General features: G+C 46.3%; 113 protein-coding genes, 2 tRNA genes and 1 pseudogene (2 of these 116 cut by a window edge). 59 read left to right on the forward strand and 57 right to left on the reverse strand.

Features of this window, described 5'->3' with window-relative positions; genetic code table 11:
• Nucleotides 1-163 carry the beginning of a glucan biosynthesis protein G gene (locus ACKPVM_RS04105; RefSeq protein WP_409307387.1) on the reverse strand. The gene continues 1346 nt to the left of window position 1, outside the view, so the window shows 163 of its 1509 coding nt (coding positions 1-163); it begins with the start codon at nt 161-163; its stop codon lies off the left edge, out of view.
• Between the two features lie 332 nt (nt 164-495).
• Here ACKPVM_RS04105 and ACKPVM_RS04110 point away from each other — a divergent pair, with 332 nt between their 5' ends.
• Together ACKPVM_RS04110 and ACKPVM_RS04115 are read left to right on the forward strand one after the other, a co-directional pair.
• Nucleotides 496-921, forward strand: a complete 426-nt coding sequence (locus tag ACKPVM_RS04110) for a DUF2946 domain-containing protein (protein ID WP_409307140.1) — start codon at nt 496-498, stop codon at nt 919-921.
• 108 nt (nt 922-1029) lie between these two features.
• Nucleotides 1030-2505: a PepSY-associated TM helix domain-containing protein gene (locus ACKPVM_RS04115; protein WP_409307142.1), complete on the forward strand. Its 1476-nt coding sequence runs from the start codon at nt 1030-1032 to the stop codon at nt 2503-2505.
• A gap of 168 nt (nt 2506-2673) precedes the next feature.
• Here ACKPVM_RS04115 and ACKPVM_RS04120 read toward each other — a convergent pair whose 3' ends face one another.
• From ACKPVM_RS04120 to ACKPVM_RS04135, 4 genes are all read right to left on the reverse strand, one after another.
• Nucleotides 2674-4347 (reverse strand): methyl-accepting chemotaxis protein, encoded by a 1674-nt coding sequence (locus ACKPVM_RS04120; RefSeq protein WP_409307144.1) that lies wholly within the window; start codon nt 4345-4347, stop codon nt 2674-2676.
• Nucleotides 4348-4936: 589 nt separating this feature from the next.
• Nucleotides 4937-5206: a hypothetical protein gene (locus ACKPVM_RS04125; protein ID WP_409307145.1), complete on the reverse strand. Its 270-nt coding sequence runs from the start codon at nt 5204-5206 to the stop codon at nt 4937-4939.
• A 150-nt stretch (nt 5207-5356) separates the two neighbouring features.
• Nucleotides 5357-5635 carry a hypothetical protein gene (locus ACKPVM_RS04130; RefSeq protein WP_409307147.1) on the reverse strand — a complete coding sequence of 93 codons (279 nt, stop codon included), beginning with the start codon at nt 5633-5635 and terminating at the stop codon, nt 5357-5359.
• Between the two features lie 178 nt (nt 5636-5813).
• Nucleotides 5814-5993 (reverse strand): hypothetical protein, encoded by a 180-nt coding sequence (locus tag ACKPVM_RS04135; RefSeq protein ID WP_409307149.1) that lies wholly within the window; start codon nt 5991-5993, stop codon nt 5814-5816.
• A gap of 105 nt (nt 5994-6098) precedes the next feature.
• On the opposite strand from ACKPVM_RS04135, the gene ACKPVM_RS04140 reads away from it, so the two are divergent.
• Entirely contained in the window at nt 6099-6284 is a 186-nt protein-coding gene (locus ACKPVM_RS04140) for a GhoT/OrtT family toxin (protein ID WP_409307151.1), read from the forward strand.
• Between the two features lie 94 nt (nt 6285-6378).
• Nucleotides 6379-6645: a DksA/TraR family C4-type zinc finger protein gene (locus ACKPVM_RS04145; RefSeq protein WP_409307153.1), complete on the forward strand. Its 267-nt coding sequence runs from the start codon at nt 6379-6381 to the stop codon at nt 6643-6645.
• A gap of 48 nt (nt 6646-6693) precedes the next feature.
• On the opposite strand, the gene ACKPVM_RS04150 is transcribed toward ACKPVM_RS04145, so the two are convergent.
• Entirely contained in the window at nt 6694-7122 is a 429-nt protein-coding gene (locus tag ACKPVM_RS04150) for a universal stress protein (protein WP_409307154.1), read from the reverse strand.
• 328 nt (nt 7123-7450) lie between these two features.
• On the opposite strand from ACKPVM_RS04150, the gene ACKPVM_RS04155 reads away from it, so the two are divergent.
• The gene (locus ACKPVM_RS04155; RefSeq protein ID WP_409307155.1) at nt 7451-7990 is read left to right on the forward strand and encodes a hypothetical protein; all 540 of its coding nucleotides are present in this window, start codon (nt 7451-7453) and stop codon (nt 7988-7990) included.
• A gap of 198 nt (nt 7991-8188) precedes the next feature.
• Here the strand turns inward: ACKPVM_RS04155 and ACKPVM_RS04160 are convergent, their stop codons facing one another.
• The gene (locus ACKPVM_RS04160) at nt 8189-8611 is read right to left on the reverse strand and encodes an NUDIX hydrolase (protein WP_409307156.1); all 423 of its coding nucleotides are present in this window, start codon (nt 8609-8611) and stop codon (nt 8189-8191) included.
• 720 nt (nt 8612-9331) lie between these two features.
• Here ACKPVM_RS04160 and ACKPVM_RS04165 point away from each other — a divergent pair.
• Complete coding sequence (locus ACKPVM_RS04165; RefSeq protein WP_409307157.1) at nt 9332-9583, forward strand: biofilm development regulator YmgB/AriR family protein; 252 nt, start codon at nt 9332-9334, stop codon at nt 9581-9583.
• Nucleotides 9584-9807: 224 nt separating this feature from the next.
• Here ACKPVM_RS04165 and ACKPVM_RS04170 read toward each other — a convergent pair whose 3' ends face one another.
• Nucleotides 9808-10701, reverse strand: coding sequence for a LysR family transcriptional regulator (locus ACKPVM_RS04170; protein ID WP_409307159.1), 894 nt, complete (start codon nt 10699-10701; stop codon nt 9808-9810).
• 164 nt (nt 10702-10865) lie between these two features.
• Here ACKPVM_RS04170 and iadA point away from each other — a divergent pair, with 164 nt between their 5' ends.
• Together iadA and dcuC are read left to right on the forward strand one after the other, a co-directional pair.
• Nucleotides 10866-11999: a beta-aspartyl-peptidase gene (gene iadA, locus ACKPVM_RS04175; RefSeq protein ID WP_409307161.1), complete on the forward strand. Its 1134-nt coding sequence runs from the start codon at nt 10866-10868 to the stop codon at nt 11997-11999.
• Between the two features lie 397 nt (nt 12000-12396).
• Nucleotides 12397-13773, forward strand: coding sequence for a C4-dicarboxylate transporter DcuC (gene dcuC, locus ACKPVM_RS04180; protein WP_409307163.1), 1377 nt, complete (start codon nt 12397-12399; stop codon nt 13771-13773).
• Nucleotides 13774-14076: 303 nt separating this feature from the next.
• On the opposite strand, the gene ACKPVM_RS04185 is transcribed toward dcuC, so the two are convergent.
• The 3 genes from ACKPVM_RS04185 to ACKPVM_RS04195 form a co-directional block, all read right to left on the reverse strand.
• A tRNA-Ser gene (locus ACKPVM_RS04185) sits at nt 14077-14164 on the reverse strand.
• Between the two features lie 258 nt (nt 14165-14422).
• Nucleotides 14423-16369, reverse strand: coding sequence for a TonB-dependent receptor domain-containing protein (locus ACKPVM_RS04190; RefSeq protein WP_409307165.1), 1947 nt, complete (start codon nt 16367-16369; stop codon nt 14423-14425).
• 100 nt (nt 16370-16469) lie between these two features.
• Nucleotides 16470-16787 (reverse strand): hypothetical protein, encoded by a 318-nt coding sequence (locus ACKPVM_RS04195; protein WP_409307167.1) that lies wholly within the window; start codon nt 16785-16787, stop codon nt 16470-16472.
• A gap of 448 nt (nt 16788-17235) precedes the next feature.
• Between ACKPVM_RS04195 and yccA the strand changes: the two genes are divergently transcribed.
• The gene (gene yccA / locus ACKPVM_RS04200; protein WP_409307169.1) at nt 17236-17895 is read left to right on the forward strand and encodes an FtsH protease modulator YccA; all 660 of its coding nucleotides are present in this window, start codon (nt 17236-17238) and stop codon (nt 17893-17895) included.
• A gap of 121 nt (nt 17896-18016) precedes the next feature.
• Complete coding sequence (gene tusE, locus ACKPVM_RS04205) at nt 18017-18346, forward strand: sulfurtransferase TusE (protein ID WP_409307389.1); 330 nt, start codon at nt 18017-18019, stop codon at nt 18344-18346.
• A 4-nt stretch (nt 18347-18350) separates the two neighbouring features.
• Here tusE and yccX read toward each other — a convergent pair whose 3' ends face one another.
• Nucleotides 18351-18629, reverse strand: a complete 279-nt coding sequence (yccX, locus tag ACKPVM_RS04210) for an acylphosphatase (protein ID WP_409307171.1) — start codon at nt 18627-18629, stop codon at nt 18351-18353.
• 211 nt (nt 18630-18840) lie between these two features.
• Between yccX and hspQ the strand changes: the two genes are divergently transcribed.
• Nucleotides 18841-19149 carry a heat shock protein HspQ gene (gene hspQ, locus ACKPVM_RS04215; protein ID WP_409307173.1) on the forward strand — a complete coding sequence of 103 codons (309 nt, stop codon included), beginning with the start codon at nt 18841-18843 and terminating at the stop codon, nt 19147-19149.
• A 66-nt stretch (nt 19150-19215) separates the two neighbouring features.
• On the opposite strand, the gene ACKPVM_RS04220 is transcribed toward hspQ, so the two are convergent.
• Nucleotides 19216-19629 carry a CoA-binding protein gene (locus ACKPVM_RS04220; protein ID WP_409307391.1) on the reverse strand — a complete coding sequence of 138 codons (414 nt, stop codon included), beginning with the start codon at nt 19627-19629 and terminating at the stop codon, nt 19216-19218.
• Between the two features lie 192 nt (nt 19630-19821).
• Here ACKPVM_RS04220 and ACKPVM_RS04225 point away from each other — a divergent pair, with 192 nt between their 5' ends.
• The gene (locus ACKPVM_RS04225; protein ID WP_409307174.1) at nt 19822-20487 is read left to right on the forward strand and encodes a DUF2057 family protein; all 666 of its coding nucleotides are present in this window, start codon (nt 19822-19824) and stop codon (nt 20485-20487) included.
• 153 nt (nt 20488-20640) lie between these two features.
• Nucleotides 20641-21099 (forward strand): methylglyoxal synthase, encoded by a 459-nt coding sequence (locus tag ACKPVM_RS04230; protein WP_409307175.1) that lies wholly within the window; start codon nt 20641-20643, stop codon nt 21097-21099.
• A gap of 55 nt (nt 21100-21154) precedes the next feature.
• Here ACKPVM_RS04230 and helD read toward each other — a convergent pair whose 3' ends face one another.
• Nucleotides 21155-23212 (reverse strand): DNA helicase IV, encoded by a 2058-nt coding sequence (helD, locus tag ACKPVM_RS04235; RefSeq protein WP_409307176.1) that lies wholly within the window; start codon nt 23210-23212, stop codon nt 21155-21157.
• 165 nt (nt 23213-23377) lie between these two features.
• On the opposite strand from helD, the gene ACKPVM_RS04240 reads away from it, so the two are divergent.
• Nucleotides 23378-23824 (forward strand): YccF domain-containing protein, encoded by a 447-nt coding sequence (locus ACKPVM_RS04240; RefSeq protein WP_409307177.1) that lies wholly within the window; start codon nt 23378-23380, stop codon nt 23822-23824.
• A 20-nt stretch (nt 23825-23844) separates the two neighbouring features.
• On the forward strand, nt 23845-25995 hold the full coding sequence (gene yccS, locus ACKPVM_RS04245) for a YccS family putative transporter (protein ID WP_409307178.1): 2151 nt from the start codon (nt 23845-23847) through the stop codon (nt 25993-25995).
• A gap of 10 nt (nt 25996-26005) precedes the next feature.
• Here yccS and ACKPVM_RS04250 read toward each other — a convergent pair whose 3' ends face one another.
• Nucleotides 26006-26632, reverse strand: coding sequence for a TfoX/Sxy family DNA transformation protein (locus ACKPVM_RS04250; RefSeq protein WP_409307180.1), 627 nt, complete (start codon nt 26630-26632; stop codon nt 26006-26008).
• A 223-nt stretch (nt 26633-26855) separates the two neighbouring features.
• Between ACKPVM_RS04250 and sulA the strand changes: the two genes are divergently transcribed.
• Nucleotides 26856-27362 carry an SOS-induced cell division inhibitor SulA gene (gene sulA / locus ACKPVM_RS04255; protein ID WP_409307181.1) on the forward strand — a complete coding sequence of 169 codons (507 nt, stop codon included), beginning with the start codon at nt 26856-26858 and terminating at the stop codon, nt 27360-27362.
• 363 nt (nt 27363-27725) lie between these two features.
• Nucleotides 27726-28808: a porin OmpA gene (gene ompA / locus ACKPVM_RS04260; protein WP_409307182.1), complete on the forward strand. Its 1083-nt coding sequence runs from the start codon at nt 27726-27728 to the stop codon at nt 28806-28808.
• A gap of 63 nt (nt 28809-28871) precedes the next feature.
• Here ompA and matP read toward each other — a convergent pair whose 3' ends face one another.
• Nucleotides 28872-29327, reverse strand: a complete 456-nt coding sequence (matP, locus tag ACKPVM_RS04265) for a macrodomain Ter protein MatP (protein ID WP_409307183.1) — start codon at nt 29325-29327, stop codon at nt 28872-28874.
• 210 nt (nt 29328-29537) lie between these two features.
• Here matP and ACKPVM_RS04270 point away from each other — a divergent pair, with 210 nt between their 5' ends.
• Together ACKPVM_RS04270 and fabA are read left to right on the forward strand one after the other, a co-directional pair.
• On the forward strand, nt 29538-31265 hold the full coding sequence (locus ACKPVM_RS04270; RefSeq protein ID WP_409307184.1) for an AAA family ATPase: 1728 nt from the start codon (nt 29538-29540) through the stop codon (nt 31263-31265).
• A gap of 91 nt (nt 31266-31356) precedes the next feature.
• Nucleotides 31357-31875, forward strand: a complete 519-nt coding sequence (gene fabA / locus ACKPVM_RS04275) for a bifunctional 3-hydroxydecanoyl-ACP dehydratase/trans-2-decenoyl-ACP isomerase (RefSeq protein ID WP_409307185.1) — start codon at nt 31357-31359, stop codon at nt 31873-31875.
• 69 nt (nt 31876-31944) lie between these two features.
• On the opposite strand, the gene ACKPVM_RS04280 is transcribed toward fabA, so the two are convergent.
• Nucleotides 31945-32601: a tellurite resistance TerB family protein gene (locus tag ACKPVM_RS04280; protein ID WP_409307186.1), complete on the reverse strand. Its 657-nt coding sequence runs from the start codon at nt 32599-32601 to the stop codon at nt 31945-31947.
• A 378-nt stretch (nt 32602-32979) separates the two neighbouring features.
• Here ACKPVM_RS04280 and ACKPVM_RS04285 point away from each other — a divergent pair, with 378 nt between their 5' ends.
• The 3 genes from ACKPVM_RS04285 to ACKPVM_RS04295 all read left to right on the forward strand — a co-directional run bounded on the left by ACKPVM_RS04285 (nt 32980) and on the right by ACKPVM_RS04295 (nt 36738).
• The gene (locus tag ACKPVM_RS04285) at nt 32980-33618 is read left to right on the forward strand and encodes an RpiB/LacA/LacB family sugar-phosphate isomerase (RefSeq protein ID WP_409307188.1); all 639 of its coding nucleotides are present in this window, start codon (nt 32980-32982) and stop codon (nt 33616-33618) included.
• A gap of 227 nt (nt 33619-33845) precedes the next feature.
• Nucleotides 33846-33935, forward strand: a tRNA-Ser gene (locus ACKPVM_RS04290).
• Between the two features lie 397 nt (nt 33936-34332).
• On the forward strand, nt 34333-36738 hold the full coding sequence (locus ACKPVM_RS04295) for a putative bifunctional diguanylate cyclase/phosphodiesterase (RefSeq protein ID WP_409307190.1): 2406 nt from the start codon (nt 34333-34335) through the stop codon (nt 36736-36738).
• 317 nt (nt 36739-37055) lie between these two features.
• On the opposite strand, the gene phoH is transcribed toward ACKPVM_RS04295, so the two are convergent.
• The 5 genes and pseudogenes from phoH to ACKPVM_RS04320 all read right to left on the reverse strand — a co-directional run bounded on the left by phoH (nt 37056) and on the right by ACKPVM_RS04320 (nt 42229).
• A complete protein-coding gene (gene phoH / locus ACKPVM_RS04300) occupies nt 37056-37844 on the reverse strand; it encodes a phosphate starvation-inducible protein PhoH (protein ID WP_409307191.1) in 789 nt (262 codons plus the stop codon).
• Nucleotides 37845-38422: 578 nt separating this feature from the next.
• Nucleotides 38423-38932, reverse strand: coding sequence for a flagella biosynthesis regulatory protein FliZ (fliZ, locus tag ACKPVM_RS04305; RefSeq protein ID WP_409307193.1), 510 nt, complete (start codon nt 38930-38932; stop codon nt 38423-38425).
• A 216-nt stretch (nt 38933-39148) separates the two neighbouring features.
• Nucleotides 39149-39871 (reverse strand): RNA polymerase sigma factor FliA, encoded by a 723-nt coding sequence (locus tag ACKPVM_RS04310; RefSeq protein WP_409307194.1) that lies wholly within the window; start codon nt 39869-39871, stop codon nt 39149-39151.
• A gap of 207 nt (nt 39872-40078) precedes the next feature.
• A pseudogene (locus ACKPVM_RS04315) lies at nt 40079-40995 on the reverse strand (Rpn family recombination-promoting nuclease/putative transposase).
• Nucleotides 40996-41061: 66 nt separating this feature from the next.
• Nucleotides 41062-42229 (reverse strand): IS3 family transposase gene (locus tag ACKPVM_RS04320; protein ID WP_409307196.1). Its coding sequence is split into 2 segments (ribosomal slippage): nt 41062-41971 and nt 41970-42229, totalling 1170 coding nucleotides; the frame shifts between segments, so codons are not numbered across the junction.
• 232 nt (nt 42230-42461) lie between these two features.
• Here ACKPVM_RS04320 and ACKPVM_RS04325 point away from each other — a divergent pair.
• Entirely contained in the window at nt 42462-43004 is a 543-nt protein-coding gene (locus ACKPVM_RS04325; RefSeq protein WP_409307198.1) for a hypothetical protein, read from the forward strand.
• Nucleotides 43005-43047: 43 nt separating this feature from the next.
• On the opposite strand, the gene fliB is transcribed toward ACKPVM_RS04325, so the two are convergent.
• Together fliB and ACKPVM_RS04335 are read right to left on the reverse strand one after the other, a co-directional pair.
• Nucleotides 43048-44262, reverse strand: coding sequence for a flagellin lysine-N-methylase (gene fliB / locus ACKPVM_RS04330; RefSeq protein WP_409307200.1), 1215 nt, complete (start codon nt 44260-44262; stop codon nt 43048-43050).
• Nucleotides 44263-44348: 86 nt separating this feature from the next.
• A complete protein-coding gene (locus tag ACKPVM_RS04335) occupies nt 44349-45839 on the reverse strand; it encodes a flagellin N-terminal helical domain-containing protein (RefSeq protein WP_409307392.1) in 1491 nt (496 codons plus the stop codon).
• 274 nt (nt 45840-46113) lie between these two features.
• Between ACKPVM_RS04335 and fliD the strand changes: the two genes are divergently transcribed.
• From fliD to fliT, 3 genes are read left to right on the forward strand one after another with little or no spacing between them, the layout of a single operon-like run.
• On the forward strand, nt 46114-47538 hold the full coding sequence (fliD, locus tag ACKPVM_RS04340; RefSeq protein ID WP_409307202.1) for a flagellar filament capping protein FliD: 1425 nt from the start codon (nt 46114-46116) through the stop codon (nt 47536-47538).
• 15 nt (nt 47539-47553) lie between these two features.
• The gene (fliS, locus tag ACKPVM_RS04345) at nt 47554-47961 is read left to right on the forward strand and encodes a flagellar export chaperone FliS (protein WP_409307203.1); all 408 of its coding nucleotides are present in this window, start codon (nt 47554-47556) and stop codon (nt 47959-47961) included.
• A 2-nt stretch (nt 47962-47963) separates the two neighbouring features.
• A complete protein-coding gene (gene fliT, locus ACKPVM_RS04350) occupies nt 47964-48332 on the forward strand; it encodes a flagella biosynthesis regulatory protein FliT (RefSeq protein ID WP_409307205.1) in 369 nt (122 codons plus the stop codon).
• A gap of 193 nt (nt 48333-48525) precedes the next feature.
• On the opposite strand, the gene fliE is transcribed toward fliT, so the two are convergent.
• The gene (gene fliE / locus ACKPVM_RS04355) at nt 48526-48843 is read right to left on the reverse strand and encodes a flagellar hook-basal body complex protein FliE (protein ID WP_409307207.1); all 318 of its coding nucleotides are present in this window, start codon (nt 48841-48843) and stop codon (nt 48526-48528) included.
• 339 nt (nt 48844-49182) lie between these two features.
• On the opposite strand from fliE, the gene fliF reads away from it, so the two are divergent.
• The 13 genes from fliF to fliR all read left to right on the forward strand — a co-directional run bounded on the left by fliF (nt 49183) and on the right by fliR (nt 60045).
• Nucleotides 49183-50901, forward strand: a complete 1719-nt coding sequence (gene fliF, locus ACKPVM_RS04360) for a flagellar basal-body MS-ring/collar protein FliF (RefSeq protein ID WP_409307208.1) — start codon at nt 49183-49185, stop codon at nt 50899-50901.
• Nucleotides 50898-51890 (forward strand): flagellar motor switch protein FliG, encoded by a 993-nt coding sequence (gene fliG, locus ACKPVM_RS04365; protein WP_409307210.1) that lies wholly within the window; start codon nt 50898-50900, stop codon nt 51888-51890. Before fliF ends, fliG begins: the two co-directional genes overlap by 4 nt.
• Nucleotides 51883-52590: a flagellar assembly protein FliH gene (gene fliH, locus ACKPVM_RS04370; protein ID WP_409307212.1), complete on the forward strand. Its 708-nt coding sequence runs from the start codon at nt 51883-51885 to the stop codon at nt 52588-52590. Before fliG ends, fliH begins: the two co-directional genes overlap by 8 nt.
• Nucleotides 52590-53954, forward strand: a complete 1365-nt coding sequence (gene fliI, locus ACKPVM_RS04375) for a flagellar protein export ATPase FliI (protein ID WP_409307394.1) — start codon at nt 52590-52592, stop codon at nt 53952-53954. The genes fliH and fliI overlap by 1 nt, the downstream gene beginning before the upstream one ends.
• Nucleotides 53955-53969: 15 nt before the next feature.
• The gene (fliJ, locus tag ACKPVM_RS04380) at nt 53970-54413 is read left to right on the forward strand and encodes a flagellar export protein FliJ (protein ID WP_409307213.1); all 444 of its coding nucleotides are present in this window, start codon (nt 53970-53972) and stop codon (nt 54411-54413) included.
• Nucleotides 54413-55708, forward strand: a complete 1296-nt coding sequence (locus tag ACKPVM_RS04385) for a flagellar hook-length control protein FliK (protein ID WP_409307215.1) — start codon at nt 54413-54415, stop codon at nt 55706-55708. Before fliJ ends, ACKPVM_RS04385 begins: the two co-directional genes overlap by 1 nt.
• Nucleotides 55709-55863: 155 nt before the next feature.
• On the forward strand, nt 55864-56343 hold the full coding sequence (gene fliL, locus ACKPVM_RS04390; protein ID WP_409307217.1) for a flagellar basal body-associated protein FliL: 480 nt from the start codon (nt 55864-55866) through the stop codon (nt 56341-56343).
• Between the two features lie 5 nt (nt 56344-56348).
• The gene (gene fliM / locus ACKPVM_RS04395) at nt 56349-57362 is read left to right on the forward strand and encodes a flagellar motor switch protein FliM (protein ID WP_409307219.1); all 1014 of its coding nucleotides are present in this window, start codon (nt 56349-56351) and stop codon (nt 57360-57362) included.
• Nucleotides 57355-57768 (forward strand): flagellar motor switch protein FliN, encoded by a 414-nt coding sequence (fliN, locus tag ACKPVM_RS04400; RefSeq protein ID WP_409307220.1) that lies wholly within the window; start codon nt 57355-57357, stop codon nt 57766-57768. Before fliM ends, fliN begins: the two co-directional genes overlap by 8 nt.
• A complete protein-coding gene (gene fliO, locus ACKPVM_RS04405; protein ID WP_409307222.1) occupies nt 57768-58184 on the forward strand; it encodes a flagellar biosynthetic protein FliO in 417 nt (138 codons plus the stop codon). The genes fliN and fliO overlap by 1 nt, the downstream gene beginning before the upstream one ends.
• The gene (fliP, locus tag ACKPVM_RS04410) at nt 58181-58957 is read left to right on the forward strand and encodes a flagellar type III secretion system pore protein FliP (RefSeq protein ID WP_409307224.1); all 777 of its coding nucleotides are present in this window, start codon (nt 58181-58183) and stop codon (nt 58955-58957) included. The genes fliO and fliP overlap by 4 nt, the downstream gene beginning before the upstream one ends.
• A gap of 27 nt (nt 58958-58984) precedes the next feature.
• Entirely contained in the window at nt 58985-59254 is a 270-nt protein-coding gene (fliQ, locus tag ACKPVM_RS04415) for a flagellar biosynthesis protein FliQ (protein ID WP_409307225.1), read from the forward strand.
• 2 nt (nt 59255-59256) lie between these two features.
• The gene (gene fliR / locus ACKPVM_RS04420; protein ID WP_409307227.1) at nt 59257-60045 is read left to right on the forward strand and encodes a flagellar biosynthetic protein FliR; all 789 of its coding nucleotides are present in this window, start codon (nt 59257-59259) and stop codon (nt 60043-60045) included.
• Nucleotides 60046-60533: 488 nt separating this feature from the next.
• Here the strand turns inward: fliR and flgL are convergent, their stop codons facing one another.
• From flgL to flgB, 11 genes are all read right to left on the reverse strand, one after another.
• Nucleotides 60534-61499 carry a flagellar hook-associated protein FlgL gene (gene flgL, locus ACKPVM_RS04425; RefSeq protein ID WP_409307229.1) on the reverse strand — a complete coding sequence of 322 codons (966 nt, stop codon included), beginning with the start codon at nt 61497-61499 and terminating at the stop codon, nt 60534-60536.
• Nucleotides 61500-61529: 30 nt separating this feature from the next.
• Nucleotides 61530-63263 carry a flagellar hook-associated protein FlgK gene (gene flgK, locus ACKPVM_RS04430; RefSeq protein ID WP_409307231.1) on the reverse strand — a complete coding sequence of 578 codons (1734 nt, stop codon included), beginning with the start codon at nt 63261-63263 and terminating at the stop codon, nt 61530-61532.
• A 125-nt stretch (nt 63264-63388) separates the two neighbouring features.
• Nucleotides 63389-64351 (reverse strand): flagellar assembly peptidoglycan hydrolase FlgJ, encoded by a 963-nt coding sequence (flgJ, locus tag ACKPVM_RS04435; RefSeq protein WP_409307233.1) that lies wholly within the window; start codon nt 64349-64351, stop codon nt 63389-63391.
• On the reverse strand, nt 64351-65460 hold the full coding sequence (locus ACKPVM_RS04440) for a flagellar basal body P-ring protein FlgI (protein WP_409307234.1): 1110 nt from the start codon (nt 65458-65460) through the stop codon (nt 64351-64353). The genes flgJ and ACKPVM_RS04440 overlap by 1 nt, the downstream gene beginning before the upstream one ends.
• Nucleotides 65461-65476: 16 nt before the next feature.
• Complete coding sequence (gene flgH / locus ACKPVM_RS04445; protein WP_409307396.1) at nt 65477-66190, reverse strand: flagellar basal body L-ring protein FlgH; 714 nt, start codon at nt 66188-66190, stop codon at nt 65477-65479.
• Nucleotides 66191-66318: 128 nt separating this feature from the next.
• Nucleotides 66319-67101 (reverse strand): flagellar basal-body rod protein FlgG, encoded by a 783-nt coding sequence (gene flgG, locus ACKPVM_RS04450; RefSeq protein WP_409307236.1) that lies wholly within the window; start codon nt 67099-67101, stop codon nt 66319-66321.
• A gap of 13 nt (nt 67102-67114) precedes the next feature.
• Complete coding sequence (locus ACKPVM_RS04455; protein ID WP_409307238.1) at nt 67115-67870, reverse strand: flagellar basal body rod protein FlgF; 756 nt, start codon at nt 67868-67870, stop codon at nt 67115-67117.
• Between the two features lie 21 nt (nt 67871-67891).
• Nucleotides 67892-69142 (reverse strand): flagellar hook protein FlgE, encoded by a 1251-nt coding sequence (gene flgE / locus ACKPVM_RS04460; RefSeq protein ID WP_409307240.1) that lies wholly within the window; start codon nt 69140-69142, stop codon nt 67892-67894.
• Nucleotides 69143-69231: 89 nt separating this feature from the next.
• Entirely contained in the window at nt 69232-69915 is a 684-nt protein-coding gene (flgD, locus tag ACKPVM_RS04465; RefSeq protein ID WP_409307242.1) for a flagellar hook assembly protein FlgD, read from the reverse strand.
• Nucleotides 69916-69930: 15 nt separating this feature from the next.
• Nucleotides 69931-70335 (reverse strand): flagellar basal body rod protein FlgC, encoded by a 405-nt coding sequence (gene flgC, locus ACKPVM_RS04470; RefSeq protein WP_409307243.1) that lies wholly within the window; start codon nt 70333-70335, stop codon nt 69931-69933.
• A gap of 34 nt (nt 70336-70369) precedes the next feature.
• The gene (flgB, locus tag ACKPVM_RS04475; RefSeq protein WP_409307245.1) at nt 70370-70786 is read right to left on the reverse strand and encodes a flagellar basal body rod protein FlgB; all 417 of its coding nucleotides are present in this window, start codon (nt 70784-70786) and stop codon (nt 70370-70372) included.
• A 161-nt stretch (nt 70787-70947) separates the two neighbouring features.
• Here flgB and flgA point away from each other — a divergent pair, with 161 nt between their 5' ends.
• The 3 genes from flgA (at nt 70948) to ACKPVM_RS04490 (ending at nt 72501) form a co-directional block, all read left to right on the forward strand.
• Nucleotides 70948-71616 carry a flagellar basal body P-ring formation chaperone FlgA gene (gene flgA, locus ACKPVM_RS04480; RefSeq protein ID WP_409307246.1) on the forward strand — a complete coding sequence of 223 codons (669 nt, stop codon included), beginning with the start codon at nt 70948-70950 and terminating at the stop codon, nt 71614-71616.
• A 144-nt stretch (nt 71617-71760) separates the two neighbouring features.
• Entirely contained in the window at nt 71761-72060 is a 300-nt protein-coding gene (flgM, locus tag ACKPVM_RS04485) for a flagellar biosynthesis anti-sigma factor FlgM (protein WP_409307248.1), read from the forward strand.
• A gap of 3 nt (nt 72061-72063) precedes the next feature.
• Nucleotides 72064-72501 carry a flagella synthesis protein FlgN gene (locus ACKPVM_RS04490; RefSeq protein ID WP_409307250.1) on the forward strand — a complete coding sequence of 146 codons (438 nt, stop codon included), beginning with the start codon at nt 72064-72066 and terminating at the stop codon, nt 72499-72501.
• A 142-nt stretch (nt 72502-72643) separates the two neighbouring features.
• Here the strand turns inward: ACKPVM_RS04490 and ACKPVM_RS04495 are convergent, their stop codons facing one another.
• The 14 genes from ACKPVM_RS04495 to flhD all read right to left on the reverse strand — a co-directional run bounded on the left by ACKPVM_RS04495 (nt 72644) and on the right by flhD (nt 87243).
• Nucleotides 72644-73081 (reverse strand): flagellar protein FlhE, encoded by a 438-nt coding sequence (locus tag ACKPVM_RS04495; protein ID WP_409307252.1) that lies wholly within the window; start codon nt 73079-73081, stop codon nt 72644-72646.
• Nucleotides 73078-75162: a flagellar biosynthesis protein FlhA gene (gene flhA / locus ACKPVM_RS04500; RefSeq protein ID WP_409307254.1), complete on the reverse strand. Its 2085-nt coding sequence runs from the start codon at nt 75160-75162 to the stop codon at nt 73078-73080. Before flhA ends, ACKPVM_RS04495 begins: the two co-directional genes overlap by 4 nt.
• On the reverse strand, nt 75155-76306 hold the full coding sequence (gene flhB, locus ACKPVM_RS04505) for a flagellar biosynthesis protein FlhB (protein WP_409307256.1): 1152 nt from the start codon (nt 76304-76306) through the stop codon (nt 75155-75157). The genes flhA and flhB overlap by 8 nt, the downstream gene beginning before the upstream one ends.
• Nucleotides 76307-76546: 240 nt before the next feature.
• Nucleotides 76547-77200 carry a protein phosphatase CheZ gene (cheZ, locus tag ACKPVM_RS04510; RefSeq protein WP_409307258.1) on the reverse strand — a complete coding sequence of 218 codons (654 nt, stop codon included), beginning with the start codon at nt 77198-77200 and terminating at the stop codon, nt 76547-76549.
• 9 nt (nt 77201-77209) lie between these two features.
• On the reverse strand, nt 77210-77599 hold the full coding sequence (gene cheY / locus ACKPVM_RS04515) for a chemotaxis response regulator CheY (RefSeq protein ID WP_409307259.1): 390 nt from the start codon (nt 77597-77599) through the stop codon (nt 77210-77212).
• A 38-nt stretch (nt 77600-77637) separates the two neighbouring features.
• Nucleotides 77638-78690: a protein-glutamate methylesterase/protein-glutamine glutaminase gene (locus tag ACKPVM_RS04520; protein WP_409307261.1), complete on the reverse strand. Its 1053-nt coding sequence runs from the start codon at nt 78688-78690 to the stop codon at nt 77638-77640.
• Nucleotides 78690-79562 (reverse strand): protein-glutamate O-methyltransferase CheR, encoded by an 873-nt coding sequence (gene cheR / locus ACKPVM_RS04525; RefSeq protein WP_409307262.1) that lies wholly within the window; start codon nt 79560-79562, stop codon nt 78690-78692. Before cheR ends, ACKPVM_RS04520 begins: the two co-directional genes overlap by 1 nt.
• A gap of 262 nt (nt 79563-79824) precedes the next feature.
• Nucleotides 79825-81510: a methyl-accepting chemotaxis protein gene (locus ACKPVM_RS04530; RefSeq protein ID WP_409307264.1), complete on the reverse strand. Its 1686-nt coding sequence runs from the start codon at nt 81508-81510 to the stop codon at nt 79825-79827.
• Nucleotides 81511-81652: 142 nt separating this feature from the next.
• The gene (gene cheW / locus ACKPVM_RS04535) at nt 81653-82150 is read right to left on the reverse strand and encodes a chemotaxis protein CheW (RefSeq protein WP_409307266.1); all 498 of its coding nucleotides are present in this window, start codon (nt 82148-82150) and stop codon (nt 81653-81655) included.
• 39 nt (nt 82151-82189) lie between these two features.
• On the reverse strand, nt 82190-84202 hold the full coding sequence (cheA, locus tag ACKPVM_RS04540; RefSeq protein ID WP_409307397.1) for a chemotaxis protein CheA: 2013 nt from the start codon (nt 84200-84202) through the stop codon (nt 82190-82192).
• Between the two features lie 39 nt (nt 84203-84241).
• Complete coding sequence (motB, locus tag ACKPVM_RS04545; protein ID WP_409307268.1) at nt 84242-85291, reverse strand: flagellar motor protein MotB; 1050 nt, start codon at nt 85289-85291, stop codon at nt 84242-84244.
• Complete coding sequence (gene motA / locus ACKPVM_RS04550) at nt 85288-86175, reverse strand: flagellar motor stator protein MotA (RefSeq protein WP_409307270.1); 888 nt, start codon at nt 86173-86175, stop codon at nt 85288-85290. Before motA ends, motB begins: the two co-directional genes overlap by 4 nt.
• Nucleotides 86176-86311: 136 nt before the next feature.
• Complete coding sequence (gene flhC / locus ACKPVM_RS04555) at nt 86312-86890, reverse strand: flagellar transcriptional regulator FlhC (protein ID WP_409307272.1); 579 nt, start codon at nt 86888-86890, stop codon at nt 86312-86314.
• A gap of 2 nt (nt 86891-86892) precedes the next feature.
• Entirely contained in the window at nt 86893-87243 is a 351-nt protein-coding gene (gene flhD, locus ACKPVM_RS04560) for a flagellar transcriptional regulator FlhD (protein WP_409307273.1), read from the reverse strand.
• 642 nt (nt 87244-87885) lie between these two features.
• Here flhD and ACKPVM_RS04565 point away from each other — a divergent pair.
• Nucleotides 87886-89037: an iron-containing alcohol dehydrogenase gene (locus tag ACKPVM_RS04565; RefSeq protein WP_409307275.1), complete on the forward strand. Its 1152-nt coding sequence runs from the start codon at nt 87886-87888 to the stop codon at nt 89035-89037.
• A 165-nt stretch (nt 89038-89202) separates the two neighbouring features.
• Here the strand turns inward: ACKPVM_RS04565 and ACKPVM_RS04570 are convergent, their stop codons facing one another.
• Nucleotides 89203-90135 carry a DMT family transporter gene (locus ACKPVM_RS04570; protein WP_409307277.1) on the reverse strand — a complete coding sequence of 311 codons (933 nt, stop codon included), beginning with the start codon at nt 90133-90135 and terminating at the stop codon, nt 89203-89205.
• A gap of 420 nt (nt 90136-90555) precedes the next feature.
• Here ACKPVM_RS04570 and ACKPVM_RS04575 point away from each other — a divergent pair, with 420 nt between their 5' ends.
• Nucleotides 90556-92271 (forward strand): methyl-accepting chemotaxis protein, encoded by a 1716-nt coding sequence (locus tag ACKPVM_RS04575; RefSeq protein ID WP_409307279.1) that lies wholly within the window; start codon nt 90556-90558, stop codon nt 92269-92271.
• A 78-nt stretch (nt 92272-92349) separates the two neighbouring features.
• Here ACKPVM_RS04575 and dsrB read toward each other — a convergent pair whose 3' ends face one another.
• Nucleotides 92350-92544: a protein DsrB gene (dsrB, locus tag ACKPVM_RS04580; protein WP_409307281.1), complete on the reverse strand. Its 195-nt coding sequence runs from the start codon at nt 92542-92544 to the stop codon at nt 92350-92352.
• A 214-nt stretch (nt 92545-92758) separates the two neighbouring features.
• Between dsrB and ACKPVM_RS04585 the strand changes: the two genes are divergently transcribed.
• From ACKPVM_RS04585 to ACKPVM_RS04635, 11 genes are all read left to right on the forward strand, one after another.
• On the forward strand, nt 92759-94186 hold the full coding sequence (locus ACKPVM_RS04585; RefSeq protein ID WP_409307282.1) for a diguanylate cyclase: 1428 nt from the start codon (nt 92759-92761) through the stop codon (nt 94184-94186).
• A 215-nt stretch (nt 94187-94401) separates the two neighbouring features.
• Nucleotides 94402-94620: a KTSC domain-containing protein gene (locus ACKPVM_RS04590; protein ID WP_409307284.1), complete on the forward strand. Its 219-nt coding sequence runs from the start codon at nt 94402-94404 to the stop codon at nt 94618-94620.
• Nucleotides 94621-94829: 209 nt separating this feature from the next.
• Complete coding sequence (gene acuR, locus ACKPVM_RS04595; RefSeq protein ID WP_409307286.1) at nt 94830-95498, forward strand: acrylate utilization transcriptional regulator AcuR; 669 nt, start codon at nt 94830-94832, stop codon at nt 95496-95498.
• 72 nt (nt 95499-95570) lie between these two features.
• Nucleotides 95571-96548 carry an acrylyl-CoA reductase (NADPH) gene (gene acuI, locus ACKPVM_RS04600; RefSeq protein ID WP_409307288.1) on the forward strand — a complete coding sequence of 326 codons (978 nt, stop codon included), beginning with the start codon at nt 95571-95573 and terminating at the stop codon, nt 96546-96548.
• Nucleotides 96549-96870: 322 nt separating this feature from the next.
• Entirely contained in the window at nt 96871-99069 is a 2199-nt protein-coding gene (katG, locus tag ACKPVM_RS04605; RefSeq protein WP_409307290.1) for a catalase/peroxidase HPI, read from the forward strand.
• 219 nt (nt 99070-99288) lie between these two features.
• Nucleotides 99289-100104 carry an ATP-binding cassette domain-containing protein gene (locus ACKPVM_RS04610; protein WP_409307292.1) on the forward strand — a complete coding sequence of 272 codons (816 nt, stop codon included), beginning with the start codon at nt 99289-99291 and terminating at the stop codon, nt 100102-100104.
• Nucleotides 100101-100922 carry an ABC transporter ATP-binding protein gene (locus ACKPVM_RS04615; RefSeq protein ID WP_409307294.1) on the forward strand — a complete coding sequence of 274 codons (822 nt, stop codon included), beginning with the start codon at nt 100101-100103 and terminating at the stop codon, nt 100920-100922. The genes ACKPVM_RS04610 and ACKPVM_RS04615 overlap by 4 nt, the downstream gene beginning before the upstream one ends.
• A gap of 6 nt (nt 100923-100928) precedes the next feature.
• Nucleotides 100929-102173: an MDR family MFS transporter gene (locus tag ACKPVM_RS04620; RefSeq protein WP_409307296.1), complete on the forward strand. Its 1245-nt coding sequence runs from the start codon at nt 100929-100931 to the stop codon at nt 102171-102173.
• Between the two features lie 10 nt (nt 102174-102183).
• On the forward strand, nt 102184-103701 hold the full coding sequence (locus ACKPVM_RS04625; protein ID WP_409307297.1) for an ABC transporter substrate-binding protein: 1518 nt from the start codon (nt 102184-102186) through the stop codon (nt 103699-103701).
• Nucleotides 103701-105479, forward strand: coding sequence for an ABC transporter permease subunit (locus ACKPVM_RS04630; RefSeq protein ID WP_409307299.1), 1779 nt, complete (start codon nt 103701-103703; stop codon nt 105477-105479). Before ACKPVM_RS04625 ends, ACKPVM_RS04630 begins: the two co-directional genes overlap by 1 nt.
• A gap of 110 nt (nt 105480-105589) precedes the next feature.
• Entirely contained in the window at nt 105590-107050 is a 1461-nt protein-coding gene (locus tag ACKPVM_RS04635) for an AMP nucleosidase (RefSeq protein ID WP_409307300.1), read from the forward strand.
• A gap of 83 nt (nt 107051-107133) precedes the next feature.
• Here the strand turns inward: ACKPVM_RS04635 and dksA are convergent, their stop codons facing one another.
• Complete coding sequence (gene dksA / locus ACKPVM_RS04640) at nt 107134-107550, reverse strand: RNA polymerase-binding protein DksA (protein ID WP_409307302.1); 417 nt, start codon at nt 107548-107550, stop codon at nt 107134-107136.
• Nucleotides 107551-107623: 73 nt separating this feature from the next.
• On the opposite strand from dksA, the gene ACKPVM_RS04645 reads away from it, so the two are divergent.
• Nucleotides 107624-107863: a hypothetical protein gene (locus tag ACKPVM_RS04645; protein ID WP_409307304.1), complete on the forward strand. Its 240-nt coding sequence runs from the start codon at nt 107624-107626 to the stop codon at nt 107861-107863.
• Here the strand turns inward: ACKPVM_RS04645 and ACKPVM_RS04650 are convergent.
• Nucleotides 107860-108813 carry a helix-turn-helix transcriptional regulator gene (locus ACKPVM_RS04650; protein ID WP_409307305.1) on the reverse strand — a complete coding sequence of 318 codons (954 nt, stop codon included), beginning with the start codon at nt 108811-108813 and terminating at the stop codon, nt 107860-107862. The genes ACKPVM_RS04645 and ACKPVM_RS04650 overlap by 4 nt on opposite strands.
• 156 nt (nt 108814-108969) lie before the next feature.
• Here ACKPVM_RS04650 and ACKPVM_RS04655 point away from each other — a divergent pair, with 156 nt between their 5' ends.
• Nucleotides 108970-109965: a class I SAM-dependent methyltransferase gene (locus ACKPVM_RS04655; RefSeq protein ID WP_409307307.1), complete on the forward strand. Its 996-nt coding sequence runs from the start codon at nt 108970-108972 to the stop codon at nt 109963-109965.
• 174 nt (nt 109966-110139) lie between these two features.
• On the opposite strand, the gene ygjG is transcribed toward ACKPVM_RS04655, so the two are convergent.
• From ygjG to ACKPVM_RS04670, 3 genes are all read right to left on the reverse strand, one after another.
• Entirely contained in the window at nt 110140-111546 is a 1407-nt protein-coding gene (gene ygjG, locus ACKPVM_RS04660; protein ID WP_409307309.1) for a putrescine aminotransferase, read from the reverse strand.
• Nucleotides 111547-111866: 320 nt separating this feature from the next.
• Entirely contained in the window at nt 111867-113291 is a 1425-nt protein-coding gene (patD, locus tag ACKPVM_RS04665; RefSeq protein ID WP_409307311.1) for an aminobutyraldehyde dehydrogenase, read from the reverse strand.
• Nucleotides 113292-113406: 115 nt separating this feature from the next.
• Nucleotides 113407-113565, reverse strand: coding sequence for a hypothetical protein (locus tag ACKPVM_RS04670; protein WP_409307313.1), 159 nt, complete (start codon nt 113563-113565; stop codon nt 113407-113409).
• 272 nt (nt 113566-113837) lie between these two features.
• On the opposite strand from ACKPVM_RS04670, the gene ACKPVM_RS04675 reads away from it, so the two are divergent.
• Nucleotides 113838-114347 carry an RNA polymerase sigma factor gene (locus ACKPVM_RS04675; RefSeq protein ID WP_409307314.1) on the forward strand — a complete coding sequence of 170 codons (510 nt, stop codon included), beginning with the start codon at nt 113838-113840 and terminating at the stop codon, nt 114345-114347.
• Between the two features lie 82 nt (nt 114348-114429).
• On the forward strand, nt 114430-115343 hold the 5' portion of the coding sequence (locus tag ACKPVM_RS04680) for a FecR family protein (protein ID WP_409307316.1). The gene runs 22 nt beyond the window's last position; 914 of the gene's 936 nt are visible here — the first part of the coding sequence; the start codon lies at nt 114430-114432; its stop codon lies beyond the right edge, outside the window.

Consider the following 115343-nt stretch of genomic DNA (forward strand, 5'->3'; position numbering starts at 1 on the left):
AATGAATCTGCTGATAATCGGCAAATTTCATATCACGGAATTGCGCTGGAAGATTACTTTTCGGCGCTTCAAAACCTTTAGCGGCCAGTTTCTCTGCTTCTTTAGCGACATCATCAATAGAAAACGCCCACGCTGGCGCTGCGCTTAATGACAACATTACCATCGCTGAAAGCCAGCGAAGGCTGGCGACTCGCTGTTTAGTACCAAATTTATTAACCAGCACAACTCCCCCTGTACGTGTGCTTCAATCAACTAAAATCCATATTAATGGATAAGTTAGCTTTCCGACAACTTGATAAAGAGATGGTTCATCATAATAGGTCAGCGTTTAAGCAACACGCCCCTGAAAAGTAGATAAACCGAGTAAGAAAAATCTCAATTCGGCCCCTATGCGACATTCACACAAGTAACGTTGGATAAACATTTATGTAACCGAATCAGTAACAAATGAGGTACAGTATCACGACGACATCCAGTACAACGGATAATTCCTTAATGATGCATCTGTTTGCATTGCGACAACAACGTTTTCCAGCCTGGCTGGGCATTTTCGCGATCTTAACCATCGCCATTGCCCCGATAATTTCACAAGCGCTGGTACAACTCGATCGTGATACAAACACACAGTACATCGGCGAACAAATCAATACAGCAGGACACCATCACCCTACGACATCGTCTCCCGCTGATAAGACTAAGTCAGACAGACAGTCTCATGATTCTCATACAACAGTCATGATGGATCACGCAGCTTGTGGGTACTGTGTGCTTTTCTCCTACTCACCTGCATTATCCGCGATCAATAGTCTGGTTGTTGTCGCCACAAACTCGTTAAATCACAAGCTCATCCCTCTCCCTATTTCGTCCATTATTCCTATTGAACGGTTTGTCCCTCCACTTCCCCGCGCCCCACCTCTCTGAATACAGTCAGCTAAACCGCCGGTTATATATAACAAACTCAGCGACATATCACTTCAGATATGCCGTTCGTTTGCGTTACATCACTGTCAACTGCTTTCAGAAGGTTTTATGCCACGTTCTTATTCCCACACGTCAGCGGCCAAGCGTTCGGAAACGCCCCTCGTAGATACCGTATCACCACGTGCTGCAATTATCGCGCTGCTCATTCGACTTCATTTTTATATCGGCCTGTTTGTTGGACCGTTCATCTTCGTCGCTGCCCTCACAGGGACGTTATACGTGCTCACTCCGCAAATTGAAGAGCGACTATACGCCCACCAACTCTTTAGCCAAAGTAGCGGAACACCACACTCGCTGGCAGAACAGATCGTGGCTGCCCAGGCCGTATTGGGTCATCATGCTGATATGCCCAGCGCGATTCGTCCGGCAGCCACAATCGGCGAAACAACCCGTATCATGTTTTCCTCCCCGGCACTCGGCCCTTCGGAAAGTCGAGCAATCTTCATCGACCCGATTTCTTTGGAGATCCGTGGCGATGAAACAGTTTATGGCACCAGCGGGGGTCTGCCATTCCGTACCTGGCTTGATTATCTGCACAGAGGGTTATTACTGGGTGATGTCGGGCGAAATTACAGTGAGCTGGCAGCATCATGGTTATGGGTTGCGGCGCTTGGAGGCTTAACCCTCTGGTGGACGACCCGGCATTCAACATCCCCGGTCAAACGGCGTCACACCGTTACTCGCCAGACACCCGCGATGAAAAAACGCCGCTTACGCCATTGGCATACCACCATGGGACTGAGTCTCATGATCGGTTTACTCTTCTTTTCTGCAACCGGATTAACCTGGTCGCAGTGGGCAGGCAACAATATCGCGATAGCCCGTAGTGCGCTGGGATGGCAAACGCCCTCAGTCAAAACGCAACTGACAGAAAGCATGGACCACCACGATCACTCCCATTCATCTGATGCTCATGCAGAACATCAGATGTCAATGCCGATGCACAGCACCATGGAAGCGATCTCGCCAGAAATGTTTGATCAGGTGTTAGCCGTAGCTCAGAAAGCCGGTATTGATGCCAGTAAGATAGAAATAAAACCCGCCAGAAAAGAGAATCAGGCCTGGACGGTTAGCGAAATTGATCGTTCATGGCCCACACAGGTTGATGCAGTCTCCATCGATCCCCACTCATTGAACGTGATCGATAGAACAGATTTTACCACTTTCCCATTGGCTGCAAAATTGACACGCTGGGGAGTAGACGCTCATATGGGGGTACTGTTTGGTTTACCAAACCAGCTCATATTAGCCGCATTTGGATTAGGTCTGTGCACCATGGTTGTATGGGGATATCGGATGTGGTGGTTGCGTCGCCCGCTCTATCAAGGGAAAAACAGCCCGGTAAAAACCCTGACAGACGCGTTGATGAGCCTCCGCCCTTTCACCAGATCGATAGTCATCGCCATTGCGATATTCTTAGCCCTGTGCCTGCCAGTGATGGGGATCAGTTTACTGATATTTGTACTCATCGATGGGGTCCGCTGGCAGCGAAGCAACAACCGCAGGGAATTGATTAAGACATAATCGATATCAATACCGGGTTATGTTTTACCCGGTATAGCTGAAGGCCGCAAAAAAGATCGGCCTTCAGCTCATGATGCTGTCTCCATTGTCCGTATAAACTTCACTGACGAGGAGACTAGCCTGTGCAAAAACGACATGACGTTGAGAGAAAAAGTTACACTCTCAAACTCAGAACGATGTCCAATCTGAAGCGTTGGCTGGCGTTTTATCTCGTGCGAGCGTCGTACTTTTGACCGCAGGCAAAGCCGGGGTAGCCAATATTTCTGATTTTCTCACATGAGCTTGACCCACATCATTCACCCCAAGCTTGAACAGGCTGACCGTTTGCGTCAGGCTATGTGCCTGATCCTGCAAAGCGAGAGCCGCGGCTGCCGATTCTTCAACCAATGCCGCATTCTGCTGAGTCGTCGTATCAATTTGTCCAACGGCCAGATTCATCTGGTTGATTCCATCGCTTTGTTCTCGGCTTGCCTGAGAAATTTCACTGATTATACCGTTCACTCCTTGCACATTTTCAACCAGAGAGCTCATCGTAATGCCGGTCTCCTCCACTAGCTTCATACCGGCCTGAACCTTTTGAAAAGAGTCATCAATAAGCTCTTTAATCTCTTTTGCCGCGGTTGCACTACGTTGCGCCAGCGCTCGAACCTCACTGGCAACAACAGCGAACCCTCTCCCCTGTTCCCCTGCCCGCGCAGCTTCCACCGCGGCATTCAGAGCCAGTATATTCGTTTGGAAGGCAATACCATCAATTACGCCGATAATCTCCGACATACGCTGTGAGGAATCCCGAATCCCACGCATTTCTTGCGTCACGATATTCATCATATCGCCACCTTTTCGAACGGTCTCCGACGTACTAACAGCCAATTCAGTTGCCTGAATTGTGTTATCGGCCGTATTTTTAATGGTCGATGTTAATTGTTCCATCGACGAGGCGGTTTCTTCCAATGAACTCGCCTGTTCTTCCGTTCTGGCCGACAGATCCTGATTACCTGCTGCTATTTGAGATGCTGCACTCGAAATTGATTCCGCGCCTTCCCTCACCTGACTGACAATCTGCCGCAGACTGGTGTTCATATCATGTAACGCCGTCAACAACATGCCGGTTTCATCTTTACGGTTGGTTTGTATTTCTGACGTTAAATCCCCTTGCGCAACATGTTCTGCGACGACTAACGCTTCTTTTATCGGATGCGTGACACTTCGGGTAATCAAAGCGGCGATAACCAAACCGAAAATAATGCTGGCAATGATAATAATGGCAAGCAAAATCAAGGTGTCTCGATAACTGACAGCAGCTTCGTGAGCCGATGCCGTCATCTTGTCATCCTGAACATCAATAAACTCGGTCACGCTATCAATATACTTTTGCTGAGCAACCCGAGTAACATTGAAATATTCATCAGATGCGCCATCAGGATCACCCGCTACGATTAAGGCGGTAAGCTTATTTGTTGATCCCAAGAAATCACGCCGTATCTCAGCAATATTTTGTAAAATCAAACGTGATTTCTCATCACTAACGGACTTCTGTAGTTCATCCATTAAACCGGAAACTCGGGATGAACGTTCTTTGGCTAGCGTTAATTGTTTGTTAATTTCCGTTTGGGATTTAAGTAATAACAGTAATTGCTGATTGTTAAGAAATCTATTTAACTCATCAATTAATTGGTTACTTTTCAGTGTCAACGGATAATTTTGAGAGACAATATCTTCCATTTTCTGATGAAAGTCTGTCAACCTGGAGAGAGTAATACTGCCTACTATCAACAACATCAGTAACAAAAAAGAAAAACCAGCGCCGAGCCGATATCCTATACGCCAATTAGATAAATTCATTTCACTCTCCTTTATTCATCCTTTCTATCTGTACGCTCTAACGCATGTCATCATGCCCAAAAAATACAATGCGATAATTGATAGTACCTATAGCTCCAATGTGTACTCATATAAAAATGGGGTATGGCATGTATTAAGCCTGGTGATAGACCGAAACAAGCACTAAAGTGCAATATCGCACACAACAACACCATCTACAGTGGAAATGAAAGACATTTCCAAAATCTAACTCACTGATAAATCAATAACCTTTACGATCAATTAATCATGTCATTTAGAAAATGGAAGCATGACTGACTCTCTTTCACCCAAGGTGGGTATCGGCGTGACCTCTGTGATCTTTATATTTTATTTATTTAAAAAACAGCGACCATATCTATTTAATCGATCATTTATTAATAATTTACCTATTTGTGAGATAAATAATCTCATGATTTATTAGTAATAAATAAGATTAATATTGATAAATAGTTAAACCGAATAGATGTTTATTTCTATCATGTTGATAATGGCTTTCTAATTATTAATAGAAAGCATCATCATTATAAAGGCGTAAATAAGAGAAAATACTGTTTTAAAATTTCTTTTTCTACAAAACAGTCAGAGTGCGATAATTCTCTTTCCAATGGATATCACACTCCATTCTGGCATTAGGAATATAATGTGATTTAAGTTGATAACATGGATTTTCGACTATCCAGGAAATAAAACGAGAATCATGAGAGGTAATGTATTTTTGCGCATAAATGATGGCAAAAAATCCACCTTTGCTATCATTTTTATAGATCTCATACCGATGGGAAGCGACATCATTGTCCTGTATAAAAACCAATGTTTCTTTCAGTGTTCCCATTAACATAATTGCCTCCACTCATCATATGAGTAGCGTTTATCGGCAAAAAATGGGGAAACCTTACTGATCTCTATCGCAAAATATGATTTTTCCTGGAATAAATAGCACGCTATGACGTGACGCCAAGTGCAGAATCAGAGCGTGCCTGATAGCGGGTTATTTTTTCTTCGATGTATTCTTTGACTTTCCTTTCAGTAACTCTCTGATTTTTTTTATTTCTTTTTGTGTCAGTGGTGATTCTGCAACTTCTTCAGTGCTCTGATTATCAACCAACTCAGCAGGCGCCACTGATGAAGCATCGTGACTATCAAAACTTGCAAGTAGCCGAGCAGTGACTTCAGCACTAATGGAAACGTTATTATCAAGGGCAGCGACTTTAATCTTTTCTTTCAAATCCATAGGGATTTTCAACGACAAGCTAGATATCTCGCTCATTTTATTGCCTTTCTCATGGAATAAAATACAAACCTATGACAGTATTTAAATAAAGTCCATACTGAAACAAAAATTTAATATTTTTGTCATAAACGATATGTGATGAATCTCTCATCAAATAGACGTTATTCATTTTATCTGAAATCATTCTTAATCATTTGCTTGCTTATTATCTACATCATAATGGCGTCTTTTTCCGTTTCCTCCATTCTTCAACCATTTTTTCTGTCACCTCATACTTATAGCAAATGGGACTATACCCGCCTTGCCGACTCCAGGCACTGCGTTTACCACATTGACGACCATTACGGGCAGAATGATAAGGGCACGGACAGTTTCCCGGATATCGACGTAACACTAATGTGCGGTGTTATCATACAAATAACGTGGCTGAGTTAAAGAATTGATCATAGATTATTAACAGCATAGAATGCCGGTGCGTTAAAAACAAAAGGAAACAAACGTGCCACATCACTCTGTGTGGGAACTCATCAAACTTATTTACTTCATCGGTTTTGTCATTTCGATGCTGGTTACCTTACTCCTCAGTAAAGATAAGTCATGGTTTATCCGGATACTTGCCTCACTACTGATTGGGCTAACATGGCCGCTTAGCTTCCCGGTGGTATTGCTCTTCTCTATGTTTTAATCTCTCAGGACGATCGAGGGTATTGCCTGAATCCACTTGGCTACTTCAATACTGAAAAGATAGCGGTTTTTACTTCTTCTGTCGGAGGCCCATTATGGCAAATGGTTGGTCGAATGATAGTTCTGTTCAGGATCAAATTGACGCCACGGTTGACGATGCTATTGCGCGAGCCCGTAGTCAGTTGAACCACGGTGACAGCGCTCTGCGCTGCGAAGAGTGCGATATGCCAATTCCAGAGGCCCGGCGCACTGCATTGCCGGGCGTTCGCTATTGTATTCAATGTCAGGAACAAGCCGATAAAAAACAAACACAAAATAGCGGTTATAACCGACGAGGCAGCAAAGACAGCCAACTGAGATAAAAAGACGTGCAGGCTTGCTTCGTTGGTCCAAGCAAGCCCAACGACACTTTAGCGGACGACTAACACAGATGTTTTAGCATGCCGAACAACCGCTGCTGCGTTTGACCCAAGAAGATATGTTTTCACATCAGGTCGGCGCGATCCAACCACAATCAGATCGGCATTTATCTCTTCGGCCAATAACAACACCTCGTCTCGAGGCGTACCAAAGCTCACGCTGAATGACAGTCGAGACGGCGGAAGGTCGATCTGTGCAACCAGCGCTTTCAGCTTGTCATTAGCCTTCACGACCGCTTCATTTTCAAATTCTTTTATCCCAAAAGAATAGGCCGACAAAAATGCAGATGCATCAGGAAGTGCATGAAAAAGATGTATGGTAGCACCTGACATTTTTGCCAACCTTATGGCATGGACAAGCGCATTTTGGGTTAACAATTCTTCATCAAGATCGACGGGTACTAAAATAGTTGTATACATACCAGCACCTCTTTCTATGGCCTTTGTCTATAAACAGAGTAGCCTGCTTTGTGCCAGAAATGTATGATCTTGTTCACCTTTATGAACAGAATGCTTTTTAAGCACCATGTCTCAGATAACATCCAAAACCGATACCGGCCATCCTGTTACCTAAAACTTAATTGGTTCTTGCTATAAACGATGCGATCAAAAATTAACGCCCCAGTTTTCTGGTTATGCTATGACAAGTAGTTGACTTCATTTATATCCGCGATAACCTCTGTTGCTGTGCGTTGCACGGCCGCTTTCAGGTATTCCAACCTGCACCTTGATGATTTATTGGGTATATATGTATCAGTGTATAAAAATATTATGCGTAACGTTGCTTTTTCCTTATGCCTCTCATGCGACTGGGATATCCACGCCTTTATCGGTCGGCGTTGTATCTTTTGATAAATCGGCAATACAGATATCGACGACAAAAAACAACGTGCTCGGAGATAATATTTTAATTTGCTCCTCGATAAAAAAATCATGTGACCATTATCAAGGAAGCGATTTTTCAAGTGTAACCCCTAATGATGCGGTAGAAGATGTCGCGACAGGAAAAAACATATACACATATTCTTACAGCAATACTCATCGTCAAGAGTTGCAAACAGGGATCAGTCTTGCCCTTATCTTTGATAAACGAGAAATCCAGGCTAAAGACGTTGAATTTGATGGCATAAATATTCTAAAAATCCAAAATAAACAAATCAGCGATGTTATCTCATATTGCACAAGCTCTGAAGGAATTCATGTTCTGTCACAACCCCGCGATATCCATCTTTACTATGCTTTAGGGTATGAGGTCGAGGCTAATTGTCCTGATGAGGTATATCAATAAGAGTTAAAATTAAGGGGGCTTCCGATATTCCTTCTATCTGTGCAACCTGTCTGTGCAACCATGGTGACGATCACGTTGTATACCCGTCATACTTCAAGTTGCCTGTCCGTTGGCTACGCCCGTTACTCGGCTCATTGAACCTCGCCCCGCTGCAAGCATCGTTCAAACCTGCACCTTGAAGTTTATTGGGTATACCTATTACAACATCTTTTTTATACCATCCGGATAAACATTCCTCTGACCGGATTGCAAATATGTCAGATCAAACCAACGAAGCGTAATCTCGTCACCATTACTTTCTATACCGTGGATAACATCACGCTGATAAAGTGAATCATCATCAAAATGGCCTTCATAAACAAAGACTATTTCATGTCCCTGCTTGCCATTAAAAGAAAAGATATTTTCCGACACACCAAGCAGGTTCAGTTCAACAGCAACAGCATTAATCTCTTCCTTCACTTCCCGTTTCGCTGCGGCCTCCGATGTCTCACCAAAATCGACGCCGCCCCCAATCGGCATCAGAAAATGTTCATCTTTTACCGGGTCATATCCTTCAGCTAAAAGAACTTTTCCGTTATACCGAAAGAGACATACTGCTTTTGCCCTTATTTTTTTCATATTTTACTCAGCCATCTTTTTGATAGAGAAACACTTAAAAAATATATCAATTTTTCAATGAATTAAAAGTGACACTCATCATCTTTTATACTCCAACCGATTAGAATTAAAGGATAAAATACAAAGTATAATTGAACAGCCTTTGTGTTGTTTCTGAAAGAGCGAAGCTCATGGCTGGGCCGAACAACGAACGTCACGCACAAGCAACCTAAAGTAGGTGGGATATCAATAATTGTATACGTCTTTTACAGTCACATTTAATAGAGAGATAACCGTCTCTAAAAATACGAGAGATTACCTGATAGCGTTGATCGTTGTGGGTCATGTTACCATTCAGCAATATTATTTAAGCTTTTCGCTAAGTCTCCACCATCAGATAACTATCTTATGCTATCTATTCAACAGTATTAAAATCATTGGCCTTTCATAACCATCCTAAATCTAATTAGAAAGATTGTATAATCAATAGCGAAACCGTATTATTAAATACGACAAATGATTATTCCCCAGTCTGATATTTCATCCTCTATTTTTTCATCAATCATTCACATGCTCTTTGGGATTAAACTTTACTTTAAAATATGTGGTGGTTATCGCTACTATGCGCTAGAGTTAATTAACTATCTTAGTTGGCCGTTTACTTTATGGTTGTCCTTTACTGACATTTTCCCTATGGCATTAAAGTTTAATTAGAAAAAGAGTCATTCTGGAGGATGGTCGATGCACGAAAACACACGGCAAACAGATAAAGAAACAGCAGACTATTTTGAAACAGCAAAAAATATGAATGACATTACTATTCTTGGTCATATTGTCGATGAAATAATCCAATGTGGCGATGCTGTCACCAATAAAGCGATTATTTCAAAATTACTGCATCGAATTGATATCGAAACAGACGCCTTTACATTGGACAGATACCGCTCTTTATTGGAGCAGATCGTCCATAAGACACAAGATGATGTTATTTAGTCGCTTCTATACCCGTCATACGTCAAGTTGACAGATGTTAGCCTCGTTCGTTACTTGGCTCATCCATAAACATCGCCACGTTGGGCCGCTGCAAGCCGTATTCAAATCACTTATCAGCTTTCATGCAAGGCGAGCCAAAAACATTCGAGCCTTCTCTAAAAAAGCGGGGCGTTAACTGCCACCATGACTGGCACTCAAACCCACGCTCCAAGATATCACCACCGTTACACTCGCGCCAATTTCTGCCAACAACGCTGCACTGTCGGTCGATTATCTTCACGATGACACCATACTGTGATTGGAATTTCACAAGTTAACGACCTGTCATCAGGGCAATATTGTACCAGTTCACCATCGGCGAGTGGTTCCGCCACCATGGACTCAGGCAACCATGCTAACCCCAAATGTCGTAGCACCATTTCCTGTATGCTTTCGCTAAGCCCACTTTCAAACACTTTCGCCAACCGAGGCTTAAGTTTCTCTTCTGCCGGAGCAACGATACGGTGCACAAAAGTATAATCACTATAACTCAGCCAAGGGATGACAGCATTGTCTTGCATAACCTGATCAATCAAACGAGAGGAAATAACGGGAATAAAACGCTCATAACGCCAGATCGTACGCTGTAATTGCGCGGCCACATCCGAAGCTGGCCGGGCCAGCATTGAATCATAGGTAATTAAAAAATCAATCTGGCGATTAAGCAACGCATCAAAATGATTATCGACACCCTGTACCGACGAATTAACCGTAAAACACAGTTGTGGTTCATCTAACCGGAGATAACCGATCATATCCGGCAAAACATTGATGGAGAGCGAATGTAAACTTACCATCACAATCGTGTTATCAGAGGCTGGAGACAACTCCATTAATTCCCGCTGAGCTTCCGCAAGCGTTGCTAATATACGTCTGGCGTAAGGTTCAAATAATTGTCCGTGACGAGTCAACGTCACTGGCGTCGTTGTACGATCAAAAAGGGGAACGCCTAGCGTCTCCTCCAACGTTTTAATCCGTCGACTGAGCGCAGGCTGAGTAATATGTCTCTCATGCGCGGCAAGGGAAAACGTTCCAGAATGACTTAAACACAAAAAATCCCCCAGCCATTTACTATCCATTCATTCATCCTAACTATGTCATATCGGTATAGCCCTATAAGGAATTGGCAATAGCGCTATTTCACCCACCGCTTTATGTTAACCGACATAAAACATAAAAAGTGTTTCACCTGCACCAACATTCCATCGACCTCTCTCTATTTTGTGATTAAGGCAGGGTTTTTATGTTTACATTACTCACCAACGCTAGGGTTTTTGCGCCTCACGATCTCGGTATTCAGTCTGTATTGATTGGTAACGGCACGATTATTGCCATTGATAAAGAGGTTCCCGCACTTCCTTTCCCAACCCAACACTACGACTGCCAGGGAAAATGGCTTATACCTGGCCTCATCGATCAACACATTCACCTTATCGGTGGCGGCGGTGAAGCAGGGTTCGCCAGTAGAACGCCGGCCACCAGCCTCAGCCAGTTAATTCGTGCGGGCATCACAACGGCGGTGGGCGTACTGGGCACCGATGGGATCTCCCGTTCACCGAAAGATTTGTACGCCAAAGTGCAATCGCTAAATGTGGAAGGCATTCGAGCCTATATGCACACGGGCTCCTATGAAGTACCAACCCGAACCATTACGAGTAACATCCGTGATGATGTTGCCTTTATTCCTTCTGTACTGGGTGTAAAGATCGCCTTATCAGACCATCGGGGATCATTTCCAACACACCAGGAATTATTGCGTCTGGTAAGCGATATTCGCGTCGCCGCGCTGTTGGCCGGTAAAAAAGGACTGCTACACATTCATCTGGGCGGATTGCCAGAAGGACTTGATGCGCTCAACGCTCTATGCGATGCGGGGTTCCCAATACATCACCTCTCCCCCACCCACGTTGCCCGCACCGCACCTTTATTCGAACAAGCCATCGCCTTTGCCAAGCGCGGCGGCATGATTGATATCACCTCTGGCGGCAGCCGCTATGCCCCTCAGGAAGAAGCCGTGGTTCATGCACTGGAATCTGGTGTCTCAGCGGAACGTATTACCATCAGCTCAGATGGAAACGGCAGCGTGCCTCGCTTTAACGCTAGCGGAAAAGTCGAAGGGCTATCCGCCGCGCCGGTCGATGGTAATATTCGTCTGTTACCTCGCCTGATTTCAGCAGGCGTCCCCGCCACGCAAGCCATCTCCATGCTGACTGCAAACGTTGCCGATTCTCTGGGGATCGCGGGCGGACGACTGCAACCTGGTGAACGCGCAGACATCTGTGTACTGAATGAAGACTGTTCTCTGCATCAAACCTTCGCGGCCGGACGATTAATGTTCAGCGATGGCGAATGTCTGGTGCACGGCAATTTTGAGTAACAGTACTCGCTCGGCATAGAGTTATTGAGCTTTGACATAGTGATATGGCTTTGCACTTGGCGGGTTTGGCGAGAAATAAACCATGATCAGGCCAGAAATCCCGGTGATAAATAACGGAATTGGCTGTAATGGTAATAAAAACCATTAGTGTCGCCGTTTATTTATCAAAGATAACGATTATTCAACATTGAATAATTTTAGATTTATCGTGCCTGTCAGCATCAATAATGCCTTGACGTTTTTGTCCTGTCATTCGAGTGAGTTAGGCCTATCTCCCGAATGAATCGAGTAATAGGACAGGTATATCAACGAATAAAACAGTGGCCGGATAAACCGGCCCATAAAACTTTTTGTCAATGACCGTTTATTTGGCAAAACCATTCTTCAAGGGGCAATAATGTTAGAAATCATCCTTACGCTTACTGTCATTGTGATAGTAGCTTACTGTGTTCTTAAAAATTACTATCCACCCATTGTTCTTTTACTTGCAGGTTTCATCATGCTCGGTTTAGCGTCCATGATGGGTACCCTGCCTGTTGCCGCAGATAAAAGTACACATTTTCTAGGTTTCGATTTTGCAGAAGCGTTCACGGCACTGATGCGTAGCCGACTACCGGAACTCGGTCTCAATATCATGCTGATCGCAGGTTTTTCGTTTTACATGGACCGTATTGGCGCTTCAAAAGCGCTGGTAAAACTGTGCGTACGTCCGCTTTCAGCTATTCGTTCCCAATATGCGCTTCTCGCCGTTACTTATATTGTCGGTCAGTTTATGGCTCTCTTTATTAGCAGCGCCGTCGGTTTGGGGCTGCTTTTAATGGCAAGTATTTACCCACTGCTTGTCGCGCTCGGCGTGTCTCGCGCCTCAGCCGCTGCCGTCATTGGTTCAACCTGCGCCCTGGATCTTGGTCCTTCATCATCCAACTCTATGCGCGCCGCTGATCTGATGGGCATTGACGTCGTAACCTACTTTATCCATAGCCAGATGCCCGTTGCGCTTTGTGTCATGGCGACCATTGCCGTTGGTCACTTCTTTGTGCAACGCTGGTTTGATCGGCGAGAAGCCAGCAGTCTGGCAGAACAGGCAACGGATGTGGAAAAACAGGATGTATCAAAGGTATTTGCCGAGGCTGGTCCCGTCCACTATGCCCTGCTTCCGATGCTTCCACTTGTGCTGCTGATCGTCTTCTCGCCCATGGTCTATGCCGAGGTACGTCTTTCACTTCAGAGCTGTATCATCGTCTCGCTGCTGATCGCTTTTGTCGTCGATTTACTGACTCGTCATCATTTCAAAGATTGCTGTCAGGCTACATCGACCATTTTCGAAGGCATGGGCAAAGTCTTTGCATCAACGGTCAGCCTCATTTGCTGTGCCGAACTCTTTGCATTAGGTATGAATAAACTCGGTGGCGTCACAACGCTAATTTCTGCGGCATCATCGATGGAATCGGCTGGTATCTGGGTCATGCTATTTGTCATGCTCGCGATCATGGTTATCGCTACCGTAGTTACGGGTTCCGGCAATGCTGCGTTTTTCGCCTTCTCCCCGCTACTTCCTGAAGCCGCCTCCAGCGTTGGTATCAGTACGGCCATGCTTGTGGTGCCGGTTCAGCTTTCAGCCAGTATTGCCCGCACAATGTGCCCGATAGCTGGCGTCATCATCGCCGTAGCCGGTATCGCGGGGTTGACACCTTTTGAGATTGTTCGCCGCACTATGCCTGTCATGATTCTGGCCATGATTGCCAACGTACTTGCTTCCTCTGTATTCCTTTAATTTCTAGCAATGTTACTTCGATAAAAGTCATTCTACCTTCCTGGAAACAGGAGGGTGGATTGCCACATTATTTTAGCTGAGTTTCCCGAATCATTTAGGCATAAAACCATACGTAAAAGTACAGTATTGAAGAAATGAATACTCGAGAAAGAGGAAAGGTATAAACGAACGGTAATCAAGAAAGAGGTGTAATAACAATCTGCAAAGTTGGAAATAAAAATCTTTCTATCTGGACAGTTATACAGAACGTATATTCGAAAAAAACGACGAGGTATTGCAAAAAATGAATTTCACTGATTGAAGTGGCGGAGGAGTAGAGATTCGAACTCTAGAACGCTTTCGCGTCGCCGGTTTTCAAGACCGGTGCCTTCAACCACTCGGCCACTCCTCCGCAATGACGCGCACTATAAACAGAGAGTTGCACCTTGTAAAGCGCCATCACGCTCAATCGACTGAAAAATAATCGCCTCGAATTTAAATGTACGGAAAATCACCATATCAAGGAAATCATATCCAGGATATGAGACCTCCTGCACCGATACTTTCAAGATGTTGCACCATTGAGAAATATGACATCACCACATTTCGCCATGACCAAAAAGCCCGCGTCTTGCGCGGGCTCAGCGTCATTAATCAGCACTCATCGGTATCAGAACTTATAACTCACACCGCCATAAACAGTACGTCCAGACAGGAAGTAGTCGTTATCGGTAGCAACATAATCCCGCTTTTCGTTGGTCAGGTTAGTCACGCCTAGTTTCAGATCCACATTTTTAATCGGTGTGTAAGTAGCACCGATATCCACGGTGTTAAAGCCCCTGGTTCTAAATGTTTCTTTATCACGCAGATATTGATTACCCGTGTACTGGTAGGACACATAAGTAGAGAGATTATCCAGCGCCTGCCAGTTCAACTGCGTATTAACCGTGTTCTTCGGCGTTTGCTTTAAACGTTTTTTCGTCGTGCGATCTTCTGCATCCACAATAGTCCAGTTAGTGGTCCAGTTCAGATTCTCCGTCACATCAATCCAGAATGAGGTTTCAATCCCCTGGACTCGAGCTTTATTCACGTTTTCGTAGGTTCTTGTTAGCGCATTGGTTTGGATCATATCCTTGATATCATTATCAAATAATGTGACTCCCGCACCAAATCGCTCCGCCTCATAGGCGGTACCTAACTCGTAACTGATGGCTGTCTCTGGTTTCAGGTCGGGGTTCCCAAGAATAAAGCATGCTCCCTGACAGGAGGCTAAAGCATAACCTTTAACCGACTGAGAAAGTGTTGGGGCTTTATAGGCTTTGCTGACGCCGCCTTTTATCACCCAGTTATCGGTCAAGCTATATGTCGCATAGGCTCTGGGGCTAAATTCTGTACCGTAAACTTCATGCTGGTCAACGCGACCAGCGAAGGTTAATGCCAGAGCGCCAAGTTTAAATTCGTCCTGTAAGAAAAGTGCGCCCTGACTAACATCAATTCCACCATTTTGCAGGTACATACTGTGTTTTAACTCTGTCAGAAGGTACTCACCGCCGCCCGTCAGTAGGTGATCGCCCAGATAGCCGGAAATCTGTCCGTCGATGGTGTGGTTATCCTGGCTGATATCAGCCCTACCACCTTTCAGCTCAGAGTTATCCATCAGATTAACGTTTTCATAGTAGTAACGCAGTCGCGTATCGACATTTTCCCAACTGCCGTTGTGCGTCAAGCCAAGCCCTAAACGATTCAGCTTTTGTATATTCCGTCTTGCTACGTTACGCGCATTCCAATATACGTCACGATCGTCTTTGACATAGGTAACATCAAAATCCAGACTCTGTTGTTCATCGATCAGCCAGGTCAAGTTCCCTAACAGATTGGTGTTTTTACGCTCTTCTCGCGCATCTGTGTTGGGGTTTTTCGAGAGCTCAGTACGCCAGGCATCACGTTTGCCACCATCAATAATCAAACTGCCCAGCAGCGTATTCTCTATCAATGGGCCGCTGACGTAGCCGCTTAGTCGGTTGTAGTCGCCGCCGGAACCTTCGGTCGGTGCTTCAAAGTTATAGCTGAGCTCACCAATCGCCTTTTCGTTTGGCTGACGCAGGATCACGTTAATAACTCCACCCAGTGCATCGGCACCGTACAGGGAGGACATAGGACCGCGGATCACCTCAACGCGATCGATTGCGGAAACGGGGAGCGAAGAAAGATCGAAATCGTTGGCGTAGTCGCTGGTTAATGCTTCACGCGAGTTAACTCGGCGACCATTCACCAACAGCAATGTATAGTCAGCCCGCATACCACGGATCTTAATTTCGTTACGACCATAGGTGGATGACGGATTAATGTTGATTCCCGGCAGCTTTTTTACCGCGTCAGAAATATTATTCACCGACATCTTTTCCAACTCAGCACGAGTGATGACAGAGACACTGGCAGGGGCGCTTAACGTGGTGTGTTTCGTCTGTGTCGCTGTCACGACGATTTTTTCATCTGCCGCGTTTTCTGCCTGAACGAGCGCAGGCAACGCCAGTAATCCAGTCACCAGCAGAGCATGATATACCTTGCTAAATGGAAAGTGTGGAGGTGAGCAACGACTTTCTGATCCTAACTGCATATTAAAAACTCCATATAAAATAGTAGAAAAATCATCCCCGTAAATAACGCAAACATGCCTTATCTCGATCCGCTGTTATCACGCGGCGGGATTTATTGGTTTAGTGCTTTGTAATCAATTCAAATTGACGTGATGCCGTGTCGTCTGCACATACCGAAGCACGACAGAGCGATACGCTCAGGTCATATTTATGGCTAAATTTGTCCAGACAGGAGAAAGTGAGAAAACTGACCATGGCAGAGGAAAATACTTCATTACCACGAATATGGCCGATGACCTTGGTATCCATGGTCAAGACGATAATAAAATCAATAGGTAACGATATTATCGACATCAATATATTGAAGGGAAGCATGTTGGTGAGCCGCGCCAGTGGTACAACAAACAGAGAGTGCTGGCAATACGCGCTTGCATTCATGACTGGCTCACATTTAGACACAGTTAGTAAAATATTCGCGCAGTCTAACGTAGCTTAATTACCCCAGCAATAAATGATAAGCATTTTCATTATCATCTGTGACGCATGTTTTATGATTGGCATCCGCTCATTACTAACCGTTAACGATTGAGAAATATGATCAATAAAATCAATTAACGCTATGGAATAAACTGTTCTTCTATACGTACTGAAATACGGCAAAAGATTTACCGTCGACTCGAAGAGCCCGACGGATGACAAATGAAAAGGCTGGACGCAGTAATGAGATAGAGATGGCCTAAGAGAGCCATATGGTGAGGCAAGTGGAAAGATATCCATAAATATAGCGATTTATAGCGTAAAGAAGGGTAAACCGTCTTTAATAACGCTCTGTAACTATTTAATCTCTGACACTGGATAATGGCACCCTGAAGAGAGAGTCGTTGATATGGATCGTATTGTTGTTTCTTCTACACGTGAAAGTTCGCTACTCAGCACGCATAAAGTGTTGCGTAACACCTATTTTTTGTTGTCTCTGACACTGGGGTTCTCCGCTGTCACCGCAACGGCAAGCATGGTATTTAACCTGCCAGCACCTGGGCTACTCTTAATGCTCGTCGGCTTTTATGGCCTGATGTTCCTGACCCATAAATTAGCAAATAGCCCAGCCGGTATTCTGGCGACATTTGCACTAACGGGTTTTATGGGTTACACCCTTGGCCCCATTTTAAGCTCGCTGATTTCATCCGGCGCTGGCGACATTGTGATGCTGGCATTAGGTGGAACAGCTTTGGTTTTCTTCTGCTGTTCAGCATACGTTCTGACAACTCGCAAAGACATGTCTTTCCTGTCAGGGATGATGATGGCGGGCTTTGTCGTACTGGTCGTAGCGGTTATCGCTAATCTGTTCTTGCAGATCCCAGCCTTACACTTGGCTATCAGCGCCTTGTTCATTTTGTTTTCTGCTGGCGCGATCCTCTGGGAAACCAGCAATATCATCCATGGTGGTGAAACCAACTATATTCGCGCCACGGTGAGTCTGTACGTCGCAATCTACAATATCTTCGTCAGCCTGTTGAGCATTCTGGGGATTATGCGTAACGACTAATCACTCCGGGCATGATGTAACATAAGCTCCACACCGTGGAGCTTTTTTTCGCCTATCGTAAAGGTTCTTTGCCTAAAAAATTTTGCTAAACTTCAGCACAGTCGTCTGCATTAGGGGAAATATTTTGGAGTTTGAAGGCCGTATTATCGCAACTGATGCCCAGGGATACCTGATGGAAAGTCGTGATTGGAGCGAAACACTCGCGTTACAACTGGCAGAACAGGAAAACATTCAACTGACTGATGCACACTGGGAAGTCGTGCGTTTTGTTCGGGCATTTTATCTGGAATTCAATACCTCCCCCGCCATTCGTATGCTGGTAAAAGCAATGGCGCAGAAATACGGCGAAGAGAAAGGTAATAGCCGCTATCTGTATCGTCTGTTTCCTAAAGGACCAGCAAAGCAGGCAACAAAAATAGCCGGATTGCCAAAACCCGTTAAATGTATCTAATGATTCAATAGAGAACGCGAAAACCGACGTAATCAGTGGCGCTATGTGGTTCGACTAATACCTTTTCGACGTTAGCGCTACGTGGCCCCCCTTTCCTTAGCCAGTCAACCAATTGTTCAACGTCTAGCTGACCACCACAGGCAATAATTTCTACACTGCCATCATCATGATTACGGACATATCCACGCAGGCCAAGCTCAATAGCACGACGCTGTGTGCTATAACGAAAACCAACGCCTTGAACGAGGCCGTAAACATAGGCCGCAATGGCTATTTTTGCCATCTTTACCCCCTCTTTTCGCCACGGCACGTTTCATCTTTAATAGCGATATTTTATTCATCAACCCGCATCTCTTCCAGATTTACACCATACTGTAAATATCCTATGCCATGATCCACGCTTTAATAGAAATCGTCGTCATCGCCTGCCCTCCACTTGAAAAAAACGCCAGGCGCCCCATTTAGAGAGTGTTCATGTTTTCTCAGGAGGTTATATGATTATCTGCAAATTTGGCATTGGGCAACAGATTCGTCATAAACTCCTCGGCTATCCCGGTGTTGTGATTGATATCGATCCTGAGTACTCATTAGAGTCACCAACATGGGAAGAAATTGATGCGCACGATACGCTACGTAACTCACCGTGGTATCACGTGGTGATGGAAGACGATGAAGGACAGCCCATCCATACTTATTTGGCTGAGGCTCAATTAACGCAGGAAGCTGCCAATCCGAATGAGCACCCTTCGCTAGACGAATTGGCAAAAGTGATTCAACGCAGAGCCCCGCAACTTCTCCACTGAGTCTAGCACAACAGCACCGCTGCCGGATTGACCTATCTGATGATTAAGTCATCAAGGCGTTTACGATTACTTTTCTAACCCCAAACGAGGAATTTCAATTTTAGGACATCGATCCATGATCACATCTAACCCCGCATCTCTCGCCAGAATGGCGGCCTGCTCATTCACAACGCCAATTTGCAGCCACAAAACCTTTGCCCCAATAGCAATCGCCTCTTGTGCAATATCATAGGCTGCATCCGACTGGCGGAAGACATCAACCATATCAATAGGTTGTTGTATCTCATCCAGACTGGCGTAAACCTGCTGTCCCAGCAACGTCTGCCCGCCTAATTTGGGATTGACCGGTATGACGATATAACCCTGGCTAAGTAAGTACGCCATCACACCATAGCTTGGCCGTGTCGTTTTTTCACTGGCACCAACCAGCGCTATCGTTTTTACCTTCTTTAGTACTGCGGCAATGTCATGGTCTTGCATCATTATTTACCTCTTTCTGCATCACGTCTTACGGGATCGTACCTTCACCAATTAAAAATAAATTATGAGCCGATTACGAGCCACTAACTTGAGTCGTGTTATATCAAATAAGCGGTGTTTCAAATTGAAAATTTTGACACATTCCGACAATTGTTCAACAATGCCCGGATTACTTGTGAATTGGGGATTTCAATGAAAATCGGCCTTGTCATTACATGCCTTTTCATTGTGGGTATCAGCACGTCGGCAATAGCCACAACATTAAATCTGTCGCCAGAGATTGATCTGATCGTGGTAGACGGACAAAAGGTATCCAGTTCACTGCTAAAAGGTGCCGATAAACTTGAGCTCGATAACGGCCAACATCAGATTCTCTTTAAGGTTATCAAAACGACTAAAAAGTCGGCAGGCACCGCAATCAACTACCGTTCACAGGCTCTGATTGCCGTATTTGATACCCGAAATCTGGCCTCTGTCTCTTTTAAGCTGCCACCATTAGAAACGGAGCAAGATCAGAAACGTTTTGACCATCAGACTAATTATCAGTTGGTCGACGAGCGAAATCAGCTGATCCCTACCCGCTCCGACATCATGCTCCTCACAGAGGATGAATTGGAAAACGAAATAGAAAAAAAGATGTCTGTCTATAACTCCACCGGACAGCCCGCCGCGGTGCCTGATTTTGCCATTCCAGCACCATCGGTTATTCCGCTTGAAAACGGCCCATCAGCACAGATCATGCTTCCTTATCCTGATAGTGAAACGTCGTTTTCAGCTATGCAGTATTGGTTCCAACAAGCGGACCAAGAGACTCGGCAACGTTTTCTCCGGTGGATAAAAGAAAAAGATCTCCATTGATTGGTACAAATGGTGATTTTCCGCGCACCTATATCAGATTTTTGACGGCTGTTCGCATTTTTCCTTTTTTATTGCTTTGAAGTAAAACAGGGTTTTCGTAATCTGTTTGCATCACCTTGATAAGCTTTAGCATACCGATTGAAGGACACAACCATGGAGTTCACCACTCGTACCATTGCGGTACACAAGCATATTGCTTTGGTCGCACACGATCACTGTAAACAATCCCTTCTCGACTGGGTTTCTACCAATAAATCACAGCTTGCCGACCATGCGCTTTATGCAACAGGCACCACCGGTAATCTGATCCAATTGAACACCGGCCTTACGGTGAAAAGTATGCTCAGTGGTCCAATGGGCGGCGATCAGCAGGTTGGTGCACTGATCTCGGAAGGAAAAATCGATATGATGATTTTCTTTTGGGATCCGCTGAATGCCGTGCCCCACGACCCGGACGTTAAAGCTCTGCTACGCTTAGCCACCGTCTGGAATATCCCGGTTGCAACCAATCGTTCAACGGCCGATTTTCTGATTAACTCAGCATTGTTTAAGCAACCTGTACCCATCACTATCCCCGATTATCAACGCTATCTACAGGATCGTTTGAAATAATATAGCGGTACACCCGAGAAGGCCGACAAGACAACCGGCCTTTTCATGCGTTGCTTTAACTCGGTTTCCGCTGTATTGGCACACCCAGTTGATGAAGTTGCGAAACAAACACGGAGGGGTTCTTCGTATCCTGTAATAACCATACCCGACGTTTTGCTCTGGTCAACGCAACATAAAGTAACCTCCGCTCCTCAGCGTCGGGGAAATCCTCTGGCGCAGGTAACAGTACCTCCTCAAGAACAGACTCCCGCACTGGAGCAGGAAAACCGTCTTTACCATCGTGCATACCGACAATAATGACGTATTCTGCCTGCTGACCTTTACTGGCATGCACAGTCATGAAATCGATCGCTAAATTCGGCCATTTCGTCGCCGCTTTCTGCAATATTTCAGGCCGCAAATGGTGATAACGCGCCAGGATCAAAATGCGCTCATCAGGTTTTGCAAAGCCACTTAATTTATCCAGTAATGGCTCCAGTTGTTCAAAAGGCAGGATGGTGACCGCTTTTTTATCGCCTTTGGTGAGGCTATTCAGCGTTTTCTTAAGTTGATGCGGATTCTGCTGAATAAATGTATTCGCAATTTCTCCAATCCGTTCATTAAAACGGTAGGTGATATCCAATATACATTGTTCACCGACGCCAAAGTTTTGCTCAAATGCGGTGGTCAATGAAAGCTCTGCCCCGCTAAAACGATAAATGGCCTGCCAGTCATCTCCCACGGCAAACAAACTGGTTCTGCTATTTTGTCGACGCAGGGCCATTAGTAAACGCGCGCGCTGAGGAGAAATATCCTGAAACTCATCCACTAAAATATGCTTCCATGGACTGATAAATCGACCTTTATCCAACAGATTAACGGCTTGATGAATTAAGCCAGAAAAATCAACGGCATTCTCATCTTTCAACGCTTTCTTCCAGGCTTTCAAGAGAGGGGCCATCAATCGGATCCGCTGCTGAAATACCGCTCGAGTATCTTCATGAGCCTGTGCGACCATTTCGGCTTGGCTTCCGCCGTGCATCCGCATCAGTCCCAACCAACGTTCCAATCGACCAGCAAGGCGTTCAGCTAACGCCCGATCCTTCCAGAAATCACCATCCGGTAGCGACCATTCCAGTTCTTCCGTTAGCCATTGCCGCCACCCCTTAGCCTGTGCTTTTTTCTCGGAACACTGTTGCTGCCAGTGGGTAATTAATAGCTCCCGTCGTTTTTTACCGTCGATCTCCAACTCGCTAATCGTAGGAGCTTTGCGGCTGGCTTGCTGAATAATATACAGCGCCAAAGCATGGAACGTTTTGGCCTGAATATCTTCCGTATGCAAACGGGATTGGATACGATCATTCATCTCTTCAGCCGCCTTTCGACCAAATGCCAACAGCAGAATCTGATCGGGCGTTGCTTCGCCACGATGCATCAACCAGGCAGCACGGGCGACCAACACGGACGTTTTGCCACTCCCCGCACCGGCAAGCACTAATACAGAATCTTCTCCATTAATGACAGACATGCACTGAGCGTCATTGAGCGGCGTCGTTTCGACAGACTGGAAAAACGCCTGTTGTTCCACCAACGTACGAGCCATCCATTCTTTATTACATCGCATCCGTTCTTTACTGCCACGATCGAGCCATTGCTGACAGAGGCGATAGTTATCGCGACAATGATCAAATTCCTCAAGGCGAATAGCAGGAAGGGGAAGCGAGGCAAACGTATTACAAATGTCTTCTTGCAATTGTATCAGTGCCTTACGGCTGAACCAGGCATCTTGCTGCGTCAAAGTATCAATACTGTTGATCTGCTGCTGCAACACATCCGCACTCACCTGGCTCATCTCTTCACTCCAATCTTGCCAGGACTTCAATAAATAACGATAAAACGTCTGAGTTTCCTGCCACTCGGTACCGTGCAGTCGCACAACCTTGTCTGCGGGTAACTCAAACTCAAGCTCCCCCCATACCAACCCTCGTTTGCAGTGAATATTAATCAACTGATTAAAAGGGATAATGTACTCATGTTTATCGCCACTCACCTCGACGCCAGCATTTAACAATCGCACTCGGTTATACGGGTGTTGCGCCAAATGTTTGCCCAACGATGTTGATTTAAGTTCCATGATATATGCGCCATGAAATTGTGAGGGGGTTTATCATTACCGTAGTCTACCTGTTATCGGTATTTACGCTCTAGCCTTAAAAACAGGTTAGGATATCCTGATACTTGATGTGATAATTCTTTTACCATCATGGGGTTTGGTTACCCTGAGAATACAGGAGAGCTTATGCGCGCAGTATTGAATATTCTGAATTTCGTGCTGGGAGGTTTTTTCACTACACTATCCTGGCTACTGGCTACCGTAGTAAGTGTCCTATTGATCTTTACCTTGCCATTGACCCGTTCGTGCTGGGAAATTACCAAACTCTCCTTATTACCCTATGGCAATGAGGCCATCCATGTTGATGAACTACGCCCCGATGAAAAAAGCCATCTGCTGAACGCTGGCGGTTCGTTGTTAAACCTATTCTGGCTCATCTTCTTTGGCTGGTGGCTCTGTTTATCCCACATCGTTACCGGTATTGCTCAGTGCATCACCATCATTGGCATTCCTGTGGGGATCGCCAATTTTAAAATTGCGGCTATTGCATTATGGCCCGTGGGAAGACGTGTCGTGTCTGTCGAGTTGGCACAGGCGGCACGTGAAGAAAATGCCCGCCGTCACTATCGTTAAATCGGTCAGAGGATAGATCGTTGCTCACATTTGCGCCTGGCATCCGCCGTTATGTCTATAACAGCAACTGGCTATATAACATCCGTATTTTTATCGCGCTAACGGGCACAACCGTCGTTCCCTGGTGGTTAGGACAACCGACTGCGACTATTCCGCTAACGTTAGGTGTCGTCGCCGCTGCATTAACAGACTTGGACGATCGACTGACAGGACGCCTGCGTAATCTGTTTATTACACTGTCCTGCTTTTTTGTTGCTTCCGTTTCCATTGAGCTACTCTTCCCTTATCCTTGGCTATTCGGTTTAGGGCTTGCGCTGTCAACATGCAGTTTTATCTTGCTCGGTGCCCTAGGGCAACGTTATGCCACTATCGCTTTTGGCGCATTACTGATCGCCGTTTATACCATGCTGGGAATCTCACTATACGATACCTGGTATCAGCAACCCGCAATGCTTCTGGTTGGCGCATCCTGGTATAACTTGCTCACCCTTTTTGGGCATTTGATTTTCCCTATCCGCCCTCTGCAAGATCATCTGGCACAGTGCTATCAGCAACTGGCCCGTTATCTTGATGCAAAAGCAAACTTATTCGACCCGGACATTGAGGACGAAACCGACCGACCGCTCATTGACGTTGCAATGGCAAACAGTCAGGTAGTTGCCACGCTAAATCAAACGAAATCGTCATTGCTCACTCGTCTACGGGGAGATCGTGGGCAAAGAGGCACCCGGCGAACGTTACATTATTATTTCGTTGCACAGGACATTCATGAGCGGGCCAGTTCGTCTCACGTGCACTATCCACAGTTACGTGAGAAATTTCGCTACAGCGACATCTTATTTCGTTTTCAGCGCTTGCTTTCAATGCAGGCTCGCGCCTGTCAACAGCTTGCGCAATCCATTTTGCTACAACAAAAATACCAGCATAATAACCGTATCGAACGAGCCTTCGTCCATCTTGAATCCGCCATTAAGCAATCGGCCATGAAGTACTCTGCGGAAAGCCAGCATACTGATATCTCGCAAATCAAAGCGTTGCAGTATCTACTCAACAATTTACGCGCGATTGATGCGCAACTTTCGACCATTGAGTCGGAACAGGCGATTGAACGGGAAAATAATCCGGAAAACACATTGGCGGATGACAAAATCACCGGATGGAGCGATATCCGCCTGAGGATCAGTCGCCACCTCACGCCACAATCGGCGCTGTTTCGCCATGCAATCCGCATGTCTGCCTTACTCTGTAGCGGTTATGCATTCATACAGGTAACGGGTATGCAGCATGGTTATTGGATTCTGTTGACGAGTCTATTCGTCTGCCAGCCAAACTATAATGCAACACGGCGTAGACTGGCTCTGAGAATTATCGGTACATTGACAGGTATTCTATTGGGCTTACCCATATTATATTTTGTGCCTTCACTGGAAGGACAACTCACGTTAATCGTCATCAGCGGTGTGCTGTTCTTCGCCTTTCGCAATGTACAATATGCGCATGCCACCATGTTTATTACCCTGCTGGTGCTACTCTGCTTTAATCTCTTAGGCGAAGGGTTTGAAGTTGCCGTACCACGGGTCATTGACACCTTACTGGGTTGTGCCATCGCCTGGGCGGCGGTTAGTTTTATCTGGCCCGACTGGCGCTTTCGTGGACTACCCGCAGTTATCAAGAAAACCTTAAATGCGAACTGTCGCTATCTTGATGCCATCATGGTGCAATACCATCAGGGTAAAGATAACAGTCTGACCTATCGTATCGCTCGCCGAGACGCACATAATTGTGATGCCGAGTTTGCTTCCGTTGTTTCCAATATGTCATCAGAACCCCATGCGATAAGAAGTAAGATGGATAGCGCTTTTCGCTTTATGTGCCTGAATCACACACTGCTGAGCTATATCTCTACGCTGGGTGCCCATCGGGAAAAGATTACCGACCCAGAAATTTTGCATTTATTAGACGATGCCGTTTGCTATGTTGATGACGCGTTACATCATGATGAAACGGAAAATGCGAGGATAAATCAGGGGTTGAATGCTATGGTAAACCACATCCAATCCCTGTCGGCAGAACCTGACAGCAAAGAATTATTGGTTCTTCAACAGATCGGTTTGCTTATTGAATTGCTACCTGAACTTACTCAATTAAAAAACGACATGATTAAGTTATAGCGTTACCCGCTCAGTGCTTATTCCCTTTAAATGAGGATGCTGCATTACGCTCATACCATTCAAGTAGTTCATTACGCAACCCAATAGGAAGCGCTGCCTGGTGTGTTCCACATATCGCGCCAGCTAGCGCCAACAGCGTATTCACACTGAGATTAGCCCGAACAGAACGTAGTTTGAGATAACTTTTTTTAGCCCCACACTGCTGCAATTCATCGATATTCTTAATGCCCACCTTCCATAGCAGACGCTCAAGATCGTGATTCAAATTAGGTAAATCCTTTAAACGCCCTTTTCTGCTTTTAGCTGCCTTATCATATTGAGCACCAGCCAATGCCATTCTGGCGAAATGCAATAGTTGTAAATGATTTTCCCAGAGAGAATCATCAACCAGGTAATAGTCCAACTGAATAGGTATACCGCGTTTGGTATAGACAAGCGCAGGCATACTGCGATCGTGAAACTGATCTTTATCCTTTTTACTGGCCCGCAGATAAAGCTCCCCGCCCGACACTACCCCGAAGATAATTTTATTTGCTGCAATGCTGTAGCCGCCAAATTGAGAACGGGTAGTAATATCCCCTAAAGAAGCCAAATAACGCTTAGACTGCAAAATCCTTTTTTCGCACAGATGTTTCATTACCGTAATCCTTAGTATTGAAATAATCACTTCCTGTTTGATTGGAATACCAATAACAGGAATAAGTAATTAATCACAGGGTACACGCGGCTTCAAACACAAAATGAGGTTGTTAGCTGTTGCATGTGGAATATGCGAAGCGCTTTGAAAAAAATCAGGTTGATTTTCACTCGCACAGAAGATACTGTATGTTCATACAGTAACACTATGGGTGGAACTCATTATGCGTACTCAATCATTCAACGTTTACGACACACCAAAAACAGCGTATTCGAATACTCCATCTTCGACAGCGGCGTCTGTATCCAATGGCGGTATTATCAGTGAAATTGTTTATAGCGCCGAGCAACCTATTGTCACACATCTGTTACTGCCTCTTTTGCAACAGCTAGGTACTCAATCACGCTGGCTGCTCTGGTTGTCCCCTCAGCAGAAACTGAGTCGTCCATGGTTGCAACAATCAGGGCTACCGCTCAATAAAACCGTTCAATTGCACCACATTAGTCCGATGCTCACAGTAGAAGCGATGGAGAAAGCATTACTGACGGGAAATTATAGCGCCGTACTCTGCTGGTTGGAGAATGACCTGACAGACGAGGAACGGGTCAGACTGCGTCAAGCAGCACAAGCCGGTAATACATATGGTTTCATTATGCGGACAGAGCATGATTCAGGCAGCCCCTATAGACTGTTTCCGAGTCTTAAAATTCACTCAACATTGTATCATTAAGTAAATTAAGAATTTTCTCAGCACTTTACTTTGAAAAATAGAACGATGCGCTTCAGGGCAGTATTTTTAAGGCTTCTACACAGATTGGTGGTCATAATGAACCTATATTATCTGTCAAAATCATCTACTATTTGTTAGTAAGTATGAATAAATCGCGAGTTTTTTCATGATGCGAATCACATCATACTTGTAACTTTCCTATCACGTTGTAGACTTTAGCTCGCTAGAGTTGCCTTTTTATAACGCCAGTTGACTGGCACTGAGTCATAAATAAGGGCAAAGTCTCCGATTAAAGGATTTTAACCAAAGGTTAATTAGCTTACCGGTTAATAACCGATTTGGATGATAAATGAGGCGTACAAAATGAAAAAAACAGCTATCGCAATTGCAGTGGCACTGGCTGGCTTCGCTACCGTAGCACAAGCCGCACCAAAAGATGATACCTGGTATGTTGGTGGTAAACTGGGTGTATCTCAATTCCATGATACTGGTTTCTATGGAAACGGTTATAACGGTATCAACAACAACCCGATCAAAAGCAAATTAGGCGCAGGTGCATTCGGTGGCTATCAAGCTAACGAATATCTGGGTTTTGAACTGGGCTACGATTGGTTAGGTCGCCTGAAATATGCTGGCTCCTCAACTAGCAATACTGATAGCGCTAGTTTCAAAGCACAGGGCGTTCAATTAGCCGCTAAGCTGAGCTACCCGGTACTGCCTGACCTGGATGTTTATACTCGTCTGGGTGGTATGGTATGGCGTACTGACAGCCACGCCGCGCAAGGCAACACTCACCGTAACAACGATGACACCGGTGTTTCTCCGCTGGCTGCCATTGGCGTTGAGTACGCTATCGATAAAAACTGGGCAACTCGTGTTGACTACCAATGGGTTAGCAACATCGGTGACGCCGGTACAGTAGGTGCCCGTCCTGATAACCTGTTAATGAGCATTGGTCTTTCTTACCGTTTCGGTCAGGATGATGCTTATGTCGCACCGGCTCCAGCACCGACTCCAGCTCCAGCACCTGTTGTTGAAACTAAACGTTTCACATTGAAGTCTGACGTTCTGTTCAACTTCAACAAAGCAACGCTGAAAGCAGAAGGACAACAGTCTCTGGATCAGTTGTATTCTCAACTGAGCTCTTTGGATCCGAAAGACGGTTCCGTTGTTGTACTGGGCTTCACCGACCGTTTAGGTTCAGAACAGTATAATCAGGCTCTGTCTGAAAAACGTGCACAAAGCGTTGTTGATTACCTGGTTGCCAAAGGCATCCCTGCGAACAAAATCTCTGCTCGCGGTCAGGGTAAATCCAACCCAGTTACGGGTTCTACCTGTGACAGCGTGAAAGCTCGTGCTGCGTTGATCGATTGCTTGGCACCAGATCGTCGTGTAGAGATCGAAGTTAAAGGCATCAAAGACGTTGTAACTCAGCCACAAGCTTAAGTTATTGACGAAAAAAACCTCGCTTTTGCGAGGTTTTTTTATGCCTGTAAATCCACTTTATTTTTAATCGTCTTTATTCAGGATCGCTTCAAGACCTTGTTTTAGCGACGACATTTGGCTGGCATATTTTTCTTTGTGTTCCGCATCTTCAATCAACTGAACAATGGTTTCAGACAATGTGCTACCACGCCGCTGCGCCAATCCCGCCAGTCGCTGCCAGACAAGATACTCTAGATCGATCGATTTCTTACGCGTATGCTGATGCTCTGCATTGAAATGACGTTTCCGTCTCGCCCGAATCGTTTGCTTCATGCGATTGTCTAATGCAGGGTTCATACACTGCTCAATCCATTCGAGAATCTGTGCTGGCCGATTTTCTATCTTCAGCAGTTGGCCTACCGCCTCTTCTGCGGCACTTTGCTCCAGAAAACGAGTGATATCCTCACCTTCACGGTGTTTTTTCACCAGATATTTCCATTTCCACCCGCACTCAAGATTTTCTAATTGTTGATATTTCATAATAAATTCTTCAGTGACCGTGTAACGTTCCAGGTAGCATAACAGTTTTTAGCCGAGTTTAACCTTCTTCAATACAATTTCAACGCCTATTTTTCGTACAGTTCTGCATTATTAGGGAGATTCATCATTGATCGGGAGACTCTCCTTCTGTGCAGTCCGTATTATTCTTGTATAATCACGCTTTTCCTTTAGACGATTACATTTGATACTTTGACCAGTAACCGACTTGCGTGGCAGCATTTACTGCCCAATCATACCCCTTATCAAACATTATTCACTCAGGCCGCACAGCTTGCACCTGTAGAATTTTCAGCCATTCAACCGCGTCTGGCTGATAGTTTGACTCTTTTTTGCCATCCTCGCGCACCTTCACGCTTTATGTTGCTGAAAGCTCAGGAAAATAGCGAGTATATGGCTCTGATAGCTAAAACGGTAAATGCTATCACGCCTGAAATTGTCACCCCATATGGCTGTCGATATGTCGTAGAGGGTAACCGCGTTCGTGTAGAGCCAGCGACACAAAGAGATGATAACTTTGCTGCGCAATGCACTTGTCGCTATCAGGAATGGGTTGAGCCAGAACAGTTATTTGGCTGTGTCCGATATTTCCAGGACGAAATTACGCTTCACCCTGGGTTAATTCACCAGGTTAATGGCGGCACGCTGATATTGTCGGCCAGAGCACTGTTGGCTCAACCGCTAATGTGGTTGCGTCTGAAACAAGTCATCACTGATGGTGTTTATCAGTGGCAATCGCCCGATGAACGCAAGCCATTGCCCGTCAGTATTCCCCCAATGCCATTGAACCTCCGTTTGATTATTTTAGGCGATAGGGAAAGTCTAGGGGATATTCACGACATAGAACCTGAATTAGGTCGTCTATCAGTTTACGGTGAGTTTGAAACGCAGTTGCAGCTTATCGATACCGATGACATGGCGCGCTGGTGTGCTTACATCAACGCCTTATGCCTGGAAAATCAATTACCCTTATTATCTGGCGATGCCTGGCCTGAATTTATCAATTTGTCAGTCCGTAACAGTGGCGATCAAGGCTGTTTGCCATTGTGTCCTCTCTGGTTAACACATCAGCTAAAATATATTGCCCTCTATGCTCAGGATAAAGCAATTGATGCACAGACATTGATTGACGCAATAGCCACTCGACGCTGGCGCGAAGGCTATTTGCATGAACGTATGCAAGATGAAATTGAATTGGGTCAAATACTGATTGAAACTGAAGGGTATGTTGTTGGACAGGTTAATGGCCTTTCCGTCCTGGAATACCCCGGTTACCCGATTATGTTTGGTGAACCTACACGCATTAGTTGCGTGGTTCATCCCGGTGACGGCGAATTTACCGATGTTGAGCGCAAAGCCGAGCTTGGTGGCAATTTACATGCTAAAGGCATGATGATTATGCAAGCGTTCCTCATTTCTGAACTTGAACTTGATCAACCGCTTCCGTTCTCAGCATCCATGGTCTTTGAACAATCCTATGGCGAAGTTGATGGGGACAGCGCATCACTCGCCGAACTCAGCGCTTTTATCAGCGCCCTCTCATTACAACCAATCAATCAACAATTGGCCGTAACAGGTTCAGTTGATCAATTTGGTCATGTTCAGCCTATCGGCGGTGTGAATGAGAAGATTGAAGGCTTTTTTGAGGTTTGTCAGCGCCGAGGGCTAACCGGACAACAAGGGGTGATATTACCTGCTGCGAATCTACGCCATTTATGTTTACAGGAAGATGTCGTTGCCGCTGTTCGTGACGGCCAATTTCATCTCTTCGCCGTAGAAACCGCACCGGAAGCGCTATCCTTATTAACCAATGTTGCTTACTACGATGAGCAGCAACCGAGCTTACTGGGCACTATCAGAGAACGAATTAGCCAATTAAATCCACAAGAACGGCGACGTTTCCCTTGGTTTTTCCGTTAAGCGAACTGGTTTAACCAGACTGAACAGACTTGCCCAGCGTACAGCTGTACGCTAATCTGCGTGCTTCACTAAAATAAGGCTTACAGAGAACATGGTAGATAAACGCGAATCCTATACAAAAGAAGATCTTCTTGCTTCCAGCCGTGGTGAGTTGTTTGGCCCACAAGGACCACAACTACCGGCACCTAACATGTTGATGATGGATCGGGTCGTAAAAATGACCGAAGACGGTGGTCATCATGGTAAAGGGTATGTGGAAGCTGAACTGGATATCACCCCTGATCTGTGGTTCTTTGGTTGTCATTTCATTGGCGATCCCGTTATGCCAGGTTGTCTGGGGCTGGATGCGATGTGGCAACTCGTCGGCTTCTATTTAGGTTGGCTCGGCGGCGAAGGTAAAGGACGTGCGCTAGGTGTAGGCGAAGTGAAGTTCACCGGGCAAGTCTTACCAACAGCAAAGAAAGTGACCTATCGCATCCATTTCAAACGCGTGATCAACCGTCGTTTAGTGATGGGAATTGCTGATGGTGAAGTTTTGGTAGACGGTCAGTTAATCTACACTGCACATGAGCTCAAAGTAGGATTATTTAAGGATACCAGCGCGTTCTAGTCGCAATAGCGGGCAAAACAGTCGGTGTTTCGCCCGTTTCTTTCTCCGCTTAGCCTCTAACGACAAAACCTATACTTTCTGACTTGTTACTTCGTTTGCAATAGACTGACGAACATCCTGAGGGATTTTCAGCGATGTCGCCAAAGCATCCAAATAGCTTTTTTCCATAAAATGATCGATATCGATCACCGCACAACTGAGGAAATACACTTCCAGCGCCTCTTCCTCATTTTTAACACCCTTGGCTAATAATTCAGGATCCAAAGGCTGTGCAATCGCTTCTTGTACCCACTGCTGAGCTTCGCTGCCAAGTTGCAACTGTTGAATATTCTCATCAATACGCTGTTTTTCTGCATCATCAATATGACCATCACTCTTCGCAGCGAAAACCAACGCCTGGATCAAACGACGCGCACGCGTGTTATCAGAGGATGACTGAAGCCCAAACTGCGGATCGTCCTGATGGGTATCCCGAACGCGTTTCTTATACTGATTCCATAAAACAACCCCAGCCGCAGCACTACCGCCGATAATCAACGCATTCTTTCCCAACGAACCTATCATTTTTCTGGCTGATTTATTCGACAGCAACACCCCAGCAAGGCCACCTAACGCTGCGGGCTTCAACATATCCCCCAGATTGCCATGACTGCCACCTTGATGTTGATTACCTTGTCGACTACCAGGACTCAATAAATTTTGAATCTGCTGCATCCAGTTGTTCATGTTTTACCTCAGAAAATGGGAACGCTGACCTTTTATAACCCACTCATAATAATCATCCTGAAGACATTTTTTGTCAGGTTGTGTATATCAATGAAAATACCGGTTCCACATGTGCAATCGCTGACTACACAGTTCCATCACGTTGCTTACCCCCACACCATGCCATTATGAAATAAAATTAAATTTATCAATATGTTAATTACAATAAATCGCTATCACATCACTATCCTCTGACAAGATTTTCTTCGCATTCTATGTTTCATGCCTCATTCTTCAATGCGACGATTTGCGCTTTATTTTTGAAACGGTATACTGCATGCATTAAATTGAAATACGGTTTTAAAAAATGTATTTGTCCGTCACAAAAAAGGAACGAACATGAAAATTGCATTGATTAACGAGAATAGCCAAGCCGCCAAAAACGCGATTATTGCTGATGCATTGACTAAAGCGGTTAAACCGTTCGGTCATACTGTGTACAACTACGGCCAATATGCCGTTGAAGATGATGCACAGTTAACTTATATCCAAAACGGTATTCTGGCCTCTATCCTGCTGAACTCTGGCGCTGCTGATTTTGTCGTTACCGGTTGTGGTACTGGTCAAGGCGCAATGCTGGCTTGTAACTCTTTCCCTGGCGTACTTTGCGGCCTGGTTGTCGATCCGTCCGATGCTTACCTTTTCTCTCAGATAAATAACGGCAATGCGGTATCTTTGCCTTATGCCAAAGGCTTCGGCTGGGGCGCTGAACTAAATCTGGAAAACCTGTTCACACAATTGTTCAAAGAAGAAGGCGGCAGAGGCTATCCAAGCGATCGCGTTGCTCCACAACAGCGCAACAAAAAAATCCTGGATACGGTAAAAACGGTTACCTATAACGACCTGATTACGATCCTGAAAAATCTGGATCAGGATCTGGTGAAAGGTGCGATTGCTGGCCCTAAATTCCAGGAATATTTCTTCGAAAACAGTAAAGATGAAGAGCTGACCCGCTTTATTAAAGGCCTGCTGGCTTAATTACCGCCCTTCGATATACGCAAAGCCACAGGTTATAAAATCTGTGGCTTTTTCATTATCACCGCCCACTGTACTTTCACCCTCTACCGTTTCCTTTCGCCTGTACGTCATAAAAATCCATCAACGTTCAATGTGTAACCAGACGCGTCGAAACAGGCAAATACTACTTGACCGGCGTAGAGCGACTCCCTATAGTAGCGCCCCGTTGCCATCCATTGGTGACATTCGGTGAGGTGTCCGAGAGGCTGAAGGAGCACGCCTGGAAAGTGTGTATACGTGAAAACGTATCGAGGGTTCGAATCCCTCCCTCACCGCCACATTCAATAGCGAACCGGGAGAGTTAGTTTTACTGATTCTCCCGGTTTGTTTTTTACCTGAAAAAATCTTCAGACCTGCACTTCCTCCCAGACATAACCGTTGATAGCACGTAAGGTACTCTCATCGTCTGTTTCAGGCATCTGCCCCCCTATTGCTATCCCCGATTTCTACGTCATAATCGCTTGCCTGACACGAACTACCGCGTTCATAATGGAAACGGAAAAGTTGCCATGCTCGTCACCAAATGCCAAATATTTCATAGCGCGAAAGCCATATCAAATTAGTGAACAGTTTCAGAATAGTTTTTGAACAAAAAACGAATATTGAGCATAGTATTAATATTTAATGCGGGAATTCGCCTGCTCTCATTACGAGAGTGTGGGAAGGAGAGACACGATGTTTCTTTTATTACTGCTACAATTAATCGCTTTTTCAATCTTTCCGCTCTACTTTATAACGCTCTCTGGTCCATTACGACAAGTCCATTTCTACATTTACATGTCGCTTATATTGCTCATTGGCGGTTTTATGGGAAATGTCTATTCCATGCCAATTGCAGAAGGTGTTGTTATTTCTGGCGGAAACCTATGTTACAGCGCATTCATGATGACGTCGGTCATGTTTGTTTGGATAGAAAAAGACGTATTTATCATACGACATTTAGTCAGACTCGTGATAATAGTCGATCTTTTTAATATTGTACTGTCATATTTAACACAGTCCATTCTACAAACAGATGGAATAATTAATCTGCATACTGTTCCATCCGAAATTTTCATGATATCAGTGCCGCTTATTATGCTTGGCGGCGTGCTTATCATTGCAGAACTTATCCTGTTGTTATTTATATTCGAAATGACAAAGAAAACACAGGCCTCGCTATTCACAACAGCGCCTATTTATATTTTGTCTTTTATACTCGTGCTGTTACTGGATGGAATCGCTTTTTCTTTTATCGCATTTGGTATCAGCGATGAAACTATCGCTATCGCGTTGGGCGGACTTGCCGGGAAAGCATTAATGGCCATCGCGTTCAGTATACCTCTGGCTTTGTTCATTCTTTGGAAACGGCAGGCATTTACCGATTATCTCCGAAGCGACACCGTTCGCTGGCATTTTCTTGCCTCTAGTAGCGCTGATTTAATCAAAGAAATGGCGAGAAAAGATTTGGATGTACGAAGAGGAGATATTGTATTCAAAAACGCGACAGACGGTTTGGCGATAGTGGATCAAAGCGGTGCAATATTGAAGGCAAACACCGCCTTCAAAAAAATGCTGGGTGAGGAAAATTCAGAGGTGGAAAGTTTGAATATCGACAACACCTTCTGGATTAACAATATTCCCCTAAAGCTATCTTCAAATCCAACTGAGAAATGGCGTCGGGAAGTTCAATTTGGCAATGGAATAAAGCGGTTTGGTATTCTTTCTGTCACCTCAGCAGGAGAGGATTTATACGGCAGTCAAAGTTTTGTATATTCATTGACCGATATCACTGAACAAAAAGACGCTCAAAATCAATTAGAATACCTCGCATCACATGACCAACTCACTGAGCTGCCTAACCGTCGCGTTTTGGACCGCGCACTCAACTTGGCTCGCAATCGTCCTCATGTATTGGTCATGCTGGATATAGACCATTTCAAGGACATTAACGATAGCTATGGACATACTGTCGGCGATCGTGTCCTTCAAGTTGTCGCGGAGCGGCTAGACGGTGTCCGCAAACAACATCTTGGTGAAGAGGACGTATTATGCCGGATTGGAGGAGATGAATTTGCTTTCCTCATTCAAACAAGTGACAAAAACGTTATCACTCAGGCCGTAAATCGCATTCAACGCACTTTCAAAGAGACGGTGAAAATTAATAACGGCATAGAAGTATTTTCAACGGCAACACTGGGAATTAGCTATCAGGCAAATATGGAGGCTGGTGATGCCTTACTTCAGGCTGATGCAGCCTTGTATGAAGCGAAACGAAATAAACGGGGATCGGTAGGCATCTATGAAGACAGATTAACCACCGAAAGCCAAAAACAAATGAAACTTGGCTTCAAACTAAAAAATGCGCTTATCAATAAAGATATCGTTGTACATTACCAGCCCCAGTTTGATGCCATTAGCCATGAAGTACGAGGTATTGAGGCACTTGCACGCTGGACAGACTCTGAAATGGGCATTGTCGCACCAAGCGACTTTATTCCCGTCGCAGAGAGAACAGGCTTAGTTGATATTCTCGGTGAATATGTATTGGAAACCGTTTGCCGTGATGGACAGCGTTGGTTACAAAATGGATTGAAACCTATCATAATCTCGGTAAATGTCTCTGCGAGTCAACTGAGGTTTGGTAGCTTCAAATCCGTGTTAACGAAAACGCTGCAACGAACCGGTTTTCCCGCAAGCAAGCTTGAAATAGAGGTAACAGAATCCTCCTATATTGAACGTGAAAGTGAAGTTACACCGCTTTTGCAAGCCATCAAGGAGATGGGCGTCAGTATCGCCGTTGATGATTTTGGTACAGGTTACTCATCTCTTTCTTACCTGCGGGAAATGCCGTGGAGTGTAATCAAGATTGATCGCAGCTTTATCATTGATATTCCAACAGATGTAAAACAGTGCAACCTTACGTCTGCCATTATAAAACTGGCAAAAGTGATGTCCTTTAAAGTCGTGGCTGAAGGCGTGGAGAATCAAGAACAATTGGATTTCTTAACGAAAGAAGGATGTGATCTTATTCAAGGTTATTATTTTTCTCCCCCTCTTTCACCAAAAGAGACAGAAATACTGCTTTCTGATTCTGTCTGACATCGTCATGCTGATGCCAAAACCGTGCTCTCTCGAAAAAATAGTTGAGTCATAACACGTCGTAAGAAAAAAATATCAGAACTGTTACTACTGTAGTAAGAAAACGCCCTCAACTCAGATCAAGGGCGTTTGCTATACTCTCTTTCTCCAACGATGGAGGAAATAAGTGATTATACCCGTCATACTTCAAGTTGCTTGTGCGTTGGCTACGCTCACTCACCCGAATCACTTACCTGAGTAAGCTCATCGGGATTCCTTCGCTTGCCGCCTTCATACAACTCGAATTATTTAGTGTATAGAATGTGTTGTTAATACAGTTAATCATACGCATTGAGCGTCCGTTGACAGAGTTCAGATCGGACACAATCTTGTTTACCAAAAGCGACTACACCAATGAGATCATCTTCAGCAAATCGCTCCAACGCGTCGCGTAAACCGGATTTAACACCGGCTGGTAAATCGCACTGAGTGACATCACCATTAACGATTACCGTGACATTTTCACCCAAACGCGTCAGGAACATTTTCATCTGGTTCACTGTCACGTTTTGTGCCTCATCCAGTATAACCACTGCATTTTCAAACGTTCGCCCACGCATATAGGCGAACGGTGCAATTTCTACTTTTGCGATTTCTGGTCGTAAACAATACTGCATAAACGATGCCCCAAGCCTTCGCAACAATACGTCATACACAGGTCGGAAATAAGGGGCAAATTTCTCAGCAATATCTCCCGGTAAAAAACCGAGATCCTCATCAGCCTGTAATACCGGCCTCGTCACAATAATACGCTCAACCTCTTTATGAATAAGTGCCTCGGCCGCCTTGGCCGCGCTCAGAAACGTTTTGCCACATCCAGCTTCTCCTGAGGCAAAAATTAACTGTTTATTTTCTATTGCAGACAAGTAATGCTCTTGGGCTACCGTTCGGGCTTCAATAACAGATGTATCGCGATTCTCTCGCGCCATACCTATTGATTCAATCCCACCCATATGAACCAGAGAAGTGACCGATTCTTCCTCACGTTGACGATGACTACGCGATTCACGACGTATAACGCGTTTCGCTTCACGACGTGCTTTGATCACTGCTTTTTGTCTTCCCATAGTGGCACCTTACAGTTTGTTTCACTTACCGCGTTGCCTAACAACGCGTGACGTTTCACTCACAGACGAGGTTGGCTTCCTTATTAAGCCGATAAAGAGCCATACAGTTACAACCAAAAAATTCAGCCCCTCGATTCTTCTCACGAAAAGAAAGTGACCAGAAGCTCTGCATCAACAAAAAGCATTTGGATAGAAAAGAGAGGGTAATAAGAAGAGAAAATAACCAGAGATACCGTACAGAAAATAAATGGGAAAGAGGCTCCTCGCATTGGCGAGTCAAAAGACCAGAATGTGGGTTTCGACTATTCAGTCCAAAAGTGGACATTACCATTCGCGTTCCTCACTGTGACAACAACTATTCCGATGAATAATAATTGACCGTATTAAGAACTCCTGTTCATCATCTATTCCAAAATTAGAGCCAAATGATTTCAGTAGTATGACAGTGCAATAATTCGCCCCTATTTTGCAAGCTTTTTTTACACTGTCATAACATTTCCATATCGTCAAAACATGGCTATGTCGCCATCAGTCTTTATCAACAAAGCTATCCGACCTCGAAAAATGTTGAGATTCCGTCAGTAATGCTTTTGCCAAATCAAATACTGATCGTATTTTCTCAACGCACTTCGATAGATATTTTGTTCAAGATCGGGGAAATGATCACAAATTCGCTGCTGTATATTTTCTTTGGCAAAGGTTTCCATTGGGTAATTTTTCGCCACCAGCAATTCGTCCAACCGACGTAGACGAATGACGTATTCACGCATGGTGCTGTGTTTGACTTCCGTTTGATCAATCAAATACTGGGTAAAAGACTGAATATCGAAATAATTAGCATGGGTATTGCATAATATCTCGCTACAAAAACGGCACAGAGGAACCAATTCCTGTTGCAAGTCTGACCATGCTTCATCATCAATTAACCGATCGATGGTACCAATCGATTTTTTATTCACAAGTTGAGCACGGAATACCAATGAGACGCGGTCAAGTTCTTTATTGCAATGTGAGCAGTGTGTCTGTTTGTGTTTGAAATCTTTCAGATAACGGCTGAAGAGCTGTTTCTTCCGAATTGATTGCGGCATGAATCCATTCCATAACAATATATACCCGTCATCTTTCAAGTTGTAGGTGCATTAACGGTCCTTCGGTCGGACAAACACATTCCCAACGAATTTGTCCCTTGATTGCTCGACCACGAGGCACATAAATGTGCTTCGTTGTTCAAAGCGATAACGTTTTGCTCTGTAACTCGAAATCTATTGGGTATACGGTGATAACAATATTCCTACGCAGCTAAATTAAACATCATTCATTAATTTTACGCGCAGACGCTTTATCGCCTGGCTATGCAACTGGCTTACCCGTGACTCGCCTACTTCCAGAACAGCACCAATTTCTTTTAGGTTCAACTCTTCCTGATAGTAAAGCGTCAACACCAACTTCTCACGCTCGGGCAGGTTTTCTATCGCTTCCATCACCCGATGACGCAAGTTACCTTCCATTAACTGATGTAACGGATTGGCATCTTCGTTCCCTTCCAACAAGGCTTCTGCGCTATCGCCATGTTCTTCACGCCATTCATCGTAAGAAAAAAGTTGACTGTTATTTGTGTCCAACAAAATCTGACGATAGTCTTCCAGCGTGATATTCAAGACCTGCGCAACTTCCTGCTCGGTCGGTGCTCTGCCAAGTTGTTGTTCAGCCTGCTGCATTGCTTGTGCCACTTCCCGCGCATTACGCCGCACACTCCGGGGTGCCCAATCACGGCTGCGTAATTCATCCAACATTGAGCCACGAATTCGCTGTACTGCATAAGTTGTAAATGCCGTACCTTGTAACGAATCATAGCGCTCAACGGCGCTGAGCAAACCGATACCTCCAGCCTGAAGTAAATCATCTAGCTCAACGCTTGCAGGGAGACGAACCTGTAAACGTAACGCTTCATGGCGCACTAACGGAACATAGCGCTTCCACAGGGAATTCTTATCCATGGTGCCTTCGGCGGTATACAGTTCGCTCACAGTGACAAATACCTACGATGATAATGTTATCGACACTATTATGCTTTTGCGTAGAGTTACCAATTGCATGAATAGGGACGTAAAAGAGGGGCTATTTGGGATACGGGTGTTGTACCGGTTCAAAGAGCGCCCTCCTTCCTACACGGGTTATAACAACGATCCCAGTGGAATAACGCCGTACAAAAAATACGATGTATTCACCCAAAATTATGTGTTATCCGTTATGGTTTGCATCTCTTCATCAGATAACCCTGTCATTTTCTGTACCTGTTGCGGTGCCATCCCGGCTTGCAACATTTGGCAAGCAATGCGTAGTGCGCTGGTTTTCTCACCTTGTTCTAGCCCTGCCGCCAGCCATTTATCTTTTCCCTGTTGGAAACCTTTTTCAAACCCTGCACGCTCTAACTGTTTAGCGATTGTCTCCATCTCATCCTCCCTTTCGTCAGATAACGCTTCAGCGACGGCATCAAAAAACAGTTGGTAGTTCGATGTTCGCCCCACCTTTGCAATATAAAATATCAATGCACGTTGCTGCGTCAAGGGTAGTTTTCCGCGCTCGATCAAGATCCCGATATCCCGTGCCAATTCCAGCATATCGCGTGTACGAATATGTTTTTGCACCAACTCTAACAACGCCGCCCGCCCGTGCATTTTGATCTCCTCATCGGGGATCATTGTCAGATCAACCAAGGGAAATGCAGTGGTATAGATCTGCTGTGCCAGTTGCGGGGCAGCCAGTTCAGACTGTACGGATATGGAGAGCGTTTACCATGATAAAATAATAGCGGCACCACCAAAGGCAGCGTTTTATGCCCCTGAGATAAGTGCTGTTGCATCGCGGCCAAACTGTAACGCAAAAGCCGAAAGGCCATCAGCTTATCGGGTTTACTCTGGTGCTCAATCACACAATAAATATAGCCTTTTCCCTGGGTGGTACGTAGCGAATAGAGCATATCTGAAATCCGTGAACGCAGTTTCTCGTCAACGAACGAGGTGGGTTCTAACGCTAACGTGCTGAAATCACAATGTTGCCGAATACCGACTGGCAGATGGATAGACAGAAAACCATGCGCTGTGGCGATATCGCCAAAAAAATGTTTAAAGAATGCATCATGAGTTTGCATGGCACCGCGTCCCTGTGGTGATAATTGCCCATTACTTTAGCAACTCAGCAGTATCGGGTGTAGTGGTCAACTAAAATAGGCCACCGTGTTAGAGTTATTCCAGTATCTGTTTTCTGATTCGTTTGGTGGCAACCCACCGTTATACTTGTGTGGTCTGAGCACGCTGTAATATCCAACGATATAGTCCGTTATTGCGTGGGCTGCATCGCTGAAGCTTACGTAACCCGTCACTGGCGCCCATTCGTTCTTCAGACTCCGGAAGAAGCGTTCCATTGGACTATTATCCCAGCAGTTTCCACGCCGGCTCATACTCTGCCTGATCCGGTATCGCCACAGTAACTGCCGGAACTGTCTGCTTGTATAATGACTCCCCTGATCGCTGTGGAACATTACTCTGACGGGCTTGCCGCGCGTTTCCCACGCCATTTCCAGCGCTTTCATGGTGAGTCTGCTGTCCGGTGAGAACGACATTGCCCAGCCCACTGGCTTCCTTGCAAACAGATCGAGAACAACGGCGAGGTACGCCCAGCGCTTACCTGTCCAGATATAGGTCACATCACCGCACCACACCTGGTTTGGTTCGGTTACGGCGAACTGTCGCTCAAGATGATTCGGGATAGCAACGTGCTCATGACCGCCACGCTTGTACCGGTGAGTCGGCTGCTGGCAACTGACCAACCCCAGCTCCTTCATGAGTCTGCCAGCGAGCCAGCGCCCCATTTTGTAGCCTCTCTGGGTTGCCATTGTGGCGATGCTTCTTGCTCCGGCCGAACCATGGCTGATGCCATGTAGCTCAAGTACCTGACTGCGTAATACAGCCCGTCTGCCGTCTGGTTTATCAGGACGGTTTTTCCAGTATTTGTAGCTACTGCGATGAACCCCGAACACGTGGCAGAGAGTGATCACAGGATAACGCGACCTGAGTTTCCCGATTATCGAGAACTGTTCAGAGAGTCCGACATCAAGAGCGCGGTAGCTTTTTTAATATTTCGTTTTCCATTTCAATGCGTTGTAGCTTTTTCTTTAGCGCACGTATTTCGATTTGTTCCGGAGTTATGGGGGAGGCTTTTGGTGTTTTACCCTGGCGCTCATCACGCAGTTGTTTGACCCATTTCGTCATCGTGGAAAGACCAACATCCATAGCCTTAGCAGCGTCAGAGACGGTGTAATTTTGGTCGACAACTAACTGAGCTGATTCGCGTTTGAATTCAGGACTAAAATTTCTTCTTTTCATTGATGCACCTGTGTTGTTCTGAGGTGAGCATATCACCTCTGTTCAGCTGGCCAAATTTAGTGTGCCACTACAGGGGAAGCAGTGCGATAAAAGGTGTGAATGCGGCTCGCAATTACCATCAGTCTGATCCAGTTTTTTCAAAATTTGTCTTTTATCATTTTTTTTAAAGTCATACGTTATAAAATTCAGAAACTACAAATATTACTGAAAAATCTCATAAAGGTAACAATCTATGATTGACAGGGATTTTCACCATCTGAATGGATTATTAAGCGATTTTTTCTCTCAAAAAAACATCCAACAAAAGCTTCACATCATTCATGAACATGAAATAACCGGATGGGAAATTTGGCTACAAATTGAATTTACCAATATGTTGATAAATACTGAACATGTATTCTATCGAGAGCAGGCATTGGAGTTCGATTATCGACAAAACAAAGAGAAGTATTACTTCCGCCCCGATTTTCTATTACTTAAAAAAGGATGGACACAAGAAAAATATATGGCTGTTGAATTTAAGCAGAATCCTAATCCAACAACCTGTGTTAGAAATATGGCCGGCGATCTGAAAAAAGTGGGGCAAATCCGAAAATCGGAACTGGATCTTCGCAGTGTCTGGGCTGTCGGTATCACAGAAGTAATAGACAACGATCGCCTCTGTTCACTGGCTGAAGATTATCTTGATGACAAATACTATCAGACCAAAAGATTCAACAGGCATATCCAGTCTTACCCGATAGGAAATACACCTTATTGTTATATAATTATGTAAAATAATGTATGGCACTGCTTTATTTCAGTGCCATACATCATATTCAAATTAATAATTGCAACGCTGAAAGATCGTCATTCACTTTTACTTTTTCTATTTCCCGCAAAAATTGCTCAGAAGAAACGCTACTATGCTGGATAAGCGTATGAAAACTATACATGATATTGATCATTGCATCGTCATCGATCTTTCCTACATAGTGCGCCTGTGCTGCTAACATCGACTTCATGATATAATATTGAGCAACCAGCAGATAGAAATTTTGAAATGGACTTCTACCATGAGAAAATGGAAAATCATCATTATAAATGCGATACAGAAAATAATTACGCCACCAATGATCGCGTCCTGCCAACCAAGGCCTAACTTTCTCATCATATTCGCTGCTAAGTTGAGCTATCCTATCTGGAATATTCTCGGGTGCAATCTCATGAGTGGAAAAATGAAGCACTTTATCTAAATAGTGATACAGTGTCCCTCTCCCACGAATATGTGGACTTTCACGCATAAACACTTGAACTCGAAGTAATAACGACCACTGTAAGTCAGGGTTTGCTGGTATCGACGCTATATGTTTCGCAATATCATTGTTTTCCATAGTTTGAATCAATTGCAAAAAATAATTTTCTATTTTTGGATATATATTCTCAAAAGAATTGTTCTCTTTTTCATTTTTTCCAATGAAAAACAGTAATAACAACACAGCATAAAGATTGTTTTCAATTTTCTCTTGTGGCACTAATAACAAATTAAAACAGAGTAAATTTATTACTTTATTTCTCAACGTGAGATCGTTTCTTTTATTCGATGTAGCACGAATTTCGGTATATTCACGTAAACGCATCGCCATTGGTTCAGTTAATAACAAGCGCACACTTTCTGGGCATGAAAGATTAATGCTCCGTTTTTCCCTATTGTGATAGATTGTGTTCATTCTGGGATAGGTCATACAAGTGTGACTTAACGATTTTTCCCCCATCTTTTTATGAACATTACACAAACTTTCTTCATTTAGGAATGGACACATGCCATCTTTCGTTAGCTTAATTTTTGCCCACTGGGCGTGGTTCTTTTTTATTCGCGTAAGATTTTCTTCCGCTATCTGACGAATTTCCATATCCGGGCTTTTGATGTATTTATTATAAGTGGATTTATCCAACACCACATCCCAACGTTGGCAGCAATGATCACGGCATTCTTTGCCAATGCAATGAAATTGCTCAATAAATACAGGTTGTGTAATTACTATTTCTTTCATAACTTCACCCGGTAACCTGGCCTATTGGTCTGATAAAAAAGGCGACCGAAGTCGCCTTGATGATCATAAAAAAGTCTAAACTCAAATTAACGCAGCAGAGACAGAACCGTCTGAGGAACCTGGTTAGCCTGCGCCAACACTGAAGTACCGGCTTGCTGCAGGATCTGGTTTTTGCTCATGTTAGAGACTTCCGTTGCAATATCAGCATCTTCAATGCGGCTACGTGCAGCACTCAGGTTAGTTACGGTGTTTTTCAGGTTAGTTACCGTGGATTCAAAGCGGTTTTGAATCGCACCCAAATCACTACGCAGACTATCTACTTTAGATAACGCCTGGTCAATCGCTGCCAACGGATCAACAACCACTTCGTCACCCGCAGTAACCTTGCCGTTTGTTGCATCTACTGTAGCTTTAAAGTAAGACGTAGTGCCATCATTCACGTTTTTGACATAATACGTTCCGTCTTTGTCTTGTACTAAACTATTCGTACCTTTTGCAGTCACAGAGCTCAAATCAGCAGCTACCCCAGCTTTGGCTGCTTCTTCTAAAACTGATTTTTCTGTTACAGCAACACCTGCTGCGGTAGGTGCTGTAGTAGTTTTCGACGCAAGATCAAGTGTTACCACACCAGTAGATTGGTCAATCGTTGCATTATAGTAATCAGCACCAGATTTCGCGTAGTATGTTGTTGCGCCTGTTGCCTCATTAACCATGCTTATAGAATCAACTGTAGGTGCATCGGCCGCAATTTTTGTAGCAGCATTAGCTTCCGATAGTTGTACAACACCCTTAGCAGTATCAAACTCAGTCGCTCCAGCAGCCTCTGTAACCCCCGTTGCTGCGGCACCAAATGTAACTGTGCCCTTATCTGCATCATATGTAGCCTCAACAAAGTCAGTACCATTCTTACCATACAACTTGTTGTCAGTACCGATAGCTAAGGAATATGTCGTAGCACCTGTTGTTTCATACGAGAATTTAGTCCACTTAGCATCTTCACCGCTTTTCAGCGTAGTGACCGCAGTAAAATCTTTACTGGTGATTTGGTTAGCAATATCCAGCTTTTCCAATCCCAAGGTTTTTGACGAAATTTCTTTTAAATTGATGCTAATGGTTTCGCTGTCATTGGCACCCACTTGAATAGACAATGTACCGTCTTTCGCCAGAACTTTGACACCGTTGAACTGAGTTTGTTGAGATACACGATCGATTTCATCCAGACGCTGTTGAATTTCACCCTGGATTGAATCTAAGTCAACCCCCTGGTTAGATCCGTTTGCTGCCTGTACAGACAATTCACGAATACGTTGCAGGTTGTTGTTGATTTCGTTCAACGCGCCTTCAGTGGTCTGCGCAACGGAAATACCATCGTTAGCGTTACGCGCTGCCTGGGTCAGGCCTTTGATATTAGCGGTGAAGCGGTTAGCAATAGCCTGACCTGCTGCATCGTCTTTGGCGCTGTTGATACGGTAGCCAGAAGACAGGCGCTCGATAGCCGTCCCCAGAGCAGACTGAGATTTGTTCAGGTTATTTTGTGCTACCAGCGACAGGCTGTTAGTATTAATGACTGCCATAATTGTATTCCTTATTATTGCAATGCAAATCGATTTAGGGTCGGTTTAAAGTTCGGGCATTTGCCCACGGCTTTTATCACCGTCCTAAGCTGTATCGGCGCACAGGAGAGAAGCTTTAATTATTTTTAGACATTTCTTTGTTTCAAAGGCAACATGAGATTGAACAACACAAGTACAGTAGTCACAGATATTCTTCTTTATTTCGTTAATGCTAAACTTTTCTCTATCGTAGCCGATATATCCTCCATAGCGTCTGGCACCCATAAAAGGAATCATCATGGCTAGCATCAGCTTTACCGGCTCCACCAGCGGCTTTACCGATATTCTGACTCAATTGACCTCATTTGAGCAAACACGTATTACACCGGTAACTAATCAGCAAAAGGTATATAAAAGTCGCGATACAGCCTTCGATACGCTGAAAACAGCGCTCACTAAATTAGAATTGGCTAATGAAGCGCTGACGAAAGCAAACACCATCAATAAGACTGCCATTAGTGGTGAAAACAAAGCGTTTACGGCTACTTCTTCCGGTAGCGCCGTAGCGGGAACCTATAGTGTAGAAGTGCAAAATTTGGCCACTGCACATTCCGTGATTTCAGCCAAAGAAACCAGCAACAAAACGGCATTAGGCGACGATGCAGAAACTCGCATACTGCTTATTAAGCAAGATGGGCAAGAGAAGCCGTTAGAGATTAAGCTAACAAAAGATCAAACCTCTCTGGAAGGCATTCGTGATGCGATCAATAAAGCTAACGGTGATGTCGGTGCCAGCATTATTAAAGCAGACGACAATAGCTTCTATTTAGCGATTACATCTAAGAGCACAGGCACTGATTCGCAGATGACAATCAGTGTTGATGGCGATAGTACACTTAATCAAAAACTGGCTTATACCGCTGGTAGCACAACCAATAACATGAAGCAGCAAACGGCTGCCGAAAATGCCGTTCTCGAGTTAAATGGTATTCAGATTGTCCGACAAAGCAACACAATCAATGATGCCATTGAAGGTGTGACCTTAAACCTGAAATCAGAAACCACACTTGATACACCAGAGACATTGACACTCACTGGTGACACAGCCCCAATGAAAAAAGCGGTTCAGGAATGGGTTGATGCCTATAACGCTCTACAAACTACGATTGGCAATCTGACAAAATTTACGGCTACTGACCCGAATTCTGACACCCTAGATGCTAGTAATGGTGTTTTGCTCGGCAACGGTACAGTACGCAGTATTCAGACCAACCTAAAAATGCAAATTTCCAGTGCGCAAAGTGGTATGAGTATCAGCACGCTGAATGAGATGGGGATTAAGCAAAATCCAGTTACCGGAAAATTGGAAGTCGATAGCGATAAATTAGATAGCTCATTAAAAGAAAAAAGTGATTCTGTAACCGAATTTTTTGTTGGTGATGGTAAGAAGACGGGGTTTGCTACTCAGGTTAATACCTATCTCGATTCCGTATTAAAAGAAACATCTGGCGATAATAAAGGTGCCATTCAAATTGCAAAAGAAGGTATCGCTGAAACGCTGAAAACGTTAAAGAAAACGGAAGAGCGGACCAAGCAAAGTATTGAAGATAATATCGCCCGTTATAAAGCGCAATTTACCCAACTGGATAAGTTAGTGTCACAAATGAACAGCACCAGTGATTACCTAACCACGCAATTGGCGGCATTAAATAAAAGTTCGTAAGAGAGGGTAAAAATAATGTATAGCAGAACGGGCAGTCAGGCCTACGCGCAAGTTGGTGTAGAAAGCAGCGTAATGAGTGCCAGCCCGCATCAGTTGATCGTTATGCTCTTTGATGGTGCTCGCAGTGCCATGGTGCGAGCTCGCCTTCTCTTGCAACAGGGCGATATTCCAGGTAAAGGCATGGCCATATCAAAAGCCATTGATATCATTGCCAATGGCCTAAAAGCAGGGCTAGATGTAGAAAAAGGCGGAGAACTAGCAGAAAACCTGTCAGCGCTGTATGACTATATGACACAGCGACTCATGATCGCCAATCTGCATAATGATGCGAAGGTGATAGAGGAAGTCGAAGCACTGTTGGAAAATATCGCCGAGGCTTGGCGTCAAATTGGTCCTAATTATCAGCCGTCTCAGGAAAAATAGCCATGGGCAATCTCCATCAACTCCTTAAAGATTACCAACAACTTCAGGCGCTCAGCCGGAAAATTCTCGGATTGGCATCCAATGGACAGTGGGATGAGCTGGTTGATCAGGAGATTGCTTACGTTCAATCTGTGGAGAAACTGAGCCAAAGACCGATTCCTGACAATATCGATAGCGTAATGAAATTACATTTTCGGCAAATACTCGGTGAAATTCTTGAAAATGAATCTCAGATTAAAGACTTATTACGCAAGCGAATGGACGAATTGAGCGCGTTGATGAAAAACACAGTTGCTCAACAAAACGTTAATACCGCTTATGGAGAATTTGCCGGACACCGACTCTTACCCGGCGATGTAGGTAATCGTTAAATATAATAAGTAAATGCCTGCTTACGCAGGCATTACGAGAAAAGTTATTGAGAATGACCTTACCTTATTTCCGCGCGACTGTATCTTTTCTTTAATTCATTCGTGGTACAAAAAAGGTTCTTATATCTACGCAGGAACGACAAAATCAGGCGCTATAACACGCCTTTAATTGTGTCAGCCGCTAACTCAGGCCTTAGATGCTCATATTCATCACTTCCTGATAGGCAGATACCAGCTTGTTACGGACCTGAATACCCATCTGCATTGAAATAGATGATTTCTGCAAATCCACCATCACATCATTCAACGCGACACCAGGTACACCCAGCGTAAAGTTTTGCGCTTGCGTACGCGCCGATTGCTGAGTATCACTGATCTTGTCAATAGCCGATTTCAGCTCACTCGCAAATCCTGGCTCAATGGCTGGCCGGGCATTCGACGTATTATTAGAGGCTTGCAATGCTGTCACTTGCATCTGCTGTAACACGCCTTCAATACCTTGGATTGACATAATCCCCTCATCAAACGAAAGAAACGGGTTTCTCACCATTCAAATGCAGATAATAGATTGAATTATCTACTCATTTATGAATAAGATCGTCCTGTTTACTTATGGACTCACTCAGGACGCTATGACACGCGAATAACCTTACCATATCGATACATGGCTAAAGGGAGCAATTAGCGTTAAAAATGTCACCTTATCGACCCATCGATTTTTCTTTTACGGAAAATAATGACATGCCGATAACTATAGGCGAATTGTTTTATCGATTGCGCAATCAGGGAGTTCTGTTTTGTCACGTCACAACGTTAAGTCTATCGTTCAACAACCAAGCAGAGATCGAGTATGAACGCCTCATTAACCGGCATCGCTTCCGGTAAAAACAGCTTTGGCGAAATACTCAACCGCTTACGCGCCAATCCGAAAATTCCTTTATTAATTGCAGCTGCAGCGACCATTGCTATTGTCGTTGCGTTGTCTTTGTGGGCCAGAGGCCCCGACTACCGGGTGCTCTACAGCAACGTTAATGATCGAGATGGTGGTGCTATCGTCAGTGAATTGACGAAGCTTAATATCCCTTATCGCTTTTCCGACAATGGCGGGGCGATAATGATTCCAGCGGAAAATGTTCACGAAACGCGCCTACGATTAGCACAACTGGGGTTACCCAAAGGTGGTGCGGTTGGTTTTGAATTACTTGATAAAGAAAAATTCGGCATTAGTCAGTTCAGTGAACAGATTAACTACCAGCGGGCGCTAGAAGGTGAATTATCAAGAACGATTGAAACATTAGGCCCGGTACAGAATGCCCGGGTACATTTGGCTATTCCTAAGCCTTCTCTTTTTGTCCGCGAACAAAAATCACCCTCATCGTCCGTCACACTCACTTTGCAACCAGGACGGGCGTTGGACGAAGGGCAAATCAACTCGATTGTTTACATGGTTTCCAGCAGCGTCGCAGGATTACCGCCCGATAATGTCACCGTTGTTGATCAAACAGGCCGATTGCTGACACAGGCGGGTGGTAGCGCTCGCGATCTGAATGCAGCTCAACTGAAATACAGCAATGAAGTTGAAGCCATGTACCAGCGTCGTATTGAGGCTATCATTGCCCCTATCGTTGGTATGGGAAACGTGCATGCTCAGGTAACGGCACAAATTGATTTCTCAGCACGTGAACAGACTGACGAACAATACCAGCCTAATCAACCACCAGATAAAGCGGCGGTGCGCTCTCAGCAAACCAGTCAAAGTGAACAAAAAGGCGGCCCCAATGTTGGTGGCGTGCCTGGCGCGTTGTCTAACCAACCCGCTCCGGCACCTACGGCGCCTATTGCAACACCACCGAACAACAATGCAAACGCTAACAATCAAGCGGCAGGACAGCAAAACAATGCGGCGGGCGCGCAGGCGAATGCCAATGCGAACACGGTTATCCAAACATCTAATATCCGTAATGACGCAACGACAAACTACGAAGTCGACAAAACCATTCTGCATACCAAACACAGCTCCGGTGGTGTGAAACGATTGTCTGCGGCGGTTATTGTGAACTACTTGCCGCCAGGTGAAGATGGCAAGCCGATTGCGCTGACAGAAGATCAAATCAAACAGATTGAGACCGTCGCTCGTGAGGCTATGGGATTTTCTTCCGAACGTGGCGACTCACTCAATGTTGTCAATACGCCGTTTATGGATTCAACGGACGGGACAGGAGAACTCCCCTTCTGGCAACAGCAAGCATTCTTTGATTTGCTGATGGAAGCAGGCCGCTGGCTACTGGTTCTCATCGTTGCCTGGATTCTCTATCGTAAGCTGATTCGTCCTCAGTTGCAGAGAAAAGCTCAGCAACAGGAAGCTGCTCTCGCTGCCGCCGAGTTGAGTAAAGGCAAAGGTAATGATGATGTCGTCGTTAACCTCAGCGCATCTGAAGTTGAACAACAAAGAAAATCGCAGCAACGCGTTAGTGCTGAGATGCAAAGTAATCGAATTCGTGAACTGGCAGAGAACGATCCACGAGTCGTCGCGCTGGTTATTCGTCAATGGATGAGTAGTGAACTATGAGCCTAACTGGAACAGAAAAAAGCGCCATCTTATTGATGACCATCGGTGAAGACCGAGCGGCAGAGGTGTTTACTCATCTGTCGACTAAAGAAGTGCAAAGCCTTAGCTCTGCGATGGCTAATATGCGCCAGGTTTCTCACCAACAATTAGTCGAAATACTTAAAGAGTTTGAAACGGATGCAGAGCAGTACGCTGCTCTTAGCGTTAATGCGGGTGATTATTTGCGCTCGGTATTGGTTAAAGCGCTGGGTGAAGAACGAGCATCCAGCTTGTTGGAAGATATTCTGGAAAGTCGCGAAACATCCAGCGGGATGGAAACGCTCAACTTTATGGAGCCGCAAACTGCGGCTGACCTGATTCGTGATGAACATCCACAAATTATCGCCACTATTTTGGTGCACCTGAAACGTGGGCAAGCCGCCGATATTTTGGCGCTGTTTGATGACCGCTTACGTAATGATGTCATGTTACGTATTGCCACTTTCGGTGGCGTTCAACCGTCTGCATTGGCCGAATTGACCGATGTGCTCAATGGGCTCTTGGATGGACAGAATCTCAAACGGAGCAAAATGGGCGGTATTCGTACGGCTGCTGAAATCATCAACCTGATGAAAACTCAGCAGGAAGAGGCCGTTATTGATGCGGTACGTGAATTCGATGGCGAATTGGCGCAAAAAATTATCGACGAAATGTTCCTGTTCGAAAACCTTGTGGATGTCGACGATCGCAGTATCCAGCGTTTGCTGCAGGAAGTGGAGTCCGAATCTTTGCTGCTGGCATTGAAGGGAGCAGAAGAGCCACTGCGCGAGAAATTCCTGCGCAATATGTCTCAGCGTGCAGCGGAAATCCTTCGCGACGATCTCGCGACTCGCGGTCCAGTGCGCATGTCTCAGGTGGAAAACGAACAGAAGGCCATTCTGCTTATTGTTCGTCGTTTAGCTGACAGTGGCGAAATGATTATCGGTGGCGGCGAGGATGCTTATGTCTAATGCCTCGGATAATCTTGCCTGGGAACCATGGAAATTAAACGATCTCGCTACTCCTGCATCGTTTGTTCCGGCCCTTGAAGAACCGGAAGTGTTGGAGCCCGAAATCGTCGCAGAGACTCACACACCTTCGTTTGAAGATGAGCTTTTATCACTGAAAGAGCATGCTCAACAGCAAGCGCGAGAAGCTGGTTTCGCACAAGGCCATCAGCAAGGCTATGATGCAGGCTATCAGGAAGGTCTAAGTAAGGGACAACAGCAAGGTTTACAGGATGCCTTGTTGCAGCAGCAACCGATGATCGAACAGATGCAACAGATGGTCACGGAATTCCAACAAACGCTAGACGCATTAGATAGCGTTATTCCAGCTCGTCTGATGCAATTGGCGTTAACTGCTGCTAAACAAATTCTTGGGCAACCACCTGTCTGTGATGGCACAGCATTACTGAGCCAGATACAGCAGTTGATTCAACAAGAGCCTATGTTTTCGGGTAAAACACAATTGCGGGTCCACCCTTCTGATTTAGAGCGTGTTGAGCAACATCTTGGCCCTACCCTAAGCCTACATGGCTGGCGATTGCTGGCGGATAATCAGTTACACCCGGGAGGGTGTAAAGTCAGCGCTGAAGAAGGCGACCTAGACGCCAGTTTGGCTACCCGCTGGCATGAACTCTGCCGTTTGGCGGCTCCGGGAGAGTTATGATGACCTCACGCCTCGGGCTCTGGCTTTCTTCCCTAGACTCATTTGAAAAACGGATTGATGAAACGCCTTCAGTTCGTCGTTATGGTCGCTTGATTCGCGCCACAGGCTTAGTGTTGGAAGCCACAGGCTTACACATGCCATTGGGGGCAACATGTCTGATCGAACGCCAAAGTGGGTCACAAATAGAAGAAGTCGAAAGTGAGGTTGTTGGTTTTAACGGGCAGAAATTATTGTTAATGCCGCTGGAAGAAGTGGAAGGTATAACGCCAGGTGCTCGCGTTTATGCTCGCATTGGTCAAGAGGGCAGTACTCAAGGAAAACAGTTACCTTTAGGCCCCGAACTTCTGGGGCGTGTATTGGATGGTAGCGCAAAACCATTAGATGGATTACCTGCCCCCGACACGGGCTACAGAGCGCCGTTAATTACACCACCGTTTAACCCGTTACAACGCACACCGATTGAGCATGTATTGGATGTAGGCGTTCGTGCTATCAATGCCCTTCTTACCGTTGGGCGTGGACAACGCATGGGGTTGTTCGCTGGCTCAGGCGTAGGTAAAAGCGTATTATTAGGCATGATGGCTCGCTATACTCAGGCTGATGTTATCGTTGTCGGTCTGATCGGTGAGCGAGGGCGCGAAGTAAAAGATTTCATCGAGAATATTCTTGGTACAGAAGGTCGAGCGCGTTCTGTCGTTATCGCCGCGCCAGCCGATGTTTCGCCGTTACTGAGGATGCAGGGCGCAGCCTACGCGACACGTATTGCAGAAGATTTCCGTGACCGTGGTCATCACGTTCTGCTGATTATGGATTCTCTGACACGCTACGCAATGGCTCAGCGAGAGATCGCATTGGCGATTGGCGAACCACCGGCGACGAAAGGGTATCCTCCTTCCGTTTTCGCCAAGCTACCCGCATTAGTTGAACGAGCTGGTAATGGTATTCATGGCGGTGGCTCAATTACCGCCTTTTATACCGTGTTAACGGAAGGTGACGATCAGCAAGATCCTATCGCAGATTCTGCTCGTGCAATATTGGATGGACACATTGTTTTATCGCGTCAGTTGGCAGAGTCAGGACACTACCCTGCAATTGATATTGAAGCATCTATCAGCCGTGCGATGACAGCGTTAATTGATGAGAATCACTATGCCTCGGTGCGGCAATTTAAACAGTTGCTATCCAGTTACCAACGTAACCGGGATCTGGTGAGCGTCGGTGCTTACGCCGCTGGTAGCGATCCGATGCTGGATAAAGCAATACGACTGTATCCGCAACTAGAGGCTTTTCTGCAGCAGGGTATGTTTGAGCAAAGCAATTATGACGAAGCCTGTCAGGCATTAAACACTATATTTCCCGCGTAACGAGTAGGAGAGAAGATGAAGACTCAGTCACCTCTAATCACACTACGCGAACTGGCGCAAAAAGAGGTTGAAAAAGCCGCAGGTCAGTTAGGCCAAGTGCGTCAAGCATATCAACAAGCTGAACAACAGCTGAATATGTTGTTAAACTATCAAGATGATTATCGCCAGAAACTGACAACCACGATGTCAGATGGGATAGCTAATAATAGTTGGCAGAATTATCAACAATTTATACAAACATTAGATAAAGCCATTGAACAACACAGGCAACAACTTTTACAGTGGACTTCGCGATTAGACTTGGCGATGAAAGCATGGCAAGAGAAACAACAGCGGTTAAATGCATTTGAAACATTGCAAGATCGTGAAATGACAAGACAAATTGCTAAAGATAACCGTATAGAACAAAAACAGATGGATGAATTCGCCCAACGGGCCTCACTGAGGAAAACAGAATAATGAACCTGCCTGCACTACCCATTACGCCAAATACGGGCGATACCAGCAGTTCAGTCGCTTCTCTGTCGAATCAGGGTGAGTTACCGAAAGATTTTATTGAGCTATTGGGAAAACACTTATCACTCTCTTCAGCATCGTCTAACAGTAAGACTGTTGTCGGAGCAGAAGCAGATAAAGACGCCATGCTCACAGCGTTAGGAAAAGACATCAGCGTATTGAACGGCGACGACCTGAACGCCCTGCTTTCATCATTCAGCTCTTTATCTGGTTCATTGTCATCGTCCGAAAAACGCCTACCTCATGACGCAGGATCATCCGATAAAGCAGAAAAATCAGCATCAAAAGAAGGTGAACAAGTTACCGACGCAGCAACGGCGGCGGCAATGCAGGCCTTATTCGCCATGCTGCCAACAGCATCCGGTTCTGCAGCCATCACCGATGACAATATTACTGATAAATTGCAAAATGCTGGTCTTAATTTGTCTGAATTTCTTGGCACCAAACGTCAGGGTACAACGGCGCTATCCGAGACCGATCGGGCAGATAATGAGATTCAAGATGCCCTCTCCCAGCGATCAAACGCATCTATCTTCGCTGAATCTCATTCAGCATCTGGTTCTTCGCGTTTTGCAAAACCGACGTCTTCCATGGATCAATCTGCTGATGACGTAACAAAATTCGCTGCCACCGCCTCAATAGCGAATAATGAACAACGTAATCAGGAACCAATCGGCGCATCTGGAAATCATCTTCAGTCCTCTCCCCTTTCTGTTACGCCAAACGTTCAATCGACATTTACTCACAGCTCTGCCACACTGGCGCAGCCTTCTGGTACACCATTGAACACACCATTTGGTTCGCAACAATGGCAGGAAGCACTAGGTCAACAAATTGTTATGTTTAGTCGTAATGGACAACAGAGTGCAGAATTACGACTTAACCCGCAAGAATTAGGTTCGCTTCATATCAGTCTGAAGATTGATGATAATCAAGCGCAAATTCATCTGGTATCAGCAAATAGTCAGGTGCGTTCTGCATTGGAAGCCGCGTTGCCTCATTTACGCAATGCGATGGCCGAAAGCGGTATTAACTTAGGTCAAAGTAGCGTAGGAAGCGACGCATCGACCTGGCAACAAGCGCAGCAACAAATGGCTAATAATGGTAATGACAGCGGTAGCACTTCTTATCAACAGCAATTCGGTGGCACATCCGAACAAGCGATTGACCCTATAGAAGTCCCTAATCATTTGCAGTCCATGGCATCTTCAGTTAATGGCGTTGATATTTTCGCCTGATGTTGAGGTAAACGAATAAGTTAACGCGATTTTTCTTGTTTATTCTCTGTATTGATCGTTTGAATAGACGGGATAATCATTAACATTACGCATTTATTTATTGCTGAGATTATCGAGCAGTAAATATTAATAAGTGACAGGAATTATCTTTGGCTATGTCTGATATGCAAGTCCGTTCAGGACGAAAGCGCTCTATTTGGCTGATATTAATGATTATTATTGCCCTTGCGGCCAGTGCTGCTGCTGGCGTTGCTTGGTGGATGTTGAATCAGAAGAATATGGCCACAGCAGAACAGGAAGTCCCCCCTCCGCCAGAGCCCGTTTTCATGCCGTTAGATACATTTACGGTGAACCTGGTCAACGCGGATCATGATCCTGATCGTGTGCTCTATGTCGGTTTTACATTGCGTTTGCCTGATGATGCAACGCGTATTCGACTGACTAACTATTTGCCAGAGGTTCGTAGCCGCTTATTACTGCTTCTGTCCCGTCAGGATGCTATTGAGCTTGCCAATGAGCAGGGAAAACAAAAACTGATAGAGCAAATTAAACAAGTTTTAAGCCCACCATTGGTCCCCGGCCAGCCTAATCAGGTCGTTACGGATGTCCTGTTCACTGCCTTTATCTTGCGGTAACCATTATGGGCGATAGCATTCTTTCACAAGCAGAAATTGACGCACTATTAAATGGTGATAGCGGCGATAATGCCAATGATGTGAAATCATCGGCAAAAATCGACGGTGACGTCAAGCCATACGATCCCAATACGCAACGCCGTGTTATTCGGGAACGTTTACAGGCTCTTGAGATTATCAATGAGCGTTTCGGTCGCCAGTTCCGTATGGGGCTGTTTAATCTTCTGCGCCGTAGTCCTGACATTACCGTTGGTCCGATAAAAATCCAGCCTTACCATGAGTTTGCAAGAAATCTCCCTGTTCCAACTAACTTGAATCTAATTCATCTAAAACCTTTGCGCGGAACAGCGCTTTTTGTATTTTCTCCGAGTTTGGTTTTTATTGCCGTTGATAACCTTTTTGGTGGAGATGGTCGATTCCCAACGAAAGTTGAGGGTCGGGAGTTTACGCACACGGAACAACGAGTCGTCAAGCGTATGTTGAAGCTGGCATTAGAGGCGTATAGCGACGCCTGGAATGCCATTTACAAGCTTGATGTCGAATATGTCCGTTCAGAGATGCAAGTCAAGTTTACCAATATTACGACGTCGCCTAATGATATTGTTGTAACGACACCATTCCATGTTGAAATTGGTTCACTTACTGGGGAATTCAATATTTGTATCCCCTTCTCTATGATCGAGCCATTGCGTGAATTATTGGCTAATCCGCCGTTAGAAAATTCTCGGCAGGAAGATCAGAGCTGGCGAGAAACGCTGGCCAAGCAAGTCCAACACTCCGAACTTGAGCTAGTAGCAAATTTCGTTGATATCCCTTTGCGGTTATCCAAAGTATTAAAATTACAGCCAGGCGATGTTTTACCTATTGATAAACCTGATAGATTGATTGCCCATGTCGACGGTGTCCCGGTTCTGACCAGTCAGTACGGAACGCTGAACGGACAATATGCTTTACGTGTTGAACACTTGATTAACCCTATTTTGAATTCTCTGGATAATGAGGAACAGCCCAATGAGTGACACCAAGAAACCGTCCGACGACAAGGAATCAGTGGACGATCTGTGGGCTGATGCATTTAACGAGCAACAGACCGCGGAAAAAAGCGCCGCAACAACAGAAGGCATATTTAAGAATCTGGAAGGTGCTGATGCTTTAGGTTCATTACAGGATATCGATTTAATCCTCGACATCCCTGTAAAACTGACCGTTGAATTGGGTCGAACCAAAATGACGATTAAAGAACTATTGCGCCTATCACAAGGTTCTGTCGTTGCACTGGATGGTTTAGCTGGAGAGCCGCTGGATATATTAATCAATGGCTATCTCATCGCTCAAGGCGAGGTTGTCGTTGTTGCGGATAAGTATGGGGTACGTATTACCGATATCATCACACCATCTGAACGTATGCGTCGTCTGAGTCGCTAATGCCAACAACTGTTACATCGTCTTCTATCACAACGGGTCAGTCATCAACGCTTGCCACTGACCCGCCGATTACCGGTAGCATGCTATTCACACAGGTGAGTAGCATGCTAGGTGGTGTCTTACTGCTTATTTTCTTAATTGCCTGGCTGGTACGAAAACTCGGTTTTGCTCCGCAGGTAAAACAAAATAAACGATTAAAAGTAGTTTCTAGCTGTCCTGTGGGTCCACGCGAACGGGTGGTGATTGTCGAGGTTGAAAATACCTGGCTTGTCCTCGGTGTCACCTCACAGCATGTTACGGCTTTGCACACTCTCCCTGCGCAGCCAACCGATAATTTATCAGCTACAGATACCAAATCAGTGGACTTTAATCGATTATTGACGAAAGTCCTAAAGCGTCCGGAAAAATCGGAATGAGTCTATTACCTCGCTTGTTATCTACTATTGCGTGCTTTCGTTTTCTTCGCACTGTCACGGCGATTTTGCTATTCGTATTTGCGCCATCGGTATGGGCTCAGTTACCAGGGATCGTGACACAACCACTCGCAAACGGCGGTCAAAGTTGGACACTACCTGTCCAAACGCTCGTATTTTTGACATCCTTAACCTTTATTCCGGCTGCTTTATTGATGATGACCAGCTTTACCCGCATCATCATCGTGCTCAGCTTATTGCGTAATGCCCTTGGCACCCCAACTGCACCACCTAATCAGGTCCTGTTAGGATTAACGCTTTTCCTGACCTTTTTTGTGATGTCCCCCGTGTTGAATCGTGTATATGAAGAAGCCTATCTGCCATTTAGTCAGGATAGTATCAGCATGGAAGTCGCCATCGATCGCGGGGCTGAACCATTACGTGAGTTTATGCTACGCCAGACACGAGAAACGGATTTAGCCTTATTTACACGGCTTGCTGAAATACCAGAAATTCAAGGCCCGGAAGCCGTCCCAATGCGTGTATTATTGCCTGCATTTGTCACCAGCGAGTTAAAAACAGCTTTCCAAATTGGTTTTACTATCTTTATTCCCTTTCTTATCATCGACCTGGTCGTTGCCAGCGTATTGATGGCATTAGGGATGATGATGGTTCCTCCAGCCACTATTTCGTTACCCTTCAAGCTGATGTTGTTTGTTTTGGTCGATGGCTGGCAATTATTACTCGGTTCACTTGCGCAAAGTTTTTATAGCTAGCATGGAAAATTACAGAGGAATAGCGATATGACGCCAGAATCTGTTATGGCGCTAGGTTATGAGGCCATGAAGATTGCATTGGCTCTGGCCGCTCCGCCACTGCTTTCTGCTTTGCTAAGCGGACTCATTATCAGTTTGTTACAGGCCGCGACCCAGGTAAACGAAATGACACTGTCTTTTATTCCTAAGATTCTGACAGTATTTCTTACTCTGGTCATCGCTGGTCCATGGATGTTAAACCTGATGCTAGACTATATGCGCACGCTATTCGGTCAGCTGCCGCATATTATTGGTTAACAATGCTAACGTTTAGCAGCGGGGATATGATCAACTGGGTTAATCAATTTTTTTGGCCCTTTGTCAGAATTCTTGCACTGATCACGGTTGCTCCCGTTTTCAATGAACGTGCGATTATCGCGAGAGTAAAAATAGGTTTAGCGCTACTCATTACCATCCTTGTTGCCCCCTATTTACCCTTAAACGCCACCCCTATTTTTTCTGCCGCTGGTATATGGATTCTTATTCAGCAGATTCTGATTGGCGTAATGCTGGGCCTTTCAATGCAGTTAGCTTTTGCAGCCATCCGCTATGCCGGGGAGTTAATTGGCTTACAAATGGGATTAGGGTTTGCCACGTTCTTCGACCCATCGGGTGGTCCAAATATGCCGGTATTGGCCCGCTTCCTTAATATTTTGGCCATGTTACTATTTCTTACTTTTAATGGGCATCTTTGGCTAATATCGTTGCTGGCAGACAGTTTTCATACATTACCAGTGAGTACAAACCCGATTAACAGCTACGCCTTTCTAGCACTTGTTCGAGCCGGTGGCTTAATTTTTATTAATGGCCTCATGTTAGCCCTACCTATCGTCACATTGTTGTTAACTATCAACATGTCTCTCGGTTTATTGAATCGCGTTGCACCACAGCTATCCATTTTCGTCGTCGGTTTTCCGATCACGTTGACAATTGGCATCATGACTATCGGCCTGTTGATCCCTTTACTTGCCCCTTTTGCAGAACACCTATTCAGTGAGTTTTTTGATCTGTTAGCCGATATTCTGTCTCAATTACCCCGTTCTTCTTGATTGTTTTAAGCAAGATGACTTCATTCACCTCACCACATTATTCCATTGAGTAAAAATCCACCTGCGTAGCAGGTGGCATTGAATGTGCCCCATAGGGGCGTACTAAAATCTCTAAAAAGAAGTCTCTGCCAGTCCCGTTAAACTTAAATCAAAAGACAATAAGGCGGAGCCAAAACATACTGATGACCACGCCCACAGGACGTGGTTTTTAGTTAGCAATAAAATTGCCAGAGTTAGTTCTGACAGTTACGTCAATAGATAACACAATTAGTGATTGGATAGTCATATGAGAGTAATAGCGGTCGGGGATAGCTGACAAGACGTTACAATAGAGTATATTGTCGCCAATTATTAAAGAGAAGAAATAAAAAACGGTACGCTACCTATTAATATGATGGAACAGGTAGCATACCCAACAAATACGCCCGGTTTAAGCGTATTCAAACTCACAGAAGAGATATTCGTTTATCGCGACATCCCGCTAAACATTAACGGTTTATCTGAAACAACGACATACCCTGCATATTTTGGAACGTCGTATATGAAGCCTGTAATGAAGATTGCTTCATAATATAGGCAGAGATAGCTGCCACCCAGTCAGTATCCTGCAATTGGCTCTGGGCTTCTGTATTAGCCAATTTACGGTCTTCACCGATTGAATCTAATTTGTCGAGTTCATCCAACTGAACCCCCAAAGACGACTCTACTGCCGAAAGGTTATTTACTGAATTACGCAACCCGCGATTCGTTTTATCCAGTGCGGCGGACAAGGCCTCCTGAGCTGCGGTATCGCCTTCAGCAATCGGTGTTTTTAATGCAGCAATTGCAATATCTAACGTTTCAAATAAATCGGACTGAGTAGCACTCCCATCTGGCTCTTTCACTGCATCGCCAGTCACGCCAGAGAATACCTGAGAACCGATATGGCTCACCGTCATACTGCGACTAGCATCAACCTGTTGGGAAATAGATGTTTGTCCGCCGACATAACTTACTTTTTTGGTTACTGGGTCCTCAACAAAAGGCGGCTTATCCGTTTGATAACCGGCAAAAATGTAACTACCATTACCGTCTGTTGTATTAGCAATATTTAATAGCTGAGCCTTTATTCCTTCTAATACCAGGGCATGGGTATTACGGTCGTCATTCGTTCTTACCCCACCAGCACTGGTTACTTCCCCTAATGCTGACGTGACGGCATTGACTGTACTTTTTATTATCGATGCTTCAAACGACATGCCTTGACGGGCAAACGTTCGAGCCAACTTATATTGTTCCGTCTCTGCCTGGGATTGACCAATCATAATAGACTGCGATGCAGCAATAGGATCATCAGATGGATTAACTACCCGTTTTCCACTTGCTAGTTGCTCACCCGATTTTTGCCAAATAGATTGATTATCCAGAATACCATTCAAATTCTGCTGATATATCATGCTAGTACTTAAGCGCATGGTATGAATTCCTCTTTAATCAATAGTTAATTAGCTACGGATAGACAACAATGCATCAAATAATGCCTGTGCAGTCTGAATAACTTGAGCATTCGCCATGTAATACTGTTGGAAACGCATTAAATCACCGTACTCTTCATCCAAGTTCACACCAGAAACAGACTGTTGCTCGATAGTCAATTGTTTGACAACGTTGACCTGAGAAGTGTTGTTGATCTTCAGCGTATTCGTTTCATTACCAATTTGACCAACCAGCCCTGCGTAAGCACCAGATAATGTTGATTTCCCTTCAACAACTTTTGTATTCTGCAACGCGAGTAAAGCCTTCGCGTTAGTATTGTCCTTAGGACCACCAAATTCATATACAGGATTACCATCAGCGTCAACGACAGGACTTCCATTTCCGTCGACCTTCTGAACACGATTACCATTCTCATCCAGTTTAAAAGATGCTGCTGCAATTTTGTTAGCATCAGTGATGGCGACGTCCATATCAACAATAACGTCTTTCACTGGTTTCAAAATAAAACTATCACCCTTTTGTGGAGCCGTTCCAGCAACGGTCACCTCTAACCCTTCAAAGGACAGTTTCCCATCCGCATCAGGCGTCATTGAACCCAGTGTCGTATTAGTCGATAGTCGAGTTACATTCCAGTTTGTGCCATTAAACTCAAGCTTATAATCGGTAGCCTGCACAGCTTTACTATCGGTAAATGCAGCGGTTAACACCGCATCACCTGTATTTTTTGCGTTATTTAATACGGTCGGAGAACCAATCTTAAAGAAATCGCCGCCTGGTTCCCCCGTAAAATCAAATCCAGCCTTATGCTGAGTATTAAAGGCATCAGCAAATGCCAACGCCAGTTGCCCAATCTGATTACGAGTATTATCTAACGTACCACTTCTAAACGATAACAATCCGCTTAATGAACCGCCGCTGATCGTGTTTTCAGCAATTTCGATCGTGCCAATAACAGCATCTTTGTACCCCACCGTGGTTCTTGCCGGATCACCACTAGAAGGAATCGCTTCCAACTCAGCACTATTCATTCCTTGAACCAAACTCAAACCATTTTTTAACGAAACATGATAAAGCGTGCCATCCTGCACAGTAACATCAACGCCAACCAGCGTATTCAACTTATCCACCAACAAATCCCGCTGGTCGTATAAATCATTCGGCACCGCACCCTGATTAGCACCTAAAAGACGAGTAATTTCTTTATTCAGATTAGCTATCTGGCTGCTATAGGTGTTTACCTGACCAACAATACTGTCAACCTGAGTGTTGATATTGCTATTCATATCACCCAGATATTTATCCGTTACTTTAAACTGATTGACCAAGCCTTCTGCTTTACCAAGCATCGTTTGACGCGTTGCCGAATCATCTGCGTTATTCGCTAAATTTTGGAGGTTGGTAAAAAACGCCTGAATAGTGGATGAAAGATTCGTTGTGCTATTCGCTAACAGATTATCAATCTTGGAGATTTGCTCGTAGTTTGCTGAAACTGAACTACTCGTCGCTTGTGCCGAACGCAGCTGGTTAGAAATGAATTCGTTATAATCTCGGTTAATCGACACAAGATTAACGCCATTACCAATATAGCCAGCAGACGTTTTCGTCCCCATTGCCTGTTCAATTAATGCATTTTGTCGGCTATACCCCGTCACCGCCTGATTACTGATGTTATTACTTACGGTGCTCAACGCCGCCTGTGCCGCTTTCAAACCACTCATCGCGGTATTAATTAAATTGGACATGTAGACTTCCTTTTACACAGGCGAATATGCCTTGCACGATTAACAAAATGTCATAAGTGATCGCGTCACTACCTATCTGACCTGAGTAAGTTATCGGCCTGACGCACTAAATCTTGAGAGAAAAATCAGAACAGCTGGCTTAAATCATGGGTATAGGCCTTCACGGCCTTTTCACTCGTCGTTTTCATTTGTTGAATCATACTGACCAATTTTTTCGCATATTGCGGATCGGTTGCATAGCCCGCATTCTGCAATGCATGAGCGGCTTGCTCAGCCGTATTTGCATTGGCGACATCCGCATAACGCGGATTTTTTGTCAGCAATTTCACATAATCGCCAATTGCCTCAAAATACGAGTCATAAACACGGAAACTGGCTTTGACTTTCTTCGCTACACCTTGCTCATATTCCGTTGTCATAATCTCTGTTACCGGGCCATCCCAACTGCTTCCGGCTTTAATACCAAATAAATTATGACTTGGGCGCCCATCTTTTGTCGGGATCTCCCGCTGTCCCCACCCGGATTCCAATGCAGCCTGAGCAATAATAAGATGATGAGGGATCCCACTTTGTTGACTGGCAATTTGCGCCGGCAATGCAAGACGAGAAACAAAGTTACTGTTTGTCAACGGCAATGCTGAACCACCGGTTGGTAATGTAGGAAGCGCTTTACGGACCATCTGCTCGACCACTTCAGCTGAAGTACTTTTTAGCACGGTACCATCAAATGTTAACGGAATTGATGGCTTGGCAGAATCTGCCTCATCTGCAGGCACGCCTTGCGCAGCCGTCAGTTGTCGAACCATCACATCAGCCAGTCCTAAACCTTTTCCAGATGCGATATGCTGAGACATCTGCTGATCATACATAGACGTGTACAAACGCGTTTGGTCGCTATTAAACAAACCATCCTCTGGAATAGCCTCTCTCATGCTTTTCATCATCATTTGCACAAAAATACCTTCCATTTGACGCGCGACATCCCGGATTGCCTCCTTGCTCTGAGGATTTGTCGTGACATCGCGTTTCAATGCATTTAATGACTGTGCATCATAGGCGGCATTATTGAGTGACTGAATATCGGCCATTAGATGATTTCCAATTTGGCACGTAAACAACCCGCACTTTGCATAGCTTGCAGAATAGACATCAGTTCCATCGGCGTCGCACCTAATGAGTTCAACGTACGAACGACATTGTTTAGGTTAGCACTGGAGTTAACCCGCTGTAGCGAACCACCAGACTGTTGTACCGCAATTTCCGTCTGTGGTGTCACCACTGTTTGCCCGCCGCCAAACGGTGTATTAGGCTGACTGACGTTGGCCTGCTGATTAATCGTTACCGATAAGTTGCCCTGAGCCACGGCACAACTATCTAAAATGACATCACGGTTCATGACAACAGATCCCGTGCGTGAGTTAATAACAACCTTGGCATCTTGAATACCAATATTAACTTCAACATTCTGGATATCAGCGAGGAAACGGACCTGAGAACTGTTGCCGTGCGGCGCTAATACTTGAATAGTTCGAGAATCGAGAGGCTTGGCACTACCGCCATACCCAGCACGGTTAATGGCATCGCTGACTTTCTGCGCCATCGAAAAATCATCGTTTTTCAATTGCAGCATAATCACGTTAGACGAACCGAATGTACTGGGCAGCTCCCGTTCAATTACCGCACCATTACTGATTCGCCCACCGGCAAGCTGGTTGACCTGAACGCTGCTGCCCCCTGCAGAAGCCCCCGCGCCCCCGACCAATAAGTTACCCTGTGCAAGCGCATAAACCTGATTATCCACGCCTTTCAATGGCGTCATCAGCAATGTTCCACCGCGCAAGCTTTTCGCATTACCTAATGAAGACACGACAACGTCAATGTTCTGCCCTGCTCTTGCAAAAGGCGGTAGATTTGCCGTTACCATCACAGCGGCAACATTTTTAAGCTGCATGTTAGTGCCAGCAGGAACCGTGATACCTAACTGAGAAAGCATATTGCTTAAGCTCTGAGTGGTAAACGGTGTTTGCATCGTTTGGTCACCGGAACCGTCGAGCCCTACGACCAAACCGTAACCAATCAAAGCGTTGTCACGCACGCCCTGAACCGTAACCAAATCACGGATTCTGTCAGCTGACGCTGGCATTGCGATCAATGTCAGCAACGTAAACAGTACGGTGAAAAATGATGTTATTCGCATAACGGGCCTCGTAAGTTTAGAACGGGGAAACATTGAGGAAGAACCGCTGTAACCAGCCCATGTTCTGCGCTTCATTAATATAACCATTACCAACGTATTCAATACGTGCGTCTGCTACTTGTGTTGATGGTACGGAGTTATTACCACTAACCGTTCTTGGATTAACAATCCCAGAAAAACGAATAAACTCGGTCCCTTGATTGATCGCTATCTGTTTTTCACCGACGACTTGCAAATTACCGTTAGCCAAGACCTGAGATACCGTAACGGTTATCGTGCCGCTAAACGTATTGTTTGCTTTTGCACCGCCGCTGCCTTCAAAATCATTCGTCCCGGTGGCATTCAACGCAGCACGATTATTCCCTAGCGGCCCTTCCAAGTAGCGTGGTGTCGCCGTCAACCCAAATGTCGATGATCCATCACGACTGGCATTCGCCGATGAGCTTTTGCTCGCACTCACATTTTCCTGCAACACGATAGTCAATATGTCACCCACATTACGTGGGCGACGATCCTCAAACATCGGCTGATAGCCATAATTCATCGGCTGAACGGTTTGAAAGATTGAACCATTAGGACCAGCTAATGATGGTTGGGCTGGCTGGGCCGTTGTTGGCCCTGTGACAACTTTATCATGCGGAATATAGGCGCAACCATTAAGTGCTAAAGGCACGATCAATGCCAATAGATGGGGTCGATAAAATCGTTTGATAATCGACTTTGCATTCATCATCACTACAGATATCGCCTTAAGTTATTCTATCTCACACATTCATGGAGAAAGGTTGAACCTCGTATGACCGCTTATAGCGGCCATTATTCTCCATTAATCACAGACCTGCACAACAATGTGTCAAATTACAGTTGGGTCAGTTTCTGCAACATCTGATCTGATGTCGAAACCGCTTTACTGTTAATTTCATAGGCTCGCTGTGTCTGAATCATCGACACCAATTCTTCAGCCACATTCACATTCGATGTTTCAACATATTTTTGACGCAAGAGACCCGCGCCATTCAGCCCAGGGTTAGTTTCATTTGGCGCACCGGAACTCGTTGTTTCCAGATAGAGATTTTCGCCAATGCTTTCTAATCCGCTGTCATTAATAAAGGTGGCCAGCGTAAACTGTCCGATTTGGTTAGCAGCAGCCTGTCCCTGGACTTTCACACTAACGATACCATCACGTCCAATAGATAGTTCCGTCGCATTTGCCGGAATGGTAATCGCCGGTTGTACCAGATAACCACTCGATGTCACCAGTTGTCCGTTGCCGTCAAATTGAAACGCACCATCACGCGTGTATGCCGTTGTGCCATCTGGTAGTTGGACCTGAAAGAACCCTTGACCTTCTATGGCGACGTTCTTCGAGTTGCCCGTCTCCATCATATTGCCCTGAGTATGAATACGCTCAGTAGATACCGGGCGAACCCCCGTACCCAATTGAAGACCTGATGGCAATGTGGTTTGCTCTGACGATTGAGCACCCGGTTGGCGGACAGTTTGGTACAGTAAGTCTTCAAATACCGCACGTTGACGCTTAAAACCATTCGTACTGACGTTAGCCAAGTTATTGGAAATAACATCCATATTGGTCTGCTGTGCGTTCAGGCCGGTTTTCGCGATCCACAAAGAACGAATCATTTAATTACTCCTCTTAGCTCATCGCTAATATTTGATTAGCACGCTGTGCGTTATCATCAACGCTACTAATCACTTTCATCTGCATTTCAAAGCGACGAGCGTTAGCAATCATATCTACCATCGTATCGACCGAGTTAACATTACTGTTTTCAAGCACTCCCGGCATGATACGCACAGTAGGGTCATTCGGTAAAACGTTGCCACGCTGCTGCTGAGCCTGAGCGGTTAAGCGAAAAAGGCCGTCATCAGATCGGCTGACTTCTTGCCCGGTGGCTTTCACCAGTTTTAACCGCCCCAATTGCGCCATGGTATTCGGAGGATCGCCCGCGTTTAACACAGAGATCGTCCCATCGGCAGAAATAGAAACCTGCGCCTGAGGAGGAATGTCGATCGGTCCACCATCCCCCACCACAACACGGCCCTGAATGGTCAATTGCCCATCCGCATTGATTTCCATATTACCATTACGGGTGTAAGCTTCGCCGCCATCGGCGGTTTGCACCGCTAACCAACTTTCCTTAGGCAAAGCGACATCCATTGCACGGCCGGTATAATCCATCACCCCTTCCGTCATATCTACACCCGGCGTAGACGCAACGACCAACGTACGAGTAGGATGCGTTACCCCATTGACAGGCACCGCCCTCAACGCTGACAACTGCGCTCTAAAACCCGGCGTTGAAGCATTTGCCAGATTGTTAGCGGTAACGGCTTGTTTTTCAAGCGTCTGACTAGCTCCGCCCATCGCGGTATAAATGGCGTGATCCATGCAATGTCCCCGTTATGATAATTAACGCAGGCTAACCAGCGTTTGTAGGATGGAATCCTGCGTTTTAATCGTCTGCGCGTTAGACTGGTAATTACGTTGAGCAACAATCATGTTGACCAGCTCTTTACTCATATCCACGTTAGAACCTTCTGTCGCGTTGCCCTTAAGTTTCCCAAGGCTTCCCGATCCGGCGACACCAACAACAGCCTGGCCTGATCTGTCTGTATCTGACCAAACGTTATCCCCCTGAGGAGAAAGTCCTTCAGGGTTGGAAAAACCAGCCAGCGCGATTTGTCCAAGAACCTGTGTTTTGGTATTGGAATAAGAGGCCACGACCGTACCATCATTATTCACGCTGTAACCCGTCAGGTTACCCGGAGCATAGCCATCTTGCGTTGGAGATTTATTACTGTTGGAGCCAAAGTTCTGCTGCAGGCTACCAGCAAAATCTAAAGTAAAGTTTGTCTGAGTGGAACCATTCAATGTATTTAAAGTTAGTTGACTTGGCCCTGTTGTAGGCGTAGTCGCAGGGGGAATAATCTGGCTCTGAGAGGTTAACTTACCACTTCCATCGAATGTTAACTGAATCTGGGTGAAATCATCCGCAGGATCCGCCGAAATCGGAAGAGAATCATCACGAACATTCACTGTCCATTGATTATCTCCTGTTTTTACAAAATACAACCCCATGTTATGGACATTTCCCAAAGAATCATATGTGGTTAACGTGCCTTTATAGCTATTTGTCGATGCGGGGTTAGCAGGATCAAACACTTGTGTTGGCGCGGAGGAGTTCAGATTCGCCAACATTGATGCCACCGTCGTGGCTTTGGATGGCATGGCAGTTTCGGGAATACTTAATGGAACAGGATCCGCCCCTTGTTGAATCGTCGGCGGCGTACCCGTTGCGGGATAACCTGTCAATTGCATACCCTGCATATTGATGATGTTACGCGTAGCGCCATCTAACGTAAATTGGCCGTTACGGCTGTAATAGATGCTGCCATTCGTATCTTGCATACGGAAAAAGCCGCCGCCACTGATCGCCACATCTAAATTACGGGAACTACTATTCAATGAACCATCACCAAAATCCTGCATCACCGCCGCGACTTTGGTCCCCATCCCCACGTTACCACCTGCAAACATGTCAGCAAAAGAAATGGTGCCCGCTTTAAAACCAACTGTTGCCGAGTTAGCAATGTTATTGCCAATCACGTCCAGATTATTGGACGCTGCATTTAAACCACTAACCGCCTGAGAAAAACTCATACCGTTCTCCAGATGAATTGATTAAACCGTATTCCAGACACCACAACCTGCTGAAATAACATGAATTTATTAATTAAGAACACAATGTGTTATAGAATCTGCCGTACATTATCCAGCGTCGCTTTGCCGCGCAGGCCTAAGTCCAGCAACGCACCAGAATCATTCCGTGTGACGCCAGTAACCTGTGCATAATGTAACGGTTGGACAGTCTGCTGAGCCCCACCCGTACTGGCGGCGATAGAAATGGTATACGCACCATCTGGTGCGACCGTACCATCAGCCAGTTTGCTATCCCAACTGTATGAGTGAACCCCCGCAGATAAGGTACCCAACTCCATCGTTTGTACCGCTTTGCCAGTACTATCACTAATCGTCACGGTCACGTTTTCCGCAGCGCTTTCCAACTCAAGTCCAAATGGCGTACTGGTTCCCTTACCCACAAGAACTTCGGTGCCTGGGATCATGACACCATGACCAATCAACGTTGTTGCCTGTAACGATTGGTTATTATTAATCTGTCCGGAAATAGCGCCCAGCGTAGTGTTAAGCTTCTCAATACCACTCACGGTATTCAGTTGCGCCAACTGGCTAACCAGTTGGTTGTTATCCATTGGATTGGTAGGATCCTGATTCTTTAATTGTGCAACCAACAACGTCAGAAATTGGTTCTGCAAATCAACGCTGCTATTTCCTGTCGCTGAATTGCTGGCTGTGCTACTACTCGTGCCTGAAGTACTTTGAGCCGAGTAAGAATCATTTATCGTTACAGACATTAGCGCATCTCCCGATTATTGCCCGATAGTTAATGTCTTCAACATCATCGTCTTTGTTGTGTTCAAGACTTCCACGTTGGCCTGATAGCTCCTGGACGCAGAGATGGTGTTAACCATCTCTGCTACGGGATCCACATTCGGCATACGCACATACCCTTGCCCATCGGCCAAAGGATTGCCGGGCTCATAGACCAGACGAGCTGGCGAGGGATCCTCAATGACATTCGCAACGCGCACCCCCCCGGTTGATTGCCCCGGAGCGGCGTTGACTTCAAATACAACCTGTTTGGCACGATAAGGCTGACCATCAGGTCCAGTAACGCTATCCGCATTTGCCAGATTACTGGCACTCACATTCAAGCGCTGAGATTGCGCTGAAAGTGCAGAACCTGAAATTTCAAATATATTTAATAACGACATAAGTGCTTACCTTCTATCGCATCTCGCGCTGCTATCACGAGCCGGATTGTAATACCGACATCATGCCCTTAATCTGACCGCTCAATACGGTTAAACTCGTTTGATATTTCAGGCTATTATCAGCAAAATTAGTCCGCTCACGATCCATATCGACGGTATTACCATCCAACGCAGGCTGATCAGGGATCCGATACAACAGATCGAGCTCAGGCGGCTGGAAGTTCTGCGCAGGGATATGTCTTACTGACGTTGTTTTCAACGCAATACCCGTGCCTTCAGCTCGTCCTTGCTCCATCACTTTATTGAGCTGGCTTGCAAAATCGATATCACGAGCCTGATAGCCTGGCGTATCAGCATTGGCAATGTTTGCGGCCAGGATTTCCTGCCGCTGGGCACGCAAGTTCAACGCTTCTTGCTGAAACTGCAATGAGGCGTTCAATTTATCGAGCATGCTCCCTCCGCAAGTTAGAATTTGGAGCGGATAGGATAATTCTCATTATCGCGATGTCATCGAATGAATAGGCATAAAATGCAGCGCTATTTGTTGCCTTAACCTACCCATGATGTCATTACACTAATTAACATATGGTTTGCTGTTGTCGGAGAGCGCTAATGAAGGTAAAAAAGTCTATCCTTGGTCTACTCACTACAGGCTGGGTACTGCTGAGTGGATATGCGCTTGCAGCCCCCCTCTCTGTACAAATCAATCAGTTTTTCTCCGATCGATTTCAGGGCAGTTCAAATACCGTTAAAGTCATTATAAAATCCCCGGAATCACAGTGGCCTCAGTGTGAGAACCCACAAATTTCGTTGCCGGGAAATACCCGAGTTTGGGGGAACATCAGCGTTTCAGTCCGTTGTGGTCAAGTTCGTCGTTTTATTCAGACTGAAGTACAGGTGACCGGCCATTATGTCGTCAGCGCCAAAATGGTCTCTCGGGGAACAAAACTGGATGAAAAAGATCTTCGATTAAATCAGGGGCGTCTTGATCAACTACCGCCACGAACGCTGCTCACCGCAAAGGATGCGCAAGGTGCTGTTGCACTGAGGGATTTGGTGCCCGGCCAACCAATAACGACGTCAATGTTACGTCGTTCCTGGGTGATAAAGGCAGGTCAAAATGTCCCCATTCTTGTCCAGGGTGAGGGGTTTACCGTTAACAGTGAAGGTAAAGCCATAAACAATGCCGCAGCGGGTCAATCCGTCAGAGTAAGAACGAGTTCGGGACAGATAGTGAGCGGTACAGCCAGCGAGGATGGGATTATTCTGATCTCACAGTAATTTATTAAAGATTCTTTTATGGTTGCCGATGATATACTCAAGGCAGTTATTGGCATGATGCAAACCTATTTGAATATCGAGAGATGCTTATCCGCATCGGCTTGATTATTAATCTATTTTACCCTCATCTTAGAGGCAATCATTATGAGTATTGAACGTACCCAATCGCTCAAGCCTGTCAGTCAGGTACAAGCACGAGAACAGGGTGATGTGTCCAAGGCAAAAAGAAAACAACCTGAAGCTCAAGGTGAAGTCAGCGCTACGCAGGTTAAGCTAAGCGATGCACAAGCCAAACTCATGCAACCAGGTGTTCAAGACATCGACATGAATCGCGTTGAGACACTAAAACAGGCTATTCGTGATGGCTCACTGAAAATCGATGTTGAAAAAATTGCCGACGCCTTAATAAAAGACACTCAGGACTTTTTAGCGGGAAACCAGTAAATAATGGAAAAGCTGCAAGCGATACTCGATCAATTACTCGATACCCTGCAAACGCTTGATAAAGTGATGTCGGAAGAACAGACTTTACTGTGCGCAGGGCAGATCAATAGTATCGCGCTTCAGCAAGTTACCGAGGAAAAAAGCTCTTTATTAACGACGATTCAGTATCTTGAAAAAGGTCGGCACGACACAGAGTCTGCATTAAAATTACAAGCCCCTTATGATGGATATGAGCTTTTATCCGCTGGTTGGCTGTCCATTCAAGCGTTAACGCAAAGTCTGCATGACAAAAATCAGCATAACGGTATGTTGCTCAATCAACACATATCACATACCAACGAAGCGATCAGAATACTCAAACCTCGCCATGGACAAAGCTTATATGGCCCAGATGGTCAGTCAAAAGGTTTGATAGTAGGTGGACGTAAAATCAATATGTAATATATCCGCTATATTTCAAGTGATATGCACATACGCGCTGTCTACGACTTGAGTTATTAGGGTATATGTTTAGCGTCATTTTCTTGAATCACTCAATCAAATATCTGACCCTACAATCACACCATTAGGTGTGTTTTTGTATTTATTCATAGTTGACAGCCAGATCAATGCTTCGCACATTAAATGCGGGTATTAATCGGCCACCGCCCTCAATGTAATAGACAAACCGAAACTCACTATTCGCAGGTGTACCGCTAAACGCCTGAGTCTGACCCACACCATTATCGACATTCACGCAACGTTGCGCGGTACATAGTTTGATAAATAAGCCAGGAGGTGCTGGCCTATCCGTTTCCGAACGCCAATAAATGATGGTGACCTTGCTGTCATGCATGACGCCTTGTGCTGGCGACGGCAAAAAGGCAGGAGATGAAGCGACTTCACCACGATAGTTGAGGGTAACCCCGGCACGGCTTGCATCCCAACTCCCCTGAGCAGCATGCCCTGACATCGAAAATAACGTGAATACGGAGAAAAACAACAAGCCAGCAACGACCCGATTAATATTGAAATGAATCATGCCTGTGTCTCTCCAATGATCGAAGTCATACGGATCTGTCGGCTATCACTGATTTCCAGATTAGACAGCACAGCCATATTCGGCAGGCTACGATGTAAGAAGCGCGCAAGTAAAGCACGCAGTGCATGGTTAACCAGTAGAACAGGCGGTGCCCCTAACATTTCCTGTCGCTGCAATGCACTTTTCGCCTGAACCAATAAACGATCGGCCAACCCAGGTTCTAACCCACCACCACCTTGCAGTGCTTGTAGCAACAGGCGTTCTAATGAACCTTCCAGTCCAATAACCTGAAGTTCAGCCTCTCCAGGGAACCACTGTTGAGTAATCGCACGCCCTAACGCGACACGAACTACCGTAGTCAACTCATAAGGATCAGGCTGTACTGGCGCATGCTCGGCAAGCGTCTCCATAATCGTTCTCATGTCGCGGATAGAAACACGTTCACTTAAGAGATTCTGTAAAACTTTATGCAACGTTGTCAGTGTGACGACGCCAGGAATAAAGTCTTCTGTCAGTTTCGGCATTTCCTGTGCGACACGATCCATCAATTGTTGCGCTTCCTGACGCCCAAACAGCTCACTCGCATGCACACTAATTAAGTGATTTAGATGGGTTGCCACTACCGTGCTCGCTTCTACAACGGTATACCCTTGAGTCTGAGCTTGCTCTTTCAGCGCATTTTCTATCCAAATCGCAGGCAAACCAAATGCAGGATCTTGCGTAACCTCACCGGGAAGATCCCCCACCGCATTACCAGGATTAATTGCCATCCAGCGCCCGGGGTGAGCTTCACCACTGCCGATTTCTACCCCTTTCATCAAAATACGATAACTAGCTGGCTGGAGCTCAAGGTTGTCACGAATATGAACCACCGGAGGAAGATATCCCATTTCCTGAGCAAATTTCTTTCTGATGCTACGAATACGACCTAACAGTTCACCATCCTGTTGGAAATCAACCATCGGGATAAGCCGATACCCCACTTCCATGCCTAATGGGTCTTCCAGTTGAACATCAGACCAACTGGCTTCAACAACCGGCTGTTTTTCCAGTGTGGCCGGGGCCGAGGAAACAGCTGGTGACTTTTGTTGTTCGCCACGCATCCACCATGCCATCCCCAGCAATGACGCAGTGAAAAGCAGAAAGACAAAATTAGGCATACCAGGAACTAAGCCAATCAACCCTAAAACTGCGGCACTCAGCACCATGACCCGCGGATTGTTGAACAGTTGGGTGACCATCTGTTGCCCTACATCCTGATCGGTACTGACCCGGGTAACAATAACACCGGCCGCAGTAGAAATAACCAATGCCGGAATTTGCGCAACCAGACCATCACCGATAGTCAACAACGTATAGCTTTCAGCCGCTTGTCCAACAGGCATATTGTGTTGAACGACACCAACAAGCAATCCGCCAATAACGTTAATCACCATGATCATCAAACCCGCGATGGCATCGCCGCGCACAAATTTACTGGCACCGTCCATTGAACCGTAAAAATCGGCTTCCTGAGTCACTTCAGCCCGTCGTTTTTTAGCCTCATCTTCACCAATCAATCCAGCATTGAGATCGGCATCAATAGCCATCTGTTTGCCTGGCATTCCATCAAGGACAAAACGCGCACCGACCTCTGCAATACGTCCTGCACCTTTGGTAATAACCATAAAGTTGATTAAAACGAGAATGATAAAAACGACAATACCGATAGCAAAATTACCACCCACAAGAAAATGGCCGAATGCTTCAACCACCTTCCCTGCCGCCGCGGTCCCGGTGTGGCCTTCCAGCAAGATAATACGCGTAGAAGCAACGTTAAGGGATAAACGCAGCAACGTAGAAAATAAGAGAATGGTCGGGAATGCGGCAAATTCCAAGGTTCGTTGCGTGAACATAGCGACCAGCAACACCATGATGGAAAGTGCGATATTAAAGGTAAACAGCAAGTCCAAAACGAAAGGCGGAAGAGGGAGTACCATCATGGACAAAATTAACAGGATCAATACAGGTCCGGCTAATATTTGCCACTGAGAGCCTTTCAAATTAGTGGGTAAACGAAGCAAAGAGGCCAGATTAGCCATCAGTTAAATTCTCTTTAGCAAAATCCAGTGCGTCCGGCACTGGTAGATGTTTAGGTTTTCTCGGAATCAACCCACCTTCACGTTTCCAACGCTTCAGTTGATAAACCCAAGCTAATACCTCTGCAACAGCAGCATATAGATCGGCCGGAATATGATGCCCGACCTCAGAATGACGATATAACGCACGCGCTAACGGAGGCGCTTCCAAAACAGGGATCCGATGTTCCGCCCCTAACTCTCTAATTCGCAAAGCAATCTCACCCGCCCCTTTTGCCAGCACTTTCGGCGCGTTCATCTTTTTCTCGTCATATTGCAGTGCGACTGAATAATGGGTTGGGTTTGTCACGATCACATCTGCTTTAGGCACATCCGCCATCATTCTCCGCTGAGCCATCGCCCGCTGCTGTTGACGAATTCTACCCTTAACATGCGGATCGCCTTCATTTTCTTTGTGTTCATCACGAATTTCCTGCTTGGTCATCCGTAATTTTTTAATATGGCTCCAAATCTGCCAAAACACATCGAACGCGACCATTGGCACAAGGCCAACAATCACCAAAAAACCACAAATAACAGCCAGATTCAATGCATTTCCCAACGCTGCTATTGGCGGCTCTGAAATCAGATGCAACATTTTCGGCCAATTATGCATTAAAAACCAAGCAGTAATAATACCGACCATCATCGACTTCAAGATGGCTTTAAACAATTCAGCCAGGGATTGAGAAGAAAACAGCCTTTTTAACCCTGAGAGTGGATTTAGTTTCTTAAAATCGACTTTTATCGACTTAGTGCTGAATAAAACACCACCCAATAGCATTGGTGCGGATAAGGCGACCAATACGCATCCAAGCATAATAGGAATAAGAGCAGAAACAGCCTGCCGTAGCAATACGCCGATATGACGTAACATGGCACTATCATCGCCAATAGTTTCATGATCAAAAGAAAGTCCCTGGCTCACCATGCCTGCGAGCTTATGTGCCATTGACTCCCCTCCCATCCAAAGAATGGCTAACCCCGCCATCATCATGAGAATGGACGTCAATTCACGGGAACGGGGGATCTGGCCTTCTTCTCGCGCCTTCTCCTCTTTGTGGGGAGTGGGGGATTCTGTTTTTTCCAGATCGCTATCTTCAGCCACTGCAGCGTTCCTGTTATTACAACATGGGTAGGAATTCTCTGCTTAGCATGACAAATATGAGAAATTTTTATGGCTGGAACAACGAGGGAAACTGACGTTTCTTTTACGGATAGTCACGCATGAAAAGCAAACGCTGATTCAGCTATTTATGGTCATAAAATTGGCCATAAATAGCCAGAATAACGTGATATCTCATGAAAAAATAAATAAATTACATTCTTTCGCGATACATCAATGAAACTAAAAACCGAGACTATCCAGAAGATCATCCACTTGATCCTGGCTAGAAACAACACCTGCGGCATTTTTATCCAACTGAGGGCCATTTAACAAACCATCATTAGGACGTTTAGGTGCATCAGGTTTTTCAGGGATATTTTCCAGAAGAACCATTAACAGTTGTTTTTCTATTTCCTGAACAACATCCATCATTCGCTTGATGACCTGACCAGTCAGATCCTGGAAATCCTGAGCCATCATGATTTCCAACAGTTGCGCATTAGTGAACGACGTGTGCTGAGGAACATCCTCGAGATAACTACGAGTATCCGTGACCAATTCACGAGCATCAGCAAGCTCAATTGGATTTTCGAACCATTGATCCCAACGCGTTTTTAATGACTTAGCACCAGACTCTAATTGGTTCTGTCGCGGCTGTGCAGCTTCAACACAGCTCAACGCTCTTTCCGCTGCCTGAGCAGTCATTTGAACAACGTAATCAAGACGATCACGAGCATCAGGAATCGCTTCTGCGGCTTCGGCAATCGCATTATCCAGCCCTAACTCGCGCAGACTATCGCGCAGCATACGAGTTAATTGGCCGATACGAGAAATAATCTCTGTCGCCGAAGCCGTATCACTAACGGATGGCATAGGATGAGAATGTGGCGTCATAAGATCCCCTTACATACCCAATTTTTCGAAAATCTTACCAAGCTTCTCTTCCAGGGTAGCAGCAGTAAATGGTTTAACTACATAGCCACTAGCACCAGCCTGTGCCGCAGCAATAATATTTTCTTTTTTCGCTTCTGCCGTTACCATCAATACAGGGAGCTTTGAGAGCGCCCCATCTGCGCGAATAGTTTGTAACAACTCCAAACCATCCATATTTGGCATATTCCAGTCAGAAATGACGAAATCGAAAGCACCAGCACGAAGTTTATTCAACGCATCCGCACCATCTTCCGCCTCTTCTACGTTATTAAAGCCCAGTTCTTTCAGTAGGTTACGGACAATTCGGCGCATTGTCGAAAAATCATCCACTACTAAAAATCTGAGTTCTTTGTCGGCCATACCTACTCCTAAAATATTAATTGCTCACCGAGAGCTGCTTATATACGTAATGCCTGTCCGGCAGAGATTTGAGCCAGCATTCGCTGACTAACCTGGTGCAAATCAACTACTTCGTCGACGCCCCCCATCGCGATAGCTTCACGTGGCATGCCAAATACCACACAACTCGCTTCGTTTTGCGCCAGGGTATAAGCGCCAGCTTGATGGAGCTCCAGCATACCGGCAGCGCCATCATTTCCCATACCTGTAAGGATAACCCCTACAGCGTTACGTCCGGCAAATTGTGCAACCGAACGAAATAATACATCAACCGATGGACGGTGGCGGTTAACCGGCGGACCATCATTCAAACGTACCTGATAGTTAGCCCCGCTACGTGCCAACTCAAGGTGACGTGCACCAGGTGCAATATAAGCATGTCCAGGCAATACACGCTCTCCATCTTCAGCCTCTTTCACCGTAATCTGGCATAGCTTATTTAACCGCTCGGCAAAAGATTTGGTAAAGCCTGGTGGCATATGTTGGGTAATCAACAATGCAGGGCTTGTTGGTGGCAAAGGCTGTAAAACATGACGAATTGCCTCCGTCCCGCCAGTTGATGCACCGATTGCGATCAACTTTTCACTACTCAACAGTGGCATATGCTGAATAATTTTCGTCGGTTCGTTTGTCGAGCTACGCTGGGGTAAACGGGCCTTCGCAGCCATACGTATCTTTTCAGCGATCAACTCGCTGTATGCCAGCATGCCTTCACGGATACCTAATTGCGGTTTTGTAACGAAATCAATAGCCCCTAATTCCAGAGCTCGTAATGTAATCTCCGATCCTTTTCCGGTTAGAGACGACACCATCACGACAGGCATTGGACGTAAGCGCATGAGTTTTTCTAAAAAATCCAACCCGTCCATACGAGGCATTTCAACGTCTAACGTCAAAACCTGAGGATTAAATTTCTTAATCAGGTCACGGGCAACTAAAGGATCGGGCGCGGTTGCAACCACTTCCATATCTGGATGGCTATTAATTATTTCAGTCATGATCTGACGCATAAGGGCAGAGTCATCAACGCATAATACTTTAATTTTGCTCATTATCTTTCCTTAGCCAGCCCATAAACAGTTTGTCCACGCAAATAAAACTCCCGACTGATCTGACTGAAGTTCTCTGAATGTCCAGCGAATAGCAATCCACCCGGTTTAAGCATCGGAACAAATCGACGCAGAATACGTTCTTGCGTTTCTTTATCGAAATAAATCATGATATTACGGCAGAAGATCGCATCAAATGGCCCCGGTACCGGCCAGTCTGGAGCCAGCAAGTTTAGTTGTTGAAAATGCACCATTGACGCCAAATCAGGACGCACACGCACAAGTCCACTGTGCGGCCCTGTGCCACGTAAGAAAAATCGCTGTAATTGTTGTGGAGAGAGAGAACGCAACTCTTCCTGACGATATATGCCCGCCGTCGCTTTCTCCAATACTTGGGTATCGATGTCACTCGCCCAAACCTGGCAACCGCTCGCTTTATTTCCAAGCACTTCTGCAAGTGTCATCGCCAGAGAATAAGGTTCTTCTCCTGTCGATGCTGCCGTACTCCAAATGGTATAGCCATTTGGACGCTTGCGGGCGTGTTCGGCCAAAATTGGAAAATGATGGGCCTCTCGAAAAAAAGCCGTTAGGTTGGTGGTGAGTGCATTGATAAACGCCTGCCATTCCGCGCTATTTGAATCAGATTCAAGCAGCGCCAGATATTGGCCAAAATCATTTATTCCAAGCAGGCGCAAACGTCTGACCAGACGGTTATAGACCATCTCTCTTTTATGATCGGCCAGAACGATACCAGCACGTTGATATATTAACTGGCTGATTCGCCGGAAATGAACATCCGACAACGGCAACCTGTCAACCATCTGCGTCAGGATAGAAGCAGATTCAGGGCGATTTTGCGATGGTGTACTTTTCATATCAAACCGCTCGAATATTGATTGTTGCTATATTTTTTTTCAATCTGAACATGTCCTTACAACGATTGCAGGTTTACTTCATTGTCATTTGCCGGGTTATCACCCGGCACTCGCACTGGCAATATTTTTCTCAAATTATCAATCAATTAAAAATGAAAAACCGTCTCTCTAAAACCCGTACGATCAGATAGAAATGCATTCAGTTTAAATGCAACATGTCCAGATAACTATCTCAACAACTCACCCGTGCTACGCTGCCCAATCAGAACGTTTCCCAATTGTCAGTAGAGGCACCTTCTTTCATTTTCTTACCTGTCTGAGCAGAAGACGCTAATAAAGCCGGCTTCTGCGCACTTACCGTAGATGCCGCTGCACCTCGATTATACGTGGCATCAGAAAGATGGAATGCGGCAACCGCTTCGTTCAAGATACGAACTTGTTCTTCCAGTGCCGTCGCTGCCGACGCAGACTCCTCAACCAGTGCGGAGTTCTGCTGCGTGACCAAATCCATCTCAGTAATCGCCTGTCCGACCTGATCAATACCTTTACTTTGCTCATCAGAAGCCGATGCTATTTCGCCCATGATGTCCGTCACTCTGGTGACTGCGCTAACGATCTCGCCCATCGTTTCACCCGCGCTTTCAACCAATACAGATCCTTCATCGACACGGCTAACAGAATCTTCAATCAAAGTTTTAATTTCTTTTGCCGCCTGGGCGCTACGCTGCGCCAAATTACGAACCTCACCAGCAACAACCGCAAAACCGCGACCTTGCTCCCCTGCTCTGGCTGCTTCTACGGCGGCGTTCAACGCCAAAATATTGGTTTGAAATGCAATACCATCAATTACGCTGGTGATATCAGCAATTTTTTGTGAGCTTCCGGCAATATTGTGCATGGTTTTCACCACATTATCGACAACCTTACCACCTCTCTGCGCGGTTTCAGAAGCGCTCAACGCTAGTTGGCTGGCCTGGCGTGCATTTTCCGCATTCTGCTTCACCGTTGCGGTCAGTTGTTCCATGCTCGCTGCGGTTTCTTCCAAGGCCGCGGCCTGCTGCTCCGTACGAGAAGAGAGATCGTTATTTCCTGCACTGATTTCAGTTGCACCGGTATAGATCGCATCCGCTCCATGCCGAACGGCACTTACCGTTGTGACGAATTCACTCTGCATACGCCGAATACTCTCAGCCAGAATGCCCATCTCATTTTTACTCTGAAAATCAATAGATTTAGTAAGATCGCCTTTCGCAAGATGGCTAATATGCTTCACAATATTATTTAGCGGGCTAATTAATATCTGTTGAATACCAAACCAAACGATAAGTACTAAAGTGAAAACAATGGCGATAATCGTCACTAAAATCCACAAAGCTGAATCATAAGCTGCGTCATTTTTAGCGATACCTTCTGCATACAACTTATCGCTGTCAGCCTTATAAGCGTAATACGCCTTTTCAAAATTATCCTGATAGCCTTGGGTTGGCTGTTCAATAAACTTCTTTAATTCTCCCGCATCTAAAAATGCAATTAACTCAGTCAAAGCAGCGTTTAAAACAACATAATTCTCTTTAACGGTATTCGCGGCATTCGCATCCTGGCGGCTATTAAGCGGAACGCTCTCATACTTGGAAAAGTATTCACTTGCCATCGAAAGCTGCCTTCTTGCAGAAGACAAAAGTTCTTTCCCTGAGACGCCAGTACCACCTCCAGTGGAGTCCAGTGCAAAACGGCTACCGGCCCGATTAAGCGTATTACGCGTTTGTAACAAGTATGACCACGCTGAATCCAGTTCCGATTTTTTTTGATTAATAACCTGAGTTGAAACAAAAACATCTTTGTCATTCTTTAACGCATTAAAGAATAAACCACCTGAAATAAGCTGGAGAGTGCCAAATAACCCCAATACAAGCATCAAACCTGTAACAATTTTTATACGATTAAACATATCAAGCCTTTTATGCAGACTAACTACCGACCATATCGGCATCTTTTGGGATATCTTTATGACATTTTGAATTGAAGAGCAATGCAGAGGCTAAAGATAGGCGATTGGGCCATGAAGATGGCCCAATAAAACCTGAAAAACATCAAACTTTCATTATGCTGTCGACTAACGCCATTTCTTCACTACTCAACAATTTTTCAATATCAACCAAAATCAGCATTCTTTCACCTAAAGAACCCAACCCTGTTAAATATTCAGTTGATAAAGTAACCGCAAACTCTGGCGCAGGACGAATTTGATCGGCAGTTAATGACAGAACGTCGGATACACCATCCACAACGATCCCAACAACGCGCTGACCAAGATTCAACACGATAACAACCGTATTATCATCGTAATCCACTTCTTGTTGCGCAAATTTTATACGTAAATCAACGATGGGAACAATGACACCACGCAGATTCGTTACGCCTTTAATAAAAGTAGGAGTATTAGCAATACGTGTGACCTGATCATAACCACGTATTTCCTGTACTTTTAAAATATCAACACCGTATTCTTCGTCACCCAGTGTAAAAATTAAGAATTCCTGTCCTACAGTTTCACCGGCTAGTTTCGTGACGTTTGCAAGTCCAGTCATGTTTTTCACCCTTTAATCAATCAACTATCTGTTTTGTTATTAAGCAGCGGTTTCAACCACACGCTTCTCACGATTAAGCGCCTGCAACGCTGAAACATCCACAATCAGCGCAACACTACCATCACCCAAAATAGTAGCGGCTGAAACACCTGGCACCTTGCGATAATTACTTTCCAAATTTTTAACAACGACCTGATGCTGCCCAATCAATTGATCCACTAATAAGGCATAACGTCGACCCGCACTTTGCAAAATCACAACGATCCCTTGAGTCGCATCGGTTTTAGCACCATCCACGTCAAAAATATGATACAGCTCAACCAATGGGAGGTACTCTCCGCGAACTTGCAGAACACGCTCACCACCCGCCAATGGGTATAAATCTTCAGCCTGCGGTTGTAATGACTCCATCACCGCATTAAGCGGCAGGATAAACACCTCGTTATTCACTTTCACCGACATACCATCAAGGATGGCCAACGTCAGAGGTAATAAGATACGAATAGTGGTTCCTTTGCCCGCCTGGAAATGAATCTCGACATGTCCACCCATTTCCTGAATATTACGTTTTACCACATCCATACCAACGCCACGGCCGGAAACATCGGTCACTTTCTCCGCGGTTGAAAAACCTGGCGCAAAAATCAACATGCCAATTTCTTCATCTGACATGCTATCGCTAACCGAAAGCCCTTGAGAAATGGCTTTCGCCAAAATTCGCTCACGATTAAGACCAGCACCGTCGTCAACGACCTCAATGCAAATATTCCCGCCCTGATGCTCAGCTGACAAGGTTAAATTACCCACCGCTGATTTTCCCGCTGCAATACGTTTTTCAGGCGATTCGATACCATGATCCAGGCTATTACGGACAAGGTGCGTAAGCGGGTCAATAATACGTTCGATCAGGCTCTTATCCAGCTCCGTCGAACTTCCTTGCAGCGTCAACTCCACTTGCTTATCCAATTTGGCAGCAAGATCCCGAACCAAACGCGGGAAACGACTGAATACGTATTCCATTGGCATCATACGAATCGACATGACCGACTCTTGCAAGTCACGGGCGTTACGCTCCAATTGCCCCATGCTATTCAATAAATCACCATGAGCAACGGGATCAAGCTCACTTGAACGCTGCGCCAACATCGATTGAGTAATAACCAACTCACCAACCAGGTTAATTAGCTGATCCACCTTCTCTACCGCAACACGAATACTCGTATCCCCTGCTTTGGTTCTATTTTTTGACGCATCATGAGCGGGGGCTTTCGGTGCGGCTGAAGGTGTCGTTGATGGTGTTGCAACAGGAACGACTTCTGCTACTGGTGCTGGTGTTTCTGCCTCAGACACGGCTTCCGCTACGGGTTCATTATCTGTGGCAGGATGAAAATGGATTTGCTCAGGTTCAAGCACAAAACACAATACAGCACTGATATCATCAGCACTTTCAGATGTCACCAGCGTTACCTCAACACTGGTATCCGTCTGATAAGGATCTTTCACTGTCCCCAGGTTCCCCAACTCCTCTAACATCTGAGGGATTTCCTGGGGTTTGAGGCCAGTGAGCTCTATCCGCATCTCACCGTTTCCAGCCGCCGTTGCTGGCGCATTGGATACCGAACTTGCTGTATTTCCTACGGCAGACTGACTCTGAGCCACATTGCTTTCAGCCTGAGACTCTAATGCCAGTTGGCGCAGAGCCTGACAGATATACTCAAAGCTCTCGGCATTGGGTTCCTGTGCGGTTTTATAAGCGTCCAACTGATCCTGCATGATGTCTTTTGTTTCCAGAAACAGGTTAATGATATCAGTGCTGAGACGCATTTCACCGCGCCGTGCACCATCTAATAAATTTTCTAAAAGGTGGGTGGTTTCCTGTAATACAGTAAAACCGAACGTCCCTGCGCCCCCTTTTATTGAATGAGCGGCCCGAAAGATGGCGTTCATTTGTTCCATATCTGGCGCCTGAGGATCTAACAGCAGCAAATGCTGTTCCATATCCGCCAATAATTCGTCTGCTTCATCAAAGAATGTTTGATAGAAAGCGCTCATATCCATGCTCACGTGGTCACCTCTACTGTGAATCGCGACTTATTGGGAAGGTGTCGCCTGACTATCCGGCGCAGCAGGCAACGCAGTAGTCGGCTGTTGACGCTCTGGAGCAGGAACTCCATTAACGGGTTGTGGTGGAATCTCACCCCCCCCACTCATATTATTACTATTTTCGGCAGCCGGAGTGGGAGGTTTAGGATTTTCCAGCTCCATATTTTGTAAACTTTCGACTTTATCGATCATCTCCGCAGAACTCTCGGCGTTTTCATTTTCAATACTCGTCTGAGCTTGTTTATTCAGTACAAGCAAGCTGATACGCCGATTGATCGCATCACTACCAGCAGCAGACTGTTTCAGTTTCATTGTCGCAGCCATACCCACGACGCGAAGCACTTTACCTTCCGACAATCCACCAACAAGCAATTCTCTACGCGACGAATTCGCGCGATCGGCAGAAAGTTCCCAGTTGCTATAGCCACGCTCGCCCATCGCATACTGAACATCATCCGTATGGCCGGAAATACTCAATTTATTAGGAATATCATTCAGGATAGGCGCAATAGCACGCAAAATATCCCGCATATAAGGCTCAACCTGCGCACTCCCCGTCTTAAACATCGGTCGATTCTGGCTATCAATAATTTGAATACGCAGCCCTTCATCAATCATTTCAATTAACAGATGTGGACGTAAGGCTCGCAGTCGAGGGTCAGCTTCGATAAGTTGATCAAGTCTTTCACGCAGTTTATTCAGCCGAATGTCATCCATTTTAGCGTCTGGCGTATCCATTTTGATCGTTCTTTTGACCTCACCTTCTTGCTGGGTTGGATCATTCCCACCACCAGGAATTGGGCTTGAACTCTCACTGACTTTTGAACCTGACGTCAAAGCAACTTTTAACGGCGTACGAAAATATTCGGCAATTTGCACAAGTTGTGCGGGTGAGGAAATCGCGATCAGCCACATGACCAGAAACAGTGCCATCATCGCGGTCATGAAGTCAGCGTAGGCAATTTTCCAAGAGCCGCCGTGATGAGCGCCATGCCCAGATTTACGCTTTTTGCGAATAATCGGATGCTGGTGTTTCATGCGTCACTGTCCGACGCCTGCTGAGCCGGAGCCTTCACGCGGCGAATGTGTTCTTCCAGTTCGGTAAAGGAAGGACGTTCCGTGGAATACAATGTTTTACGGCCAAATTCAACTGCGATCTGCGGGGCATAGCCGTTCAGGCTGGAAAGCAATGTCACTTTGACACACTGCAATATCTTTATTTTTTCTGCATTTTTCTGACGAAGCAACGAAGCCAATGGCGAAACAAAGCCATAAGCCAGCAAAATACCCAAGAAGGTTCCCACCATGGCATGTGCAATCATCATCCCCAACTCGGCAGCGGGGCGATCAACATAAGCCAGCGAGTGCACAACCCCCATTACCGCCGCAACAATACCAAATGCTGGAAGCGCGTCACCTACCAAGTTCAGGCTCGTTGCCGGCACTTCACTCTCGTGTTCAACAGTCTCAATCTCTTCATCCATCAGCGTTTCAATTTCAAACGCATTCATGTTGCCACTCACCATCAAGCGCAAATAATCGGTGATAAACTCAACGAGCATGGTATCGGACAGAACACTGGGATAACTGGAGAAAATTTCACTTTCGCGGGGGTTATCAATATCAAATTCCAGAGACAACATCCCTTGCTGACGGGATTTGGCCATCAGGCGAAACATCAACGCCATCAGATCCATGTACAACGCTTTGTTATATTTTGATTTTTTGACTAATAACGGTAAGGCTCGTAGAGTCCCTTTGATCGCTTTACCGTTGTTACCAACGATAAAGGCCCCAATCGCAGATCCCGCGATAATCAACACTTCAGAAGGTTGATAGAGCGCACCCAAGGCCCCACCGACCATGAGATAACCGCCGAGTATCGAGCCCACAATGACGAGATAACCCAATATAACCAGCACAAGCAATCCTTATAATAAAAAAGGTGGGCGGAAGATAAGACAAAAACGCAGTGGATGTCGCCAGGAATTACTTGAGGAGAAATCTATCACTGTCCTTAATAACAAACAGTGATAGATTCACAAATCGCTACCAGGCTCAGACTGCGTGTTTTACCTGTTCATCCAGCAGTTGAGGTATTATATCGGCAAGATTTTGCGAAAGTTTACGCCTTTTTACGGCTCTGGAGGGTGGTTGACACAGACTACAAACAAAACTGTTTTTAGGCTGATGAGCATGGGTGATAAACATACCGTTACAGCAATTACATGCAGAAAGCTGTAACATTCCACTATCAACAAATCTAACCAGCGTCCAAGCTCGGGTCAACGCCAACAGCGGCGAATCACTTTGTGGTGAACATTGTTCTAAATAAAGGCGATAAGATTTAATCACCGCTTCTACGCCGCTACACTGACCGCTCTTTAACAAGAAGCTGTATGCATTGTAGAACATTGATGAATGAATATTCTGTTCCCAGGTCATAAACCAATCCGTTGAAAATGGTAACATTCCCTTTGGCGGCGGACTTCCTCTAAGTTCTTTATACAGCTTAATCAAACGTCCACGGCTTAGCTGTGTTTCACTTTCCAACATCTGCAAGCGAGCTCCAAGAGAAATGAGCTCCATCGCTAACTGAATGTCTTTTGCTTCCTGAACAATACTTTTTTCCGCCATTACTATGCCCTTTTCTTAGGCAAGTTTTCTTCTTTCGAAGTTAACTGTTGTAATAAGTGGCTCGACAGCAAAATTCCTGTATGGATCTGCTGTAAATCATCCACACGCGATTCTTGTGTCAAGAGTTTGATTGTATTGTGATCATTAAAACGGAAATGACATATCAGCTGATTAGTTTCTGCTAATTTTACCATCTGCGGTAAAGTCAATTGCATCAACATATCGGCCATTGTTTCATCAATGCCCAAGCGAAACATCGCAGAGGCCTTTTCATCATTAATTAAACGTTGTGCCAGTAACAAATAAGACAGATTAATGTCATAAATGTGTTTGAGTAATTCAGAGGTACCCATATTTCCCATCCCGACAGGCTATGTTTAAAACATAAGTTAGGTGATAGACCATATCGCCCAGTTCAAAAATCACTCTCCATTGATGGCATAAAAAACTATCAGTGCCAGATACTAGTTACTACATTTGCATTTCTTATTAGGACAATAACGCGGTTTACTGCTGCCAACTTCACTCGTTCTACTTTGAGTCCATTCGTCCTTTACGCTTCGGAATGCATCATAAAAATCACCCTACTCAAAGCATAGGATTAATCCTAAAACAGAGCAACTGTACCGCCTAATCCGTAGCACATACAACGCGAGCAGATGGTGATTTTAGTAATTGTGTGATGTATATCACACTTTTGAGCAATTTACAGGTAATTTTGTATTAAATAAGAGCACTCAAATACACATTTTTAATTCAAAAAACTGTATTAAACGTTACATAAAAAGTTAAAAATAACATGCAATAAAAACAATTCGCTTGCTATCCAAATGATAGATAAATGTTTTTTCAATACCTCTCATATAGTCCTAGTATAGCTACGTCTATATTCCTTACCTAAAACTTATGTTTTTAACCAAAACGTTTCTTATCTCACATTTTGAAGTAGTATCCAGCCACTTTCTACCCGCCAGAGACAACATGGAGATACGCTCATGAACAACTTTGAATACTACAACCCAACAAGGATTCTCTTCGGACAGGAGAAAATTGCCAATATCACACAACATATTCCCGAGAATGCAAAAGTTCTTATTACTTACGGTGGAAATAGCGCACAAAAGTACGGCACGCTGGACGAGGTCAGAACGGCATTGGGAAAACGTGATTATATTGAATTTGGTGGAATCGAAGCCAATCCCCATGTTGATACACTAATGAAAGCAGCCGAACTCGCTAAAGAAAAGAATATTGATTTCCTGCTTGCTGTCGGTGGTGGTTCGGTCGTAGATGGAACAAAGTTTATCGCGGCCGCCGTTTATCATCACGATACTTGGGATACCTGGATCAAAAAACGGCCAATCACTAAAGCATTACCTTTAGGATGCGTGATGACCCTACCCGCAACAGGTTCTGAGATGAACGCCACCGCCGTCGTTTCCAATACAGAACTGGGCGTAAAAGCAGGTTATAACCATCCGTTATTGTTTCCTAAGTTCGCCGTTCTCGACCCCAAAAAATCATATACATTACCTGAGCGACAAGTCGCTAACGGTGTTGTTGATGCATTCGTTCATGTCATAGAACAATATTTGACCTATCCCGTTTACGGAAAAGTACAAGATCGATTTGCTGAAGGGCTTTTATTAACACTAATAGAAGAAGGCCCGAAAGCATTAAGCGATCCGCAAAATTATGATGTTCGGGCCACAATAACATGGAGTGCAACTCTTGCATTAAATGGGTTGATTGGCGCAGGTGTTCCCCAAGATTGGGCGACACACCGTATCGGACACCAATTAACTGCGTTATATGGACTTGATCATGCACAAACATTGGCCGTCCTTCTGCCAGCATTACTCCATGTTCAGAAAGAAAAGAAACACCAGAAATTGCTACAATATGCAGAACGTGTTTGGCAATTGACCGAAGGTAATGCTGACCAGCGCATTCAACAAGCAATTAACAAGACCCGGGAATTTTTCGAATTAATGGGTTTAAAAACACACATGAGAGATTATGGTTTATCTGAAGACGCCATTGAAGAAATGATAGTCAGCCTGAATGAGTTTAATATTCTTCCTCAGGGTGAGCATCAGGATATTAATGAATCTGTTGCCAGAGAAATCCTGAGATTAAGCTATTAATAAATGAAATATTGTAAGTATTGACCAGCCAACGACTGGCTTTGAGTGAGAGACTGAATGTCTCTCACTTCATCCCGATGAACTCACTCAGTTGGGTGACAAGCCCGCCAAGAGCAGATTTGAGCACCACGCCCGCTGCGATATGAAGCATGGCGGGGAATAAAACTACGCGCCTTTCTTGATAACTTTATTAACCAACGCAATACCTGAGCAAACTAAAACTAATGCTAATAAATATTTTAGTTCAAAAATACTTTCATCCAGGAACAGAGCGGAAAGTACAGCACCGGAAACTGGAATGAGGAAATTAAACGGTGCTATCATACCAACCCGATTATATTTTAATAACAGACTCCATAATGAAAACGCGACCGATGATAATAGGACCAGGTACCCCAGCATAAACGCAGCTTTCCAACTATCAATAGACAACCCACCACCGCTGCCATAACCAGAAATAGTCAGGATAATTCCGCCAATCGCTAATTGGTATCCGGTCATTACCGTCGGATCCATCGTTTGTGATATTCTTTTGCCATAAATTGTCGCCGCAGATAAAATAAATGCAGCAATAACGACAAATCCTTCACCGAGTAACGTAAAATTAAAATCCATGATGTCATGGTTTAAATTAACCACTAAGACGCCAATAAATCCTAGTAGGCAACCAATAGATTTATTAACGTTCAGCTTGTCATTTTTATAAATATAATGGGCAAGTAAAACACTAAAAAACGTACTGGACGCGTTCATGATCGATCCCTTAACGCCCGTCGTGTACGCTAATCCGATGTAGAAAAAAACATACTGTAGCGCGGTCTGAAACGTTCCCAGAATGGTTAATTGCATCACCTGCCCTGACTGAAAGCGCCCGATAGAACGACCACTCAGCACTGCCAGCAACAATAGCAACAACCCTGCAAAGGTAAACCGATATCCAGCAAACACCAGTTTCCCTGGAATATCATTATCTGCAATATAAAATAGCTCATAACCATTTTTAATTGCCGGATATGCGCTCCCCCATAGTAGACAACATAATGTCGCTATAAAAAAAACGACTTTTTTATTGGTAAAATAATGAGCATTCTTTTCCAAAATAATTTTCCTTGAAAGACAAAAAATTAAAATACCAGCACGCTTTCAAAAAGCCTGGCATCAGTCATTCTTATTTTCTTTGCGACAAACCGTACCAATTGTATGATTTACCGGCAACTTTGTCTTACTTTTTTTCCAATAAGTTGAAAACGTGATCAAGATCCCGTCGAATCATATTAAGGTTTATCAAGATTTGCCGATTGTATTTTATATTGACGATTTAGGGAATACCCCCACCTTTTATAGTGATTGTCAACCCAGGAACGCCAATACCACTGGTTGGTAGTATGGTCAATTATATACCCTAAATAATTCGAGTTGCAGGGAGGCGACAATGAGCCAAGTAACGAACAAAGCCGACGCACACGCAGCTTGAAGTATGGCGGGTATAATTATTTCTCCCAAAATGAGCGAATAGATATGAAAATGATTTCAAGGTCTGAGCATCAGGGTAAAACTGGCTTGTTAAGTGACTTACGGCTTGTCCCTTTATTCGTCATTATCCTAGGCGGGATCATGCTACTGTTCGCCTTATCCATAGGAACATCCAGTCACTTTTTACAACGTAGTAATCAATCGCTAGCGGATGTCACACAAGAAATTGATATCAGAATGGGGATATCAAACAGCTCTAATCACCTTCGTACCGCTCGTTTACTGCTGATTCAAGCCGCTGCGGCAGCACGCATTGGTGATTCTGATGTTTTTAATGGCAACCTGAAGCAAGCACTGCAACGTCTGGAACAGTCGAAGCAAGCGTTCCTTATTTACGAGCAACGCCCCGTCAAAACCGCGCAAGACTCCGCATTAGATGCCGACTTACGTAAAGCCTACGATGACTACGTCAATAACGGTATTACCCCCATGATCAACGCGGCCAAATCCGGTTTATTTGAGGAAGTCATTACGCTTGAATCAGAAGAAAGTCGCGTACTTGATTTAGCCTACAATAAACCGTTGCTTGACGCGGTGGCCTATCGGAATCTACGGTCGAAAGAGTTAAATAGCACTGCGCACGCCAATGCCTTGCTGGGATATTCTTTGATGGGCGGTAGTTTTGCGCTTGCTTTCGTTTTAACACTGATGACGTTCATGCTCCTCCGGCGGGCGCTCATTAAACCCATGAATGATTTAGTCAGCCGAATTCAACGCATTGCCCAAGGCGATCTCACCCAGTCTCCTGACGCCTATGGCAGAAATGAAATTGGCACATTAGGCCATAATGTTCATCAGATGCAATCTTCGCTGGTCACGACGGTCACAACCGTGAGAGAAAGCGCTGATTCTATTTATCAGGGCTCAACCGAAATTACTTCAGGCAACGCTGATTTATCCTCGCGTACCGAGCAACAGGCCGCCGCGCTGGAACAAACGGCAGCAAGCATGGAACAACTGACAGCGACCGTGAAGCAAAACTCAGAAAACGCTCACCATGCCAGCCAACTGGCTGCCAATGCGTCAGGCAAGGCCAAACAAGGTGGTGATATTGTCGCTAACGTTGTAAATACCATGAATAACATTTCAGGTAGTTCCAAAAAGATTTCTGAAATTACCAGTGTTATTAATAGCATTGCATTCCAAACTAATATTTTGGCACTGAACGCCGCCGTAGAAGCCGCCAGAGCGGGTGAACAGGGACGAGGTTTTGCAGTTGTCGCCGGAGAGGTACGTAATTTAGCACAGCGCAGTGCTCAGGCAGCAAAAGAGATAGAAACACTGATCTCTGAGTCTGTCAGGCTGGTCGATAGTGGCTCAGTATTGGTTGACAATGCGGGTAAGACCATGCGGGAAATTGTGGATGCGGTAACCAACGTCACGGATATTATGGGAGAAATCGCCTCCGCCTCCGATGAACAAAGCAGAGGAATTTCTCAGGTTGGTCAAGCGATCGCCGAGATGGACAGCGTAACACAACAGAATGCGGCATTAGTTCAGGAAGCCAGCGCTGCCTCCGCCTCTCTGGAAGATCAGGCTGCGGTATTAACCCGAGCGGTTGCAACATTCAAGTTATCCAACCAACCATCACAATTACATGCGCCAGTGTCGCCGACCTCATCAGCGCCGAAACCAAAAGCATCACTGGCGCTTCCAGCCAGAGGCGGCAAAGCGGGTAATAATAACTGGGAGACATTTTAAGACCCGGTAATTCATATTATCCCGACGTTCGGATACTGACGTGTCTCATGCACGTCAGTATCCGTTAACTGTTATTCCTTAATCTGAGTCGATTGGTTCAACAAATGTCCCATCATGACTATCGATTTCATTAAAAAACCAGATACCTGCCGGATAATCCTTAAGAGAGACCAAATACATCGTTCCTTCCTGAAACACCTCAATCGCCAGCACAACCCCCTCCCTCCTGACGTTTCCATCGGTTTTCACCGTCACCAAATCATTAACTTTCATTATGTTTCCCCAGGCAAGACGTTATCAAAGGATAAATACGGCGAACATCGCCAAAGGCCGCTATCAGTACTTTCAGATAAAACCACCTGACTTACTTACCTCAATAACGGCATATTAGGCAAACTCTTCCAACCTAAAGCGAACAATTACGTTAAACTGATTCCCTTTAATTTTAGTAATACGCATAACGCGTCCCCGTAAAAGAGATTGAACGTTGAACGAGCCTTTGGAATCGAACACTCAACTAGAAAGCAACGAAATAACCTACAATCAGGTGATCGTATCAGAGTGGAAAGCACTGTTGGTTATCACATCACCGGGCGCTTTTGCTTTGCTGAAAAAGCTGGCTGATGAGAAATCGAACCGTCTCGCTGAGTCATTTTACTCATACATGCTAGAAGATAACGAGGCCGCCTTCTTTCTTTCACGACAGCAGGTTTATGAACGACTTCACGGCTCAATGAGCCATTGGGTTGCCAGTATCTTGTCCAATAAGGGAGAAGATCTGCCTGCACTGGTAGAACATCAGAAAAAAATCGGGCAGGTCCACGCACGTATCGGCATTCCTGTCGAACTGGTGGAAAGAGGTGCAAGGCGTTTAAAGTGGACGCTTTACGAGGAGATATTACCCAAGAGAGGCAATATTTCACTGTACTTTGAAGTGATGCGTTTTGCTTCAATATCGATAGATATTGCGATAGAAATCATGAGCAGAACCTATTCCCAGTCACACGATCGGGCAGCCAAAAACGAAGAGTCCTACCGACTGTATTCCATTCTGGAAAACGCTGGCATGGAAAGAGAACGCCAAAACGCCGCGCTGCTAAATTGGGAGAATGCATTCATTTTCAATGTTGCGACCGGTACTCCCCTGACCAGTATTCCTGAATTAGGCGGTTCAGAATTTGGCTTATGGTTCAACCACAAAGGCAAATCCAGTTTCAACCATGCTCAAGGGATCAAGGTTATTAGCGACCTCATTGTTGAAACGGACGACTACATCAATCAGTACAATACGGATCATAACGACCCGTCAGCACCGCAAATTTCGGCCAACTATTCACCGCTGCTGAAATCGGTAAGAAGTAAAATCTATAAAATCAAAACGCTACTTGGGTCATTATTTGACGATATTCAGAAACTGGAAAGCGGTAAGGACACGCTGACGCTGCTACTGAATCGCCGTTTTCTGCCAACCATCCTGCGCCATGAAACGTCGCTGGCAACCCAAGCTAACTCAGAACTCACTGTGACCATGATCGATATTGATCATTTCAAAATCATCAACGATACCTATGGGCACGCTACGGGTGATACCGTGCTGAAAAGCATCGCTGAAATTTTGTACGAAAATACCCGAAACAGCGATTATATTTTCCGCTACGGTGGCGAGGAATTTATGGTGGTATTGGTGGAAACGCCAAAAGCGGCAGCGTATGCGCTGATTGATCGGCTCAGGAAGAAAATTCAACACCACCAGATCCATCTCCAAAATGGTGAAACAATAAACATCACCATCAGTGCCGGTATTGCCGTTTACAACGGGCACCCGGACTATGAGCACCTGATTAAATCAGCAGATGATGCGCTTTATAAAGCGAAAGCAAATGGCCGAAACCGAATTGAATATGCATCAGAGTGATGGTAAAACCAATGAGCCATCACCCATTAACAAAACGTCCCCATTCCGCAACTGGCCAACCCCATGCGCATCTCGCGCTCTGTCGTGCTGAAACTATCCACATACAAACCTAAATACCGCCATACATTAAATTGATGAGCATGATCATCAGCAACACAGCGTGCTTAAAATCCTTTATAGTGCATTCAGTATTCAACGCAAAGGAGGGATAATCATTGCAGCGGCAACCCGTGTCATCATCGAGGATTCGTTCGATTGGCTATGATCCTAAGAAACGTATCCTCGAAATAGAATTTCATAATAACGATATCTATCAATACATTGATGTTTCTGAACGTATTTATGGGAAATTCATTTCGGAAGCAGTGGTATCAAAAGGTCGCTTTTTCGATGGCGTCATTAAAAATAAATTCCTGTGCCGCAAAATCACCTGACGTGTCCATTTGGTAAAAAGTGAAGTCCCCCTGATCGAAAAAACCGATAACAAATGGGGAAACTCAATGAGAATCTATAAGACAGGCCTATTGAGCATTCCCCCTCACGATCGAATGACATAAATTCCCCTGATACGTCCCCTTCAAACTTGCTTGCCGATGTGTTTAAGCGTAGGCTTTACCCAATTTAAAAACGATCGGTCTAAATAATGACATACGAGGTATCAGCGGAGTTGAAGCCCCGTCGTGGTCGCCCTCCCAAAACAACACGCGAGTTCGTCGATACACGTGAAGCATTGATTCGTTCAGGGCTTGAAGTGATTACAGAGTCTGGCTATCTGTCTGCGGGTATTGATGCCATCATCAAAAATGTTTCTGTACCGAAAGGTTCTTTTTATCACTATTTCAAGAGTAAACAGGCGTTTGGCATGGCAGTGCTCACAGCTTATGGATCTTTCTTCGCCCATAAATTAGACAAGTTCTTACTCGACGAACAGTTAGATCCTTTGCAACGCCTTCAGGCATTTGTTACGCATGCTGGTCAAGGTATGGCGAAATATGATTTCAAACGCGGCTGTCTGGTTGGCAACCTACTACAAGAATCTCCCCTGCTGCCGGAAGACTTCCCAGACAAACTCAAAGCCGTCTTATATGACTGGGAAACACGTGTCGCACGCTGTCTTGAGGAAGCACAGATTCGTGGTGAAATCACGATGGTCACGCCTTCACATCAGTTAGCACGAACGTTTTGGTCCGGTTGGGAAGGTGCAGTCATGCGAGCGAAACTCTTTCGCTCTGTTGAGCCACTTGATCAATTTTGGGCATTTTTTCTACGCAGCATTGATAAAAAAACCATTGATAACAAAGCAGACGAATAAAAATAGCACCTGCAATACATCGCCCCTATCTATCTGAAATAATTCAATTCATCAGACGAGGAAACGTCAATCATGAAAGCATTGGTTTTGGAACAGAAAGACCACCACACTTTTTCGGAGATCAAGGCCATAACCTTGCCTGATCTGGCTAAAGGCGATGTCCGTGTCGATATCGACTGGTCCAGTCTGAATTACAAAGATGCATTAGCCATTACAGGAAAAGGCAAAATAATTCGCCAATTTCCGATGATTCCAGGCATTGATTTTTCTGGGCGCGTTAACCAAAGCTGCGATCCCCGGTTTTCTCCTGGCCAGTCGGTTATATTAACAGGTTGGGGGGTCGGTGAGACCCACTGGGGCGGACTCGCCGAGCAAGCGTGTGTCAAAGGCGACTGGCTCGTAGCAACTCCGAAAAATCTTAGCGCACGCAATGCCATGATTATCGGTACAGCCGGTTTTACCGCCATGCTGTGTGTCATGGCGCTAGAAGAGGCGGGTATCACGCCACAAAGCGGCAACGTTATCGTCACTGGTGCCAGCGGTGGTGTCGGCAGCACCGCAGTCGCACTATTACATGCGTTGGGCTACACCGTCACCGCTGTAACCGGTCGTGAAACGACACATGACTACCTGAAACAGCTTGGTGCTAATGAAATCCTCCCCCGTAGCGACTTTACCGACGCTCGTCCACTTGAAAAACAACTGTGGGCTGGTGCCATTGATACCGTCGGTAGCCACGTATTGACCAAAGTTCTCGCGCAGATGAATTATGGCGGATGCGTAGCAGCATGCGGCCTCGCGGGTGGTTTTGATCTTCCAACAACGGTTATGCCGTTCATTTTGCGTAACGTCCGCCTACAGGGGATCGATTCAGTCTCCGTCCCTGCGTCCCGTCGTTCTGACGTATGGCACCGTTTAGCAACCCTGTTACCAGAGAGTTTCTATCGTCAGGCAGCGACAGAAATCCGGCTGGAAGATGCGGCCAGTACTGCCGCTGATTTTTTAAATAACGGGATACACGGCCGTACTTTGGTAAAAATTCGCGATTAAGGCATCAGACCAATACCTCCACGCGACATAGATCGTATGACCCACCCCAGAACATCTGTACTGGGGTGAACACGTACCGATGATATTTTCCTTACCGCAATATCCCGTCAATTCCCTCAAAAATCCCGTTGATTCATGTCACACACGGCATAGCGACTTAGCCATAAATGCCTGTCACTTTCCTATTAATTCGTAGCCATTAGATAGTCAGAGACTATCACAATAGTTATCTAATCCGATTTTATCTATACCCACATAATGACTAAGATTAATAAAGCACCACATTGGATTGATAGCACCCACAAACAGAGGTAGGAAGCGCATGACAACTGAAAGCAAGTGCCCATTTTCGGGCCACGGTAGCAAGCAACCGACTCACAGCAGCGGCACCTCAAATAATGATTGGTGGCCTAATCAACTGAATCTGAATATTTTGCACCAGCATTCCTCTCTATCCGACCCCATGGATAAAAATTTCAACTACACCGACGCCTTCAATAGCCTCGATTTAGCCGCGGTAAAACAAGATCTTCGAACGCTCATGAAGGACTCACAAGACTGGTGGCCAGCGGATTTCGGCCACTATGGTCCTTTGTTTATCCGTATGGCGTGGCACAGTGCCGGTACTTACCGCACGGGCGATGGTCGTGGCGGTGCCGGAGCAGGACAGCAGCGATTCGCCCCGCTGAATAGCTGGCCGGATAACGTCAATCTGGATAAGGCACGACGTTTATTGTGGCCAATCAAGCAGAAATATGGCAGTAATATTTCCTGGGCCGATTTGATGATCCTCGCTGGCAACGTCGCGCTCGAATCCATGGGATTCAAAACGTTTGGTTTTGCTGGTGGCCGCCCTGACGTCTGGGAACCCGAAGAGGATGTTTATTGGGGGTCAGAAACAACCTGGCTAGGCGGGGATAAACGCTATTCGGGTGAACGCGATCTTGAAAATCCACTGGCTGCCGTCCAAATGGGGCTGATTTATGTCAACCCTGAAGGTCCAAATGGCAACCCTGATCCTTTAGCCGCCGCCAAGGATATTCGTGAAACCTTCAAACGTATGGCGATGAACGACGAAGAAACCGTGGCATTGATTGCTGGCGGCCATACCTTTGGTAAAACTCATGGAGCGGGCGATGCTGCGTTAGTCGGCCCCGAACCTGAAGCGGCAGCGCTTGAAGAACAAGGTCTGGGTTGGAAAAGCCGTTTTGGTAGTGGCAAAGGTGGCGATACCATCGGTAGCGGGCTGGAAGTGACCTGGACGCAAACACCGACCCGGTGGAATTACTATTTCTTTGATAACCTGTTCAATTATGAATGGGAACTGACCAAAAGTCCGGCCGGTGCTTACCAATGGCAACCAAAGGACGGTGCAGGAGCAGGAGCCATTCCTGACGCACATGACCCAACAAAACGTCATGTCCCTACGATGTTGACAACCGACCTCTCTTTACGCGTAGACCCTATCTACGAAAAAATTTCTCGCCGCTTCTATGAAAATCCAGATGAATTTGCGGATGCCTTCGCCCGTGCCTGGTTTAAGCTAACGCACCGTGATATGGGGCCACGTGTGCGTTACCTCGGTCCGGAAGTACCGGCAGAGATGTTAATTTGGCAAGATCCTATCCCTGAGGTTAATCATGAATTAATCAACGATCAGGATATTGCCGAACTCAAAGAAAAAATCCTAGCGTCAGGCTTGTCGATCTCACAACTGGTGTCAACCGCCTGGGCATCAGCATCAACGTTTCGTGGTTCAGATAAACGAGGCGGATCAAACGGCGCTCGTATTCGCCTGTTGCCGCAAAAAGGTTGGGAGGCGAACCAACCCGGCCCATTGGCGCATGTGCTGAATACGCTGGAGGAAATTCAAAGCACGTTTAACCATGCCCAGAATGGAAACAAGCAAGTATCACTCGCCGATCTGATCGTGCTGGCGGGTTGCGCCGCCGTAGAACTGGCGGCAAAAAACGCGGGACATACTGTCACCGTCCCCTTTACGCCAGGCCGAATGGATGCCACCCAAGAACAAACTGATATCGAATCCTTTGACGTGCTGGAACCCGTTGCCGATGGTTTCCGCAACTATCTCAAGGCTCACTACCGCGTTGCGGCTGAAGTGTTATTAGTAGACAAAGCACAGTTGCTGACACTGAGCGCGCCGGAAATGACCGTGCTGCTAGGTGGATTGCGCGTATTGGATACGAATGTTGGGCAAAGCCAGCACGGGGTATTCACCAAACGTCCACAGGTCCTGACTAACGACTTCTTTGTAAACTTGCTGGATATGGGGACAACATGGAAAGCAACGGATACAGAGGGAACGTATGAGGGGCATGACCGTACAACAGGCGAACTCAAGTGGACAGCCAGCCGGGTCGACCTAATTTTCGGTTCGCATTCACAACTACGCGCATTAGCAGAAGTCTATGCCAGTGCCGATGCTCAGGCCAGTTTTGTACAGGATTTTGTTAAAGTTTGGAACAAAGTCATGAACCTCGATCGTTTTGATCTGGCCTAGCAGAACATTCTCTCATGGGCTGGCGGGATATCTCTGCCAGCCCGACACGTTTGCCATTCAGCCGCATAATGTTGACCTTCGTCACGGAGTGAATAAGCACCACACTCAATGCGATATTAAAAACAAGGCAGGATTCATCACCGAACATTTCCTTTGCATCACATTGCCTTATTTTGTTATGTTATTACATATCAAATTATATCGATGGCATAAGTAAGCATGACCAGCAGGAACAGACAACAGGATGCGGTATTGCGCATAGATAACCTGAGTTTGTCTATCAATGGCAGTATCAAAATCGATCATGTCAGTTTCTCTTTACATGCGGGTGAACGAGTCTGTCTGCTTGGTGCCTCCGGCTCGGGTAAATCACTCACGGCTAAAGCCGTTATTGGTACACCACCACCCCATAGCCAGCTTGATGGGAAAATTTGGGTAAACGGCGAAGACATCACCCACCGACACGTCTTATTTCGTCCGGCATCATGCCTGGTTTCTGCCATCTTCCAGGATTCGGCTACCGCACTGAATCCCCTAATGCCACTAGGAAAACAACTCTCATTAGCGTTAGGGGCTTCAACAACGGATGAATTGGCAACGTTGTTAGAAGCAATGGGGTTAGCCGATATCCCAAACCTGCTGCAACGCTTTCCTGCCGAGCTTTCCGGAGGGCAACGACAGCGCATCTGTATTACGCTGGCGCTACTTGGTAAACCACGATTGCTGGTTGCAGATGAGCCAACAACAGCGCTTGATGTCGTGACCCAGCAGCACGTTCTCCAGGTGCTACAAGACAAGTGCGCCACGCCAACGGCGCCTGCGCTACTGTTTATCACTCATGATATTGCCGTGGCGGCCCAATTATGTGAGCGTGGGCTCGTGATGGAGAATGGTCGGGTGATTGAATCCGGTAGCATGATCCAGCTTCTGAATTCACCGCGACACCCTTACACTCAACGTCTGGTCAATGCCGCCCGCCGCGCCAGCGCACTCCTGCCAAGACAAACAAAACAACAAGGGGCGCTTGCCGGATGAGTCGCCATCTACACGTTGTGTCATCACCGTTTTTAAGCATGAATCAGGTAAGCCGTTATCGGCGACACTCGCGCTTACCCTGGCGAAAAACCGAACCTGCCATCCCCATTTTTGCCGATCTCTCGTTACATCTGCAACGCAATGAACGCGTTGGTCTGGTTGGTGCTTCTGGCTGTGGCAAATCGACCTTGCTACGTACCTTGCTGGCGCTAGAAGCGGCAGAGAGTGGCACACTGTATTGCGATGGTCATCTCATTCGTCCCGGATCGGTCAATTCACTCCTTTGGTATCGCCGCCGGGTACAATTTATTCCACAGGATCCTGCTGGCTCGCTGGCACCACATCAACGCGTAAGAACATTAATCGCCGAGCCGTTAAAACGGCTTCGACCCGGTGAATACAGTTTGTCACGCGTGCGTGAAGTCCTGGAACAAGTCGGTCTGCATCAGGATCTGCTGGAAAGCTTCGCCGGTCATCTATCAGGTGGTCAGGCGCAACGCGTCGCGATGGCCAGAGCGTTGGTGACGCGCCCTGACTTTCTGGTCGCCGATGAACCCGTCAGCGGATTGGATTTACCCTTGCGTGAACAGATAAAAGCGTTGCTCATGCAAGTTACCTCACAAAATAATATGGGCCTATTGATGGTGTCACACGATATATCAATGGTGGCAGGCTTGTGCGAACGCATGCTGGTCATGGAAGGTGGGCAGATCATTGAAGATCGTCCCACCGTGGAGGTATTAGCCTCACCGCAACAGCCTCATACCGCCCAGCTATTACACGCCATTCCAACACTATCAACGTGCTTTAACGGATAATTATTTATGTCAGACACCCTTATTGACCGCGCTTCACGGCCTTATCCGCCGTTGTTACTGGGCAGTCAGCTCGTTTTCAATATTGGTTTTTATGCCGTCGTCCCTTTTCTGGCACTCTTTCTACGTGAAGATATGTTGCTTTCTGGGTGGGCAATCGGCCTGGTTATCGGGTTGAGAACCTTTTCGCAACAGGGCATGTTTTTAGTTGGGGGAGCACTGGCCGATCGTTTTGGTGCTCGTCGCGTCATCTTGTTGGGCTGTGTGGTACGGATCCTCGGTTATCTGCTGCTGGCGCTGGGCACCACGCTGTGGCCGATTATACTCGGCGCTTGCCTGACCGGCATTGGCGGAGCATTGTTCTCACCCGCGATTGAAGCATTGATGGCACAGGCCGGCACGCAAAGCGAAAAAGAGGGGAAACGTAGTCGCTCAGAATGGTTTGCCCTGTTCGCCATTTGCGGTGAACTAGGCGCGGTGCTCGGGCCGCTATTAGGATCGCTGTTGGCTGGATACGGTTTCCAACGCGTTGCACTGGCTGGCGCGGGCGTATTTTTACTGGCGCTATTCATTCTCTTTTTCAGCCTGCCCGCCACACAGCGCCAGCCCGGAGAGTTACATATCGCTCCTTGGTGGCAAACATTCCGTCAGCGTCGTTTTGTCGCATTCATTGTCGCCTATAGCGCCTATTTATTCAGCTATAACCAGCTTTACCTGGCTCTGCCAGTTGAACTGCATCGGGCCGGTGGTAGCGAAAAGGACCTTGGTCCCTTATTTGTGCTGGCATCAGTCTTGGTGATTGGTTTGCAATTACCGCTGGCACGTTTTGCCCGTCACCACGGCGCAGCTCGTATTCTGCCATTAGGTTTTTCACTATTAGCCGCCTCGTTTATCAGCGTCGCATTATTTGCCCACATCACGCCGCCAGAAGGCTGGCAACGCCTTTTACCCGCGGTATCGCTGATCACACTGTTGACACTGGGACAAATGCTAATCGTCCCTGTCGGCATGGATCTTATCCCCCGTTTTGCTCAACACCGTAACCTCGGTGCCCATTACGGCGCACTTGCCTCTATGGGCGGCGTAACGGTTCTGGTCGGCAACTTTTTGCTCGGCGGACAGCTCGATCGGGCACTTATCCCGTCACCTCAGGCCGCCATTCCGTGGCTTCTGTTAGCCGCGGTACCACTGTGTAGTGCGATCGCCATGGTGCTCATTTGCCGACCGCTGACTTCTACCCCATTAGACGAATAAGGACAGTCCAATGAACATGCGCGTTTCCCTCAGCCCTATTTCCTGCTTGCTCCCTGCCGTACTGCTACTGTCGGGTTGTTTCAATGAGCCGGATGATAAGCAGCCTGCTGCAAGCGACAGCCGAATCAAGCTCGCAATGTTACAACCACCACGTTCTGGCCTGACTCCGCTCAGCGACGATGCATTCAAGCTGTCTCGCTGGAGCATGGCGGAAACGCTGGTCGTTCTCGATCCAATTGGTGAAACGCAACCTGCGCTGGCTACCCGATGGCAACCTATTGATGACCGTTCCTGGCGTTTTGAACTGCGCCCTAACGTCCATTTTCACGATAACACTACGCTAACCGCTGCGACGGTAGTCAATGCGCTGACGGTTGCCGCCAATGCCGCGCCCAAACCTCGTATTCTGGATGGTGTCCAATTGACCGTCGTCGCCGACGGCGATAATGCGGTGATCGTATCCACGGCGACACCCGATCCATTACTGCCACAACGACTGTCGAGCCCACAGTTGGCGATATTATCCAGCGCTGCCTATGGCAAAAATGGTGTAGTGAACCCGATCAACGCAGGAAGCGGTCCGTTTGTTTTACGTAGTGTCAACGGTACCAGCAGTGCAACACTGGATCGATTCGATGGCTATTGGGGTGAAAAAGCACAGGCCAGCGGTATTGATGTTAACTTCGTACCCGATGGCCCCGCTCGCGCCGCCGCGTTACGTACCGGCACTGCCGATATCGTCGAAGCAATTCCGGTGTCACAAGCGCCACTACTGGATCAAGCACTTATTCATGAAGTGCCCATGCCACGGACCAACACGCTCTATCTCAATACCCGCGACGGCGTCATGGCCGATCCGGCAATGCGTGCCGCCGTGCGTGATGCGCTCAACCGCCAACAGTTGGTGGATAATGTCTATGAGAAACGTGCCGATGTCGCCCAAGGGTTATTGGGCCCCGCGTTACCATGGGCTGCATCACTACGCCAACCAGTCAGCCAACCACAACAGGCCATCGCACCAAATGGCGCGAGCATCACGCTGGCAACATTCAGCGACCGTGCCGAACTACCTGAAGTCGCGGTTTATCTGGCTCAGCAGTTGACTGCGGCTGGCTTTACCGTAAAACAGGTCGTCCGTGAATATTCGCAAATAGAATCTGACGCTCTGGCTGGCAAGTTTGACGCGTTTATTTTATCCCGCGCGACCGTTCTGGACTCCGGCGATCCCGTTGCTTATCTCTACAGCGATTTCTCCTGCGAAGGGTCGTTTAATATCGCACAGTTGTGCCGACCGGAAATCGATCAAGCATTACAACAGGCCGCGGCGATTCCCGCGGGAAATGAACGTCGTCAAGCCATCATGCGGGCAGAAAACCTGATTCTGGCCAGCGATGCCGCCATTCCCATGTTGCATGAGCGAGTCATTCAAGGAGAAAGCGCCCAAATACAAGGTGCTCTGCGCGATCCACGTGAGCGCGTTTTGATTAATGCCACCACCAAGCTGGCGACAGGAAATACAACACCATAATGAGTGAATCGCTGTATTGCCGCACCTGCGCCACCGTTGGCCGACAACGTTACTATCGCTACGGTGTTCTAATTCCGCTGGTTTCACGCCTGCTGACGCTGTTGGCAATTATCATGCTGATAGGCATGCTGCCGTGGTTATCTGGTCAGGATCCAGCATTGACGTTATTACGCGCCCGTTCTGGCGATCAGGAAGCCACTGCGGAAACGTTAAACGCCATTCGACAATCGCTGGGGCTGGATCGCGGGCCGGTGCATTTATTACTGGACTGGCTAAGCGGATTGTTACGCGGTGACGCAGGAAACTCATGGGTGTCGGGGCGTCCAGTGTTGCCCGGCATGTTACAAGCCACCGGCGTTTCGCTGACGTTAATGTTTTCATCAGCATTAGTCGCCTTTTCACTGGCGACCACGCTGTGTGCCACCACGTTTATAAAAGGTTTATACGGTCAGTCTCACCGTTCCAGTGGTTTATTTGCCGCGCTGTTTACGGCTCTACCGGAGTTTTTACTCGCGTCCTTTTTATTGATTATTGGTGCCGTCTGGCTCCAGTGGTTCCCGCCTTATGGCTGGCAAGGGCTGCACTATGTCGTGCTCCCTTCGCTGGCATTAGGTATTCCTGCGGGAGGATATTTAGGGCGTATCATCGCCGATGCGCTGTCAGCGACATTCAGTGAAAATTGGCTGACGACTTGGCGTGTCGCAGGCATTCGTCGCCATCATATTGCATTAGCCGTGCTGAAACGCACATTGCCCAGCGTAATGCCATTAGTCGGGCTGGTGTTGGTTTCGCTGACGGGTGGTGCCATTGCGGTAGAAAAAGTTTTCGCCATTCCTGGATTAGGCCGCGCGACGCTTGGCGCAGCCGCCGCTCAGGATTTACCGGCGCTTCAGGTGGGCATATTAATTTTACTGTTGATCGCCGCCATAGCAGGCATGGCAGCCGGTGCCATCCGTTTGTTGATTCTGGGAAATGCACTACACAGCGGCGCGATGCCGATTCCCGAAGAAAACCGAATGACGACATCTCGCTATGCCATCTGGCTACCGCTGCTCTGCTTAGTGCTGTTAGTTATCCTGCTCATCAGCGGACTTCCGCGCGATCCCTACACGTCGGCGTTTCTCCGCTTACAGCCGCCGTCATTTGAACTCCCCTTTGGCGCAGACGCAATGGGACGCGATTTATTAGCCCGTGTCGCACACGGAACGCTCAATACCTGCCTTCTCGCCCTGCTGGTATCGTTAGCCTGTCTGGCAATTGGCCTATTGGTCGGACTTTTTCCGCGTTGGTTTACCGGCCCGATTGAAGTGACTAACGCTTTGCCTCCAGTTATTTCTGGTTTACTGGTTGCGGCCATTAATGGCCCGACAGCAATGGGGGCAGCAATCGCAGTTATCGCCGTCAGTTGGGCCCCCCTTGCCGCCCATACCGCCGCACTGGTCATCGAAATCAAGGCTCGCCCCTATGTTTGTCAATTGCCGATGCTGGGTGTTGGCCCCATTCGTTGCAGCTTGTTTTACGTCCTGCCAGCATTGATTGGCCCACTCTTTCGCCATGCCATGCTACGGCTCCCAGGCATCGCACTGGCACTGGCATCGCTGGGATTTTTAGGATTGGGCGCATCGCCCCCGACGCCCGAATGGGGTCGAGTGCTCGCGGAAGGGATGCCCTATATCGAACGCGCATTCTGGGGCGTACTGGTGCCTGCCGCCGCGTTAGGCATTTTGTCAATTCTGGCGGTTAGCGCGGCCAATCTTTCGGGTCGTCAGAAACGATAAGCCGTTTATACTTCTCCTTATTGCACATTGACTGATATCTTCAGTTAGCCTGTTGCGTGATAGGGTTATCGCAACACGTAATAAGATCATAAATGTACGAAGGAGAAAACATGCATAACAGCGGGTCTGTAGAACGCCTTACCGTCACACAGGCGCTTGATAAACTGGAAGCCTTGTACGATGAAGCGGTGACATCTCTGCGCAATGCCATTGGTGAGTTTATCAGTAGCGGCAAATTACCCGATGCACAAGCCCGGGCCACCGGGTTATTTGCTTACCCCGAACTGCGTGTGAAATGGGACGGTGAATCTACCGATCAACCCCGTCACCGTGCCTATGGTCGATTTACCCATGCTGGCTGCTATGCCACCACCATTACCCGACCACAATTTTTTCGTCAGTATTTGAGCGAGCAGCTCACTCTGTTAGCTAACGACTATGCCGCTGAGATCGAAGTCCAACCATCGTCGCAGGAAATTCCGTTTCCCTATGTTCTGGACGGTTCTGACCTGCTTCTCGATCGGTCTATGAGTGCCGGCATTGCCAAACACTTCCCCACGACCGAACTCTCAAAAATCGGAGATGAAACTGCCGATGGGCTTTTTCACTCCACCACGTCCTCACCGTTATCCCATTTTGACGCCCTGAGAACCGATTTTTCACTCGCGCGCCTGCGTCATTATACCGGTACCCCCGTCGAACACGTGCAACCGTTCATTCTCTTCACCAATTACACTCGCTACGTGGATGAATTTGTACGTTGGGCATGCAGCCAGATTGCCGACCCCGATAGCCCCTACGAGGCATTATCTTGCGCAGGCGGCATCTACATCACTGCCGACACGCTTAATCCAGAACAAACGGTCTCGGATCTGGCCTGGAAAAATCACCAGATGCCGGCTTACCACCTGATATCACGCCACGGTAAGGGGATTACGCTGGTGAACATTGGCGTAGGGCCGTCTAACGCCAAAACCATTTGCGATCACCTGGCGGTGCTGCGACCGCATGCCTGGTTAATGATCGGACACTGCGGTGGTTTGCGAGAAAGCCAGTCAATTGGCGATTATGTGCTGGCACATGCTTATCTGCGAGACGATCATGTCCTTGATGCCGTGTTGCCACCCGATATCCCGATCCCCAGCATCGCGGAAGTTCAACGCGCACTTTATGACGCCACCAAGACGGTCAGCGGTATGCCAGGCGAAGAAGTCAAACAGCGACTCCGTACCGGCACCGTCGTGACGACGGACGACCGCAACTGGGAACTGCGCTATTCCGCTTCCGCTCTGCGCTTTAATCTGAGTCGTGCCGTGGCCGTTGATATGGAAAGTGCGACAATCGCTGCACAAGGCTACCGTTTCCGGGTACCGTATGGCACATTGCTATGCGTTTCCGATAAACCTCTGCATGGTGAAATTAAGTTACCCGGTCAGGCAAACCGCTTTTATGAAGGGGCTATTTCAGAACACCTGCAAATTGGCATTTGTACGATTGGTCTACTGCGTGCAGAAGGCGATCGATTACACTCTCGCAAATTACGCACATTTAACGAGCCGCCGTTTCGCTAATGACTTTACGTCATATTCTCGTTGGCCCTTGCGACGCATGCGCAAGGGCCAGATGTCTCTCAATGACAAACGGACATAACAGGCTAACGTTTATGCAGTAATTCTTTAATTTCCTGAGTCTCTTTTGCGTCAATGCTCAGTTCCGCCGTGGGACGCAATAACAGACGGCGCAGGCCGATAGGTTCACCGGTCTCTCGGCAATATCCGTATTCTCCGAGACGAATTCGCTGGAGAGCCGCATCAATCTTTGGCAACAGGCGACTTTCACGATCAATCTGGCGGAACAGCATTCTCAACTCTTCTTCCCGCATCGCCTTATCACCTTCATCACTATACTGTTCCCCCTGTTGAATGCTCCCTTTCAACTCATCAATATGATGCAGCAGCGTTGAGCGTTCACACACCAAACGCCGCTGGAAAAAAGCTAACTGAGTGGGATTCATATAATCGGCTTCAGGCATCGCCAAAATCTGTAATTCTTCTTGCGCCGTTTTTGGCATAACACTCTCCAGGATAGCCTTCAAACTAACGTTATGTTATAACATTAAAATCGAAAATTAACAGGCTATTGCTATGCAAAAAAACATCTCATTGGTCTTCCTTTCGCTGATCGCAACGCAGGCTTCTGCTTTTCAAGCCAAGATTACGCCAGTGAACACCGTACCAAGCGTCAATACGATGAGCCCATACGTCACTTTCTCTGGCTTCTCCGCCTTTGACCAACAAAGTCTTCATCCTGGCATTTGCAGTACGGTATCGATTAATGGCTGTGGCTGTATTTTTTGTACGCAATTAAGGATGTCTGGACGTTAAATCTCCCTTTTCTTTGTGACCGTACTCAGCGTTTTAGGATTGCGGCCAAAATAACGGGTAAATGCCAGACTGAAATTGGTTGGGTGACGATACCCCACTAACCATGCTGTTTGCGCGACCTGCAACCCTTGTTCTAACAATTGTTGTGCGCGTTCCATGCGCCATGCCAATAACATCCTTCCCGGCGTGGTATTAAAATAGCGATGAAATCCTTGCTTAAGTTTAAATTCGCTCATACCTGCCTGCGCAGCGATACAGGACAACGTTAGCGGCTCGGCCAACCGTTCGCGCATCCAGACACCGACTTGCTCAAGCCGGATCTCCTCATGCGGGCAACCATGCATTTTTTCTGGCACCAATAAATGCCGATATTGCGCTAACAGGCTTAGCGCATGGATATGGCGATCGAGAGGATCGGTTCGGCCATATAGTGCTTGAACATGATGTCGGCTAGCCGCTGAAATGGGAGCAAAAGCGTGTTGCCGAAGGCAATCGTCATCAAATAAGGCCGCAGCATTATCGATGCCAAAATAACGTTCGATCGCCGTCATCCCCACTAACAGGCGGCACTGCTCCACCCGCTGATTTGCCTGATAACGTCGTTCTCCCGCACTGGTTCGAAACGTGGTCATCGTGATGTGACCACGCCGAAACGGAACATGAACCCCATCATGTCCGCAATACAGTGAATCACCGGCAAGCGCAAACGTCATCACCAACATCGGTTGCGAATGGGGATGACTCGTTTCCTCAATCAACGGGTGTTCCGGCTGATAATGTGAACGTACCAGAGTCAGATCTTGAGCAATAGGATTGAAATCAGACCAGCATTCTCCCACGTTCAGAGGGAGTGAATAGCGGTGACCATCAGATCCTAGCGTTCCCATCCCTACCCGGTAACCCTGTGATACTCGTTGTACCCGCGCCATACCGTCTCCTCCGTTTGCCATACGAAAAACACCGTTTCGCATACCAATGAACATAATAACCATTCTCATTTATAGATAACATATCCCACACAATGGATCATTGTGATAGCGACAGACATTTCTCCCGCTTGCTTTACGCACACATTGCACCACGTCAATTTGAACAGGAGTCCCTTAATGCATCCTTTCGAAACACTCTGGACACTCGCGGCGGATAGCGTACGTGCCGATGTGCTAAGTCTGGCACTGGAACATCAGCTTTTTGACCGGCTAAAAGAGCCCAAAACACCGCAACAGCTCGCCGGGATACAGGGCTGGCAACCGGAAAAAACGGGTTTTCTACTGGAACTGCTCTGGAGTATGCAGTTGCTGCAACGAGATAACGCAGGTTATGTCACCACCGCTACTTGTCTGTCGGTACTTTGCCGCGATGGAGAACATTTTCTTGGTGACGCATGGCGCTATCGACTGAGTAGCCTGCGTCATTTTGGGCAGGGACTCGCCACTGGGCTAGACAAACCGCTGACACAGCAATTCAGTGAACTACCGAGGGACGAGGCCTGGGCCCACGCGGCAGAGCACCAGATTTCGCAGGAACAGCGAGCCATAACCGCCGAATATGCCAATTCGCTTATTTCGACGCTCCCCGATTTTCCACAGATAAATCGCATGCTCGATCTTGGCGGTGGCCCCGGTTGGGTCGCAATCACGCTAGCACAGACTCATCCTCATTTATCAGGTTGCATTTATGATTTGCCACAAACCGCCGCCGTTGCCCAAAGGAATATTAATGCAGCGGGACTATCTGACCGACTATCAGCAAAAAGCGGCGATTTCACTGAACAACGCTATGACTTAATCTGGAGTTCTTCTTTCCTGCATTTTGTTGAAGATATACCAACCATACTGACTGACCTTCACCGGGCATTAACCCCTGAAGGCGTGTTGGTTCTGGCTCAGGCTGAAATCGCGGAAACGGCTGCCGATGCCGCACCGGTATTGCCCTTCTTTCTCCCGCTATTAATGAGCGGTCGCCATGTCACTCGGGAAGGCCAGTTGGCGCAATGGTTATACCATGCGGGATTCGCGTCGGTAGAAACACGGCACCATCAAGTCTTCCCGATGGCGCCGCTGACGACATTGATTGCGCGTAAATGCGCAGACAAACCATAGCAGCATCGCTGTCACACAAAAGAGCGCCCGTCATCTTCCCAACCACAGGCAAATGCGGCAAGCCTGTAGCACGACAACGGTGAAGAGCTCGATGCCCGCGATAAAAAAGCCAGTCAGTATGCGCTGGCTGGCTTTTGGTATGGCCGTCTTTACGGCATGTCCGTCGCGTTCGTTTCACTCTACGGTATATTCCTGCATTTTATTTTCATCAGACATCGTGCCTCTGAGATGTTGTAAGACGATCCCCGCCTCTTTCAGTACGCGAGCACACTGATCGCGGGTAATGGTTAACGGCGGTTCAATTCTGACCGATTTTGCGTTGTTCAACGTTCCCGCGACCAACACGTTGCGCTCGAAAAGCCCCTTAGCAAACGCATAGCCAATCTCGTTTTTACTGAACTCAATTGCCTGCAACAGGCCAACGCCACGCGCCTCAACAATCAATTCAGGATACGCCGCCGCCAGTTTTTTCAACCCTTGCAGCAAAAATGCCCCTTGAGAGGCAGCCTGCTCAGGCAGTTTCTCACGCAACAGGACGTTAATTGTCGCCAGCGCAGCCGCGCAAGCCAATGGATTACCGCCAAATGTCGTGGTATGCAGGAAGGGATTTTCAAACAACACGGAAAAAACCGCTTCCGTCGCCACCGTAGCGCCAATCGGCATCACGCCGCCACCTAGTGCCTTGGCAAGGCAGAGAATATCCGGCTGAACGTTATAGTGCTCACAGGCGAACATTTTGCCCGTGCGCCCCATTCCCGTTTGAACCTCATCCAGGATCAACAATGCCCCAATGTCATCGCATAGCGATCTGACCGCAGGCAGATAGTTATCCGGTGGGACAATCACGCCGCCTTCCCCTTGAATAGGCTCAAGAATAATCGCGGCCACTCCTTCTCCAGCTTTCTGGCATTGGTGAGCCTGATGACGCATGGCGTTGATATCGCCAAAGGGAACGTGGTGGAAACCAGACAGCAACGGCATAAAAGGACGACGAAAAGCAGGTTTCGCCGTAGCGGACAACGCGCCGAGCGATTTACCATGGAACGCGCCATTCGCGGCAATAAACGTATATTTTCCGCGAGGAGACTGATAAGCCTTAGCCAGTTTCAACGCCGCCTCAACCGATTCTGTGCCGCTATTACTGAAGAAGCTGTACTTCAGATTGCCCGGCGTTAATGCCGCCAGTGTTTTTGCCAATAGCGCACGCAGCGGATCCAACAATTCCTGGCTGTGTAAAGGTTGTCTGGCGAGTTGTTTTTCTACCGCCGCAATCACGTTGGGATTACGGTGCCCTACGTTGAAAATACCGTAACCACCGAGACAATCGAGGTATTCATTTCCCTGCGTATCGACTAACGTGTTTGGGCCACTGGCGCGCCATTCGACAGCACCGTAATCGCCACCAGTTGTGACAGATTTTCTGTACTCCAGAAAACCAGGATTGACGTATTCACGAAAACAATTCAACACTTCCCGATTCAATGAGGCCATTTCATCGTGGGTTAACGTATCACTATTAATCCAATCTAGCGCCTGCTGAGAACACTCTAGCGGGTTGAGGTGTGCGTATAATCTGGACAAAATGGACTCCTTGCAAACTGATATCACGCGATATCAGTTTAATTAATGCACATAACACGCCAATTGCCCGTTAAAAACGCTAATTAAGTGTTAAAATCCGACATGACTCATAAAAATAGAATAAAAGAGAAAATAAATATACATATCCGGAATTAACCACCAAACATAGCAAATAAATTGGGATGAACAGAGAAAAACAAAGGAAGTGTGCACGCTAATCGTTCGTGTTGAACCATTTTAGTGCACCGATAGATATCCTGCATCAAACCTACCGTGTATGCCGATACAAGAGGAGAGATGCGATAACAATCATCACACGATCAATGTTTAATCATGATATGACGCACGATGGTGTAATCCTCCAATCCATACATCGACATATCCTTGCCATAGCCAGACAGTTTCTGTCCACCATGTGGCATTTCACTGACTAACATGAAGTGTGTGTTGATCCAGGTGCAACCGTATTGCAGGCGTGCGGCCAAACGATGAGCTCGCCCAATATCTCGCGTCCATACAGAAGATGCCAAACCATAATTTGACGCATTCGCCCAGCCGACAACCTCCGCTTCATCATCAAATGGCGTAATGGAAATCACCGGTCCAAAGACCTCTTTCTGGACAATTTCGTCGTCCTGATGCGCACCGGCTAACACCGTTGGCTGGAAGTAGAAACCTGTTCCTTTTCCTCGTTTTCCCCCGGTTACCACCGTGATGTGAGGCAACGCTCTGGCGCGTTCAACAAAACCTTCCACCCTTTCCAACTGTTGCTCGGTAATCAGAGGGCCAAGTTCCGTCGTCTCCGCCAACGGATCGCCCATATCAAGCGTGGCAACCGCCTTTCCTAACGCATCCACGACATCATCATAAATAGCCCGTTGTACATACAGTCGACAGGCTGCCGTACAATCCTGCCCGGCGTTATAAAAACCAAAACTGCGGATACCCTCAACAACCTGTTCAATATCTGCATCGTCAAACACGATCACCGGCGCTTTCCCCCCCAATTCCATATGGGTCCGTTTTACACTTGACGCCGTATGGGAAAGAATGTGAGCTCCTGTGGGAATTGACCCCGTCAATGACACCATGTGTACCCGCGCATGCCCCGTCAACGCATCGCCAATATCCTTGCCTCGCCCGAACAAAATATTCACGACCCCGGCCGGTAAAATATCAGCCAGCAAATGGGCGAGGTAAAAGGTGGACAACGGCGTTTGTTCCGCTGGCTTTAACACCACACAATTTCCCGCTGCCAAGGCGGGCGCCAATTTCCATGACGCCATCATGAGCGGATAATTCCACGGGGCGATAGATGCGACCACACCAACGGGATCGCGACGCGTCATCGACGTATGACCTTCCAGATATTCCCCCGCCGCCGACCCACTCAGACAACGAGCCGCACCGGCAAAGAAACGAAACACATCCACCACCGCAGGGATCTCATCATTCAGCGCAGCATGATAGGGCTTACCACAGTTAAGCGATTCAAGACGAGCAAACGCTTCAGCATGCGCTTCAATCGCATCGGCAATTTGCAGTAATAAAGCAGAGCGTGTTTTGGGTGTGGTCTGTCCCCATTGCGCAAACGCTGTATCAGCCGCGTGAACCGCTGCATCAACCTGGTGCAGGTCGGCTTGTGCGATCGAGGCAATCTCTTCGCCGTTAGCCGGATTGAAAACGGTCAGCATCTCACCTTTGCCTGCGACCAGTTTCCCCTCAATAAGCAATTTGTCATGCATACGCGCCCCTTCCCCTTATAAACAGAAAGACAGAAAGCTACTGGTGTCTTTACACACCGCAAGCCACACATCATCCGCCTGCAAGATACTTGCCATATTGCTCACATCGGTAAGCCTAAGGCGTTTTATCTGGCGAGTTTTGCGTTTGTGTTGCGGCCTGTCGGGCTTCCTCTGCCAACTTTTCAATCTCCTCATCAGTAAGCTGTTCGGAAGCTTCATGAACCTTGGCAAGTCCTTCATTAACAGTGACGTCTTTCGGATCCTGTTCGGTCATTCCCTCATCCTCACGAGTCAATAAGTAAAGATAAGTGTAGTCGAAGAGAAAATTCCGCCAATCTGAAGAAGATTTAACTCTTCTTCCCGATCGCTCTATGTGATAATAATTATCAATTACATCATGTTTTATTATTCAGGCCTTATCTGCTCGCTTTCTCTGTGCAACACAAAGGCAAACGAACCCTTCCCTATGTTCAAACCATACCGTGATCATCGGGAAGCAAAGCGCCGTTGCATCCCAGGGGGATAAGTCACCTGACGGGACGTTGGATGTCAGAGTCTGAACTCAGAGTGCTTTTTAACCACTATGCCCAGCGGTTAGAGCGGTATCTTAATCATAAACTGCGTGACCCACAGACTGCGGCGGATTTAGTGCAGGAAAGTTTCCTACGTCTGGCGCAGCGACTGGAACAAAATGATGATGTAGAAGATAAGAAAGCGTATCTCTATAAAACGGCCAATAACTTATTGCTAGACCACATCCGTCACCAGCAACGTTGGCAGCAGACATCATCTATGGACGATACGGATGCACGACTGGATGAGTTGCCAGATACCCTGCCACAACTCGATCAGGCCGCTATCTCACGACAGGAGTTGGAACAATTAGCAGCGCTGCTATCTACGTTACCCGCTCGTTCACAGCAAATATTTCGCATGCATCGATTGGAACACATGACACAAGTACAAATTGCCCAACAGTTGAATATTTCGCTTAGCACCGTAGAAAAGCATCTCGCGAATGCCCTGAATGTCATGATAACGATTCGATTAACCTGAAAAATAATCACAAAATATTTACGGGTTTATCACGATCAGACGTCTACTTATTTAGAGACCCTATAAAAACCAGGCCTACCAGATGAAAGATCACCCCCCTGAAATGACCCAACAGGCAGCGCTGTGGGCCGTCCGTCTGGCAGAAGCGCCGCTGGAAGACGATCAGGAACACGCCTTCCAGCACTGGCTACAACAAGACCCTCGTCATACGTCTGCATTGCAGCAAGCGGAAACGCTTTGGTTAGCGCTTGGCACATTAACGCCAGCACAAAAACAATCTTTTCAACCGCAAGTCGTCCCCATAAAACGCTTTGCGCCCTGGAGAATTGCGGCATTGTTGGCATTGGGAATCAGTGTCGGCGCGGCATGGTTTTCTGATGGGTGGTTAATGTTAAGTTCGGATTACCGAGCGGAACATCAGGTTCGTCACGTTACGCTTCCGGATGGCAGTCGGGTCGATATGGACGCGGGCAGCGCCATCTCACTTGCCTATAATCAGCACGAGCGACGAGTAAAATTGTTACAAGGGAACGCATGGTTTACCGCCGCACCCGTCAGTGCCTCAGAACCACGTCCCTTCATGGTGGAGGCGGCATCCGGTATCACGCAAGCACTTGGCACTCAGTTTTTAATCCAGAGCGCAGAACAAAGTACCACCGTTGGTGTGACTGAACACAGCGTTCAGGTTACGGTAAACGAGCAAACGCTAAAGCTCGATGAACAACAGGCCGCACGCTACACCCATCAAGGTGTGACACGATTATCCAACTGGGACAGTCGCAACAGTAGCGACTGGAAACGCGGGCTATTAATCTTCAATCAACAACCGTTGTCCGATGTGGTGGCCCGCATCAGCCGTTATCATCGCGGAACGGTGGTTATTTCAGGCACCACGTTACGCCAAAGCAAGGTAAGTGGCATTTTCTACCTGAATGAACTGGATGGTGCGCTCAATACCATTACGACTGAACTGGGGGCGAAAACGATCACGCTTCC

This window comes from Pectobacterium hainanensis (assembly GCF_046237015.1).
Classification (GTDB): domain Bacteria; phylum Pseudomonadota; class Gammaproteobacteria; order Enterobacterales; family Enterobacteriaceae; genus JBJYIN01.

What these genes read in the sequence shown, in the direction of transcription:
- ACKPVM_RS04110 (WP_409307140.1), top strand. Translation starts at nt 496, where the DNA reads ATGATGCATCTGTTTGCATTGCGACAACAACGTTTTCCAGCCTGGCTG.
- ACKPVM_RS04115 (WP_409307142.1), top strand. Translation starts at nt 1,030, where the DNA reads ATGCCACGTTCTTATTCCCACACGTCAGCGGCCAAGCGTTCGGAAACG.
- ACKPVM_RS04120 (WP_409307144.1), bottom strand. Translation starts at nt 4,347, where the DNA reads ATGAATTTATCTAATTGGCGTATAGGATATCGGCTCGGCGCTGGTTTT.
- ACKPVM_RS04125 (WP_409307145.1), bottom strand. Translation starts at nt 5,206, where the DNA reads ATGTTAATGGGAACACTGAAAGAAACATTGGTTTTTATACAGGACAAT.
- ACKPVM_RS04130 (WP_409307147.1), bottom strand. Translation starts at nt 5,635, where the DNA reads ATGAGCGAGATATCTAGCTTGTCGTTGAAAATCCCTATGGATTTGAAA.
- ACKPVM_RS04145 (WP_409307153.1), top strand. Translation starts at nt 6,379, where the DNA reads ATGGCAAATGGTTGGTCGAATGATAGTTCTGTTCAGGATCAAATTGAC.
- ACKPVM_RS04150 (WP_409307154.1), bottom strand. Translation starts at nt 7,122, where the DNA reads ATGTATACAACTATTTTAGTACCCGTCGATCTTGATGAAGAATTGTTA.
- ACKPVM_RS04155 (WP_409307155.1), top strand. Translation starts at nt 7,451, where the DNA reads ATGTATCAGTGTATAAAAATATTATGCGTAACGTTGCTTTTTCCTTAT.
- ACKPVM_RS04160 (WP_409307156.1), bottom strand. Translation starts at nt 8,611, where the DNA reads ATGAAAAAAATAAGGGCAAAAGCAGTATGTCTCTTTCGGTATAACGGA.
- ACKPVM_RS04165 (WP_409307157.1), top strand. Translation starts at nt 9,332, where the DNA reads ATGCACGAAAACACACGGCAAACAGATAAAGAAACAGCAGACTATTTT.
- ACKPVM_RS04170 (WP_409307159.1), bottom strand. Translation starts at nt 10,701, where the DNA reads ATGGATAGTAAATGGCTGGGGGATTTTTTGTGTTTAAGTCATTCTGGA.
- iadA (WP_409307161.1), top strand. Translation starts at nt 10,866, where the DNA reads ATGTTTACATTACTCACCAACGCTAGGGTTTTTGCGCCTCACGATCTC.
- dcuC (WP_409307163.1), top strand. Translation starts at nt 12,397, where the DNA reads ATGTTAGAAATCATCCTTACGCTTACTGTCATTGTGATAGTAGCTTAC.
- ACKPVM_RS04190 (WP_409307165.1), bottom strand. Translation starts at nt 16,369, where the DNA reads ATGCAGTTAGGATCAGAAAGTCGTTGCTCACCTCCACACTTTCCATTT.
- ACKPVM_RS04195 (WP_409307167.1), bottom strand. Translation starts at nt 16,787, where the DNA reads ATGAATGCAAGCGCGTATTGCCAGCACTCTCTGTTTGTTGTACCACTG.
- yccA (WP_409307169.1), top strand. Translation starts at nt 17,236, where the DNA reads ATGGATCGTATTGTTGTTTCTTCTACACGTGAAAGTTCGCTACTCAGC.
- yccX (WP_409307171.1), bottom strand. Translation starts at nt 18,629, where the DNA reads ATGGCAAAAATAGCCATTGCGGCCTATGTTTACGGCCTCGTTCAAGGC.
- hspQ (WP_409307173.1), top strand. Translation starts at nt 18,841, where the DNA reads ATGATTATCTGCAAATTTGGCATTGGGCAACAGATTCGTCATAAACTC.
- ACKPVM_RS04220 (WP_409307391.1), bottom strand. Translation starts at nt 19,629, where the DNA reads ATGCAAGACCATGACATTGCCGCAGTACTAAAGAAGGTAAAAACGATA.
- ACKPVM_RS04225 (WP_409307174.1), top strand. Translation starts at nt 19,822, where the DNA reads ATGAAAATCGGCCTTGTCATTACATGCCTTTTCATTGTGGGTATCAGC.
- ACKPVM_RS04230 (WP_409307175.1), top strand. Translation starts at nt 20,641, where the DNA reads ATGGAGTTCACCACTCGTACCATTGCGGTACACAAGCATATTGCTTTG.
- helD (WP_409307176.1), bottom strand. Translation starts at nt 23,212, where the DNA reads ATGGAACTTAAATCAACATCGTTGGGCAAACATTTGGCGCAACACCCG.
- ACKPVM_RS04240 (WP_409307177.1), top strand. Translation starts at nt 23,378, where the DNA reads ATGCGCGCAGTATTGAATATTCTGAATTTCGTGCTGGGAGGTTTTTTC.
- ACKPVM_RS04250 (WP_409307180.1), bottom strand. Translation starts at nt 26,632, where the DNA reads ATGAAACATCTGTGCGAAAAAAGGATTTTGCAGTCTAAGCGTTATTTG.
- sulA (WP_409307181.1), top strand. Translation starts at nt 26,856, where the DNA reads ATGCGTACTCAATCATTCAACGTTTACGACACACCAAAAACAGCGTAT.
- ompA (WP_409307182.1), top strand. Translation starts at nt 27,726, where the DNA reads ATGAAAAAAACAGCTATCGCAATTGCAGTGGCACTGGCTGGCTTCGCT.
- matP (WP_409307183.1), bottom strand. Translation starts at nt 29,327, where the DNA reads ATGAAATATCAACAATTAGAAAATCTTGAGTGCGGGTGGAAATGGAAA.
- fabA (WP_409307185.1), top strand. Translation starts at nt 31,357, where the DNA reads ATGGTAGATAAACGCGAATCCTATACAAAAGAAGATCTTCTTGCTTCC.
- ACKPVM_RS04280 (WP_409307186.1), bottom strand. Translation starts at nt 32,601, where the DNA reads ATGAACAACTGGATGCAGCAGATTCAAAATTTATTGAGTCCTGGTAGT.
- ACKPVM_RS04285 (WP_409307188.1), top strand. Translation starts at nt 32,980, where the DNA reads ATGAAAATTGCATTGATTAACGAGAATAGCCAAGCCGCCAAAAACGCG.
- ACKPVM_RS04295 (WP_409307190.1), top strand. Translation starts at nt 34,333, where the DNA reads ATGTTTCTTTTATTACTGCTACAATTAATCGCTTTTTCAATCTTTCCG.
- phoH (WP_409307191.1), bottom strand. Translation starts at nt 37,844, where the DNA reads ATGGGAAGACAAAAAGCAGTGATCAAAGCACGTCGTGAAGCGAAACGC.
- fliZ (WP_409307193.1), bottom strand. Translation starts at nt 38,932, where the DNA reads ATGCCGCAATCAATTCGGAAGAAACAGCTCTTCAGCCGTTATCTGAAA.
- ACKPVM_RS04325 (WP_409307198.1), top strand. Translation starts at nt 42,462, where the DNA reads ATGATTGACAGGGATTTTCACCATCTGAATGGATTATTAAGCGATTTT.
- fliB (WP_409307200.1), bottom strand. Translation starts at nt 44,262, where the DNA reads ATGAAAGAAATAGTAATTACACAACCTGTATTTATTGAGCAATTTCAT.
- fliD (WP_409307202.1), top strand. Translation starts at nt 46,114, where the DNA reads ATGGCTAGCATCAGCTTTACCGGCTCCACCAGCGGCTTTACCGATATT.
- fliS (WP_409307203.1), top strand. Translation starts at nt 47,554, where the DNA reads ATGTATAGCAGAACGGGCAGTCAGGCCTACGCGCAAGTTGGTGTAGAA.
- fliT (WP_409307205.1), top strand. Translation starts at nt 47,964, where the DNA reads ATGGGCAATCTCCATCAACTCCTTAAAGATTACCAACAACTTCAGGCG.
- fliE (WP_409307207.1), bottom strand. Translation starts at nt 48,843, where the DNA reads ATGTCAATCCAAGGTATTGAAGGCGTGTTACAGCAGATGCAAGTGACA.
- fliF (WP_409307208.1), top strand. Translation starts at nt 49,183, where the DNA reads ATGAACGCCTCATTAACCGGCATCGCTTCCGGTAAAAACAGCTTTGGC.
- fliG (WP_409307210.1), top strand. Translation starts at nt 50,898, where the DNA reads ATGAGCCTAACTGGAACAGAAAAAAGCGCCATCTTATTGATGACCATC.
- fliH (WP_409307212.1), top strand. Translation starts at nt 51,883, where the DNA reads ATGTCTAATGCCTCGGATAATCTTGCCTGGGAACCATGGAAATTAAAC.
- fliI (WP_409307394.1), top strand. Translation starts at nt 52,590, where the DNA reads ATGACCTCACGCCTCGGGCTCTGGCTTTCTTCCCTAGACTCATTTGAA.
- fliJ (WP_409307213.1), top strand. Translation starts at nt 53,970, where the DNA reads ATGAAGACTCAGTCACCTCTAATCACACTACGCGAACTGGCGCAAAAA.
- ACKPVM_RS04385 (WP_409307215.1), top strand. Translation starts at nt 54,413, where the DNA reads ATGAACCTGCCTGCACTACCCATTACGCCAAATACGGGCGATACCAGC.
- fliL (WP_409307217.1), top strand. Translation starts at nt 55,864, where the DNA reads ATGTCTGATATGCAAGTCCGTTCAGGACGAAAGCGCTCTATTTGGCTG.
- fliM (WP_409307219.1), top strand. Translation starts at nt 56,349, where the DNA reads ATGGGCGATAGCATTCTTTCACAAGCAGAAATTGACGCACTATTAAAT.
- fliN (WP_409307220.1), top strand. Translation starts at nt 57,355, where the DNA reads ATGAGTGACACCAAGAAACCGTCCGACGACAAGGAATCAGTGGACGAT.
- fliO (WP_409307222.1), top strand. Translation starts at nt 57,768, where the DNA reads ATGCCAACAACTGTTACATCGTCTTCTATCACAACGGGTCAGTCATCA.
- fliP (WP_409307224.1), top strand. Translation starts at nt 58,181, where the DNA reads ATGAGTCTATTACCTCGCTTGTTATCTACTATTGCGTGCTTTCGTTTT.
- fliQ (WP_409307225.1), top strand. Translation starts at nt 58,985, where the DNA reads ATGACGCCAGAATCTGTTATGGCGCTAGGTTATGAGGCCATGAAGATT.
- fliR (WP_409307227.1), top strand. Translation starts at nt 59,257, where the DNA reads ATGCTAACGTTTAGCAGCGGGGATATGATCAACTGGGTTAATCAATTT.
- flgL (WP_409307229.1), bottom strand. Translation starts at nt 61,499, where the DNA reads ATGCGCTTAAGTACTAGCATGATATATCAGCAGAATTTGAATGGTATT.
- flgK (WP_409307231.1), bottom strand. Translation starts at nt 63,263, where the DNA reads ATGTCCAATTTAATTAATACCGCGATGAGTGGTTTGAAAGCGGCACAG.
- flgJ (WP_409307233.1), bottom strand. Translation starts at nt 64,351, where the DNA reads ATGGCCGATATTCAGTCACTCAATAATGCCGCCTATGATGCACAGTCA.
- ACKPVM_RS04440 (WP_409307234.1), bottom strand. Translation starts at nt 65,460, where the DNA reads ATGCGAATAACATCATTTTTCACCGTACTGTTTACGTTGCTGACATTG.
- flgH (WP_409307396.1), bottom strand. Translation starts at nt 66,190, where the DNA reads ATGAATGCAAAGTCGATTATCAAACGATTTTATCGACCCCATCTATTG.
- flgG (WP_409307236.1), bottom strand. Translation starts at nt 67,101, where the DNA reads ATGATTCGTTCTTTGTGGATCGCGAAAACCGGCCTGAACGCACAGCAG.
- ACKPVM_RS04455 (WP_409307238.1), bottom strand. Translation starts at nt 67,870, where the DNA reads ATGGATCACGCCATTTATACCGCGATGGGCGGAGCTAGTCAGACGCTT.
- flgE (WP_409307240.1), bottom strand. Translation starts at nt 69,142, where the DNA reads ATGAGTTTTTCTCAGGCGGTTAGTGGTTTAAATGCAGCGTCCAATAAT.
- flgD (WP_409307242.1), bottom strand. Translation starts at nt 69,915, where the DNA reads ATGTCTGTAACGATAAATGATTCTTACTCGGCTCAAAGTACTTCAGGC.
- flgC (WP_409307243.1), bottom strand. Translation starts at nt 70,335, where the DNA reads ATGTCGTTATTAAATATATTTGAAATTTCAGGTTCTGCACTTTCAGCG.
- flgB (WP_409307245.1), bottom strand. Translation starts at nt 70,786, where the DNA reads ATGCTCGATAAATTGAACGCCTCATTGCAGTTTCAGCAAGAAGCGTTG.
- flgA (WP_409307246.1), top strand. Translation starts at nt 70,948, where the DNA reads ATGAAGGTAAAAAAGTCTATCCTTGGTCTACTCACTACAGGCTGGGTA.
- flgM (WP_409307248.1), top strand. Translation starts at nt 71,761, where the DNA reads ATGAGTATTGAACGTACCCAATCGCTCAAGCCTGTCAGTCAGGTACAA.
- ACKPVM_RS04490 (WP_409307250.1), top strand. Translation starts at nt 72,064, where the DNA reads ATGGAAAAGCTGCAAGCGATACTCGATCAATTACTCGATACCCTGCAA.
- ACKPVM_RS04495 (WP_409307252.1), bottom strand. Translation starts at nt 73,081, where the DNA reads ATGATTCATTTCAATATTAATCGGGTCGTTGCTGGCTTGTTGTTTTTC.
- flhA (WP_409307254.1), bottom strand. Translation starts at nt 75,162, where the DNA reads ATGGCTAATCTGGCCTCTTTGCTTCGTTTACCCACTAATTTGAAAGGC.
- cheZ (WP_409307258.1), bottom strand. Translation starts at nt 77,200, where the DNA reads ATGACGCCACATTCTCATCCTATGCCATCCGTTAGTGATACGGCTTCG.
- cheY (WP_409307259.1), bottom strand. Translation starts at nt 77,599, where the DNA reads ATGGCCGACAAAGAACTCAGATTTTTAGTAGTGGATGATTTTTCGACA.
- ACKPVM_RS04520 (WP_409307261.1), bottom strand. Translation starts at nt 78,690, where the DNA reads ATGAGCAAAATTAAAGTATTATGCGTTGATGACTCTGCCCTTATGCGT.
- cheR (WP_409307262.1), bottom strand. Translation starts at nt 79,562, where the DNA reads ATGAAAAGTACACCATCGCAAAATCGCCCTGAATCTGCTTCTATCCTG.
- ACKPVM_RS04530 (WP_409307264.1), bottom strand. Translation starts at nt 81,510, where the DNA reads ATGTTTAATCGTATAAAAATTGTTACAGGTTTGATGCTTGTATTGGGG.
- cheW (WP_409307266.1), bottom strand. Translation starts at nt 82,150, where the DNA reads ATGACTGGACTTGCAAACGTCACGAAACTAGCCGGTGAAACTGTAGGA.
- cheA (WP_409307397.1), bottom strand. Translation starts at nt 84,202, where the DNA reads ATGAGCGCTTTCTATCAAACATTCTTTGATGAAGCAGACGAATTATTG.
- motB (WP_409307268.1), bottom strand. Translation starts at nt 85,291, where the DNA reads ATGAAACACCAGCATCCGATTATTCGCAAAAAGCGTAAATCTGGGCAT.
- flhC (WP_409307272.1), bottom strand. Translation starts at nt 86,890, where the DNA reads ATGGCGGAAAAAAGTATTGTTCAGGAAGCAAAAGACATTCAGTTAGCG.
- flhD (WP_409307273.1), bottom strand. Translation starts at nt 87,243, where the DNA reads ATGGGTACCTCTGAATTACTCAAACACATTTATGACATTAATCTGTCT.
- ACKPVM_RS04565 (WP_409307275.1), top strand. Translation starts at nt 87,886, where the DNA reads ATGAACAACTTTGAATACTACAACCCAACAAGGATTCTCTTCGGACAG.
- ACKPVM_RS04575 (WP_409307279.1), top strand. Translation starts at nt 90,556, where the DNA reads ATGAAAATGATTTCAAGGTCTGAGCATCAGGGTAAAACTGGCTTGTTA.
- dsrB (WP_409307281.1), bottom strand. Translation starts at nt 92,544, where the DNA reads ATGAAAGTTAATGATTTGGTGACGGTGAAAACCGATGGAAACGTCAGG.
- acuR (WP_409307286.1), top strand. Translation starts at nt 94,830, where the DNA reads ATGACATACGAGGTATCAGCGGAGTTGAAGCCCCGTCGTGGTCGCCCT.
- acuI (WP_409307288.1), top strand. Translation starts at nt 95,571, where the DNA reads ATGAAAGCATTGGTTTTGGAACAGAAAGACCACCACACTTTTTCGGAG.
- katG (WP_409307290.1), top strand. Translation starts at nt 96,871, where the DNA reads ATGACAACTGAAAGCAAGTGCCCATTTTCGGGCCACGGTAGCAAGCAA.
- ACKPVM_RS04610 (WP_409307292.1), top strand. Translation starts at nt 99,289, where the DNA reads ATGACCAGCAGGAACAGACAACAGGATGCGGTATTGCGCATAGATAAC.
- ACKPVM_RS04615 (WP_409307294.1), top strand. Translation starts at nt 100,101, where the DNA reads ATGAGTCGCCATCTACACGTTGTGTCATCACCGTTTTTAAGCATGAAT.
- ACKPVM_RS04620 (WP_409307296.1), top strand. Translation starts at nt 100,929, where the DNA reads ATGTCAGACACCCTTATTGACCGCGCTTCACGGCCTTATCCGCCGTTG.
- ACKPVM_RS04625 (WP_409307297.1), top strand. Translation starts at nt 102,184, where the DNA reads ATGAACATGCGCGTTTCCCTCAGCCCTATTTCCTGCTTGCTCCCTGCC.
- ACKPVM_RS04630 (WP_409307299.1), top strand. Translation starts at nt 103,701, where the DNA reads ATGAGTGAATCGCTGTATTGCCGCACCTGCGCCACCGTTGGCCGACAA.
- ACKPVM_RS04635 (WP_409307300.1), top strand. Translation starts at nt 105,590, where the DNA reads ATGCATAACAGCGGGTCTGTAGAACGCCTTACCGTCACACAGGCGCTT.
- dksA (WP_409307302.1), bottom strand. Translation starts at nt 107,550, where the DNA reads ATGCCAAAAACGGCGCAAGAAGAATTACAGATTTTGGCGATGCCTGAA.
- ACKPVM_RS04645 (WP_409307304.1), top strand. Translation starts at nt 107,624, where the DNA reads ATGCAAAAAAACATCTCATTGGTCTTCCTTTCGCTGATCGCAACGCAG.
- ACKPVM_RS04650 (WP_409307305.1), bottom strand. Translation starts at nt 108,813, where the DNA reads ATGGCAAACGGAGGAGACGGTATGGCGCGGGTACAACGAGTATCACAG.
- ACKPVM_RS04655 (WP_409307307.1), top strand. Translation starts at nt 108,970, where the DNA reads ATGCATCCTTTCGAAACACTCTGGACACTCGCGGCGGATAGCGTACGT.
- patD (WP_409307311.1), bottom strand. Translation starts at nt 113,291, where the DNA reads ATGCATGACAAATTGCTTATTGAGGGGAAACTGGTCGCAGGCAAAGGT.
- ACKPVM_RS04670 (WP_409307313.1), bottom strand. Translation starts at nt 113,565, where the DNA reads ATGACCGAACAGGATCCGAAAGACGTCACTGTTAATGAAGGACTTGCC.
- ACKPVM_RS04675 (WP_409307314.1), top strand. Translation starts at nt 113,838, where the DNA reads ATGTCAGAGTCTGAACTCAGAGTGCTTTTTAACCACTATGCCCAGCGG.